The organism is Rhizobium centroccidentale (genome assembly GCF_030182565.1).
GTDB lineage: Bacteria > Pseudomonadota > Alphaproteobacteria > Rhizobiales > Rhizobiaceae > Rhizobium.
Genome location: NZ_JAQJCG010000003.1, coordinates 1 through 114,187, shown reverse-complemented (window position 1 = coordinate 114,187; position 114,187 = coordinate 1). Strand labels below are relative to the sequence as shown.

105 protein-coding genes (1 of these 105 cut by a window edge) are annotated in these 114,187 nt (G+C 60.0%); 49 read left to right on the top strand and 56 right to left on the bottom strand.

From position 1 onward, the window contains the following. Window positions 1-2,148 carry the 3' portion of a catalase/peroxidase HPI gene (gene katG, locus PH562_RS04460; RefSeq protein ID WP_285171747.1) on the top strand. The gene continues 51 nt to the left of window position 1, outside the view, so the window shows 2,148 of its 2,199 coding nt (coding positions 52-2,199); the start codon falls outside the window, past its left edge; it ends in the stop codon at window positions 2,146-2,148. 81 nt (window positions 2,149-2,229) lie between these two features. On the opposite strand, the gene PH562_RS04455 is transcribed toward katG, so the two are convergent. From PH562_RS04455 to PH562_RS04430, 6 genes are all read right to left on the bottom strand, one after another. Next, window positions 2,230-2,742: a DUF992 domain-containing protein gene (locus tag PH562_RS04455; RefSeq protein ID WP_285171746.1), complete on the bottom strand. Its 513-nt coding sequence runs from the start codon at window positions 2,740-2,742 to the stop codon at window positions 2,230-2,232. Next, window positions 2,739-3,083, bottom strand: a complete 345-nt coding sequence (locus PH562_RS04450; RefSeq protein WP_113232875.1) for a BON domain-containing protein — start codon at window positions 3,081-3,083, stop codon at window positions 2,739-2,741. Before PH562_RS04450 ends, PH562_RS04455 begins: the two co-directional genes overlap by 4 nt. Before the next feature lie 48 nt (window positions 3,084-3,131). Next, window positions 3,132-3,311 (bottom strand): CsbD family protein, encoded by a 180-nt coding sequence (locus PH562_RS04445; protein WP_285171745.1) that lies wholly within the window; start codon window positions 3,309-3,311, stop codon window positions 3,132-3,134. A gap of 334 nt (window positions 3,312-3,645) precedes the next feature. Next, window positions 3,646-4,653 (bottom strand): aldo/keto reductase, encoded by a 1,008-nt coding sequence (locus tag PH562_RS04440; RefSeq protein WP_285171744.1) that lies wholly within the window; start codon window positions 4,651-4,653, stop codon window positions 3,646-3,648. A 214-nt stretch (window positions 4,654-4,867) separates the two neighbouring features. Next, window positions 4,868-5,170: a zinc ribbon domain-containing protein YjdM gene (locus PH562_RS04435; RefSeq protein ID WP_113232934.1), complete on the bottom strand. Its 303-nt coding sequence runs from the start codon at window positions 5,168-5,170 to the stop codon at window positions 4,868-4,870. Between the two features lie 151 nt (window positions 5,171-5,321). Continuing rightward, window positions 5,322-6,242, bottom strand: a complete 921-nt coding sequence (locus PH562_RS04430) for an alpha/beta hydrolase family protein (RefSeq protein ID WP_285171743.1) — start codon at window positions 6,240-6,242, stop codon at window positions 5,322-5,324. A 61-nt stretch (window positions 6,243-6,303) separates the two neighbouring features. On the opposite strand from PH562_RS04430, the gene PH562_RS04425 reads away from it, so the two are divergent. Continuing rightward, entirely contained in the window at window positions 6,304-6,921 is a 618-nt protein-coding gene (locus PH562_RS04425) for a TetR/AcrR family transcriptional regulator (RefSeq protein WP_285171742.1), read from the top strand. Window positions 6,922-6,929: 8 nt separating this feature from the next. On the opposite strand, the gene PH562_RS04420 is transcribed toward PH562_RS04425, so the two are convergent. The 5 genes from PH562_RS04420 to PH562_RS04400 form a co-directional block, all read right to left on the bottom strand. Further along, window positions 6,930-7,280: a ribbon-helix-helix domain-containing protein gene (locus tag PH562_RS04420; protein WP_113232870.1), complete on the bottom strand. Its 351-nt coding sequence runs from the start codon at window positions 7,278-7,280 to the stop codon at window positions 6,930-6,932. An 18-nt stretch (window positions 7,281-7,298) separates the two neighbouring features. Next, window positions 7,299-7,895: a DJ-1/PfpI family protein gene (locus tag PH562_RS04415; RefSeq protein WP_285171741.1), complete on the bottom strand. Its 597-nt coding sequence runs from the start codon at window positions 7,893-7,895 to the stop codon at window positions 7,299-7,301. A gap of 94 nt (window positions 7,896-7,989) precedes the next feature. Further along, window positions 7,990-8,382, bottom strand: coding sequence for a DUF779 domain-containing protein (locus tag PH562_RS04410; protein WP_285171740.1), 393 nt, complete (start codon window positions 8,380-8,382; stop codon window positions 7,990-7,992). 81 nt (window positions 8,383-8,463) lie between these two features. Then, the gene (gene adh, locus PH562_RS04405) at window positions 8,464-9,972 is read right to left on the bottom strand and encodes an aldehyde dehydrogenase (protein WP_285171739.1); all 1,509 of its coding nucleotides are present in this window, start codon (window positions 9,970-9,972) and stop codon (window positions 8,464-8,466) included. Window positions 9,973-10,125: 153 nt separating this feature from the next. Next, window positions 10,126-11,079, bottom strand: coding sequence for a helix-turn-helix domain-containing protein (locus PH562_RS04400; protein ID WP_285171738.1), 954 nt, complete (start codon window positions 11,077-11,079; stop codon window positions 10,126-10,128). 404 nt (window positions 11,080-11,483) lie between these two features. On the opposite strand from PH562_RS04400, the gene PH562_RS04395 reads away from it, so the two are divergent. The 4 genes from PH562_RS04395 (at window position 11,484) to PH562_RS04380 (ending at window position 15,088) form a co-directional block, all read left to right on the top strand. Beyond that, window positions 11,484-12,386, top strand: coding sequence for a phosphatase PAP2 family protein (locus PH562_RS04395; RefSeq protein ID WP_285171737.1), 903 nt, complete (start codon window positions 11,484-11,486; stop codon window positions 12,384-12,386). 175 nt (window positions 12,387-12,561) lie between these two features. Next, entirely contained in the window at window positions 12,562-12,816 is a 255-nt protein-coding gene (locus tag PH562_RS04390; RefSeq protein WP_285171736.1) for a GCG_CRPN prefix-to-repeats domain-containing protein, read from the top strand. Window positions 12,817-13,046: 230 nt separating this feature from the next. Further along, entirely contained in the window at window positions 13,047-13,466 is a 420-nt protein-coding gene (locus PH562_RS04385) for a thiol-disulfide oxidoreductase DCC family protein (protein ID WP_285171735.1), read from the top strand. Beyond that, window positions 13,424-15,088, top strand: coding sequence for a saccharopine dehydrogenase family protein (locus PH562_RS04380; RefSeq protein WP_285171734.1), 1,665 nt, complete (start codon window positions 13,424-13,426; stop codon window positions 15,086-15,088). The genes PH562_RS04385 and PH562_RS04380 overlap by 43 nt, the downstream gene beginning before the upstream one ends. Window positions 15,089-15,167: 79 nt before the next feature. Here the strand turns inward: PH562_RS04380 and leuA are convergent, their stop codons facing one another. Continuing rightward, window positions 15,168-16,841: a 2-isopropylmalate synthase gene (gene leuA, locus PH562_RS04375; protein ID WP_285171733.1), complete on the bottom strand. Its 1,674-nt coding sequence runs from the start codon at window positions 16,839-16,841 to the stop codon at window positions 15,168-15,170. Between the two features lie 294 nt (window positions 16,842-17,135). Between leuA and PH562_RS04370 the strand changes: the two genes are divergently transcribed. Then, window positions 17,136-17,957, top strand: a complete 822-nt coding sequence (locus PH562_RS04370) for an AraC family transcriptional regulator (protein WP_285171732.1) — start codon at window positions 17,136-17,138, stop codon at window positions 17,955-17,957. A gap of 3 nt (window positions 17,958-17,960) precedes the next feature. Here the strand turns inward: PH562_RS04370 and PH562_RS04365 are convergent, their stop codons facing one another. From PH562_RS04365 to PH562_RS04355, 3 genes are all read right to left on the bottom strand, one after another. Beyond that, window positions 17,961-18,590, bottom strand: a complete 630-nt coding sequence (locus PH562_RS04365) for a GNAT family N-acetyltransferase (RefSeq protein ID WP_285171731.1) — start codon at window positions 18,588-18,590, stop codon at window positions 17,961-17,963. Then, window positions 18,521-19,594, bottom strand: a complete 1,074-nt coding sequence (locus PH562_RS04360) for a serine hydrolase domain-containing protein (protein ID WP_285171730.1) — start codon at window positions 19,592-19,594, stop codon at window positions 18,521-18,523. Before PH562_RS04360 ends, PH562_RS04365 begins: the two co-directional genes overlap by 70 nt. A 106-nt stretch (window positions 19,595-19,700) precedes the next feature. After that, window positions 19,701-21,509, bottom strand: a complete 1,809-nt coding sequence (locus PH562_RS04355) for a diguanylate cyclase (RefSeq protein ID WP_285171729.1) — start codon at window positions 21,507-21,509, stop codon at window positions 19,701-19,703. A gap of 694 nt (window positions 21,510-22,203) precedes the next feature. On the opposite strand from PH562_RS04355, the gene PH562_RS04350 reads away from it, so the two are divergent. From PH562_RS04350 to PH562_RS04335, 4 genes are read left to right on the top strand one after another with little or no spacing between them, the layout of a single operon-like run. After that, window positions 22,204-22,725: a hypothetical protein gene (locus PH562_RS04350; protein WP_285171728.1), complete on the top strand. Its 522-nt coding sequence runs from the start codon at window positions 22,204-22,206 to the stop codon at window positions 22,723-22,725. After that, the gene (locus tag PH562_RS04345) at window positions 22,617-23,705 is read left to right on the top strand and encodes a DUF4153 domain-containing protein (RefSeq protein ID WP_285171727.1); all 1,089 of its coding nucleotides are present in this window, start codon (window positions 22,617-22,619) and stop codon (window positions 23,703-23,705) included. Before PH562_RS04350 ends, PH562_RS04345 begins: the two co-directional genes overlap by 109 nt. A gap of 17 nt (window positions 23,706-23,722) precedes the next feature. Then, window positions 23,723-24,427, top strand: a complete 705-nt coding sequence (locus PH562_RS04340) for a response regulator (RefSeq protein WP_285171726.1) — start codon at window positions 23,723-23,725, stop codon at window positions 24,425-24,427. After that, window positions 24,427-25,440, top strand: a complete 1,014-nt coding sequence (locus PH562_RS04335) for a HAMP domain-containing sensor histidine kinase (RefSeq protein ID WP_285171725.1) — start codon at window positions 24,427-24,429, stop codon at window positions 25,438-25,440. The genes PH562_RS04340 and PH562_RS04335 overlap by 1 nt, the downstream gene beginning before the upstream one ends. A gap of 89 nt (window positions 25,441-25,529) precedes the next feature. Here the strand turns inward: PH562_RS04335 and PH562_RS04330 are convergent, their stop codons facing one another. The 3 genes from PH562_RS04330 to PH562_RS04320 form a co-directional block, all read right to left on the bottom strand. Then, on the bottom strand, window positions 25,530-28,925 hold the full coding sequence (locus PH562_RS04330; RefSeq protein WP_285171724.1) for an acyl-[ACP]--phospholipid O-acyltransferase: 3,396 nt from the start codon (window positions 28,923-28,925) through the stop codon (window positions 25,530-25,532). Window positions 28,926-29,015: 90 nt separating this feature from the next. Continuing rightward, a complete protein-coding gene (locus PH562_RS04325; protein WP_112335778.1) occupies window positions 29,016-29,297 on the bottom strand; it encodes a YiaA/YiaB family inner membrane protein in 282 nt (93 codons plus the stop codon). 47 nt (window positions 29,298-29,344) lie between these two features. Continuing rightward, complete coding sequence (locus PH562_RS04320; protein ID WP_285171723.1) at window positions 29,345-30,034, bottom strand: PspA/IM30 family protein; 690 nt, start codon at window positions 30,032-30,034, stop codon at window positions 29,345-29,347. A 111-nt stretch (window positions 30,035-30,145) separates the two neighbouring features. Here PH562_RS04320 and PH562_RS04315 point away from each other — a divergent pair, with 111 nt between their 5' ends. Continuing rightward, complete coding sequence (locus tag PH562_RS04315) at window positions 30,146-30,754, top strand: TetR/AcrR family transcriptional regulator (protein WP_285171722.1); 609 nt, start codon at window positions 30,146-30,148, stop codon at window positions 30,752-30,754. 15 nt (window positions 30,755-30,769) lie between these two features. On the opposite strand, the gene PH562_RS04310 is transcribed toward PH562_RS04315, so the two are convergent. From PH562_RS04310 to PH562_RS04275, 8 genes are all read right to left on the bottom strand, one after another. Next, window positions 30,770-31,549, bottom strand: a complete 780-nt coding sequence (locus PH562_RS04310; protein WP_285171721.1) for a polysaccharide deacetylase family protein — start codon at window positions 31,547-31,549, stop codon at window positions 30,770-30,772. 307 nt (window positions 31,550-31,856) lie between these two features. Then, the gene (minE, locus tag PH562_RS04305; protein ID WP_015343376.1) at window positions 31,857-32,117 is read right to left on the bottom strand and encodes a cell division topological specificity factor MinE; all 261 of its coding nucleotides are present in this window, start codon (window positions 32,115-32,117) and stop codon (window positions 31,857-31,859) included. Next, window positions 32,114-32,929, bottom strand: a complete 816-nt coding sequence (minD, locus tag PH562_RS04300) for a septum site-determining protein MinD (protein WP_285171720.1) — start codon at window positions 32,927-32,929, stop codon at window positions 32,114-32,116. The genes minE and minD overlap by 4 nt, the downstream gene beginning before the upstream one ends. Window positions 32,930-32,958: 29 nt before the next feature. Further along, on the bottom strand, window positions 32,959-33,690 hold the full coding sequence (gene minC, locus PH562_RS04295; RefSeq protein WP_113232848.1) for a septum site-determining protein MinC: 732 nt from the start codon (window positions 33,688-33,690) through the stop codon (window positions 32,959-32,961). 313 nt (window positions 33,691-34,003) lie between these two features. Beyond that, window positions 34,004-34,420 (bottom strand): organic hydroperoxide resistance protein, encoded by a 417-nt coding sequence (locus PH562_RS04290; RefSeq protein WP_095437034.1) that lies wholly within the window; start codon window positions 34,418-34,420, stop codon window positions 34,004-34,006. Window positions 34,421-34,606: 186 nt separating this feature from the next. Further along, window positions 34,607-35,929, bottom strand: coding sequence for a sensor histidine kinase (locus tag PH562_RS04285; protein WP_285171719.1), 1,323 nt, complete (start codon window positions 35,927-35,929; stop codon window positions 34,607-34,609). After that, window positions 35,926-36,666 (bottom strand): response regulator, encoded by a 741-nt coding sequence (locus PH562_RS04280; protein ID WP_095437036.1) that lies wholly within the window; start codon window positions 36,664-36,666, stop codon window positions 35,926-35,928. The genes PH562_RS04285 and PH562_RS04280 overlap by 4 nt, the downstream gene beginning before the upstream one ends. Window positions 36,667-36,778: 112 nt before the next feature. Further along, complete coding sequence (locus tag PH562_RS04275; protein WP_285171718.1) at window positions 36,779-37,831, bottom strand: alpha/beta fold hydrolase; 1,053 nt, start codon at window positions 37,829-37,831, stop codon at window positions 36,779-36,781. A 556-nt stretch (window positions 37,832-38,387) separates the two neighbouring features. Here PH562_RS04275 and PH562_RS04270 point away from each other — a divergent pair. Together PH562_RS04270 and PH562_RS04265 are read left to right on the top strand one after the other, a co-directional pair. Further along, a complete protein-coding gene (locus PH562_RS04270; RefSeq protein WP_285171716.1) occupies window positions 38,388-40,160 on the top strand; it encodes a cytochrome c biogenesis protein DipZ in 1,773 nt (590 codons plus the stop codon). Window positions 40,161-40,209: 49 nt separating this feature from the next. Then, window positions 40,210-40,968 (top strand): alpha/beta fold hydrolase, encoded by a 759-nt coding sequence (locus tag PH562_RS04265; RefSeq protein ID WP_285171715.1) that lies wholly within the window; start codon window positions 40,210-40,212, stop codon window positions 40,966-40,968. Between the two features lie 49 nt (window positions 40,969-41,017). Here the strand turns inward: PH562_RS04265 and PH562_RS04260 are convergent, their stop codons facing one another. After that, window positions 41,018-41,635, bottom strand: coding sequence for an O-methyltransferase (locus PH562_RS04260; RefSeq protein ID WP_285171714.1), 618 nt, complete (start codon window positions 41,633-41,635; stop codon window positions 41,018-41,020). Between the two features lie 121 nt (window positions 41,636-41,756). Next, entirely contained in the window at window positions 41,757-42,653 is an 897-nt protein-coding gene (locus PH562_RS04255) for a LysR family transcriptional regulator (RefSeq protein ID WP_285171713.1), read from the bottom strand. Window positions 42,654-42,747: 94 nt separating this feature from the next. Here PH562_RS04255 and PH562_RS04250 point away from each other — a divergent pair, with 94 nt between their 5' ends. Beyond that, window positions 42,748-44,163 carry an aldehyde dehydrogenase family protein gene (locus tag PH562_RS04250; RefSeq protein WP_285171695.1) on the top strand — a complete coding sequence of 472 codons (1,416 nt, stop codon included), beginning with the start codon at window positions 42,748-42,750 and terminating at the stop codon, window positions 44,161-44,163. 204 nt (window positions 44,164-44,367) lie between these two features. Beyond that, window positions 44,368-44,862 carry a cytochrome b gene (locus PH562_RS04245; RefSeq protein WP_285171692.1) on the top strand — a complete coding sequence of 165 codons (495 nt, stop codon included), beginning with the start codon at window positions 44,368-44,370 and terminating at the stop codon, window positions 44,860-44,862. Between the two features lie 20 nt (window positions 44,863-44,882). Here PH562_RS04245 and solA read toward each other — a convergent pair whose 3' ends face one another. From solA to PH562_RS04215, 6 genes are all read right to left on the bottom strand, one after another. Then, window positions 44,883-46,031, bottom strand: coding sequence for an N-methyl-L-tryptophan oxidase (solA, locus tag PH562_RS04240; protein WP_285171691.1), 1,149 nt, complete (start codon window positions 46,029-46,031; stop codon window positions 44,883-44,885). A gap of 1 nt (window position 46,032) precedes the next feature. Beyond that, window positions 46,033-47,538, bottom strand: a complete 1,506-nt coding sequence (locus PH562_RS04235; protein WP_285171689.1) for an HAL/PAL/TAL family ammonia-lyase — start codon at window positions 47,536-47,538, stop codon at window positions 46,033-46,035. Continuing rightward, entirely contained in the window at window positions 47,535-48,311 is a 777-nt protein-coding gene (locus PH562_RS04230) for an ABC transporter ATP-binding protein (protein ID WP_092706976.1), read from the bottom strand. Before PH562_RS04230 ends, PH562_RS04235 begins: the two co-directional genes overlap by 4 nt. Before the next feature lie 22 nt (window positions 48,312-48,333). Next, complete coding sequence (locus PH562_RS04225; RefSeq protein ID WP_095437047.1) at window positions 48,334-49,038, bottom strand: ABC transporter permease; 705 nt, start codon at window positions 49,036-49,038, stop codon at window positions 48,334-48,336. Window positions 49,039-49,048: 10 nt separating this feature from the next. Then, on the bottom strand, window positions 49,049-49,774 hold the full coding sequence (locus tag PH562_RS04220) for an ABC transporter permease (RefSeq protein ID WP_285171681.1): 726 nt from the start codon (window positions 49,772-49,774) through the stop codon (window positions 49,049-49,051). 101 nt (window positions 49,775-49,875) lie between these two features. Then, on the bottom strand, window positions 49,876-50,715 hold the full coding sequence (locus PH562_RS04215) for a transporter substrate-binding domain-containing protein (protein ID WP_113232835.1): 840 nt from the start codon (window positions 50,713-50,715) through the stop codon (window positions 49,876-49,878). A gap of 193 nt (window positions 50,716-50,908) precedes the next feature. On the opposite strand from PH562_RS04215, the gene hutC reads away from it, so the two are divergent. Beyond that, window positions 50,909-51,664, top strand: a complete 756-nt coding sequence (hutC, locus tag PH562_RS04210) for a histidine utilization transcriptional repressor HutC (protein WP_285171678.1) — start codon at window positions 50,909-50,911, stop codon at window positions 51,662-51,664. 86 nt (window positions 51,665-51,750) lie between these two features. Here hutC and PH562_RS04205 read toward each other — a convergent pair whose 3' ends face one another. Next, window positions 51,751-52,098 carry a hypothetical protein gene (locus tag PH562_RS04205; protein WP_285171675.1) on the bottom strand — a complete coding sequence of 116 codons (348 nt, stop codon included), beginning with the start codon at window positions 52,096-52,098 and terminating at the stop codon, window positions 51,751-51,753. Between the two features lie 248 nt (window positions 52,099-52,346). Between PH562_RS04205 and PH562_RS04200 the strand changes: the two genes are divergently transcribed. Further along, on the top strand, window positions 52,347-52,604 hold the full coding sequence (locus PH562_RS04200) for a hypothetical protein (RefSeq protein WP_113232832.1): 258 nt from the start codon (window positions 52,347-52,349) through the stop codon (window positions 52,602-52,604). 36 nt (window positions 52,605-52,640) lie between these two features. Here PH562_RS04200 and PH562_RS04195 read toward each other — a convergent pair whose 3' ends face one another. Further along, complete coding sequence (locus tag PH562_RS04195) at window positions 52,641-53,078, bottom strand: Lrp/AsnC family transcriptional regulator (protein ID WP_015343394.1); 438 nt, start codon at window positions 53,076-53,078, stop codon at window positions 52,641-52,643. Between the two features lie 143 nt (window positions 53,079-53,221). On the opposite strand from PH562_RS04195, the gene PH562_RS04190 reads away from it, so the two are divergent. Further along, window positions 53,222-54,271 (top strand): ornithine cyclodeaminase, encoded by a 1,050-nt coding sequence (locus tag PH562_RS04190; RefSeq protein ID WP_285171655.1) that lies wholly within the window; start codon window positions 53,222-53,224, stop codon window positions 54,269-54,271. Between the two features lie 64 nt (window positions 54,272-54,335). On the opposite strand, the gene PH562_RS04185 is transcribed toward PH562_RS04190, so the two are convergent. Continuing rightward, complete coding sequence (locus PH562_RS04185) at window positions 54,336-55,655, bottom strand: MFS transporter (protein ID WP_285172156.1); 1,320 nt, start codon at window positions 55,653-55,655, stop codon at window positions 54,336-54,338. Window positions 55,656-55,893: 238 nt separating this feature from the next. Here PH562_RS04185 and PH562_RS04180 point away from each other — a divergent pair, with 238 nt between their 5' ends. Continuing rightward, window positions 55,894-56,778 (top strand): LysR substrate-binding domain-containing protein, encoded by an 885-nt coding sequence (locus tag PH562_RS04180; RefSeq protein WP_174181938.1) that lies wholly within the window; start codon window positions 55,894-55,896, stop codon window positions 56,776-56,778. Between the two features lie 248 nt (window positions 56,779-57,026). Continuing rightward, window positions 57,027-58,853 (top strand): PAS domain S-box protein, encoded by a 1,827-nt coding sequence (locus PH562_RS04175; protein ID WP_285171650.1) that lies wholly within the window; start codon window positions 57,027-57,029, stop codon window positions 58,851-58,853. A 34-nt stretch (window positions 58,854-58,887) separates the two neighbouring features. Here PH562_RS04175 and PH562_RS04170 read toward each other — a convergent pair whose 3' ends face one another. Beyond that, window positions 58,888-59,352 (bottom strand): Lrp/AsnC family transcriptional regulator, encoded by a 465-nt coding sequence (locus PH562_RS04170; RefSeq protein ID WP_285171648.1) that lies wholly within the window; start codon window positions 59,350-59,352, stop codon window positions 58,888-58,890. 125 nt (window positions 59,353-59,477) lie between these two features. On the opposite strand from PH562_RS04170, the gene alr reads away from it, so the two are divergent. After that, on the top strand, window positions 59,478-60,611 hold the full coding sequence (gene alr, locus PH562_RS04165; protein ID WP_285171646.1) for an alanine racemase: 1,134 nt from the start codon (window positions 59,478-59,480) through the stop codon (window positions 60,609-60,611). A 31-nt stretch (window positions 60,612-60,642) separates the two neighbouring features. Beyond that, window positions 60,643-61,893 (top strand): D-amino acid dehydrogenase, encoded by a 1,251-nt coding sequence (locus PH562_RS04160; RefSeq protein ID WP_285171644.1) that lies wholly within the window; start codon window positions 60,643-60,645, stop codon window positions 61,891-61,893. Window positions 61,894-61,954: 61 nt separating this feature from the next. Here the strand turns inward: PH562_RS04160 and PH562_RS04155 are convergent, their stop codons facing one another. Further along, window positions 61,955-63,151 carry an MFS transporter gene (locus PH562_RS04155; protein WP_113232824.1) on the bottom strand — a complete coding sequence of 399 codons (1,197 nt, stop codon included), beginning with the start codon at window positions 63,149-63,151 and terminating at the stop codon, window positions 61,955-61,957. A gap of 119 nt (window positions 63,152-63,270) precedes the next feature. On the opposite strand from PH562_RS04155, the gene PH562_RS04150 reads away from it, so the two are divergent. Genes PH562_RS04150 through PH562_RS04125 form a run of 6 tightly spaced genes read left to right on the top strand, consistent with a single transcriptional unit; the run spans window position 63,271 to window position 68,556 of the window. After that, window positions 63,271-64,107, top strand: a complete 837-nt coding sequence (locus PH562_RS04150) for an AraC family transcriptional regulator (RefSeq protein ID WP_113232823.1) — start codon at window positions 63,271-63,273, stop codon at window positions 64,105-64,107. 57 nt (window positions 64,108-64,164) lie between these two features. After that, window positions 64,165-64,941: a precorrin-6A synthase (deacetylating) gene (cobF, locus tag PH562_RS04145; protein ID WP_285171642.1), complete on the top strand. Its 777-nt coding sequence runs from the start codon at window positions 64,165-64,167 to the stop codon at window positions 64,939-64,941. 48 nt (window positions 64,942-64,989) lie between these two features. Then, complete coding sequence (cobG, locus tag PH562_RS04140) at window positions 64,990-66,426, top strand: precorrin-3B synthase (RefSeq protein ID WP_285171641.1); 1,437 nt, start codon at window positions 64,990-64,992, stop codon at window positions 66,424-66,426. A 2-nt stretch (window positions 66,427-66,428) separates the two neighbouring features. Further along, window positions 66,429-67,061 carry a precorrin-8X methylmutase gene (locus tag PH562_RS04135; protein WP_285171639.1) on the top strand — a complete coding sequence of 211 codons (633 nt, stop codon included), beginning with the start codon at window positions 66,429-66,431 and terminating at the stop codon, window positions 67,059-67,061. Beyond that, a complete protein-coding gene (locus PH562_RS04130) occupies window positions 67,058-67,795 on the top strand; it encodes a precorrin-2 C(20)-methyltransferase (RefSeq protein WP_285171637.1) in 738 nt (245 codons plus the stop codon). The genes PH562_RS04135 and PH562_RS04130 overlap by 4 nt, the downstream gene beginning before the upstream one ends. Then, a complete protein-coding gene (locus tag PH562_RS04125) occupies window positions 67,792-68,556 on the top strand; it encodes a precorrin-3B C(17)-methyltransferase (protein ID WP_285171635.1) in 765 nt (254 codons plus the stop codon). The genes PH562_RS04130 and PH562_RS04125 overlap by 4 nt, the downstream gene beginning before the upstream one ends. Here the strand turns inward: PH562_RS04125 and PH562_RS04120 are convergent. Further along, window positions 68,520-69,290 (bottom strand): cobalt-precorrin-6A reductase, encoded by a 771-nt coding sequence (locus PH562_RS04120; RefSeq protein WP_285171633.1) that lies wholly within the window; start codon window positions 69,288-69,290, stop codon window positions 68,520-68,522. The two genes, PH562_RS04125 and PH562_RS04120, sit on opposite strands and share 37 nt — an antisense overlap. Here PH562_RS04120 and cbiE point away from each other — a divergent pair. From cbiE to PH562_RS04095, 5 genes are all read left to right on the top strand, one after another. Continuing rightward, window positions 69,274-70,515: a precorrin-6y C5,15-methyltransferase (decarboxylating) subunit CbiE gene (gene cbiE, locus PH562_RS04115; protein ID WP_285171631.1), complete on the top strand. Its 1,242-nt coding sequence runs from the start codon at window positions 69,274-69,276 to the stop codon at window positions 70,513-70,515. The two genes, PH562_RS04120 and cbiE, sit on opposite strands and share 17 nt — an antisense overlap. A 19-nt stretch (window positions 70,516-70,534) precedes the next feature. Continuing rightward, window positions 70,535-71,293, top strand: coding sequence for a precorrin-4 C(11)-methyltransferase (gene cobM / locus PH562_RS04110; protein ID WP_285171630.1), 759 nt, complete (start codon window positions 70,535-70,537; stop codon window positions 71,291-71,293). A gap of 76 nt (window positions 71,294-71,369) precedes the next feature. Continuing rightward, window positions 71,370-71,807: a nickel-responsive transcriptional regulator NikR gene (gene nikR, locus PH562_RS04105; RefSeq protein ID WP_285171627.1), complete on the top strand. Its 438-nt coding sequence runs from the start codon at window positions 71,370-71,372 to the stop codon at window positions 71,805-71,807. Between the two features lie 268 nt (window positions 71,808-72,075). Then, window positions 72,076-72,636 (top strand): NADPH-dependent FMN reductase, encoded by a 561-nt coding sequence (locus tag PH562_RS04100; RefSeq protein WP_285171625.1) that lies wholly within the window; start codon window positions 72,076-72,078, stop codon window positions 72,634-72,636. 130 nt (window positions 72,637-72,766) lie between these two features. Next, entirely contained in the window at window positions 72,767-73,663 is an 897-nt protein-coding gene (locus tag PH562_RS04095; protein WP_285171623.1) for a DMT family transporter, read from the top strand. Here PH562_RS04095 and PH562_RS04090 read toward each other — a convergent pair. The 8 genes from PH562_RS04090 to PH562_RS04055 all read right to left on the bottom strand — a co-directional run bounded on the left by PH562_RS04090 (window position 73,660) and on the right by PH562_RS04055 (window position 83,171). Then, window positions 73,660-76,014: a polysaccharide biosynthesis tyrosine autokinase gene (locus tag PH562_RS04090; RefSeq protein ID WP_285172155.1), complete on the bottom strand. Its 2,355-nt coding sequence runs from the start codon at window positions 76,012-76,014 to the stop codon at window positions 73,660-73,662. The two genes, PH562_RS04095 and PH562_RS04090, sit on opposite strands and share 4 nt — an antisense overlap. A gap of 83 nt (window positions 76,015-76,097) precedes the next feature. Then, a complete protein-coding gene (gene galU, locus PH562_RS04085) occupies window positions 76,098-77,003 on the bottom strand; it encodes a UTP--glucose-1-phosphate uridylyltransferase GalU (protein WP_285171622.1) in 906 nt (301 codons plus the stop codon). Between the two features lie 4 nt (window positions 77,004-77,007). Then, window positions 77,008-78,033: a glycosyltransferase family 2 protein gene (locus PH562_RS04080; protein ID WP_285171620.1), complete on the bottom strand. Its 1,026-nt coding sequence runs from the start codon at window positions 78,031-78,033 to the stop codon at window positions 77,008-77,010. Next, on the bottom strand, window positions 78,030-78,968 hold the full coding sequence (locus tag PH562_RS04075; RefSeq protein WP_113232809.1) for a glycosyltransferase family 2 protein: 939 nt from the start codon (window positions 78,966-78,968) through the stop codon (window positions 78,030-78,032). The genes PH562_RS04080 and PH562_RS04075 overlap by 4 nt, the downstream gene beginning before the upstream one ends. Further along, on the bottom strand, window positions 78,965-79,939 hold the full coding sequence (locus PH562_RS04070) for a glycosyltransferase family 2 protein (protein WP_285171613.1): 975 nt from the start codon (window positions 79,937-79,939) through the stop codon (window positions 78,965-78,967). Before PH562_RS04070 ends, PH562_RS04075 begins: the two co-directional genes overlap by 4 nt. Before the next feature lie 20 nt (window positions 79,940-79,959). Beyond that, entirely contained in the window at window positions 79,960-81,168 is a 1,209-nt protein-coding gene (locus tag PH562_RS04065; protein WP_285171611.1) for a glycosyl transferase family 1, read from the bottom strand. A 106-nt stretch (window positions 81,169-81,274) separates the two neighbouring features. Then, on the bottom strand, window positions 81,275-82,081 hold the full coding sequence (gene exoK, locus PH562_RS04060; protein WP_285171609.1) for an endo-1,3-1,4-beta-glycanase ExoK: 807 nt from the start codon (window positions 82,079-82,081) through the stop codon (window positions 81,275-81,277). A gap of 4 nt (window positions 82,082-82,085) precedes the next feature. Continuing rightward, entirely contained in the window at window positions 82,086-83,171 is a 1,086-nt protein-coding gene (locus PH562_RS04055; RefSeq protein WP_244575358.1) for an acyltransferase family protein, read from the bottom strand. 718 nt (window positions 83,172-83,889) lie between these two features. Here PH562_RS04055 and PH562_RS04050 point away from each other — a divergent pair. Both PH562_RS04050 and PH562_RS04045 read left to right on the top strand, forming a co-directional pair. Beyond that, window positions 83,890-84,849, top strand: coding sequence for a glycosyltransferase family 2 protein (locus tag PH562_RS04050; RefSeq protein WP_113232805.1), 960 nt, complete (start codon window positions 83,890-83,892; stop codon window positions 84,847-84,849). Window positions 84,850-84,935: 86 nt separating this feature from the next. Then, window positions 84,936-85,880: a polysaccharide pyruvyl transferase family protein gene (locus PH562_RS04045; RefSeq protein WP_285171602.1), complete on the top strand. Its 945-nt coding sequence runs from the start codon at window positions 84,936-84,938 to the stop codon at window positions 85,878-85,880. A gap of 12 nt (window positions 85,881-85,892) precedes the next feature. Here PH562_RS04045 and PH562_RS04040 read toward each other — a convergent pair whose 3' ends face one another. Further along, window positions 85,893-86,903: a glycosyltransferase family 2 protein gene (locus PH562_RS04040; RefSeq protein WP_113407429.1), complete on the bottom strand. Its 1,011-nt coding sequence runs from the start codon at window positions 86,901-86,903 to the stop codon at window positions 85,893-85,895. Window positions 86,904-86,993: 90 nt separating this feature from the next. Then, complete coding sequence (locus tag PH562_RS04035; protein ID WP_285171599.1) at window positions 86,994-87,284, bottom strand: exopolysaccharide production repressor protein; 291 nt, start codon at window positions 87,282-87,284, stop codon at window positions 86,994-86,996. A gap of 730 nt (window positions 87,285-88,014) precedes the next feature. Here PH562_RS04035 and PH562_RS04030 point away from each other — a divergent pair. The 4 genes from PH562_RS04030 to PH562_RS04015 all read left to right on the top strand — a co-directional run bounded on the left by PH562_RS04030 (window position 88,015) and on the right by PH562_RS04015 (window position 92,359). Continuing rightward, on the top strand, window positions 88,015-88,695 hold the full coding sequence (locus PH562_RS04030) for a sugar transferase (RefSeq protein ID WP_113232802.1): 681 nt from the start codon (window positions 88,015-88,017) through the stop codon (window positions 88,693-88,695). Window positions 88,696-88,779: 84 nt separating this feature from the next. After that, a complete protein-coding gene (locus tag PH562_RS04025) occupies window positions 88,780-90,054 on the top strand; it encodes a polysaccharide biosynthesis/export family protein (RefSeq protein ID WP_113232801.1) in 1,275 nt (424 codons plus the stop codon). A gap of 8 nt (window positions 90,055-90,062) precedes the next feature. Further along, entirely contained in the window at window positions 90,063-91,355 is a 1,293-nt protein-coding gene (locus PH562_RS04020; RefSeq protein ID WP_113232800.1) for an O-antigen ligase family protein, read from the top strand. Beyond that, window positions 91,352-92,359 carry an acyltransferase family protein gene (locus PH562_RS04015; protein WP_285171592.1) on the top strand — a complete coding sequence of 336 codons (1,008 nt, stop codon included), beginning with the start codon at window positions 91,352-91,354 and terminating at the stop codon, window positions 92,357-92,359. Before PH562_RS04020 ends, PH562_RS04015 begins: the two co-directional genes overlap by 4 nt. Window positions 92,360-92,607: 248 nt before the next feature. Here PH562_RS04015 and PH562_RS04010 read toward each other — a convergent pair whose 3' ends face one another. From PH562_RS04010 to PH562_RS03995, 4 genes are all read right to left on the bottom strand, one after another. Next, a complete protein-coding gene (locus PH562_RS04010; protein ID WP_285171590.1) occupies window positions 92,608-93,579 on the bottom strand; it encodes an ABC transporter permease in 972 nt (323 codons plus the stop codon). A gap of 32 nt (window positions 93,580-93,611) precedes the next feature. Then, a complete protein-coding gene (locus tag PH562_RS04005) occupies window positions 93,612-95,162 on the bottom strand; it encodes a sugar ABC transporter ATP-binding protein (RefSeq protein ID WP_285171588.1) in 1,551 nt (516 codons plus the stop codon). A 94-nt stretch (window positions 95,163-95,256) separates the two neighbouring features. Continuing rightward, window positions 95,257-96,246 carry an ABC transporter substrate-binding protein gene (locus tag PH562_RS04000; protein WP_113228352.1) on the bottom strand — a complete coding sequence of 330 codons (990 nt, stop codon included), beginning with the start codon at window positions 96,244-96,246 and terminating at the stop codon, window positions 95,257-95,259. Window positions 96,247-96,423: 177 nt separating this feature from the next. Continuing rightward, window positions 96,424-97,443, bottom strand: a complete 1,020-nt coding sequence (locus PH562_RS03995; RefSeq protein ID WP_285171585.1) for an aldo/keto reductase — start codon at window positions 97,441-97,443, stop codon at window positions 96,424-96,426. Window positions 97,444-97,759: 316 nt separating this feature from the next. Here PH562_RS03995 and PH562_RS03990 point away from each other — a divergent pair, with 316 nt between their 5' ends. Continuing rightward, complete coding sequence (locus PH562_RS03990) at window positions 97,760-98,671, top strand: GntR family transcriptional regulator (protein WP_285171583.1); 912 nt, start codon at window positions 97,760-97,762, stop codon at window positions 98,669-98,671. Window positions 98,672-98,692: 21 nt separating this feature from the next. Here PH562_RS03990 and PH562_RS03985 read toward each other — a convergent pair whose 3' ends face one another. Further along, window positions 98,693-100,936 carry a glycoside hydrolase family 2 protein gene (locus PH562_RS03985; protein ID WP_285171582.1) on the bottom strand — a complete coding sequence of 748 codons (2,244 nt, stop codon included), beginning with the start codon at window positions 100,934-100,936 and terminating at the stop codon, window positions 98,693-98,695. A gap of 196 nt (window positions 100,937-101,132) precedes the next feature. After that, entirely contained in the window at window positions 101,133-102,035 is a 903-nt protein-coding gene (locus PH562_RS03980; protein WP_285171580.1) for a helix-turn-helix transcriptional regulator, read from the bottom strand. A 210-nt stretch (window positions 102,036-102,245) separates the two neighbouring features. On the opposite strand from PH562_RS03980, the gene melA (PH562_RS03975) reads away from it, so the two are divergent. The 8 genes from melA (PH562_RS03975) (at window position 102,246) to PH562_RS03940 (ending at window position 113,998) form a co-directional block, all read left to right on the top strand. Further along, entirely contained in the window at window positions 102,246-103,712 is a 1,467-nt protein-coding gene (gene melA, locus PH562_RS03975) for an alpha-glucosidase/alpha-galactosidase (protein ID WP_285171578.1), read from the top strand. A 132-nt stretch (window positions 103,713-103,844) separates the two neighbouring features. Then, window positions 103,845-105,932 carry an ABC transporter substrate-binding protein gene (locus PH562_RS03970; protein ID WP_285171576.1) on the top strand — a complete coding sequence of 696 codons (2,088 nt, stop codon included), beginning with the start codon at window positions 103,845-103,847 and terminating at the stop codon, window positions 105,930-105,932. 158 nt (window positions 105,933-106,090) lie between these two features. Then, the gene (locus PH562_RS03965; RefSeq protein ID WP_113228359.1) at window positions 106,091-107,101 is read left to right on the top strand and encodes an ABC transporter permease; all 1,011 of its coding nucleotides are present in this window, start codon (window positions 106,091-106,093) and stop codon (window positions 107,099-107,101) included. Then, window positions 107,101-108,228 (top strand): ABC transporter permease, encoded by a 1,128-nt coding sequence (locus PH562_RS03960; protein ID WP_285171569.1) that lies wholly within the window; start codon window positions 107,101-107,103, stop codon window positions 108,226-108,228. Before PH562_RS03965 ends, PH562_RS03960 begins: the two co-directional genes overlap by 1 nt. 11 nt (window positions 108,229-108,239) lie before the next feature. After that, window positions 108,240-109,910 (top strand): ABC transporter ATP-binding protein, encoded by a 1,671-nt coding sequence (locus PH562_RS03955; RefSeq protein ID WP_285171567.1) that lies wholly within the window; start codon window positions 108,240-108,242, stop codon window positions 109,908-109,910. Window positions 109,911-109,928: 18 nt separating this feature from the next. Further along, a complete protein-coding gene (melA, locus tag PH562_RS03950) occupies window positions 109,929-111,299 on the top strand; it encodes an alpha-glucosidase/alpha-galactosidase (protein ID WP_285171565.1) in 1,371 nt (456 codons plus the stop codon). A gap of 180 nt (window positions 111,300-111,479) precedes the next feature. After that, window positions 111,480-112,622, top strand: a complete 1,143-nt coding sequence (locus PH562_RS03945; protein WP_285171563.1) for a fumarylacetoacetate hydrolase family protein — start codon at window positions 111,480-111,482, stop codon at window positions 112,620-112,622. A 314-nt stretch (window positions 112,623-112,936) separates the two neighbouring features. Further along, a complete protein-coding gene (locus PH562_RS03940; RefSeq protein WP_285171560.1) occupies window positions 112,937-113,998 on the top strand; it encodes a YncE family protein in 1,062 nt (353 codons plus the stop codon). The last annotated feature ends 189 nt before the right edge of the window (window positions 113,999-114,187 follow it).

Below are 114,187 nucleotides of genomic sequence, written 5' to 3'. Positions count from 1 at the left end.
ACGAGCGTTTCCGCACGTTCGAACCGGGACTGGTGGCCGAATCAGCTGAACCTTCGGATTCTTCACCAGAATTCGGCGCTTTCCAGCCCGATGGGCAGGGCATTCAACTACGCCGAGGAATTCAAGAAGCTCGACCTGGAGGCCCTGAAGAAGGACCTCACGGTCCTTATGACCGATTCGCAGGATTGGTGGCCAGCCGACTTTGGTCATTACGGTCCGCTCTTCATCCGCATGGCCTGGCATAGCGCCGGTACCTACCGCACGGGCGACGGCCGCGGCGGCGCCTCCTCCGGCACGCAGCGTTTCGCTCCGCTCAACAGCTGGCCGGATAACGTCAACCTCGACAAGGCTCGCCGTCTCCTCTGGCCGATCAAGCAGAAATACGGCAACAGCATCTCCTGGGCCGACCTGCTGGTCCTGACCGGGAACGTCGCGCTGGAATCCATGGGCTTCAAGACCTTCGGCTTCGGCGGCGGTCGCGAGGATGTCTGGGAGCCGGAAGAAGACATTTACTGGGGCGCGGAAGATACGTGGCTCGGCGACAAGCGCTACAGCGGCGATCGCGATCTGGAAAACCCGCTCGCAGCCGTGCAGATGGGTCTCATCTACGTCAATCCTGAAGGACCAAACGGCAATCCGGACCCGCTTGCAGCCGCTCGCGATATCCGCGAAACCTTCGCCCGTATGGCAATGAACGACGAAGAAACCGTCGCCCTCATTGCCGGCGGCCACACCTTCGGCAAGACCCATGGTGCCGGCGATGCGGCCCATGTCGGTCCTGAGCCGGAAGCCGCCGGCATCGAAGAACAGGGCCTCGGCTGGAAGAACAGCTTCGGCACCGGCAAGGGCGGCGATACGATCGGCAGCGGTCTCGAAGTCACCTGGACCTCGACGCCGACCAAGTGGAGCAACAACTTCTTCTGGAATCTCTTCGGCTATGAATGGGAACTGACGAAGAGCCCGGCCGGCGCGCATCAATGGGTGCCGAAGCATGGCGCCGGCGCTGGCTCGATCCCGGATGCGCACGACAAGTCCAAGCGTCACGCTCCTGCCATGCTGACCACCGACCTCGCCCTGCGCTTCGATCCGGCTTATGAGAAGATTTCCCGCCGCTTCTTCGAAAACCCGGACGAATTCGCCGATGCCTTTGCTCGCGCCTGGTTCAAGCTGACCCACCGCGATATGGGCCCGCACGTGCGCTATCTCGGTCCGGAAGTGCCGAGCGAAGAGCTCATCTGGCAAGACCCGATCCCGGCTGCCGGTCCCGTGTCGATCGAGCCCAGCGATGTCGCCAGCCTCAAAGCCGAGATTGCTGCATCGGGTCTCACCATCCCGCAGCTGGTTTCGACCGCCTGGGCTTCGGCGTCGACCTTCCGCGGCTCAGACAAGCGTGGCGGTGCAAACGGCGCTCGCATCCGCCTTGCTCCGCAGAAGGATTGGGAGGCCAACCAGCCGGCCCAGCTCGCTTCCGTGCTGGCAACGCTGGAAGGCATCCAGAAGAAGTTCAACGACGCCCAGACCGGCGGCAAGACGGTATCGATTGCCGATCTGATCGTTCTTGGCGGCTCGGTCGCCATCGAACAGGCTGCGAAGAAGGCCGGCCATGATGTGGTCGTACCCTTCGCTCCGGGCCGCACCGATGCGTCGCAGGAACAGACCGATGTCGATGCCTTTGCCGTTCTCGAGCCGATCGTCGACGGTTTCCGCAACTATCAGCGGCGGGCCTACACCGTCTCTTCCGAAGAGCTGCTGATCGACAAGGCGCAGCTTCTGACGCTGACGGCGCCGGAAATGACCGCCCTCATCGGCGGCCTGCGTGTTCTGAATGCCAATGTCGGCCAGAGCCAGCACGGCGTCTTCACCAAGCGTCCGGAAACACTGACCAACGACTTCTTCGTGAACCTGCTCGACATGAGCACGGAATGGAAGGCGGTTTCGGATGCCAAGGACGTCTTCGAGGGCCGTGACCGGGCAACCGGCGACGTGAAGTGGACCGCAACGCGCGTCGATCTCGTTTTCGGCTCCAACTCGCAGCTGCGCGCGATAGCCGAAGTCTACGGCCAGTCCGATGCGGAGAAGAAGTTCGTGCAGGACTTCGTTGCGGCTTGGACCAAGGTCATGAACGCCGACCGCTTCGACATCGCTTGAAGTGACTGAATAACATGCCCGGACGCGACCTTACTTAGGTCGCGTCCGGGCATGACGTAATTTCTAAACGCGCTCCGGACTTCAGCGCGCAGACTGCAATTGCAGGCGCGAGACGCCGGCTGCAACGTTCAGGCCGGTTCCTGCCTCCGCACTCAGCGGCTGCAGGGCGAAATTCTTGGAATTGCCGCCAACGAGAGCATTCGCGCCGAGACCGAGACCCACCGAAGCGCCTGCCGAAGCACCGACATAGGTGCCGGCCAGAGCACCGTCGCCCACACGCGTCGGCGCGGTATTGACGACGACCCAGCTCATATAGGTCTTGCGGGTGACCCCGATATCGATGCCAAGCTTGCCGATCGTGCCCGCATAGCGCTCGACTCTGCCGGTTCGCTGCTTGAATGTGCAGCTGATCGCCTTGTTCGACCCGATGATCATGCCGACGCCGCCTGCGACCTCGCAGGACAGCGTTCCGAGCCTTTGCTTCGGCTCGGACACCACCTTTGTCGACTGCCTTTTGGAATGGGTGCTGGCGGCCGAAGCCGCAGAACCAAGGGCGACTGCAATTGCCGCGGCCGCTATAATAACCTTTTTCATGACGTCTCCTTCGGCGTTTTGGGCGCCGCGGTCTGCCCGGACGGCGCGGGGGAATTGGACAGCTCCATCTGCGGATGGCTGGAAGGGTCGCGATCAACCCGGAGGGTGATGTAGCTGACGATGCGGGTCCTGGCATATTCGGCGGCTATTGCAATGGCCCGCTGCCGCGCCTCGTCGTTCGATGCCACTCCGGAAAGAACGATTGCGCCTTCAATGGCGGCAACATCGATATGACAATCCTCAAGTCCCTCGGCATAAGCGATCAGAGAGCGGATCGCAGCACAGATTGCGTAGCGATCCGACGGTGTCGTCGGCGATGGGGACCTGGCCAGGAAAAGCATTGGAAGCCTCGATAAATCGCGGTGGCAAAGTTTCGCGCGCGCTTGGCGTCAGCGAAGCGCGTTCCTGATGGTGTCTTTGGCCTTGCCGACTTTCGTCAGGATCTTGCCTTCAATCTTCTCGGCAGCACCCTTCATCTTGAGCCGATTGTTTCCTGTCAGCTTTCCTGCAGCCTCCTTGAGGGAGCCTGTTGCTTCCTTGACTGCGCCTTTGACACGGTTCTTGTCCATTTCTGATCTCCTTGAGCTTTTCAGAAGAGGAGGTATCGGCGTCCCGCCGAGACCATGAACAATGAAGTAGGGCGGCAATGCATAGCTTGCAGAGCAGAATATACTATTGGTGCAAGTGCAAAATAGCCTTTTGAGGCTATCTCGCGCATTCATCTGTCGATGGCTGCGGCTGAGAGCACAATACATTCCAATGGACATTCGGTGTCCGTGATCCGTCGCTGATGCGATGCCTCATTTAAACGACTGAACTATTAGATAGGCCAGCCAGTCGATAAGGAAAGCCATTGCGATCATCGGCAGCGTCGGCAACCGCTCGCAAGTTGAGGTTTGCGGTTCAGTCTACGCAGCACAGAGGTGCTGCATTCTGCAACCGCAGCGGCAGGGCAATGACGGGATTGGGGATCGTAAGCGCATCCAGCGTCGCCGTCTGTTCGGGCGAAAGCCGGACTTCGAGCGCACCCATATCCTCATTGAGCTGTTCCAGTGTATGGACGCCGATAATCGTCGAAGATACGCCAAGGCGCGCCATTGCCCAGGCAAGGGCGACGCGTGCGGCTGTCGTACCGAGTTCGTCGGCAACGCGGAACAGGGCGTCGACGATTTCAAGATCCTGCTCGTCCGGCCTTTGCGCCAATTGCGCTGCATGTCCTGTTCTCGCGCCCGCATTGTTGGCCCGCGTATATCGGCCGCTGATGAGACCGCCACTCAATGGCGAATGCGAGACAACGCCAAGCCCCAGTCCGCGCGCCAAGGGAATGAGCTCGATTTCAAATAGCCGTGCAGCAAGCGAATATTCGATCTGCAAACCGATGAATGGAGCCCAGCCGTTGGATTGCGACAGGAGATGGGCATGCGCCACCTTCCAGGCCGGCGTATCCGAAATGCCGAAGTAACGCAGCTTTCCAGACTGAACGAGATCGTGAAGCGCCTCCAGCATTTCTTCCAAAGGCGCCTGTATGTCCCAATTGTTCAACCAATAGAGGTCGAGATAGTCGGTACGCAGCCGACGAAGGGTCTCCTCGAAGCCGTCGATTACGCCTTTGCGGACAAGCCTTTCGCCATGCCGCGCGACATCGAATTTGGCGGCGATGACAAGACGATCGCGCTGGATTGAGTTTTGTGCGACATAGCTGCCGACAACCGTCTGCCCGCCCGCTTTCATGGCTCCGTTGCCTGTATCGAGATAATTACCACCGAGTTCGAGATAGCGCGCCAAGATCGCCGCGGGCTGATTTTCGGGCGAATGCCGGATGAACCCCTCATCGAAAGTCATGGTTCCGAGCGCAAATGGACTGACGCGCAACTCCGAGCGGCCGAGTGCGGCATAGTCATCAAGATGCATGCATTGTCCCCCAGCCGGCGTGCAGCCGTTACATAACTTTACACGCTATGTAAGAGCAGCCAACACAGGAATTAAGCGGCAATTTGCAATTTTACAATTCGGAAATCCGGATAATCGCCGGGCACCGATCAATTTTATCTCTGCTCGGCGATGGGGAGTAACTCCCTTCCGCCGCAACATGATCTTGAGTCTGGCGATATCGGGGGAAATTCGTCTAGCGCTTGCGTATGAATTCGGTACGGAGAACCAGTCCCTTGATCCCGTCGTAACGGCAATCGACTTCTTCAGGATTATCGGTCAGTCGAATCGACTTGATAACGGTACCCTGCTTCAAGGTCTGATTGGCGCCCTTCACTTTCAAATCCTTGATGAGGGTAACGGAGTCGCCATCGGCGAGAACGTTGCCGCTTGCGTCGTAAACGCTGAGCTCTGCGGCCTTGGCAGCTGCCATCTCTGCGGCGGGCCGCCACTCGCCGGTCACTTCGTCATAGATATATTCGTCATTCTGGCTGGTCATGCCAAACTCCATCCTAAAGGTTTCTTTGAGCATTCAAAGCCGGCAAACGCCTGACTTCATCTCATTCACGATCTGTGAGTGGCATCTACCCGAGACAATCAGCCTCTGCAACAAGCGCGGAGCTAGGAGCCCATACGGACACTCGACGTTCCTATTTCAGCTCGGATGCCGGCCAGGGATTGCGGCCCTCCCGAAGCCACGACAGCGTATCGACCCAGAAACCGGCAGCATGGCTATCGTGAAACAGGCCGAAATGGCCGATTGCGTCCCTATTGAAATCAACCGGACGGAGCAGCACCGACTGGCGTTGCGCGCCGGTATAATAATTCAATGTGCGGCGAATTGCCGGCACGGTGCCAAGTTCGTCGTCCGAAACGGCAACGGCCAGGATCGATGCTCTGACGGCGCTCATTCGCCGCAGCACCTCTCGCCTCTCCCCCGCGGGATGACTGCGCTCGAACCTGGGGCCACGAAAGCTCCACTCGTTTGCCACGCCTTTCGGCAGATCCTCCAGCCAGCCAAGCCGCCGGCCCGGGAAGTAGCCGCAGAGCGCAGTCATCACAGGCATTGCGACATGCCATTTGAGGAGCAGAGCGGTCCGTCTGCTCGGCATGTAATCGCCCCACCAGGCATATTGAGCTCCGACCGTCAGCATTCTGTTGACCTCCGGGGCATTCTCAGCCAATCCCGGCAGGAATCCGCCGACGCTGTGGCCCACCACCAAAAGCGGGCCGTTGCGACGATGATCGATCATCAGCCGAAGCGCGGCATCGAAATCCTGCTCGCCCCAATCCCGCCAGCGATAACGGGATCCACGCAGCCGGTGCGGGCGCGACTGGCCGATACCGCGATAATCGAAGGTCAGGACATCGAACCCATGCCGCGCCAGGAATTGCGCATAACGGTGATAATAACGCGCGAGAACCCCGGTGGCCGGATTGATGATGATGCTACCGTCCGGTCTTTTCGTCTCCGCCAGCCAAAGATGGGCACCGAGAACGACGCCATCGCGACAGGGGATGGAAATCGAAAGACTGCTTTCATTCAAGGATGGTCGAGGTTGCTGGCTCATGGGCGCCAGGATGGGACGATCGCCGCGTTGTGTATATTCACTACCCGGTATACATTGAGCCATGAGAGACAGTTCCCTGCCGACACGCGAGCGCATTCTTCAGGCCGCCGCAAAACTCTTCCACAGCGACGGCATTCGTGCGATCAGCGTCGACGCCATCGCAGAGAAAGCGGGCGTCACCAAGCGCACCCTCTATTATCATTTCCGCAGCAAGGACGATCTGATCGCCGCCTATCTGCAAGCGCGCGATGAACCGAACCTAGCGATCTTCAAGCGCTGGTTCGAGGAAACCGAAGGCGACATTTCAGAAAAGGTTGCCGGCATTTTCCGCCAGCTGGCGCAATCGGCGCGCAGCGCCAAATGGAAGGGCTGTGGTTTTTTGCGGACTTCGGTGGAACTCATCAACCTCCCCGGCCATCCCGCCCTGGTTGCGGCGCGCGCTCACAAGAAGCGCGTAGAGAAGTGGCTGGGATCGGTCTTCACGGAGGCGGGTGCGGGCAACAATGCCCTGCCGCTCGCGCGCCAGATCATGCTGCTGCTCGACGGCTCCTTTGCCGTCGTGCTGCTCCATCGCGATCCGAGCTACATGGAAACCGCTGCGGATGCGGCAGCACGGCTGATTGCCGAACGATTGTCGGCCGCAAGAGCACCCGAACGCCGCCTCCCGGGCGCGGCGTAGTCGTACGCTCAATGATACTTCAGACGTTCGCGGCCAAGAATGGCGGGCGCGTCGACGCTAGCGATCGGCTGGGAAAGATCGTTCGAAATGTCGCCGGCCAATTGCAGGTCGAGATAGCGTGCGCAGCAGACCCGCAGGAACGAGGTGAAATTGCCGAGATCATGGCCGGCATCGATTGATTCATGGTGCAGCTTGGTAATCAGCTGCACCACGTTCATGCCGTCACGCCGGGCAATTTCCTCCAGCTTCGACCAGAAGAAGTTTTCCAGTCTGACGCTGGTCACCATGCCGTCGATGCGGAGGGAGCGCGTGGTACTTTCCCAGAGCCTGGCATCGGCCTTGATGAACAATTCGCACATGCGCGTCTCCCTTAAGTTTCAAGCGGCGTTTGCCGCCGACAAAGCATTGGCATCCAGCACGGCCATGAATTGACGCAGCCATGACGGATGCGCCGGCCATGCCGGTGCGGTCACGAGATTGCCATCGGCAACGGCGTCATTGATAGCGATGTCGGCATAGATGCCGCCGGCTAGCTCCACCTCGGGACGGCAGGCGGGATAGGCCGAGCAGGTGCGTCCCTTGAGGACACCGGCAGCACTCAGCAATTGCGCGCCGTGGCAGATGGCGGCAACCGGCTTGTCCGCCTCGAAGAAGTGCTGAACGGCATTGATGACCTCTGGATTCAGGCGCAGATATTCCGGCGCGCGACCGCCCGGAATGACAAGTGCGTCGTAATCCTCAGCCCGGATGCTGGCGAAGGTCGCGTTCAATGCGAAATTATGGCCGCGCTTCTCGGAATAGGTCTGATCACCTTCGAAATCATGAATGGCTGTTGCGACCGTCTCGCCGGCATTCTTGCCCGGGCAGACGGCATGAACCGTGTAGCCGCAGGCAAGCAGCGTCTGGAACGGCACCATGGTTTCATAGTCTTCGGTGAAATCACCAGTGATCATCAAAATCTTTGCTGCTGGCATCGTCTTCCTCCCTCAAAACCAACGGACAGCAGTCTAGCAAAGCACCTGCGTTTGCGGGTATTAGGCGAATACTACACGCCGTTTATGACCCTGCCTATTGCTCCGGCGAACGGCTGATGTCCGGGATTGCGCAGGCCTCGCCGCCGCCGAAGAGGCGCGAGCGGGTCAGAAACCGCTTCTCCCGCCCATTGTCGAGGGAGAACATGCCGCCGCGTCCCGGCACGACGTCGATGATGAGCTGCGTGTGTTTCCACGCTTCGAACTGGCTGCCGCTGATATAGACCGGTACGCCGCCGATCTCTCCAAGCTTGACGTCATTGTCGCCGATCATGAATTCGCTTGCCGGATAGCACATCGGCGAAGAGCCGTCGCAGCACCCGCCCGACTGATGAAACAGGATATCCGGATGGTCCTGCTGTATCTCGCGGATAAGCTCGAGCGCCTTGTCGGTCGCGAGCACCCGCGGCGCCGATCCACTGTGATCCATGATGATCCTCCATCACTCCCCGAAAATGCTTGAAGGCTCCCGGCCGCAGTCGGGAGCCTTGTTCGCTTGGTTGGGAGAACTTTAGAAGAAGCCGAGCGCCTTCGGGCTATAGCTGACCAGCATGTTCTTGGTCTGCTGGTAGTGATCGAGCATCATCTTGTGCGTCTCACGCCCGATGCCCGATTGCTTGTAGCCGCCGAAGGCTGCGTGCGCCGGATAAGCGTGATAGCAATTCGTCCAGACGCGGCCGGCCTGGATCTCCCGGCCGAAGCGATAAGCACGATTGCCGTCACGGGTCCACACGCCGGCGCCGAGGCCGTAGAGCGTGTCGTTGGCGATTTCGAGTGCTTCCTTCTCATCTTTGAAGGTCGTGACCGATACGACCGGGCCAAAGATCTCCTCCTGGAAGACCCGCATCTTGTTGTGGCCCTTGAAGATGGTCGGCTTGATGTAATAGCCGCTCGACAGCTCGCCGCCGAGATCGGCGCGACCGCCGCCCGTCAGCACTTCGGCACCTTCCTGCTTGCCGATATCGAGATAGGAGAGGATCTTCTCCATCTGCTCGCTCGATGCCTGCGCGCCGATCATGGTTGCGGCATCAAGCGGATTGCCCTGCTTGATGGCTTCCACGCGCTTGACGGCCCGCTCCATGAAGCGGTCGTAGACCGACTCCTGGATCAACGCGCGGCTGGGGCATGTGCAGACTTCGCCTTGGTTAAGCGCGAACATTGCAAAGCCTTCGAGCGCCTTGTCGAAGAAATCGTCGTCTTCGGCCGCGACATCGGCAAAGAAGATGTTCGGCGACTTGCCGCCAAGTTCAAGGGTAACCGGGATCAGGTTTTGGCTGGCATATTGCATGATGAGCCGGCCGGTCGTCGTCTCACCGGTAAAGGCGATCTTGGCGATGCGCGGGCTGGTCGCCAATGGTTTGCCGGCCTCAAGGCCGAAGCCGTTGACGATGTTGAGCACGCCCGGCGGCAGGAGATCGCCAACCAGCTCAGCCCAGACCAGAAGCGAGGCCGGTGTCTGCTCTGCGGGCTTGATGACGACGCAATTGCCGGCGGCGAGCGCCGGCGCAAGCTTCCAGGCGGCCATCAGGATCGGGAAGTTCCAGGGAATGATCTGGCCGACGACGCCAAGCGGCTCATGGAAATGGTAGGCGACGGTATCATGGTCGATCTCGCCGATCGAGCCTTCCTGGGCGCGGATGCAGGAGGCGAAGTAACGGAAATGATCGATGGCAAGCGGAATGTCGGCCGCCATGGTCTCGCGGATTGGCTTGCCGTTGTCCCAGCTTTCGGCCTGCGCCAGCACTTCCAGCTTGTCTTCCATGCGCTGGGCGATCTTCATCAGGATATTGGAGCGCTCGGTGGTAGACGTCCGCCCCCACTTGTCTTTGGCTGCATGAGCGGCATCGAGCGCGGCGTTGATGTCCTTTTCGTCGGAGCGCGGTATCTCGCAGATCTTGCCGCCGGTGATCGGCGTGAGGTTGTCGAAATACTTGCCAGCGATCGGCTCGCGCCATTGGCCGCCGATATAGTTGCCATATTTCAGCTTGAACGGAGATTCCACGATCTTTTGATGCAGCATGCCATCCTCCCTTGGTCGGCAGGTTCGATAAGCGAACCGATGGGAGAAGTCTGCGGGCATATCGCGACAGGAGATAGGGGCCGCCTAGCGTGCTGCAGCGCACAGTGTCGCAACTATGCGACATCCGCCAGATCGAATGCGCGTTGTGGCGCTTCAGTGCAGATTAAGCCGCTTCATCTTCCGGTGCAGCGTCGAGCGGCTCATGCCGAGCGCCGTGGCCGCCTGAGACACATTGCCGTTGGCACGCGAAAGAGCCCTGAGCAAGGCCGCGCGTTCTGCTTCGACCAGATCCTCGCCTGCGACACCTTGCTGCTCGCGAAGAACATCGGAGGCCGGAATGCCCGCGGCAATACGATGATCGTCGAGCTTCAACGCTAGGCGGGCCGCGCGAGTCGCGCCGAGCACGAGGTCGTTGCGGTCGACCGCCAGCAGTGCCGAAGTGGACGCGGTATCCATCGGCACCATGACGAAACGGGCGCCGGCAAAGGCGCTGCGGAAAAGATTGAGCTCGATGCGCACTGCCGCGTCGCGCACCGTCTGCGACAGGATCGCCAATGTCGCATCATTCACGTCGTCGCGGCAGGTGGAAATGTCGAGCGCGCCAGCAAGCTGGCCGCGATGATCGCGGATCGGTGCCGTGGTGCAGCTGAGATTGATGTTGGAGCAGAAGAAGTGCTGGTCGCGGAAGATCGCCACGGCCCGCTCGTCAGCAAGCGCCGTGCCGATGCCGTTTGTGCCGATACTCGCTTCCGTCCAGACGGAACCGGTCCATAGGCCGAGATCGTGGAACTCCTTGTCGTCACCGGCAGCGCCGCGGCGTTCCAGCGCGATACCGTTGCGGTCGGTCAGAAGCAGGCAGCAACCGGCTTTGCCGACCGCGAGAAACAGGCGATCCAACTCATTGGCAGCTTCGGCAACCAGCAGTTCCGATCGCTCCAACGCCGTTTGAAATTCCTGGCTGGTCAAGCGCATCGGCAGACGCTTCTCCTCCGGCGCAAGACGATGCATGACCATGCACCGTCGCCAGGAAGCCACAACTGACGAACTCGCCGCCGCGGATTGCGCCGACGTGTAAACCTGATCCGCGTGTGCGGCATAGTCGTGCATTTGGCTCCTCCCACCGAACGCTGGTCCAATTGTCGCTAAAAATGGCCATTGAAGCAATCCTCCCGGCGGCTTTCGTCCGGGATCGCGGAATTCAGCGGCTACCTTGTTGACGGCACGGTCTTTTTCAGCGCCACGCCTTTCTTCAGCCCATGACTGCACGGTCCAACAATCGAAGCTGTCTGGCCGATGCCGTGCATTTTGGCTTGCCGCCCACGCAACCGAGATCTGACCCGCCAATCGAGACCTTTCAGGCGCCTGTCAGCGTGTTGCTGTAGCAGCTTTTTTCCAAGGGAAACGGAGCGCAAGGCGATTGGTGAGCCCAGCTCCACGAGCGGCTGTCTCGACAGCAATGGAAAGTCGGCTTTATGCAGGCATGGCAGCGAGGCCGAGAGGCCATAAAAGAAATGCTGGAGCGTTCCGCCGACACCGGTCGCAGACGCATGGCTGGGGGCCTTCGCTGCTTCTTCAACACTCCGACCATCAAGCCCCCTGCAAATCGTGCTTTTCTCGAGCGCCCGATCGTCGTCATCGCCATTTTCCTCGCGCTGTCATTGCTCGTCATGTGGGCGGCCGATTATCCCTTGGGCATCTGGATGAAGTCTTTTCCCGCGCAGTTGCGTGGGACGGCGAAGTGGATCAGCAGCCTCGGTACCGGGCTTCTGGTGCTCTCATTCAGCGGTGCGCTGCTGATTTTTGCAATCCTCGCGCCCGCGCACAAACTGCGGAAATCCATGCGAACGGGCGCTGATCTCATCGCCACGGCCGCTGCCTTCATCTTCCTGGCGGTCGCCGGCGGCGGCATTGTCGATTCGCTCGCCAAGAACATCATCGGTCGCGCCAGGCCGGAACTGCTGGATACGAACGGCGCCTTCTCTTTCCGACCCTTTGCCTTCCATGCCGACTTCGCCTCCTTTCCCTCCGGACATTCGGCAACGGCCGGCGCCATGGCGATGTCGCTGGCGCTCGTCTTTCCCCGCCTTCGCCCCGTCTTCATGCCGATCGGCATCCTGATCTGCCTGTCGCGCCAATGGGTCGGCGCGCATTGGGCAAGCGATACGCTAATGGGCTGGGGCGTCGGCGTCGCCTTTACCTTTTGGCTGGCACACGCATTCGCCCAGCGCCGCCTCCTATTCGCCTATGATTCCAATGGCCGCTTATGTCCTGGGGAGCAATACAAGGCAATTCTCGCTGTGCTGCGCGCCTTGATCCGGCGAGTGCCGATGATCGGCAAGAAAACGGTGCCTGCAACAAAATCGTGCCCATCGCAGGCTCGTCTGGCATCTCGTAGCCTTGAAATTCGATCCTGATCCCTTCAGGCGAGTATAGCTTTCCCGCCTCATTTGTCTGCTTCGGCACGGCCGATGCCACCCTTTCTCACCGAATGCAAAATGATCACCGTGCAGCGACGGATTTGTCTCTCGCCGCCGTTTAAGCGCTGAAGGGATAACAGCTTGAAGCTCTTCAAGGACGAATGAGGACATCATGAAAAAGATCATTTTGCTGGCCTTTGTCGCGACCGCCTGCCTTGCGGCCATTTCGCCAGCCGAGGCCCGCGATGGATGCGGCATCGGTTGGCATCGCAACCCGTATGGCTACTGCCGCCCGGATGGGCGACCCGTCGTCGTCGTGCCGGCGGTTCCGGCCTATGGTATCTACTATCCCAGTCGCGGCTACTGGGATGGGCACCGCTATTGGGTACATCGCGAGTGGTGGCATGGTGGCTGGCGTTATCGCTAAGCCACTCTTCCGCGATGCGCGCGGCCCGATCTTGCAGATCGGGCCGCATGCCAACCGACAGATCGATCGGCCTGCTTTTTTCGATCCTTCCGCAGCCTAGCCCTGCGATGCAAAGCTCGCGGTCGTTTGTCAGTTTGACATGGCAGCCCACAGAAACGTGCAATTGACGGCGGCAATGCAACTGGTCAAAGCTGTGGCGAGACTGGTTTACGGAAAAAGACGCCGCCAGCATGAACAAAAGCACCATCAGCGACCATCAAGGGCCGATCATCGTCTTTGACGCCATGTGCGTCCTGTGTACCGCCAACGCCCAGTTCGTGCTTCGTCATGACCATCTTGGTCGTTTCCGTCTTGCCTCCATGCAGAATGAAACCGGCATCGCGCTCTATCGCCGCTGCGGCATGGATCCCGCCGATCCGGATAGCCTCATCATCGTCGACGGCGCAAAGGTATTACGCGACAGCGACGCGGTGCTGGCCATTTATGCCGGCCTCGGCTGGCCCTGGAAGGCGATCTCCGTGCTGCGCATCATACCTCGCATGCTGCGCGGTCCGATCTACCTCTGGCTTGCCCGCAATCGCTACCGCATCTTCGGCAAGCGGGAGACATGCTGGCTGCCCACGCCAGAGCAGGCGAGCCGCATCCTTTGAAAAGAATCCTCGTTCTCGGCGGCTATGGCGGGTTCGGCGCGCGGCTATCGCGGCGTCTTGCCGGCGACGGCTTCGAGGTTCTGGTCGCCGGACGCAATCTCGAAGCCGCGAAAGCGCTCGCCGCTCGCTTGCCCCATGCAATTGCCCTGCAAGCCGATCGAAATGGCAATATCGCAGCGATCCTCGAAAAGTACGAGCCGTTTGTGCTCATCGATGCGGCAGGCCCCTTCCAGCAAAGCGATGACAGAGTTCCGCGAGCCTGCATAGAGGCTGGTATCCACTACATCGATCTTGCCGACGCGCGCGATTTGGTCGGCGCGATCAGCTGCCTCCATGAACGGGCCAAGGCGGCCGGTGTCACGGTTATCTCGGGGGCGTCGAGCGTGCCGGCGCTTTCCGGCGCCGTGGTGGCGGACCTTGCCAAGGACATGGAGGAAGTTCGTTCGATAGAAATGTCGATCAGCGCCTCCAACCGCGCGACCGCCGGCGCCTCGGTCGCATCGGCAATCCTGAGTTATGTCGGCAGGCCGGTGCGGCTCTGGCGCGGCCGGCGCTGGCAAGAAGCGATGGGGTGGCACATGCTGAAGCGCGAAACCTACGCCGTCGCTGGCCAACGCCCTCTGCACCGGCTGGTGGCGCTGGCCGACGTGCCGGATCACGACCTGCTGGTCGAAAGCTTTGCCGGACGGCCCAGCGTCATCTTCCGGGCGGGGCCTGAATTCGCCTTTCAGACTTTGGCCCTCTGGCTGCTGTCTTGGCCGGTTGCCTGGGGCTGGTTGACATCGCTTCGGAAGATCCGCCGCTTTCTGCTGCCGCTGCAACGCTTGACGGCGGGGCTTGGCACAGCGCGATCGGCTGTGACGATCGAGATCAAGGGCGTGGCACAAGGCACCATGAAGGCTCGCCGCTGGACCCTGATTGCCGAAAATGGCGACGGCGTGGAAATTCCCACGCTTCCGGCACAATTGCTGGCGCGGGCCTTGCGCGACGGTCGTCTTTCACCCGGCGCCCGTCACGCCGGCGGGCTCCTGTCGCTTGAGGATTTCCGGAGCTTGTTTCGCGATCTGGCAATCACCGAGGAAACGACGGAAGCCCCTTACACGCCGCTCTATCAGCGTGTCATGGGTCCCGCATTTGCTCATCTATCCGAGTCGGTACGAGCCATGCACGAGGTCTTCGGCAATGGCGGCGCCAGGGGCGAGGCAGTCGTCACCCGCGGACGCTCGCCTCTTTCTTGGCTGGTTGCGAGAATATTCGGCTTTCCCGCAGCCGGAAAGCACGCGCTGCATGTCTTCTTCGAGGAAAACAACGGCATCGAAGAATGGACGCGGGATTTTTCCGGCCGGCGCTTCCGCAGTCATTTGAGCGAAGACAATGGCCACCTCGTCGAACGCTTCGGCCCTTTCCGCTTCTCCTTCGATCTTCCCATCCGTGGCAACGGGCTCAGCATGGAGATGCGGCACTGGTCGTTCCTGCGCATTCCGCTGCCGCTTTTTCTGGCGCCCCAAAGCATCGCTCATGAATGGGCGGAGGACGATCGCTTCCACTTCGATGTACCGATCGCCCTGCCGTTCATCGGCCCCGTCGTTCATTATCGAGGCTGGCTGCAGCCAATCGAATGACGCAATCCGGCTTCCTCGCCCGCAAGCCAGCAGCTATCGGCCGATTTGCGGCCGATAGCGCGAGCGGAACGGACGATCGTCAGCCGGCCGCACTTGCGGCGCTGAGGACCGCCTTGACGGTCGCCGTTGCAACATCTTCATCGATACCGACGCCGAAGACCTGCGATCCGTCCGGCCGGACGCATTGCAGATAAGCGGCCGCCTTTGCGTCGCTGCCGCGACGCAATGCGTGCTCCTGATAGTCCATGACGCTCAACTCCACTCCGAAGGCTTCGGCAATCGCCGCAAGCACCGCCGAAACGAGCCCGTTACCGCGACCGCTGACGGCAACATCGCGATTGCCATGGCGAATGCGGCCAGTGAAGATGCGCTCCGCGCCGGCTCCCCTGCGAAAGCCGCCTTCGTAGTCGACAAGCGCAAAGCGCTCGACATCATCGACATGATAGGCTTGGACGAAAGCCCTCCAGATATCCTCGGCCGTCAGTTCGCGCTTGGTCTCATCGGCGAGGAACTGCACCCGCCTGCCGAAATCGACCTGCATGGCGCGGGGCAGCTTCAAGCCCCTGTCCTGCTCGATCACCCAGGCAACCCCGCCCTTCCCCGACTGGCTGTTGACGCGGATGACGGCCTCGTAGCTCTCGCCGATATCGGCGGGATCGACCGGCAGGTAGGGCATTTCCCAGACGCCGTCGTTGCGCCGCTCGTGCGCGGCAAATCCCTTGCGGATCGCATCCTGATGTGACCCGGAGAAGGCCGTGTGCACGAGTTCGCCGGCGTAAGGGTGGCGCGGATGAACGGGCAGACCGTTGCAATATTCCACCGTCTTGACCACATCGCGGATCGACGGAAAGGTCAGGCCGGGATCGATACCCTGCGTATAGAGGTTCAGCGCCAATGTCACCAGATCGACATTGCCGGTACGCTCGCCATTGCCGAACAGGCAACCCTCGACCCGATCGGCGCCCGCCAGCAGTGCCTGTTCGGCCGAAGCTACCGCCGTGCCGCGATCATTATGCGGATGTACGCTGATGATGATGGCCTCGCGCCGCGAAATATGGCGGCAAAACCATTCAATCTGGTCGGCATAGACATTCGGCATCGCCACTTCCACCGTTGCCGGCAGGTTGAGGATGGCTGGGCGCTCCGCAGTTGGCTGCCAGACATCGATCACGCGCTCGCAGATTTCGAGCGCGAAATCAGGCTCGGTGAAGCAGAAGGTTTCCGGCGAATATTCGAAGGTCCAGTCGGTCTCCGGCTGCTTCAGGCTTTCCTCCCGCATGGCGGTGACGCCGCTGATGGCGAGGTCGACGATCTCATGTCGTTCCATGCCGAAGACGACGCGGCGGAAGAGCGGAGCGGTTGCATTATAGAGATGCACGATGGCTTTGCGGGCGCCGATGAGGGATTCGAACGTGCGCGCGATGAGATCGGCGCGCGACTGGGTGAGCACCTGGATCGTCACGTCTTCTGGGATACGATCCTCTTCGATCAGCGCACGGACGAAATCGAATTCGATCTGCGAAGCGGATGGAAAGGCAACCTCGATCTCCTTGAAGCCCGAGGCGAGCAGCATGTCGTAGAAGCGCAGCTTGCGCTCGACATCCATGGGATTGGCGAGCGCCTGGTTTCCGTCGCGCAGATCCGTTGAGAGCCAGCGTGGTGCCTTGGCGAGGCGCCTGTTCGGCCATTGCCGATCCGGCAATTCGATGGGCGAGATAAAGGGACGATATTTGGTTTCAGGATTCTTCAGCATGATCCATTCCGTTGCGTGTCGGTCAATTCGGGAGAAAGCGGACAGCAGAATACGGCCGCCGGGATGCCGTCAGGCCCGACGACCGCGGCTAAGTCGCAATGCAACGGAAAGCTGAAGAGAAACGGATATGCAGGACGAGGCTCCGGCATCCATCCGCACGCGCTGCGATGCGGCGGCAGCGCTATGCGGCCGATCCGATCGATGCAGATTATGGGATGAGGCAGACACGAAAGGAGATATCCTGCTGGAAAGGAGCTCTAGGTTACTGCCGGTATTTTTGATATTCTCGCGCGCATGGATCAATCATCGTCGCAAAAGGATCAAACCTATCTGCAGCACGGCGCCGATGTCGCTCGAGGCGTCGCCGTCATCGCACATGACGATCATCGCTTCACCAGTTCTCGCCACAGCCATAGGCAGGCGCAGCTGCTCTACGCCGTCAGCGGCGTAATCTCTTTGACCACGGATAGCGGCACCTGGGTCGTGCCGCCGAGCCGCGCGGTCTGGCTGCCGCCGCATCTCGAGCATGTGACGACAAGCCATACAAGCGTTCAATTTCGCTCGTTGCTGATCGATGCCGACGGCAGAGATACCCTGCCGAAAGAGTGCATGGTGGTGGAAGTCACCCCGCTTCTGCGCGAACTCATCCTGCGGCTCGCCGGCCTCGTCGATAAACCCGATCACAAAGAAGTCGCGAATGCGGTCATTCGCCTGCTGCTTCTTGAACTCACTTTCCTGCCGGCACAGCCGCTGAAGCTACCGCTACCGAAACATCCGGCCCTTGCGGCGTTCTGCGAAACCTTGCTCGACGATCTTGCCAGCACAACCTCGATCGAACAGGCGGCCAATGGATTGCATATGAGCCGGGCAACCCTCATACGGCTGTTTCAGCGCGAAACGGGACTGAGCTTCGGTCGATGGCGGCAACAGGCACGCATGTTGAAGGCTCTCACCTTACTCGCGGAAGGTCGAAGCATCCTCGATGTCGCGCTGGACTGCGGCTATGAGAGCCCGAGCGCCTTCTCGGCCATGTTCCGGCGTTCGCTCGGCCGCTCGCCTCGGGATTATTTTCAATCTGCAACATTGACTGGCGAAACCAGCCAGGGAACGGACTAAGGGCTAGTTCTGCCGGTGGCTCGCCAGGCAACCGAACATGCGGAAATCGTGGAAGGCCTCTTTGAATCGCGCCTTCTGGCGCAGCGTGCCCTCATATTGAAAGCCCGCTTTTTCCAAAACCCGGTCGGAAGCCCCGTTTCCCGGCAACGTCCAGGCTTCGATGCGATTGAGCGAAAAAACGTCGAAGCCGCATCGCACGACGGCGCGTGCCGCTTCGCTCATCAGCCCTTTGCCCCAGGCGGATGGATGCAATTCGTAGCCCAGTTCGGCACATTTGGCGCGCCGGTCGAAGCTGTTGAAACGGATGGCACCGAGCAAACGGCCGGAGGCCTGGTCCTCAATAATCCATGAGCAGCCCGTTCCCTTGGGGAAGATCTTGATCATCCATCGCAGAGAGCGCTCGATCTGCGCCATTTTCGGCGTATCAACCCAATTCGAGAACCGTGTGACCTCCGGAATCGAAATCAGCGCATGGAAATTGTCGCGGTCGTCCATACTTGCTTCTCGAAGCCGCAGCCGCTCGGTAACAAGGGTGGGAAACTCGGTTTTTGGAGGAGCCATCGTCACGCTTTCAGCAGATTGGCAAGAATGATCTCGCGCCAAACGCGGGTGGGCGTAATCCAGGCATCCCAAGAATTATACTTGCCGGAATAGATGACAGCGGCGATACCCGCATCAGGCATCAACCAGAGTCTTTGCCCGCCATTGCCGAAACCAGCATACCACGGCCGCGGACCCTCAAACGCCGGAACAAGGTCCTCGCCACAAAACCACAATCTGCCATAGCTCAAACCATCCCCGGTCGAAATCGCCGGCGCGAGGGATTGCGCGATCCACTCCTCCGAGACAATCCTCTGGCCGCTCCATACGCCCTTCTGGAGGAAAACCATGCCGATCTTCAGCAAATCGGGGGCAGTCAGGCGTAATCCGGATGCCGGCGACGCCACGCCGTCACGCCCGGCGTTCCAATGGAATTTTTTAATCCCCAGCGGTTCGAAGAGAACCTCTCGTGCGAAATCGGGCAGACGCCTACCCGTGCCGCGCTCGATGATCGCGCCCACAAGCGCGACGCTGCCGCCGGAATAAATCCAGCGCGTTCCCGGCTCGGCGATCAGCGGACGCTCCAAGACAAAACGATATCGGTCCGGCGCGTTCTCCATCGCAATTTCGCTGTTCAGCGGGTCGGTATAGGGACGATCCTCGTCCCACTCCATCCCCAGCGTCATCGTCAGTGCGTGGGCGATGGTGATCTTGGCGCGTGCAGGATCTCGGGTGAGATCGCCGTATTCCGGGAACTGCTCATAGAGGGATGCATCCGGCGGCGGCACGAATCCCCTGTCGAGCGCGATGCCATAAAGAAGGCCGGCAATGCTCTTGGTGACGGAGCGAAGATCGTGCAGCGTATCCGCGTCGAAAGCGACGTCCCCGAGCGGGTCTCCCCAATTTTCATCGGAACCGACTGCATAATATTCCAGGCATACACGCCCGGAACGGGCGGCAAGCACGACATGCAGATCGCGCAGCAGGCCGGACTCGATACCGGCTTCAAACTTGCGGCCGAGCCCAGGATCAAAGCCCATGGCCTGCAAGATTTCCTGATCAGACGACAAGGGTGAATTGCTCAGTGTCACGGCCATGAAATCGCCTTCCTCAGTTATGCGACTTTCAGCTCAGGCTACAATCCAAGCATGTATTCAGCAAGGCGATCACTCGACATTTCGCCGCCGCGGAAGCCCGTCGAAATCAGCTTCGCTCCACCCGCAATTCACCGTCCGCCTCCACGACGAACGCCGCGACTGTCCTATTGCGGCCATTCAGCTTTGCTTTCAGCAAAGCGCCGTCGGCACGGTTGATCAGGGTCGTGGTCGGTCCCGACACCGGGGATGAGGCGATGCCGACGGAGACAGAAAGCGGGCCGACAATCCGCGCGCGATAAGAAAAGGGCGTGCCGAACACGCTCGTGCGCAGCTTCTCGGCGAGCGCAAAACCTTGTTCGTCGGCCATATCGGTGGCGATGACCGTCAATTCTTCCCCGCCGAAGCGGTAGACAGTACCGGCCTCGCCAACCGTATCGGCAACGATCTGCCCGACATGCCGCAACACCTCGTCGCCGGCATCATGGCCGAACTCGTCGTTGAAACGCTTGAAGTGATCGATGTCGATCATCATGCAGATGACGGTGCGAGCGGATTGATCTCTGTGAAGGTTGTTGAGCGCCTCGTCCAGCGAGCGCCTGTTGAGCAGGCCTGTCAGCGCGTCGCGTACGGCAAGATTGATCAGCCGGTCGCGCAGTTGCAGGTTGGCGATGGCAAGGCCGATATTCTCAGCGATCAGCTCCAGATAGAGCCGCGGCGCATCGGCGGCCGTCGCATCCTTCGTGCGGTCCTCGAAATAAAGCAGGCCGATCGCCTCGCCGAGCGCGGTCAGCGGAACGCAAAGACCCGGCACGCCTGAGTGATCCAGATGCTGACAAGGAATATCGGTATCCGCCACATGGCTGACATGCGGGCGGCCACGGCGCAAGCCCCAGCAGGCGGAAGCGGCAAAGGAAGTCTCAGTATGTTCGGGCTCCAGCCACCGGCTGACTTCGCTGAGCGTCGTCCTGCTTTCGTTCATCGTGTAGAGGCATCCCGCGACGCCAGGAAAGATCTGCGGCACGAAGAGCGCGACGACTTCGGCAAGCTCATTCTGGGCGTAGCAGGCCTGCAAGCGATGCATCATCTGCAGGATGAGATCCTTCGTCTCCAGATCGCGCTTGCGCTCGGCGTCGAGACGGTTCCGCTCCAGACCGTTCTCGCGGAAGATCTGTATGGCATCGTTCATCTCGCCGATCTCGTCACGGCGGCGGTCGGTCGGCACCTCGACGGCATAATCCTGTCTTGCCAGCCGGTTGACGATTCCGGTCATGCGCACCAGCGGCAGCGCCACCCGGCGCCGCAGTATGAAATAGAGCACGCCGAGGAATATGACCGCAGTCAAGGTGAGCATCACTTTGGCAATGTTGGCCCAGAGATCGCTGCGTGCCTGCGCGGAACGGAAGGCCGCCTCGGTGCGCGCCGTCGCCAGGGCGCGAAACTGATTGACACTATTGAGCAGTGCCGTCTGGGCGCGCTCGTGTTCGGGGCCGAACAGCGTATCGCGTGCACCGGTCTGGTTGCCGCCGGTATAGGCGGCGACCGCCGCCGCCTCCACCTTATCGAGCGCCTCCGCATTGACCGCCACCTCCTCGATGACCTGACGCTCGGCATCCGGAATGCCGAGGCCGCGCAGGGCATTGATCGCCGTATCGCGGCGGCGCTCTTCACCTTCGTCGATGGTGAAGGCATCCAGATGCCTTTCCTCGCCGCGTATGACATAGAGACGGGCTTCGTCCGTCGTTTCCTCCGCGCCGAGCGCAAGCTCCTCGCCCATGCTGTTCAGCAACAGATGCTGCTCCACGGCCTGCCGCTCCTGCACAGCGCTTCGGGCCGAGAGAATGAATGCCACAGCCGACAGCACGGTCAGGACCACGGTGATACCGTAGGCCCAATTCGTAATTGTGGTAATTCTCATCTGCCGTCCTTTGCGCCCTTTTCAGGCATTCCTAAAGTACATGCCACGCCGAGCCCTCAATTATGACATGCAGCCACGGGATCAAGCGAGAATATCCAGCGTGGAAAGCTTATTCCCGGCGCATAGGCACGAACCCTCGTCTGCATCGCGCGGCGCGGAGACCTGTGGGCGTCGCGATCTTCTGACGAGAACCTCGGTTGCGGCCAGGCGGCTGCTTCCGAGGTTCCCGGCTGTCGTCAGGGGTGAGTACGACAGCCGCGTCAACAAATCGATTTTCAGACCGGCAATCCATAGGCCGACTGGAAGCTGGGAAATATATGCTTAAGTTCCACAAGTGACTGCCCCATTTCGAGACATCTTTCACGCAACGCTAAAATTTATCCTGCCAAGATTAGCCTTGCGCACGGCAATTGTTGTTCAGATCTCAGACAAGTGCGATGATTTTAACTTTCCAACCTAAGCCATTTTCCTGAATAGCTCCTCGGCTTCTGCACAGATTCTGCAAAGACAGGCGCCATCGTCGCGCCATGAACAACAGGCCCGAGACAATCACCGCTCCGCCCGCCCGCTTGCCATGCAGCCTTCTCAAGGAAGGCTGGTGGCTCGAGGACGATCGCCACCCTCAAGCCGATCCGCCCGCTCAAGGGGCCAAGATCATACTCTTCGCCGAACATCTCGCCCGGAGCCGATGCCGATGAGCCTATCCGATGCAGCAGCCCTTCCCTCAAACTCCACAAATAAATCCCATCGTAAATTCCTCACATTCATTGCCCTTCTCGCCTTGGCCGACTTTCTGCTTTTCGACAGGCAACCCGGCCTCAATCTTTTTATCTTCACCAATGCCGTTGCCGCCGGTCTACTGATCTCCTCACGAAAAAGGCAATCCATTCCAAAAATCGCAGTGCTTGTCGCCCTCAGCCTTGTCGCGTCCACGCCCCTTGCCGAAGCCACCTCCTGGATGGGTATCGCAATCAGCCTTCTCAGTCTTTGCTTGATCTCGCTCGGCATCGGCGGATTGATCCCTTCGCAACGGATCCGCCTGCCGCTCGTGCTGCTGCGCCTCCTTCTGGACGTGCCGGCACGGCCTTTTCGCCGCGCCAGCTATCGATGGCTGCAGCGCCTGCAAAAGCCGTCACCGTATGGCGTGCGGTATCATCTTCGCAACTGGATCATGCCGCTGGCTTTCTTGCCCTTTTTGCAGCCGCCAATCCGCTGATCGACAAGACGCTGCGCAGCATCGACCTTACCTTCCTGCTGCAGCTGTTCAGCATATGGCGCATCAGCTTCTGGCTTGCCGTTGCAGCCTTCTTGTCCCTGCTGCTTCGTCCACGTCTCATGCGGCGGCGCCCCCGTCGACACGATGTCCCTGATATCGCCACCGGAGCTGAAGACAAGGACATGCTGTTCGGCCATGGTGCCCTGCTGCGTTCGTTGCTGGTCTTCAATGCGCTGTTTGCCGTGCAGACGCTGCTCGATCTTACCTATCTCTGGGGTGGAGCAAGCCTGCCCGATGGCATGAGCCATGCCGAATACGCCCATCGCGGTGCCTATTCACTGCTACTGACAGCAATCCTCGCCGCCGTCTTCGTGCTTGCCGCCATGCGGCGCGGCGGCCCAGGCGACAGAAGTCCGCTGCTTCGCGGCCTGGTGCATCTGTGGGTCGCGCAGAACATCCTGCTCTGCCTTTCCTCCATTCTGCGGCTCGATCTCTATGTCGAAGTCTATTCGCTGACGGAGTTGCGTGTTGCGGCCGGCATCTGGATAGGGCTGGTCGCAGTCGGCCTCTTTCTCATCCTCCTGCGCATCCTGCTTCGTCGCTCCAACGAGTGGCTGATCGCGTTGAGCTCCGCGATGCTGGTTCTCACACTCTATGCCGCAGCGCTCGCCGATATTCCCGCCTTCATCGCCCGCTTCAACGTTGCCCATAGCCGCGAGATATCGGGCGAAGGTATCGTGCTCGATCTTGATTATCTGTCGACGCTCGGTCCGGCGGCCATTCCAGCGCTCGATACCTATCTGGCATCGTTGCCCGCCGACGCGGATGCTCGCAGGGTGCGCGAAACATTATTATGGCAGCATATCGGACGCCCGCGCGACTGGCGAAGCTGGACATATCGCGACGCCCGCCTCGACGACTACCTCAAGCAGACACAACTCTTGCAAGATCAGGCGGAAACGAAGAAAACGAATGGGTGAACCAGGACCCTTACAGCATGGCCCAGCGCATCCTCGTCGCCGACGACGAACCGAATATTCGCGACGTGATCTGCTTCGCGCTCGACCGCGCCGGCATGAAGACGACGACCGCGCGCAACGGCACAGAGGCCATGATGGCCTTTCACAAAGGCGGTCTCGATCTGATCGTTCTCGACGTTGGCATGCCCGACATGGATGGGCTGGAAGTCTGTCGCCGCATTCGCAAGACATCGAACCTTCCGATCCTCTTCCTGTCGGCACGCGACGAGGAAATCGACAGGATCCTCGGCCTGGAAATCGGCGGCGACGATTATGTCACCAAACCCTTCAGCCCGCGTGAACTGGTCGCGCGGGTCCGGACCATCTTGAAGCGAAGCGGCCATGGCTCGGAGCCGGATGCGACCAATGGCTCGGTGTCCGTCGGATCTCTGCGTCTCAATCGCGGTGGCCGCACCGCCAGTTTCGCCGATGTGCCGCTCACCTTGACGGCGCTCGAATTCTCGATCCTCGATACACTGCTGTCACGCCCCGAGATCGTCTTCAGCCGCGATCAACTGATGGAAGCGGCCTATGGCGCTGACATGCAGGTCGCCGACCGCACCATAGACAGCCATATCCGCAATCTCCGCGCCAAGCTTTCGGCCGTCGGCGGCAAGCGCATCATCGTCACGGTGCACGGCATCGGCTTCAAGCTGACATCGGCCGCGGAAGGAAGCGTCTGATGCGCGCGCCAAGGGTGAAGTCCAAATGGCGGCCGCCGCTCGCCCTCATCGTCTATGCCGTACTTTTGACCGTGATGATGCTGCCGATGCTCACGATCATCTGGTTTCGCGTCGTGCGCGCCGCCTCCGGCGCGATGGCGCCGGCGGAAATCGCGACACTTGCCGCCGTTCTGATCCTTACCCTCATCGTCGCCTATGTGCTGACGCGCACGCTGACGACGCCGATCAATGCCCTGATTGCCCGGACCGAGGAGATCGCCCGCGGCGGACGCTCCGCGATCCGGCCGCTCGAAATCTACGGCACGCGTGAGGTCGCGACCCTCTCGCAGAGCTTTCTCGATCTCGCCGGCAAGCTGGTCGATCATTCCGACTATGTGCGCTCCTTTGCCACCCATGTCTCGCACGAGCTGAAATCGCCCTTGACCTCGATCAAGGGAGCGGCGGAACTGCTGCGCGACGATGACGACAGCCATCCGATGAGCCACGAGCAGCGCAACCGCTTCCTTACAAACATCATCGCCGACACCGAACGGCTGGATCGGCTGCTGTCTCGCCTGCGGGAGCTGGCAAAGGCCGAGCTGCCGTCCGAACAGGGCACCAGCAGCCTTCGCGACATCATTGCCCAGTTGAAGATGCAATTTCGCCAATTGGCGATTATCGACGAAGGCAGCGCCGACGAGATGCTGGCACTGCCTGGCGAGGCCGCAAGCATCATCTTTGCCAATCTGGCGGAAAATGCCTTTCAGAACGGCGCCACAAGCCTTGCAATCAAGGCAAGCGGCGAAGGACGGGGGATATCGATCCAAATTCGCGACAATGGTTGCGGCATTGTCAATGGCAATCAGGATCGCATCTTCGAACCCTTCTTCTCGACGCGCCGGGACGATGGCGGCACGGGCATGGGCCTTGGCATCGTCAGAGCCATGCTCGCTTCCCACGGAGGCAGCATCGAATTGCTTGAGAGCAGCGGGGATGGGACGACGTTTCAGATCATCCTTCCCGTTGCCGCCTGAACGGAGTTGATACACTCCGTCATGAACTGGCAGCAAAAAGCGGCCCAAGACTGAAACCATCGGCCGCTCCACTATTTCGAGATGGAAGCTTACGCCGCCTGTGACTGCGCTTGAGCTTCCAAAGCCATCGCGCGTGCCGTGACGAAATCGACCTTGCCGGAGCCGAGAACCGGCACCTTGCCCACGGTCACTTCGGCGGGAACCATCATTTCCGTGGCGCCCTTCGATTTGGCGAAGGCCAGGAAATCGCTTCTAGTCGCACTCGGCGCATCGGTCAGGAGCACGAGACGCTCGCCCTTCTTGGCATCGGGTACGGACGAGACGACGCTGAGAGCACCCGGCCAGAGCTGTGCGGCAAGCGTTTCCACCGCGGCAAGCGAGATCATCTCGCCGCCGATCTTGGCGAAGCGCTTGGCTCGGCCACGGATCTTGACGAAGCCGTCCTCGTCGATGGTGACGATGTCGCCGGTGTCGTGCCAGCCTTCCGGCAGCGGTTCGAGAACGCCGGGATTGTCGGCGCGCAGGTAGCCGGCCATGACGTTGGCGCCGCGGATGAGAAGGCGGCCGCCCTCGTCAATGCCGGGAACCGGCTCGAGCTTCCATTCCATGCCCGGCATGATCTTGCCGACCGTTCCGGTGCGGTTGTACATCGGCGTGTTCAACGAGATCACAGGGGCAGCCTCGGTCACGCCATAGCCTTCCAGGATGCGCAGGCCAAACTTCTCCATATAGACCTCGCGGGTCGATGCCTTCACCGGCTCGGCGCCCGAGAAGATGTAGCGGATCGATCTCAGGTCATAGGGATGGGCGGTGCGGGCATAGCCGTTCAGGAACGTATCCGTGCCGAAGACGATGGTGGCATTGGAGACGTAGATCAGTTCCGGCACGATGCGATAGTGCAGCGGCGACGGATAGAAGAACACCGGCACACCGGAGACCAGCGGCAAGATGGTGCCTGCCGTCAGGCCGAAGGAGTGGAACATCGGCAGGACGTTGAACACCTTGTCGCCGGGGTGGAAGTCGATGCGCGAAGCGGCTTGGGCAGCATTCGACAGGACATTGCGGTGCGTCAGCACCACCCCCTTCGGCGCCCCTTCCGAACCGGAGGTGAAGAGGATCACGGCCGGATCATCGGCACTGCGTTTTGCCAGCGGCCGATATTTGCGAAGAAGGCCGACAATCTTGTCTAGAAAGGTGATCTGCGTGCGCAGTTCATCCAGCCAGACGAAGGCCACATGCTTTTCGAGCTCCTCGACCACCGGGCCGAGTTTGGCCTGCGTGATGAAAGCGCGCGAGCAGAGCACATGCTTGACCTCCGCAGTCCGGCAGGCGGAGAGAATATTCGCAGCGCCAGCCGTGAAGTTCAGCATGGCCGGAACCTTGCCCGCCGACATCACGCCGAGCACGGTCGCGGCGGTGCCATTGGCGTTCGGCAGCATGACGCCGAGCGTCTTCTCGTTCGGGAACATCTTCTTGAACTTCGCGCCAAGCACCGCAGCCCCGGTCAGGAGCTTGGCGTAGGAGAGCTTGCCGGCAATCGGGTCCTCGGCGGCGAGTTTCTTGCCGCCATATTCATGGGCGCTGTCGATGACGCGACCGAGGACTGTATTGTTGGTGTCGGCGGTGCGGAACATCAGCGTCGACATGATCTGGTAGAGCGCGGCACCGGCGGCGATACGCCGCTTCCTGCCCTTGAGTTCGGCGGGAACATCGAGCTTGACCGGCTCGAGGATCGTCACCTTGACCTTGGGGAAGAGACGGCGACGGACATGGCTCGAGGTCAGATAGGAGGCATAGCTCTTTTCCAGACCGTCGATACGAACGGGCACGATCATGGCGCCGGTCTTGTCGGCCACCATGGCGGCACCGTCATAGACCTTCATCAGCGTACCGGTGACGGTCAGGCGCCCCTCGGGGAAGATGCCGACCGGGCTGCCATCCTGGATGACCTTGATCAGCGAGCGCGTCGCCATCGGCTTGGTCGGGTCGAGCGGCAGGAACTTGCACATCTTCAAGAGCGGCCGCACCCACCATTTCTTGGCGAAGGCATAGTCGATGGCGAAGACAGGCTCTTCCTCGGTGATGGCGAGCGCCAGAGCGCCGTCCAGCAGACTCACATGGTTGAGCGCAATGATCGGCGCGGGGCCTGCCTTGCGGATGTTTTCCAGACCTTCGACCTCAAGCCGCATGAAGGCGCGGAAGACGATGGAGATCAGATCGCGGAAGGCGTTGGTCGGCAGCATTTTCAGCATCAACCAGGCAATCGCGATGTTGAGTACGGAGATGCTGAGAATGATGACCGGGATCGACAGACCCACCGCTTGAAGCACGGCCACAAGCGCCAAGCCCACAGCAATGAAGAGAGCGGACAGCACGTTCGATGCGCCGATGACGCGGGCGCGGCGATCCTCATTCGCCCAGCTCTGCATGGCCGAGAAGGTCGGAACGGCCAAGAAAGCACCGCCGATCGCCATGCCGGCCAGATCGATGGCGACGCGGATCGTTTTCGGTCCGGCGAAGAAGGCAAGAATGGTTTCGGCATGGCTGGTCGATTGCAAGCCCCATAGGTTCCAGCCGAGATCGAGACCGAAGAGCGCGACGATCAGCATGCCGATCGGCGCCGGCAAAAGCACGATGCGGCCGGCAGCCATCCATCCGGCAATGGCCGAGCCGATGGCAACCGATATGGCGAAGATCGCGAGATAGGCGGGAACGACGATTTCCGAGCCGCCGAGAATGTCAGTGACCATGACCGGCAGCATCGACATGATGAAGGCGCCGACGAACCAGAACCAGCAGTTCATCAGCGACGCCCGCCAGATGCGGCTATCGGCACGAAGCTCGTTGACCAGCCTGTAGCTGGAGCGCACGACATTGGTGTCGACGGTGAGATCAGGCGCCTTGGAACCGGTCGAGGGGATCATGCGGGCGGCAAACCAGCAGAGGATGGAAAGTCCCATCATCATCGGCCCGAAGATCCAGACATTTTCGCCCTCGCGGAAGGCAATGGCGGCGACCATCGTGCCGGTGAGAATGGCGATGAAGGTGCCGCCCTCGATCCAGGCGTTGGCCTTGGGGAGGTCCCGGTTTTCCAGATGATCCGGCAGGATGCCGTATTTGATCGGCCCGAAGAGCGAGGAAATGACGCCGAAGCCGAAGAGCGCGAGCATCAGGATCCAGATCGAGGAGAAGGCGATGCCGACCACCGAGATCGCCGCCACCAAGAGTTCGCAGCGCTTGAGAAGCTCCGCCATCCTGGCCTTGTCGTATTTGTCGGCAAGCTCACCCGCAATCGCCGACAGGAGCAGAAACGGCACGATGAAGATGCCGCCGGCAAGTGTGACCAGCGCCGCACCCTCCGTCGCCATCTGCGCGAGAATGACGAAAACCAGAGTCTGCTTTAAGAAATTATCGTTGAAGGCAGTCAGAAATTGCGTCCAGAACAGCGGCGCGAACTTCCTCGATCTCATCAGGTGCGTTTGCATGGCGTATCCCTCATTCGGCCAACAGGACGCTACAGAGTTGTTACGCAAAGGTTGAGCGCGACTACAACTCTACAGCGTCGTTAATAAAGATTAGTCCTGACCGTCACGATTGAACTTAACCAGAAGCTTTTCCGTACGGGCATCTTCTACCTTGCGGATCAGCTTGTCAGCCTCGCTGTTGTCACGAACCGTCTTGGTGACGTTGACCGCCGTCTGCACCAGCATCAGGATGCCCATGGCGAGATAGCCCTTGCCCCAGAGATCGATCGGCATCATGTAAAGGCCGACGAGGAGCATGAAAGCGGCGGCGGCAAAAGAAATGTAGGAGAAGCTGACCCAAGCCTGGGAATGTTTCTGGAAGCTGTCGTTCATGATCGTATCCTCTCAATTATCTGAATGTGTTTGATGGGGGTTCGTTTTCAGGCTGCTGAATTCATGCGCTCACGCAGGCGGGCCAGCACGTCGTCGGCCGAAGCGCCGAGCGGTGCGCCGCAGCCGGCATTGGCGAGTTTTTCGATAATATGTGCCTGCCGGCTCGCAGCATCCATTTCCTTCATGGCCGAGGCTGCGATCTCGCAGCGGCTCTGATAGGCCTGAAGACGGGCAAGCGTCTCCTCGGCCTCATCGAGCGTCGCCAGGCCGGTATTGTCGTCGCAGGCGGCACCGAGCTTCTGAGTCTGCTCGGTTGCACGCGCCAGGTGCTCGCCGCGCTGCAATTCCTGCAGCCGCGCTTCCGATGTGCGAACAGTTGCCTTGAGTTTGCCGATCGTCTGGACAAATTGCGTCCGCGCCTTCTCCGACGCATCGCGCTCGGCTTCGAGCTGGGCGATCGCCTCGGCCGCCTCCCTGGCAAGCTCGTCGCTGCCCTTCTGCAGGGCGGCAACGGCGCGCGTTTCCAGGTCCGCAATGCGGCCGATGATCGCTGCGTGCCGGTTCTTTTCCTGCTCATTCTGCGCGACGGCAATTGCCACGGCCCGCCGTGCCGACTGGATGGCACGGGCCGCCTCGCGGATCTGCTGCGCCAGCAAGGGTACCGCATTGCGATCGATGAACGCTTGCTCTGCATCGTAGGCACGACCGCGAATGAGCGTCAGAATTGAATTGAACATTTGTCGTCTCCCGTTTATGAACGATGTTCATGAAGCGATGTATGCCAGAACCATGAACGACGTTCAAGAATAATTTTGAACAACGTTCAAAAAATCAAATTGGAATAGTTAATGGCGAGAAAAACCCTGGAAAAGCGCGAGGATCTGAAGCAGCGGCTGATCGAGACGGCGCGCAATCGCATCGCTGCAGACGGGCTCTCAAACCTGAGGGCGCGCGATGTCACCCAGGATGTAGGCTGCGCTCTTGGCGGCCTGTATACGGTCTTTGCCGATCTCGACGATCTCGTCATTCACGTCAATTCGGCGACGCTGAAGGCGCTTGAGGCATCGCTGGCGCTGACAGAGGTTCGGGATCACACACCGGCCGACCGGCTGCGCAATCTCGCGCGTGGTTATCTGCGCTTTGCGGTCACCCATCGCAATCTATGGAAGGCGCTGTTCGACCATCGCCCGCCGGATGACCGCCCGAGCCCCGAGTGGCACCTGGAAGAGCATATGTTCCTGATGGGCGTCATTGCCGAGCCGCTCGCGGAATTGCAGCCGAACATGTCGGAGGCGGCGCGCGCCATCCGCGCGAGAACTCTGTTCGGCGCTGTGCATGGCGTCGTCAGCATCAGCCTGGAGGGACGGTTTGTCGGTCTGCCGATCGAAAGCCTCGAACAGGAACTCGACGACTTCATCCTGACGGTCGCAGCCGGAGCCGCGGCACGACAAGGCTAGCCGGATTTATGGTTTTTACTGCTTTGAGGGCGCGTAATTCCTGATGTCTCCGAAAGCGTAGCCGCGATCCCTGAGCTTGCGGATCAGCGACTGCAGATTTTCGCGGCCATTAAACTGGTCCTGAAACATCTCGTCGTGCATGAGCAGGATCATCTTGCCCCGCTGCGTGAAACGACCGTACTGGAAAAGATGATCGATCTCGTTGACGAGATGGTCCACCGATTGGACCGGCTTGCCGTCATCGCTATGCACCCACTCGAAATCCCAGCCATAGAGATAGAATCCCGCTTCGGCGACGAGCTCGTAATCCAGCCATTCGCGTTCCCATTGAGCGACATTGATGGAGAGATCTTCCCGCGATACCGTCGGAAGCCGAAAGACGTCCCTGCCCGGCAGCCGCGCATTGACGATCGGCGTCAGACCGAGCACTTCATTGGCGTGAAGCATGTCGGCGACGACGGCCTGGGTGTTGGAATAGTATCGTCTGTAGCGATTATTGGCGTGGCTGTAGCTGTGATTGCCGACGGTTACCAGCGGCATGGCTTTCGCTTCGGCCAAAAGCTCGCGCCCGGCGGGAATGGTCTCGACATGCTGGCCGACCATGAACATGGCGGCGGGGACATTTTGCTGGCTTAGCACGGAAAGAATGTTCTTCGTTCCAGGCAAGGGGCCGTCATCGAATGTCAGATAGATCGTCTTATCCGCCGCCTCAGCGGAGATAGCGCAAATAGCTGCAAAGATGCCGGCGAGCAGCCATCTGAAGACCATATTCCATTGATGATTCAATTCGCCCAAGCCAGCCCGCCTCCCGTATGATCGCTGCAAACTGGCATATCGCATGGAACAAGAAAAGCGCCGCGAGTGCGACAAAAGCAAAGGGCGCTCTACCCATTTCTGGGGAGCGCCCTTGCTTTTTAACCCGGACAGCAAACGCCGGCTCGACACAGAAATGTCAGCACGGCAGGCCATCGATACAGGTGATGACCGGCAAATAATCGTGAATCGCATCCTTTGCAAGAGCCGGCTGCGAAAATTTTAGCAATTCTGCCACACGAGAGAGCCATGTGACAGAATTCGCACATTTGACGAGCGCGATCCTTCGTCAGGCGGCCTTCAAGGTCGCATCACGCGGGATCTCGACGTCGATCTCCAGCATGGAGACATCCTTGTCGCGATCCATCTTCACCTGCACCTTGTCGCGATCGACCTGCACATGCTTGGCGATGACGGCGAGGATTTCCTCTCTCAGCACGGATACGAGATCCGAGCCCACGGAGGCACGCTCGTGGGCAAGGAGGATCTGCAGGCGCTCGCGCGCCATGGGTGCAGATCTCTGCTTGCGGAACAGTCCGAAAATGCTCATGCGGCCCTCCTTGCGAAGATCTTGCCGAAGATACCCCGCTTTTCGCCGGGGATGGCGATCGGCACCTGCTCGCCGGCAAGACGGCGTGCGGCATCGAAATAGGCAAGCGACGGCGCACAGCGCGCATCGGCAAGCGTGACCGGCGAGCCGAGGTTGGAGGCGCGCAGGACATCAGTGCTTTCCGGGATAATGCCGAGGAGCGGAATGGAGAGGATCTCCAGCACGTCGTCGACCTTCAGCATGTCGCCGCGTTCGGCGCGGCCGGCGTCGAAGCGGGTCAGCAGCAGGTGCTTCTCCATGCGCTCGCCGCGCTCGGCCTTCAGCGTCTTGGAGTCCAGCAGGCCGATGATGCGGTCGGAATCGCGCACCGAGGAGACTTCCGGGTTGGTGACGACTACGGCGACGTCAGCATGGCGCATGGCTAGGGTGGCGCCGCGCTCGATACCGGCCGGGCTGTCGCAGATGACCCAATCGAAATAGTTCTTGAGCTCGTTGATGACGCGCTCGACACCCTCGGGCGTCAGATTGTCCTTGTCGCGGGTCTGCGAAGCCGGCAGGAGGAAGAGCGTCTCCAGCCGCTTGTCGCGGATCAGCGCCTGCGGCAGCTTGGCATCGCCGTGAATGACATTGACGAGGTCATAAACAACGCGACGTTCCGCGCCCATGACCAGATCGAGATTACGCAGGCCGACGTCGAAATCGACCACGACGACCTTTTCGTTTCTCTGTGCCAGAGCCGCCCCCAATGCGGCCGTCGAAGTCGTCTTTCCAACTCCGCCCTTGCCTGATGTGACGACGATTACCTTGCCCATCTTGCTCTCCTGTTTTGGCCGGCTTCGGCTCAGATTAGTTTTTCGGCCATGATCGTTTCACCATCCAGCCAAAGCTGGACGGCTTGTCCCCTGAGGCCGGGTGATACGTCTTCCGCCATCTTGTAAATTCCATCGATTGCCAGCAGCTCGGCCTCGAGCTTGCGGCAAAAAATTCGCGCCGAGGCATTGCCGATCGAGCCCGCCATGGCGCGGCCGCGAAGGGCGCCGTAGATATGGACCGATCCACCCGCGATGACTTCCGCGCCCGACGCCACCGAACCGATGACGGTGACGTCACCTTCGGGAAAGATCACCGACTGGCCGGATCGCACCGGCTCGCGGATGATCAGGGATTGCGTAACTGCACGAACTTCCGGAGGCGGCGCCTTGGGTTCACTGTTGCGGCGCTCCACGACCGGCTCGGCCTCGGAGACTTCGAAATCGGCAGCCGGACGCCCGCCCTTCAGGATCGGCGGCATGCCAGGCCCGGCGATCGACGGACGACCGCCCTCGATGCCCATAATGCTGACATTGCGAGCCGAAAGCTCAGCAATCAGCTCCTTGAGCTGCGCCTTGTCGATCGGCAGGTCGGTGATGTCGAGGACGACCGGCCGTCCCAAAAAGAAGCCGGCCGAACGGGCTGCGAGGTCGTCAAGTCTGATCAACCACTGGTCCAGCGGAAGATCCGGCGAAAGCATGACCGCAAGAAAGGAGCGGCCCTTGATACGGATCGAACGAGCGTCTGTTAGCACTTTGGTCATCTATGTGAATAAATCGTTGATCTTGTGTACCGTTGATATGGTTAACAAATGGTTAATACGGGGCTCCATTGGAGCCCGAACCGCCCCATAAAACGGCCATGCTCGCAAGCGCCGAAGGCTCGTTGGAGCTGGGGTCGTAGACGCATGGAGCGGCGAAAATCGCAGCTCCTGCAAGGAGAAGAATGATGGGACGCATATGATCCTCCAGGTGCAAAGCAGTGACTGCCTTGCTTGATGTCCAACGCGAAAAAATTAACGATTCGGCGCGCCGCACCTTCCGGAGCGGCGCGCAATATCGATGCCCGGGTGATTCTCAGGCGAGCTTCAGCTCGACATTGATGTTGCCGCGAGTCGCCTTCGAATAGGGGCAGGTCTGGTGAGCTTCCTCGACCAGCGTGCGGGCAAGCTCAGGCTCGATGCCGGGCATGCTGATGGTCAGTCGTGCCTGCAGGAAGTAAGCACCTTCCGTGGTGCCCAGATCCACTTCGGCATCGACGGCGAGGTCGGCTGGGAGCTTGACCTTGCGCTTGCCCGCGGCAAGGCCCATTGCGCCGATGAAGCAGGCCGACCAGCCGGCTGCGAAGAGCTGCTCGGGATTGGTGCCGGCATGGGCGCTGCCTGGAGGAGAAAGCTTGACATCCAGCTGGTTGTCATCGCTGCGGGCGAAACCATCGCGGCCGCCGATGGTGTGGGTCTTGCCGGTGTAAAGAACCTTGTCGATCTTGGTCATGGAACACTCCGTTGTTGCGTTGCCCGCTCTGTCGTGGTGTGGGCCAACGTCTGTTGACGGAGTTGTTTTTGATGGATCGACGTATCCGGCATGTTTCCGGAATCGCCGAAAGCGTTACAAAACGTAGGCTCCAACGAGCCGGATACAATTGCTTACAAATTGCCGGAAAGTCTTTCGAAGGAACAATCAGGAAATAACGACTTCTGCCGCCAGGCCGCCACCCTCGCGGTTATAGAGCCTGACGGAGCCGCCGAGCGTCTGGGCAAGTTGCTGAGCAATCGCCAGACCTAGCCCTGTGCCGCCGGTGTTGCGGTTACGCGATTGTTCCAGCCGAAAGAAGGGCTGCATGGCTGCCTCTATCTGGTCCTGCGGAATGCCGGGACCGCGATCCAGAACGGTGATCGCAATCTGGCCCGTATCACGCCGCTCCACGGCGATTTCCGCCGCTCCGGCAAATTTCAGGGCATTGTCGATGAAATTGGTGAGGATGCGGCGAAGCGCATGTGGCTTCGTCGTCGCAGTTCCGTGAATGAGACCGAGAATCTCGACGGATTTGCCGGTGTCCTGATAGTCATAGCTGATGCTTTCGATGAAGGACGCAAGATCGATGCGCACACTCTTCTCGCCGTTGCCATGGGCGCTGCGCGCATAGGCGATCCCATCCTGCACCAGACGCTCGATCTCGCCGAGATCCTGCAACAGCTTGGTTTTCTCGGGAGAATCATCGGCGATATCGGCGCGCAGGCGCATGCGGGTGATCGGCGTCTGCAGATCGTGCGAGATCGCCGCTAGGATCTGTACGCGCTCTTCGAGATAATGCGCGATTCGATCCCGCATGGCATTGAAGGCCTTGGCGGCATGCGCCACTTCGGTCGGCCCCCGGTCGCTCAAGGCCGGGCTCTTTTTATTGGGATCTAGCGCATCGGCCGCGGCGGCAAGCTCGGCGAGCGGACGCGTGGCCTGTCTCACGGCAAACCAGATACAAAGGACGATCAACAGCATCTGGACGACGAAGACGTAAGGCAGCCAGGCCGCCATCGGCATGACGCCCTTGGGCGTAACATCGATGGTCAGCGGCCTGCCATCACTCAGATTAAGATGCGCCTGCAGCCGCGAGACCGGACCCGGTATCGCTTCCATGCGGATGGGAAAGCGATGGCCGACCGCATCCTCTATCTTGGCGGCGATCTCCGCACCATGGGCAGAGGTATCGGGCACGCCGGGCAGGCCGTTGCCCAGCTCGAAATTGTAATTGCCGCGGCTCAGCCAATCGACGAAATTCGCCCGCTCATCCGCCGGCAGGCGGTCGAGCACCGCGATCGAGGTCGCTACGTCGTTTTCCAGCGTGCCGAGCATGACGGCCTTTGCCGACATGTAGCGCTCGACATAGAGCACGCTGAAGGACAGGCCATAAGCGATCGCGAGCCCCGCCAGGAGGATAAGCGAAATGCGTGCACGCAGGGTGCTCGGCCACCATGGCCGGCGACCTGGAAGGTCGACCATGGTCATGGGCGAAGCTCCGCAATTTCCACCGGCACGGAGAAGACATAACCTTCGCTGCGCACCGTCTTGATGTACATCGGCTCCCGTGCGTCATCCCCCAGCCGCTGGCGAAGACGGCTGACGAGCAGGTCGATGGAGCGATCGAAGAGATCGGCGTCGCGACCCTGGGTGAGGTTCAGAAGCTGGTCTCGATTGAGCACCCGCTGCGGGTGGTCGATGAAGACGCGCAGCAGGCGGTATTCGGCGCCGCTGAGCGTGATCTCGGTGCCGTCCTTGTCCAGCAGATGGCGGCCGACCGTATCCAGCCGCCAGTCTCCGAAGACCAGCAATTGACCGGCTTCGCTGATCTGCAGATTGGGCGGCAGCATGCGAGTGCGGCGCAGAACCGCCTTGATGCGGGCAAGCAGCTCGCGAGCAGCGAAGGGCTTTGCCAGATAATCGTCCGCGCCCATTTCCAGGCCGAGAATCCGGTCCATCTCGTCGCTGCGCGCCGTCAACATCAGAATGGGCGTCGCCTTGTGCTTTCCGGCACGAAGCTCGCGACAGAGCACGAGGCCGTCGTCGCCCGGCATCATCACGTCGAGTACGATCAGATCGACCGAATTGGCCTCAAGAAAACTGCGCATCTGCCGGCCATCGGCAGCCGTCGTCGCCCGCAAGCCGTTCTTCTTGAGATAGCTCGACACCAGTTCGCGGATTTCCCGATCGTCATCCACGATTAGGATATGGTCGACATGATCCATTTCGATTTCCCACTCATCATCGTAAGCACCAACCTACGAATAGTCATTCCTCGTCGCGCCAACGGCAGCGGGCGCCGGCTTTGCCGGCACCCACTCGCACACTACCGCTGAACTAGAAACGATCAACATCTATCACAGCCTGGGCGAAAGCCTGCGGGGCTTCCTGCGGCAGATTGTGGCCGATGCCGCCGGTGATGGTGCGATGCTCGTATTTGCCCGAGAACTTGCCACGATAGGCCGACGGCTCCGGATGCGGCGCACCGTTGGCGTCACCTTCCATGGTGATGGTCGGGATCGAAATTACCGGTCCGGCGGCGAGCTTCTTTTCATAGGCATCGAACTTCGCTTCGCCTTCGACGAGACCGAGCCGCCAGCGATAGTTATGAATAACGATATCAACATGGTCGGGATTATCGAAGGCTGCAGCCGAGCGATCGAAAGTGGCGTCATCGAAGGCCCACTGCGGCGAGGCGGTGTGCCAGATCAGCTTTGCGAAATCGTGCCGGTTTTCCTGGTAGCCGAGGCGGCCCCGCTCGGTGGCGAAGTAGAACTGATACCACCAGGCAAGCTCCGCCTTTGGCGGCAGCGGCTTGCGGTTGACCTCCTGGCTGCCGATGAGATAGCCGCTGACCGAAACCAGCGCCTTGCACCGTTCCGGCCAGAGAGCCGCCATGATATCGGCGGTGCGGCCACCCCAGTCGTAACCGGCAACGACGACCTTTTCGATCTTCAGCGCGTCGAGAAGCGCAATCATGTCGACGGCAAGCGCTGCCTGCTGGCCATTGCGCGGCGTGTCTTTCGAAAGGAAGGTGGTGGTGCCATAGCCGCGAAGATAGGGAATGATGACGCGATAGCCGGCATCTGCCAAAAGCGGCGCGACATCGACGAAGCTGTAGATGTCATAGGGCCAGCCATGCAGCAGCAGGACGACAGGACCATCGGCCGGGCCGGCTTCCGCATAACCGACATCGAGCACGCCGGCTTTGATCTGCTTCAGCGCGTCGAAGGAGGTGTGGGTGCCGGCCTTAACGGCAGGCAGAGCCGAAGCGGAAGCCTTGCTTTCCTGTGCGCCGGCGATGGCAGGCAGGCCGAACTCAGCGGCTGCGACAGCGATTGCGGCAATGCCGAAGAAGCGGCGGCGGGTGTGGTTGATTTCCTCGGACATCTGTCTCTCCTGTGGATTGGATCGTGAGCACAAGAAAGCCAGCCACATGTATCGCCGATGTGTCGCGGCCAGTGGCGTTTTGAATGCCTTTGTAGCTTCAGGCGGCATAGATACAGTGTGATACAATTCGCCCCCTCCGGCTCAGGGCGATCGCATATGAGACCTTTCGGCGCAACGCGCTCCTTCTCCCCTCGGGGAGAAGGTGGCCCGAAGGGTCGGATGAGGGGGTAGGCTGCCTTGGACTCACCGGCTTCCGTGTTCCTGGCATCCCCCTCATCCGCCTGTCGGCACCTTCTCCCCCAGGGGAGAAGGAGTTGCGCAGCAACCGTCGCATCTCACCCGCGATTGCGCTGTTCCTGCCGGACTTGCTGAAAACCAGATCACCACCATTCGATTTGTATCGCAATGTATCGAAGCCCGAGACATCGACGTTTCGGTACATTCTCCCATCCAATCAGACACATTCGAGATACGTCGTCACTGGCAGATAGCGTCACTGCTGAGCACGGCACCTCGCCGTCCGCAGCCGGTCAATCGCTTCCAAAGGAACAAGACGATGACGCTTCTCATCATAGCCTATCTCGGCGGTGCGCTGACGATCCTCAGTCCGTGCATCCTGCCCATCCTCCCCTTCGTCTTTGCCCGCGCGGGACAACCCTTCGTCCGAAGCACGCTGCCCATGCTTGCAGGCATGGCCCTCACTTTTGCGGTTGTCGGAACGCTTGCCGCAGTCGGCGGTGCCTGGGCGATCCGCGCCAATGAATATGGACGCCTTGCAGCAATCGTCCTGCTCGGCCTCTTCGGCCTGAGCCTCATTTCACCGCGCATCGCCAGCGCGCTCTCCCGGCCGGCGGTCGATCTTGGCAACAACCTGCTGAACGCTGCCGGCAAAGGTCGCGCGACCTCGAGTATCAGAAGCTCCTTCGTGCTCGGCATTGCGACCGGCCTGCTCTGGGCGCCCTGCGCCGGCCCGATCCTCGGGCTGGTCCTGACAGGCGCGGCCTTGAAGGGCGCCAATCTGCAGACGACCTTCCTGCTGCTTGCCTATGGCGCCGGTGCTGCCACCTCGCTTGCCGTTGCACTCTTTGCCGGTGGCAGGATCTTTGGCCGCATGAAGCAATCACTCGGCGTCAGCGAACGCATCCGCCAGGTCGCAGGCGCGGCTGTTCTAGCCGGCGTTGCCGCCATCGCACTCGGCCTCGATACCGGATTGCTGGCTCGCCTCTCCTACGCCAGCACCGGTTCCTTCGAACAGACCTTGCTGGAGAAGCTGCACCCCAAGACCTCAGCGCCGGAGACCGAGGTTGCCAGCAACGGCGCCATGAAGGTTGCGACAGACGTGGCGCGTCCATTCCACAGCGACCTTCCGATCGAAGGCCCCGCCCCCTCGCTCGACGGCGCCGTCACCTGGCTGAATTCGCAGCCGCTGACCACGGCCGAGCTTCGCGGCAAGGTCGTGCTCGTCGACTTCTGGACCTATTCCTGCATCAACTGCATCCGCACCATACCCTATGTTCGTGCCTGGGCGGAAAAGTATAAGGATCAGGGTCTCGTCGTCATCGGCGTCCATGCTCCGGAATTCGCCTTCGAAAAGAACGTCGACAACGTCAAGAAGGCGATCGCCGACTTCAAGATCGGCTATCCGGTCGCAATCGACAACGACTATCGCATCTGGCGCGCCTTCGAGAACAATTACTGGCCTGCCCATTACCTGATCGATGCCAAGGGGCAAATCCGCTACCAGCACTTCGGCGAAGGCAATTATCGCCAGACGGAACAAGCGATCCAGGACCTCCTGCGCGAAGCCGGCAGCGATATGGCCCAAAGCGGCCCGGTCGTCCCCAATGCTAGGGGTGCGGAAGCAAGCCCCGACCTTGGCCACATCCGCTCCGGCGAAACCTATGTCGGCTACAGCCAGGCTACAGGTTTCGTCTCCCCCGAAGGGCTGAAGGCGGATACCGCCGCTGACTATTCAATTGCCAATCCTGGCCTCAATCAATGGGGACTGGCCGGAACCTGGACCGTCGGGTCCGAGCAGGCATCGTTGAACAAGGCCGGCGGCGGCATCAGCTATCGCTTCAGTGCGCGCGACCTGCACCTCGTCCTTGGTCCTTCGGCAGACGGAAAACCGGTCCGCTTCCAGGTGACCGTGGATGGAAAGGCGCCCGGCGCCGACCACGGTTCCGATATCGATGCCGACGGCAACGGGACCGTGACCGCCACCCGGCTCTACCAGCTCGTCCGCCAGTCCGGTGACGTCACTGCGCGCAACTTTGAAATCCGCTTCCTCGATCCCGGGGTGCAGGCCTACGCCTTCACCTTCGGCTGAAATTTCCCTTCACCCTACGCATGAACCTCAACTGACAGGAGTCATACTCATGAATACCCGTTTTCTCTCCATCGCCGCCCTTAGCCTTGCCGCAAGCACTTTTGCCTTCGCGGTGCAGGCGGCAGAGATCAAGAATATCGTCATCGTCCACGGCGCGCTGGCCGACGGCTCGGGATGGCGCAAGACCGCCGACATCCTTGAAAAGGACGGCTTCAACGTCACCGTCGTGCAGGAACCGATCACTTCGCTCGCCGACGATGTCGCCGCCACCAATCGCGTGCTCGACCTTCAGAACGGCCCGAGCCTGCTCGTCGGTCACAGCTATGGCGGCATGGTCATCACCGAAGCGGGCAATCGCCCGGATGTCGCAGGCCTCGTCTATGTCGCCGCATTTCAGCCGGACAAGGGCGAAAGCCTGATCAGCCTTGCGAGCTCGAAGCCTGCAGGCAGCATGAACATCCGCGAAACCAAGGACGGCCAATATCTTTATCTCGATCCCGCGACATTCGCTGCCGACTTTGCCGCCGACCTGCCGAAGGACGAAGCCGATTTCATGGCAAAATCTCAGGTCTTTGCCTCGAAAGCCGCCTTTACCATCAAGGTCGGCGATCCGGCCTGGCGGGCGAAGAAGAGCTGGGCCATCGTCGCGACCAACGATCGCTCCATCAATCCCGCGCTCGAGCGCGACATGGCAAAGCGTGCCGGCAGCGACGTGACCGAAATCGAGGCAAGCCATGCCGTCTTCGCTTCGCAGCCGGAAAAAGTGGCCGCCGTCATCGAGAAGGCAGCCAAGGACGTCGGCAAGTAAATTCATACAGGCGGCGATCTCAGGATTGAATCGCCGCCGCCTCCGATCCTTATACAGGATCGTATCGGCTGACTTCGATCCCCGAACCGACGGGCAACAGAACAGAGGTAATGCCCGGCTTGGCGCGAACGGCTTCGCCGTAGCGTTTCACGTCTTCATTGCCGGGCATGAACATATTGTCGGCCACGATGATAGCGCCGGCATTGAGCTTCGGATAGAAGGCGTCCAGGCATGGGATGTAGAGATCCTTCCACAAGTCGACGAGGATGAAATCGACGCCGGAAGGAAGTGCCTTGATCATCTCGACGGCATCGCCGACCTGAAAATCGATATACTCGGCCAAACCAGCCCTTTCGGCCATCTCCGTGGCAAATTCGGTCTTGTAGGCGTGCAGCTCCATGGAAATAAGCTTGCCGCCGCTGGCGCGCGCGGCCTCGGCAAGCCAGATACCGGAATAGCCGAAGGATGTGCCAAGCTCCAAAATGGTAGGCGCCTTCAAGCTCTTCGCCAGAATGTTGATGAAGCGACCCGTCTCCGGTCCGACTGCCCTCAACCGACGATCCTGACCACCGTCACGCCCGCCCGGCGGCATTTCCCTCGGCTTGCTGTGCTCTTTACGAATAAGCTCGTGATAGACTTCGAGAACGGCTTCGATCTTCTGATCCATGACACGCTGACCTTCCAAGCAATCATATCGACGATATCTCAGGCGATATGGCTACATCTCGATATGGCGCCACTCAAGCGTTATGGAGATTCATGTCTGAAACTTAATCTTTCGCCGGCGTTCAGCGGGACGCATTTTGCTCGTGGATCAGATCGATCAGTGCCCTCAGCCGCGCCGGCATCTGCCGGCGCTGGGCAAAATACAGGCTGAGCCCGGGATAGGGAGGGCTCCAATCCTCCAGCACCGCGATCAGATTGCCCGCCGCTATGTGCCCGGCAACGGAGGCTTCGCTGATATAGGCCAGCCCCGCCCCCTCGAGCGCGGCGCTCAGCATCAAGTCGGAAGCATCGAGGGTGAGACTTCCCGGCGCATCGATGAGGATGGACTGGCCGTGTCGCTCGAACTCCCAGCGATAAAGCTTGCCACTCGCCATGCGGGCACGGATGCAGCGATGTCGCAGGAGATCGCCCGGAACAAGTGGGTATGGCCTGTTGCTGAAATAGGCAGGTGAGCCGACGACGAGCGAACGCAGCGCCGGAACGATGGAAATCGCGACCATATCGGTCGGCACGGCCTCGGCAATCCGAATGCCGGCGTCAAAGCCCTTGCCGATGACATCGACCAAGGCATTATCGGTGACGATCTCGATTTCGACATCGGGATAGCGCCGGCCATATTCGAGAATAAGCGGTGTCAGGAGCATGCGCGCTGCGCCGGGCGCCATATTGAGACGAAGCGTGCCTGATATCGTACCGGAAGACAGGCCCGCATTTTCGATCGCCCTGTCGATTGCCGTGAGCGCCGGCGCCACTTCCGCTACGAAGCGTTCGCCGGCATCCGATAGCGTGACACTGCGCGTCGTCCTGTTGAAGATCCGCACGGACAGGCGTTCTTCCAGCGCGGCAACCGCGTGGCTGAGCGCGGAGGAGGACATGCCGAGTTCGCGCGCAGCCGCGCGAAAGCCGCCATGGCGCGCAACGGCCGCGATCGCCTCAAGCTCCGCCAGACTGGCCTTCATTGCGCGATTTTCCTTATCAGCCTGTACCACTTTGTCCCACTACACCGCACAGATAACGCGTCTTACCTCTGTCGTGAAGATGAAGGAGACGTTCATGCGCACGATAGATACGATTTACATCAATGGCAGCTTCGTTCAGCCCCATGGCAACGAGGAAGCACCTCTTTTCAACCCGGCCACGGAAGAGCAAATCGGCACCGTCCGCCTTGGCGACGAGCAGGATGTCGACAACGCCGTCAGCGCCGCCAAGGTGGCATTTGCGAGCCAGTCGCAAAGCTCGAAGGCCGAGCGCATCGCCATGCTGCAAAGCCTGCACGATGCAGTTGCAGCCAGAGCCTCAGACCTCGCCGACGCCATGCGCGAAGAATATGGTGCGCCGGCATCCTTCATCGGTTTTTCGGTGCTACATGCCGCCACGGCATTCCTCAACATGGCGAAAACACTCGAATCCTATGAATTTCGCCGCCGCATTGGCCACGGGGAGATAGAGATGCGCCCGGCCGGCGTTGCAGCCGCGATCACGCCTTGGAACAGCAATTACGGCTTCATCTGCAACAAGCTTGCCACAGCTATCGCGGCAGGCACGACCATGGTCATCAAGCCATCCGAGATGAGCGCGATCCAGACGCAGCTCCTCACCGAGTGCCTGCATGCGGCCGGTCTGCCGGATGGGATTTTCAATATCGTCAACGGCTACGGCCATGTGGTGGGCGCCGCTCTCAGCAGCCACCACGACATCGCAAAGATCAGCTTCACCGGCTCGACGGTGACGGGACGGGCGATCCTTCAGGCGGCATCGGCGACCTTTAAGCGCGTGACGCTTGAGCTTGGCGGCAAGAGCCCGAACATCATTCTCGACGATGCCGATCTCGATCTTGTCATCCCGCAGGTATTGGCGGCCGGATTTGCCAATAGCGGCCAGGCCTGCATCGCCGGCACACGCATTCTCGCGCCCGAAGGCCGGCTGGCGGAAATCCACGATCATCTGGCGCAAGCGGTGGCGACACTCAAGGTGGGCGATGCAAGCGACCCCACCGTCAGGATCGGCCCCATGGTCAGCCGGAAACAATGGGATCGCGTGCAATCCTATATCCGTCTCGGCCAAGAAGAAGGCGCATGGCTGCTCACGGGTGGTGAAGGGCGGCCGGAAGGGGTCGATCGCGGCTGGTTCGTTCGTCCAACCATCTTCTCCGGCGTCGATAACGACATGCGGATCGCCCGCGAAGAGATTTTCGGACCGGTACTCTGCGTCATCCCCTATCGCGATGAGACGCACGCGCTCGAGATCGCCAACGACACCGTCTATGGCCTGCAGGCCTATGTCTTCTCCTCCGATGTCGCCAGGGCAAAGCGGATGGCGGATCGCATCGAGGCGGGCCGCATTGTCATCAACGGCGCACCGCACGAACCGCTTGCACCCTTCGGCGGCTTCAAGCAATCGGGCATAGGCCGGGAATTCGGCGCCGCCGGCCTGGAATCGTTTCTCGAACCGCGCGCTGTGCTCAGCTGATGTGAGGAAGCCCAGGGTCCCGGAGGAGCTTAACAGCCTTCCGGGGCATCTCCCTCGTCGGTCGCGAAGGCTGGCGCCTTCAGGATGCCCCAGCTATGCATCAAGATATGAGGATGCCGAACGAAGTGCACTGGAAGGTTCGCATTCAGGTTCTCGTTAGAATCATGTTCTACCTTTAGAACGATTCCAATTTAAGGAGACCCGATGCCTGCCAGATCGACCTATTCTGCTCCGCAACGCATTCTTCACTGGCTCATGGCCATCCTCATCTTTTTCAATCTCCTGTTTCCCGATGGCATGAACGCGTGGCGGCGTCTTGTGCGGCATGGCCAGGTGCCAACACCGGCCGATGTCGCCAGCGCCAATATCCATGCTTATGCCGGTATCGCGATCCTGCTTTTGGCTATCGTGCGCCTTTGCCTGAGATTGATGTCCGATGTTCCGGCGCCGCCAGATAATCAGCCCGCATTTCTGCATTTCATCGCGAGCATCACGCATTTCCTGCTTTATGCATTGATCTTCGCAATGCCCCTATCGGGAATGGCAGCCTATTATTTCGGTATCGATACAGCCGCCTTCGTCCATGGCGGCCCGATCAAGACGCTGCTTTGGATCGTCGTCGTACTGCACATATTTGGAGCGCTCGTTCAGCACTTTTATTTCAAATCGGATGTCCTGCGACGCATGACGATCGGCTAAGTCATCTGCGAAATTGGCGGCTAAGCGGATTGGCCGCCAAAGTGCTTTTCGAAGGAGAAGAGAGTAGTCGGCAGCGCGCTGCCGCCTTGAAGCGCCAGATCGGCGAGAATCTCGCCGACGACGCTCGTAAACTTGAAGCCATGGCCGGAACAGGCCGACGAGACCACCACATTCAGCTGTCCAGGCATCCTATCGATGAGAAAATCCTCGCTCGGCAGCATGGTGTAGCGGCAGGTGGTCGCCCGCACGCGATATGACGCAGCATTCGGCAGACGCTTGCTGGCGAAGCTGTCGAGCAGATCGGTGTCGACGTCATTGACCGGCGGATTGGGCATGGTCGGATCGATCGGCTCCCTGAAATGCGCATGGCGGCCGATTTTCACACCATCGACGCCGATGGCCGGGAAGCCGAAATAGGAACCTTCCGCTCCTTCATCGCGCAGGAAGCATGGCATGCGCTGAGGTTCAGCAACGAAACCATCCTTGGGCTGATACCAGGCGACCACCTGCCGGATGGGCCGGGCATGCGCTTTCAGCTGCGGCACGAGTTCGGCAATCCAGGCGCCGGTTGCGACGATCACCTTACGGGCGCGATATCGCCCGGTTGTGGAAACGACCGTTACGCCGGTATCATCAGGATCGATTGCGACAACACGCTCACCGAAATGCAGGACGGCACCGTCTTCCGCCGCAAGCTTCAGATAGCCCATGATCGCCGCTTCAGGCCTGACATAGCCGCCCTGCGGATCAAGCACGCCGATCTCGCCTTCCTCCAACTCAAACGCCGGAAACCGTCGCTTCATGGCGTCGCGATCGAGTATCTCATGCGGCAATCCATGCATGTCACAGGAAGCGCGCGTGCCGCTCACGATCTTGCTGTCGGGCGTGCCGATCTGCAGGACACCTGTCACCGTCAGGATCTCGGCCCGCAGCCGCGCCTCCAGCGAGCGCCAGTTTTGATAGGCACGCTTCAGCAACGGCACATAAGACGGATCTTCGAAGTAGCCGAGACGGATCAGGCGGCTGTCGCCATGCGAGGAGCTGAGGGAATGTGCGGGGAAATGGGCCTCGATCCCGATCGCCCTTGCGCCGCGCGCCACGGCGAAAGACAAGGCCGCACTTCCCATCGCGCCGAGGCCGATGACAGCAACGTCGAATTCCGCAGTCATTTCATGCTCCAGTTTGGTTTTCCGCAGGCGGCGCGGTCTTGACGATCATGGCCCGCAAGGCTTCCATATCCGCATTCAAGGGACGATCGTCGCCATAAACGGGCACGCATGAACGGACAGCTGCGTGGATACGCTCCGTTCCCGGCGCTCTGGCACCCTTCGAAACGAGGAAATCATGCGCCTGCGCCGCAGCCATCAGCTCGATGGCCAGGATATATTCGGCATTGTCGAGGATGGCGAGCAGCTTGTTGGCCGCCGCGGTCGGATGGGCCAGAAAATCTTCCTGAAGACCGGAAGTCAAACCGCCATCGAGCGATGCGGGGGCGGCCAGTCGTCGGTTGTCGTTGCTCAGCGCCGCAGCCGTGTATTGCGCGATCATGAAACCGGAATGGCTGCCGGCGTCGCTCGCAAGAAACGGCGGCAGGCCGCTGACCAGCGGATTGACGAGGCGATCCGTCCGCCGCTCGCTCATCGCGGCGATCTGTGCAACCGCGATTGCCAGGCTATCGGCGGCTTGTCCCAGAGCCGGAGCGACCGCATGTGCTTCGGAAGAGACGACGGGCTCTTCTGGCGTGCCCGAAACGGCCGGATTATCCGTGACCGAAGCCAGTTCCTGATCGACGATATCAGCCGTCTGCTCGAAGACATCCCACGCGGCGCCATGGGCATGAGGCACCGATCTCAGGCTCAAGGCATCCTGCGTGCGCCGTCCGAGAGCGGCAGCAATGAGGCCGCTGCCATGCAAACGGCTACGAAGCCTGCGCCCGACCTTGGCGATGCCCGCCGATGGGCGGAGCGCCAGCACCTTCTCATCGAAAGCGGCCATCTGGCAGCCGACGGCTTCCAGGGTCAGCGCGGCGATGGCATCGGCCCAATCGAGCAGGCGCTCGGCGCGAGAAACGGCCAACGCTGACAATCCTGTGGCGCAGGCCGTACCATTGACGAGGCTCAAGCCCTCCTTGGCGCCGAGCACGAGTGGGCTCCGGCCAATGGCCGCAAGCGCCTCGGCACCGCTCATCGATTTGCCGTTCACGACGGCCCTGCCCTCACCGATCAGGACGAGCGCCGTATGGGCATTGTGCGTAAGATAGCCGGCTGAGCCTTTGGACGGGACTTCCGGAATGCAATCATGTTCGAGAAACGCAGCCAGATGCCTGACGATCTCGGGCCGCACGCCGGAATGGCCATGAGCGAAATTGGCGATCTGCGCTGATATGATCGACCGCACCTCGCGCGCCGGCAAAAGCGGGCCGACACCACAGGCATGGCTGAGGATGATATTGCGCGAGAGCCGGCTCTGGGAATCGCGATCGACCACCGTATCGGAAAGCGCACCGACGCCAGTGTTGACGCCATAGGCGCGCACGCCCGTTTCGACGATACGCTCGACGATGCGGCTTGCCTGAGCAACGCGCTCCCAGGCAGCATCGGAAAGAGACAAGGGTTCACCGCCGCCGACGCGGGCGACGTCACGCCAGGATAGCGGCCCATCGATCGTGACGGTCATTGTCCGTTTCCGAAATGACCGATGAACTGGCGAAAGGCCGGCGAGGCGCCGCCGCCGAACATTTCATCCGGCGTGCCGGTGCTTTCGACAAGCCCTTCCTTCATGAAGACAACGCGGTTGGAGACGTTGCGCGCGAAGCTCATTTCGTGGGTGACGACAAGCATCGTCGTGCCTTCTTCGGCAAGCGAGCGCATGACGCGCAGCACTTCGCCGACAAGCTCGGGATCAAGCGCCGAAGTCGGCTCGTCGAACAGCATGAGCTTCGGCTTCATGGCAAGCGCGCGGGCAATCGCCGCACGCTGCTGCTGCCCCCCGGAGAGATGCGCGGGATAGGCGTGGCGCTTGTCGGCAATGCCGACCTTTTCCAGCAGCACTTCGGCCTCGGCGATGCATTCAGCGCGAGGACGCTTCAGGACATGAACCGGACCCTCGATGACATTCTGCAAGATCGTCATATGGGACCAGAGATTGAAGCTCTGGAAGACCATGCCGAGTTCGGAACGGATATGATCCACCTGCTTATGGCTCGCCGGATAGCTTTTGCCATTCTTGTGGATCATGCGGATCTGCTCGCCATCCACCCAAATCTCGCCATCGGTGGCGATTTCGAGAAGGTTGATGCAGCGAAGGAAAGTCGATTTGCCCGAGCCGGAAGCGCCGAGCAGCGAAATCACATCGCCATCCTGAGCATCGAGGGAAATGCCTCGCAAGACTTCATGAGTACCGAAGCTCTTGCGGATGTTGCGGACGGAAAGTCGGGTGACACCTGGCATGATTTGCCTGCTCCAGTAAGCTTTAGGCCTTCAGCGCCGGCGGTATCGCGCGGCGATGGCGGGACAGAGAATATTCCAGCAGGGCCATGGCCTGCAGAATGATGAAATTCAGCACGAGGTAGATGATCGCGGCACAGATGAAGACTTCCATCGTGCGATAGGTCTGCGAAATCAGCCGCTGGGCAACGCCCGTGACCTCCCAGACCGTGACGAGGCTCGCGAGCGCCGTCGACTTCATCATCAGCACGATCTCGGTCGAATAGGCCGGCAGCGCATGCCGGAAGGCGATCGGCGCGATGATGCGGCGCACGAGCAGGAAGCCGGACATGCCGATCGAACGCGCGGCTTCGATCTCCTTCGGCGAAACGGCACGGATGCCGCCACGGAAGATCTCGGCCGAATAGCCGGCGGTGCAGAGCGCCAGCGACAGGATCGCGCAGACGACGGGCTCGCGCAGGAATGGCCAGAGGAACGAATAGCGGATGATCGAGAATTGCGCCAAACCGTAGAAGACCAGGAACATCTGGATCAGCAGCGGCGAGCCGCGGAACACGAAAATGTAACCTTTGGCAAAGCCGGACAGTATCGGATTGCCGCTGACGCGCATGGCGACGATGACGAGCGCCAGAATGCCGCCGCAGAGGATCGACAGGAAAAACAGCAGCAATGTCATCGGCACCGCCTTCAGCAGCGTGACCATCGTGCTCGAAAGAAAATCGAAATCCATGTCTTCCTCCTCAAGCCTGGCCGATCGTCGCAGCCGGCATGCTGCGATTGGCGCGTCGTTCGGCCCTGTTGAAGATGCGGTCCGACAGGCTGGTCAGGACCAGATAGAGAATGCCGCCGGCGATGAAGAAGAGGAAATACTGGCGGGTGGAACCAGCGGCGACCTGGCTGGTGCGCATTAGCTCGGCAAGGCCGGTCACCGAGATCAAAGCGGAATCTTTGAGGCTGAGCTGCCAGACATTGCCGAGGCCGGGAATGGCGAAGCGGAAGACCTGCGGAATGATGATCCGGCGCAGGCGCAGACCGCGATGCATGCCGATAGCAGACGCGGCCTCCAGTTCGCCCTTGGAGATGGCAAGATAGGCGCCGCGAAACACCTCTGCTTGATAGGCGCCGGAAATGATGCCGACGGCAAGAGCACCCGCGGCAAAGGATGGCAAGCCGAGAAAGCCTTCATAGCCCAGCCATTTGCCGATGGACGTTACCGCTGACGAGCCGCCGAAATAGATCAGATAGATGATCAGAAGCTCGGGAACGCCGCGAAAGACGGTGGTGTAGATATTGCCGAGCGTCTTCAGCACCAGGCTTCCGGAGAGCTTGGCGAAAGCGATGATCGCGCCCAGGACGGCCCCAATGGCCAAGGCGGTGGCCGTGACGGCGAGCGTCATCAAGGCGGCAACAAGCAGCAGCGCGCCCCATCCGTTCGAGCCGAAGCCCAGCAATTGCAAGCTTGCCATAGATCCAATCCCTGTCCGTGGCAGTTTCAGGCGTCAGGATATCACATGGTCTCCGGCCGCAAAGCCGGAGACCGATGATATCCGGCCGAGGGCCGCACTCATCAATTCGGGCTGACGTCGACCTTGAACCACTTCATCGACAGGGTCTTGATGGTACCGTCGGCAAGAGCCGACTTGATCGCTTCGTTGAACTTGTCGCGCAGGTCGGTATCGGCCTTGCGGATGCCGAGGCCTTCGCCTTCGCCCCAGATGGAGCCGGCGATTTCCGGGCCGGTGAAGGCGAGAGAATCATTGGCGCTAGCGAAAGCGTTCGCGAAGTAGACAGCATCGTCGAAGCCGAGGTCGATACGGCCGTTCTGAAGATCGAGATCGCGGTCGGCGCCGGTCTTGTATTCGCGGATCGTGGCGATCGAGCCGAAATTGTCATAGACGAACTTGGCATAGACGGTTGCGGCCTGAATGCCGATCGTCTTGCCCTTGAAGGCTTCCTTCAACACGTCGATTTCTTTGACGCCGGTCTGGCCGGGGGTCATCTTGATCGTGGCGCCGGTGCCGGCAGCATTGGCAAGCGGGCTATCCTTGGCGGTCGCGAAAGCGGCGGGCGTCGCGGCGTAAGGAATGGTGAAGCCAATGACCTGCTTGCGCTCGTCGGTGATCGACAGCGCATCCATGATGACATCGAACTTGCCGGCGTTCAGCGCCGGGATCATGCCGTCCCAGTCGGAAGCGACGAGCTTGCAATCGATCTTGGCGCGTTCGCACAGAACCTTGGCGAGCTCCGGCTCGAACCCGCCGAGCGTACCGTCGGCGTTCGTCATGTTCCACGGCGCGTAGGCACCTTCCAGGGTGATCGTTGCCGTCTTCCAGTCCTTGGCAACGGCCGGCGCGGCGAAAGCGGCGGCGGCCACGACGCCTGACAAGAGAATTGCACTGAATTTCATCGTATAGAGCTCCTCTGAGGTTGAAACAGGCCTTGCAGCACTTCCTACCGATCTTCGCCGGCTTGCCCGCTTTCCCAATTAATTTTTAGGATTGATTGCGAGGTTGTATAGGGTACCATATGAGATAATTTATGATATGCAAGTGGGAAAGTTGTTTTCGAGGCAGATTCACTCGGTGCAAAGGGAATAGGCAATGAAGCGCTCCGGCGAGATGAGACGCGAACTGGCGGAAAATGACGCCGCACCACTCTATGCCGGCGTCAAGCAGATGATACTCGACCGCATTCATAGTGGCGAGTGGCCGCCCAAATATCGCGTTCCCTCCGAAAACGAATTGGTGGTCGAACTTGGCGTCAGCAAGATGACGGCCAATCGCGCGCTGCGAGAACTGGCCAATGAAGGCGAGCTCGTTCGCATCCAGGGCGTCGGTTCCTTCGTCGCCGAGCGCAAGGGGGCCTCCGCCCTCTTCGAGGTCCGCAACATCGCCGAGGAAATCGCCGAACGCGGTCATTCCCACCAGGCAACGGTGATCGTGCTTGCCCAGGAAGCCGCGTCGCCCGACGTGGCCGATGCGCTAGAACTCGATATCGGATCGCCGGTTTTCCATTCCCTGATCGTGCATAGCGAGAATGGCGTGCCGGTGCAGATCGAGGACCGGCATGTCCATCCGGACGCCGCACCGGATTACCTGCAGCAGGATTTTGCCGACATGACGCCGAATGCCTACCTCTCGGCCGTTGCCCCGCTCAGCGGCTCGGAACATGTGGTCGAAGCCGTCATGCCGCAAGCCTGGGAATGCAAGCTGCTGACGATCCTGAAGACCGAACCCTGCCTGACGATCTGGAGGCGCACGTGGTCGGCGCGCGGGATCGTGTCCACGGCGCGACTGGTTTATCCGGGACACCGCTATCGGCTGGAGAGCCAAAGTGGCAAACCATCGGATCGTTAGTTGTATATGGAAGATATAACATTCGTTTGCCTTGAGAATGCGCAAGGGATTCAAGAGGAGTCGAATGCCGATATACTGTCGGCAAGTTACGATGCCTGCAGCATGCACTCCATAAGTAATGCGCCCAAAAGCAGGCCCGAAACCGTAGCAAGCACTTTCAAGATGGCGCGTTCGATCCTGAGGCATTTTTGCGGCAGGATCAGCGCGAGCGCCTCGCTCGCGGCTGCGACCAATATACACACGAGAGCAATGATGCGACGGTCTTCCGGGTAAGCCATGACAAGCAGAAATCCCAGAAGACCGAACGGGATGACGCTGTCGATGCTCGCCATTGCCATAAGCGGATACTTCGTCCCGACCGGAACGACCGTCGTCACGACGATCAGGCCGAGCACGATCCAGGCAAGAGCATGAGCGAGCAGCGTAAGTTCCATGCAAAAATCATAACAACAAGCCGCGAGTTTTCAAGTTGTGCGGCACGGCCTGTCTGCGCTTCCGGTCGGGCTCCGCTGGCTGACGTCAATCTCTGGCAGGGACAAGTAAAACGGCTCGCCGCATCAGCTATGACCGCCGGCGCGATTGACAAAGCGCTGCCGCATTGGATGTATCGGTGATGTGGTCCGCCGACTAGCGGCCGATGCATTCCTGCCGTCGTCTTTTGCGAATAGGATTGGGTTCGACAATGTCTGAAACAAAACCCGCAGCGCAGCCAGCCACCTGGCGCATCGTGCTAGCCGCCGTCTTCGACTTCCTGACCGCCTTCCTGGTTTTGGGCTACATTATTGCATCTATCTTCGGTGGCAAGACGGCGGATGGCTTCCAGCTCGATGGCTTACCCGCGCTGCTGCTTTTCGTTCTCATCGTCGTCTATTTCATGGTGTTCAATCGCTTCCTCGGCGGCACACTCTGGAAGCGCATATTGCGCGCACATCGTTCCTGACGGCCCGCTCACGGGCGGCAACCTTTAAGGCACCTATCACAGGCTGCTCAGCAACAGGCTGGTCTCGCTGTTTGCAACGCCATCGATCATCCGCACCTCGCGCAAGACGCGGTCGAAGTCGGATAGGCTGGTCGCGCGGATATTGGCGACCAGATCCCAATTGCCATTCGTCGTATGCAGCGAATAAATTTCGGGAAGGCCGCGCAGTTTGCGGATGACCTGTGTCGTCGATTTCCCGACGACTTCGATCATCATGACGGCATGCACGGTCTGCTCCTCATAGTCTTCCCGAACTCTTACGGTGAAACCAAGCAGCGTGCCGGTCTCTATCAGTCGATCCAGCCGGTTCTGCACCGTACCACGCGCGACGCCCAAAACATCGGACAATTTGGAGAGCGAAGCCCGCCCGTCGGCACGCAGATGAGCGATGATACGCCGGTCGAGATCATCGGGAATATATTTGGCGAGCGTCATCGCATGATCCTGATCTTGTCCATTCCGTCAAAAAACATAGGCAATTTGTATAAACCCATACCAGAACTGGCACAGTTTTGCGATTTTAGTCAATCGATCCGCTTGATACCCTATAGGAAATGATTTCCACCGAGGATACGAGAATGTCCGCACCGCTCCCATCGGAAAGAGCTTTCATTCCCTTCGTCAGCGTCGAGAACATGATGCGGCTCGTCCATCATATCGGCGTCGAAACCGCGCTCATCGAACTCACGGACGCCATCGAAGCGGATTTCCGCCGCTGGGACCTCTTCGACAAGACGCCACGCGTCGCTTCCCATTCGCATGACGGCGTCATCGAATTGATGCCGACCTCGGATGGGGCGGTCTACAGCTTCAAATATGTCAACGGCCATCCGAAGAACATGGCGCAGGGCCTGCAGACGGTGACCGCCTTCGGCCTGCTAGCAGAAGTCTCGACCGGCTACCCTGTGCTGCTGACGGAAATGACGCTGCTGACGGCGCTGCGCACGGCGGCAACCTCGGCGATGGCGGCCAAACATCTGGCGCCGGCCAATTCGAGGCGCCTCACCTTGATCGGCAATGGCGCGCAGGCCGAATTTCAGGCACTGGCGATGAAGGCGGTGCTCGGCATAGAAGAGGTCCGCCTTTACGACATTGATCCCAGGGCCACGGAAAAGACCGTTCGCAATCTCGCAAAGACCGGCCTGAAGCTCGTGCCCTGCACCTCGGCCCAGGGGGCCATCGAAGGTGCCGACATCATCACGACATGCACGGCCGACAAACAATATGCCACGATCCTCACCGACAACATGGTCGGCGCCGGCGTGCACATCAACGCCATCGGCGGCGATTGCCCCGGCAAGACGGAACTCCATCGCGACATCCTGCTGCGCTCCGACACTTTCGTCGAATATCCGCCGCAGACCCGCATCGAAGGCGAAATCCAGCAGATGGACGCGGACTATCCGGTCACAGAACTCTGGCAGGTCGTGAGCGGCCGGGCACCGGGCCGCAGCAGCGATAGGCAGATCACGCTGTTCGACAGCGTCGGCTTTGCGATCGAGGATTTTTCCGCCTTGCGCTACGTCCGCGAAAAGCTGGCCGGCACGGATTATTTCCAGAAACTCGATATCATTGCCGACCCGGACGATCCGCGCGACCTCTTCGGCATGCTGCTGCGCGCAGCCTAAAAAAGATAATGGCGGCCATTTCTACAGCCGCCATCAAACACGTCCATTCTTCAGTCGAACAATTTCAGCCCTTGCTGCCGTAGGTAACCAGTTCCGGCTCGCGGACCCGCCCGTTCAACGAGAAAGCCAGCAGGGCCGACAACAGCATCAGCGCCCCGACGATGAACATCGGCAGCTCATAGAGGCCGGTCGCATCCTTGACGACACCGGTCACATAGGGTGCGGCGAAGCCTGCGATATTGCCGATGGTGTTGATCAGCGCGATGCCCGCCGCAGCCGCCGGCCCCGTCAGGAAACGCGACGGAATGGCCCAGAAATTCGGCAGGGCGGAAAAGATCGCACAAGCCGTCAGCGTGATCATCACGATCGTCGCCTCGGGCGAGCCCATATAAAGCGCGGCCGGAATGCTGAAGGCGCCAACCAGGGCCGGAATTCCGATGTGCCACGGCCGCACCCCGCGTCTGGACGCATCGCGGCTCCAGAAGAACAGGGCAACAGCCGCCGGCAGATAGGGAATGGCCGTAATCAGCCCCTTGTCGAAGACATCGAACTTGGTGCCGAATTTCGTTTCGAAGCCGGCAATGATCGTCGGCAGGAAGAAGGCCAGCGCGTAGAGACCATAAATTAGACCGAAATAGATGACCGACAGCAGCCAAACCCGGCCATCCGTCAGGGCGAGGCCAGTCATCTTACCATGTGCGGCAGCCTTTGCCTTTTCCTCACCGGCAAGCTCCCGGTTCAGCCAATCCTTCTCGGCCTGGGTCAGCCATTTCGCATCATCGGGCCGATCAGCAAGGTAGAACCAGGTAATGATCCCGACGATGACAGCCGGAATGGCAACGCCGAAGAACATGACTCGCCAGCCCTCAAGGCCGAAGACGCCATGCATCTGGATCAGCATCGCTGCGAAAGGCGCGCCGATGACGGTTGTCAGCGGCTGAGCAAGGTAGAACAGTGCCAGGATTTTGCTGCGATGCTTGGCCGGCACCCACATGCTCAAGAACAGGATCGCCCCCGGAAAGAAGCCGGCTTCGGCAACGCCGAGCAGGAAACGCAGCACATAAAGTTCCGTTGCGCTCGAGACCCACGTGAACAGCAGTGCGACGATGCCCCAGCTCACCATGATGCGGGCGAGCCAACGGCGCGCGCCGTATTTGTGAAGCGCGAGATTGCTCGGGATTTCGAGAACGATGTAGCCGAAAAAGAAGATGCCGGCGGCAAAGCCGAACTGCGCTGCCGTCAGCGCCAGATCCGTCGTCATGCCGTTCGGCCCGGCGAAGGAAATCGCCGTGCGGTCAAGGAAGTTGATGAAGAACATCAAGGCGATGAAGGGTACCAGCCGCTTCGACACCTTTGATATGGCCGAACGCTCGACCTGTGACATTTCCTGATTTGCGGGCTGCAATGAAAATCCCTCCCCCCGTGCTGAAATCTTTACGACGCAGCGATCCGCTTGCGTCGCCGACAGAACGGAACTCCGAATTCCCTTCCAACTCCTGCCCTCGGCCGCATGCGCCTTCGAATGACCTTGATCTCTAACGGGATGGACAAGTTGCAGGCAAACGATTTAATCTCTCGGTCATGTGAGGAAAAATCATATCATGAGGCAGTGGAATCGAAAAATGAGCGGCCCCCTTCCATCCTTGAATGCGCTGAAGGCATTCGAAGCGACCGCCAGGCACAGGTCGATGACGCTTGCCGCCGATGAGCTCTGCGTTACGCATGGCGCGATCAGCCGGCACATTCGCGGACTGGAGGAAACGCTCGGCGTCATCCTCGTGACCCGACGCGCGCGTTCGACGGAGCCGACGCCGGAGGGATTGCGGCTGGCGGAAGGGCTGGCGAGCGCTTTCGGCCTGATGCAGGCAAGCGTCGAGCGCGTCCGGCCGAGCCCGCTGACGCTCTCCTGCTCTTCCTCGATCATGATGGGCTGGATCATTCCGCGCATCGGCCAGTTTCACGAGCGCCATCCGCATATCGCCCTTCAATTCAACATGAACTACGACCAGGTCGACTTCGTCCGCGACAAGATCAGCCTCGCCATCCGCTCCAGTGTCATCGATCCGCCGAAGGATGCGATCATCCGGGAGCTCGGCGGCGAGGCCATCGGCCCTGTCTGTTCGCCGGAATATCTGAGCCGCTCCGGCATTTTGCGTCCCGATGATATGGAACACGCGGCGATCCTCTCCACCCAGACACGGCCGCAAGCCTGGAGCGACTGGCAGGCCATAGCCGGGCAGGCGGATCTGCATCTGACGCCGCAGGCAGCTTTCGATCATTTCTATCTGCTGATCCAGGCCGCGGCATGCGGCCTCGGCATGGCGGTGGTGCCGCAGATGCTTGTGCTCGATCAGCTTGCTTCCGGGCGGCTGGTGGCCCCTTTCGGTTTTCTGCCCGGCCCGCGCCGCATGGTGCTCTGGATCGCGCCGCACATTGCCGGAAGGCCGGATGCACTGGCGCTCGAAAGATGGCTGACGGCCGAAATGCATGCAAGGCCGGACACCTGACAGCTCTCTCAAACTGGCGTCAAATGGAAGTTCGCCCCGGATGAAGGCCCATCGCCCTGGACCGCTTTGAGCAGCCCGAAATATGCGGCGTGAAAATTCGCTTATGTCACTTAAGATACATTGAAATCAGCAGATTTTCTCTCTGCACTTCGCGACGAAGAATATGTTATGAATTTTTGCAAGCATGAGCGGAACAGGGCAATCCTTACGGGTTCCTGTCGCTCGAGAGAGGATGCATCCTGAATATCATGCCCGAATTGGCAAGTCACACCAACGAGATGGCGGCGCTTATCTCTGGCTTCGACTGGGCAGCGACTAGCGTTGGCCCGAAATCGGCGTGGCCCCCATGCCTTACCGCTGCCGTCGATATTATGCTCTCCGCGCAAGCCCAGATCGTCATGTTCTGGGGCGACGACTTTGTTGCGCTTTATAACGACGCTTATGCGCCGACGATAGGCGACAAGCATCCCCAGGCCCTGGGCCGTCCCGCGCGCGAAAACTGGGCTGAGCTCTGGAACGACCTCGAACCCCTTCTGCAATCCGTTCTTCATGATGGCAAGACTGTCGCCGCCAAGGATCGGCCCTTCTATATCGAGCGCTACGGCTATCCCGAAACGGTTTACTTCGATATTTCCTATTCGCCGGTTCGCGATGCGGATGGCAAGACGCTGGGCGTCTTCTGCATCGTCAACGAAACGACAGAACGGGTTCGTGCAGAGCAAGCACTGCGTGAAAGTGAAGAGCTGTTTCGCGCCGTCGTCTCGCAATCGGCGACAGGTTTTGCCCAATGCGAACTCGATGGCCGTTTCGTCCTGGTGAATGAGCGTTTCTGCGAGATTGTCGGCTACTCCGAAAGCGAGCTCCTCGGCCTGCGGACATATGACATTACCTATCCGGACGATTTGCATGAGAATGAGCGCTTGTTCGAGGCGATGATGACGACGGGCGAAAGCTTCGAGATCGAAAAGCGCTATGTTCGCAAGGATGGCAGCCTCGTCTGGGTGGCAAACTCCGTCTCCGGCTTGAAAGACAGTTCGGGACGCATCCAGCGGGTCGCCGCGATCGTCACCGATATCAGTGAACGCAAGCGTGCACAGGAGGTAGAGCGGCAACTGGCGGCTATTGTCGCCTCATCGGACGACGCCATCCTCAGCATCGATCTCGACATGATCATCACAAGCTGGAATAGCGGTGCTGAAAGGCTTTACGGACAATCGGCCGAAGAGGCCATCGGCCAGTCCGTGATGATGCTCGTTCCGGAAGACCGTAGTGACGAAGAGCCGGCGATCCTGGCGCGAATCCGCGCGGGCCAAAAGGTAGAACCTTACGAAACCAAGCGACGCAACAAGAACGGCGAGCTTGTCGATGTTCTCCTCAGCGTTTCCCCGATCTATGACGTCTATGGCCGGATCGTGGGGGCGTCGAAGACTGCTCACGACATCAGCGCCAAGAAGGAGGCCGAGCGCCTGCAGACCGTGCTGGTCGGCGAGCTCAATCATCGCGTCAAGAATGTGCTCGCAACCGTGATGGCCATTGCGCGCCAAACGCTCGGGCGGGACGATGTGGACAAGGCATCTGTCGAGACATTCGAGGCGCGGCTCTCCTCTATGGCGCGCGCCCACGATCTGCTGATCCACGGCCAATGGGAGCAGGCGGAATTGACCGCCGTCATCGCCCAGGCGCTGTCACCCTATCCGAAGGACAGGTTCGAAATTTCCGGGCCGGCGATCAAGCTCGCGCCAAGAGCCGTTGTTTCCATATCGCTTGCGCTGCATGAGCTGGCGACGAATGCCGCCAAATACGGTGCGCTTTCAGTGGCGGATGGCCGCGTTGCGATCACCTGGTCCGTGGAAACGGGCGAGACCGACCGGCTCAAGCTGCGTTGGCGGGAATCGGGAGGGCCAATCGTAAAGCCTCCGACCCGCAAGGGCTTCGGCTCCCGCTTGATCGAAAGCCTGCTGGCGGCGGAATTGAGCGGCAAGGTCCAAGTCCATTACGAACCGAGCGGCTTGATCTGCGAGGTGGATGCCGCCGCAGGCATCGGCTGGGATCAAGCCCACGACACAACCGAGTAACGCCGCGCCCGGTGCCGCTGCAATCTCGATCGAGTCAACGCAGCCCCTTCGACCGCGTCGCAAGCACGTTGCGGATCGAGAAGCTCGAATGGATTCGCAGCACTCCCGGCATGGTCGACAGGATATCCTTATGAATACGTTCGAAGTCGCCGGGGTTGGCGACCTCGACGCGCAGCAGATAGTCGGAACCGCCCGTCATTAAAAAGCATTCCTTGATCTCCGGATGTTTGCGCACCGCCGCCTCGAAACGATCGAGATGCTCCTCCGTTTGCCGCTCGAGCGTGATGTTGATGATGACAGCGATCGATGCCTCTGCCTGGGACGTGTCCACCAGGGCCGTATAACCGCGGATCACGCCCGCCTGCTCCATCAATTTGATGCGCCGCAGGCAGGCCGATGGCGACAGCCCCACCTCGCTTGCCAGCTTGGCGTTGCTGACGCGGGCATCAAGGCGAAGCAGGCGGAGGATATTGCGATCGATCGCATCGAGAGAGGCCATATGGATTCTTTCAAAAATTCGCAGATCATTTCAATATCTTTGCAATTACACAATAATCAATCACTGTTTGGCGAACAATTTCACGATCCTTTCAATAATCTGCCTTTGAAGAAGCGAGGGCGGACATGGACGGCGGTATTCTGGATTCTCGGACGCCAAAGTTGGCGATGGATAGTGGAGCATGTGGCTATCTGACGATCGATCTGGCTGCGCTATGCCGGAACTATGACAAGCTATCCACCATCGTCGCACCGGCAAAAACAGCTGCCGTCGTCAAGGCCGATTCCTATGGGCTTGGCGCTAGCCAAGTATCGAAAGCGCTCTATGCGCGCGGTTGCCGCTCGTTCTTCGTCGCCCATTTCATCGAGGCGCTGCGGTTGCGTCCGCAACTCCCCAGCGACGCAACGATCTTCGTGCTGAACGGCCTGCTGCCCGGCAATGAGGCCACCTGCGCCGACGGCGGCATCGTGCCTGTCATCAATTCGCTCGATCAGCTGCGGCAATGGTCGCAGACGGCGCGCTCTCTTCAGCGCAGGCTGCCGGCGGTTCTGCAATTCGATACCGGCATGTCGCGGCTCGGCATATCGCCGGAAGACAGAGGCGCTATCGCGGCACATCTGCAGGCATCCGATGACATCGATATCCTGTTCATCATGAGCCACCTCGCCTCCGCAGATGAGGCCGAGAGCAAGCAAAACGGCGATCAGCTTACCGAAATGCGTCGCGTTGCAGCGGAGTTTCCGCAATACGATGTTTCCTTCGCAAATTCCGGCGGCATCTTCCTCGGCGGAGATTTCCACGGCGTACTGGCGCGGCCGGGGATTGCGCTGTACGGCGGCGCTCCAACCGGTGGCGTTGCCAACTCCATGGAGGCCGTCGTTCGGCTCGAAGTTGCCGTGGTGCAGACCCGAACCGTTCCGGAAGGTGCGCGGGTCGGCTATGGCGGCGTGCATGTGACGAAAGGCCAGACCCGGCTTGCGACGATCGCTGCCGGCTATGCCGATGGCCTGCCGCGCAGCCTCAGCGATCGTGGCGCGGTCTATTACAACGGCGTGCGTCTGCCGATCGTCGGCCGCGTCTCGATGGACAGCACGACAATCGATATCACCACCTTGCCCGAAGGCGCGCTCTCCTTCGGCAGCATGGTGGAAGTTCTCGGAGATCATCAGACCCTGGATGATCTCGCGCGCGACGCCGGCTTGATTTCCTATGAAATCCTGACCAGTCTCGGCCATCGCTTCCACCGTCAATATCGCTGACCTTCCCATCTCTCAAGTCTCTGAGGACATCATGAAAGTCGTCGTTCTGGGTGCCGGCATCATCGGCGTGACGTCAGCCTATCAGCTTGCCAAGGCGGGCCACGAAGTCACGGTCATCGACCGCCAGCAAGGACCGGCGCTGGAGACGAGTTTTGCCAATGCCGGCGAAGTCTCCTTCGGCTACTGCTCGCCCTGGGCGGCACCCGGCATCCCCATGAAGGCGATCAAGTGGCTGTTCATGCACCATGCGCCCCTCATCCTGCGGCCGAAGGTCGATGGCGCCATGCTTTCATGGCTCGTCAAGATGCTGTCCAACTGCACGTCGGAGCGTTACGCGATCAACAAGAGCCGCATGCTGCGCCTTGCCGATTACAGCCGCATTTCCCTCGCTGAGCTTCGGGAAGAAACCGGTATTGCCTATGACGAGCGTATGCAGGGCACGCTGCAGCTCTTCCGCACGCAAGCGCAGCTCGATGCATCGGCCAAGGACGTCAAAGCACTGGCAGCCGACGGCATCCCCTATGAGGTGCTCGATCCCGATGGCTGCGTCGGCGTCGAACCGGCGCTCCGGCATGTCCGCGGCAAGATCGTCGGCGGGTTGTTGACGCCGAAGGATGAGACCGGCGACTGCTTCAAGTTCACCAATGCGCTTGCTACAAAGGCGGTCGAGCTCGGCGTGAAGTTCCAATACGGCACGATGATCAAGGGGCTCGACGTCGAGGGCAACCAAGTACGTAGCGTGATGATCGATCGTGGACGCGTGGATGCGGATACGGTCGTCGTCGCGCTCGGCAGCTATTCGCCGCTGCTGCTGAAGCCGCTCGGCATCAGCCTCTCCGTCTATCCGGTCAAGGGCTATTCACTGACGATCCCGATCACCGATGCCTCGCGGGCACCGGAATCGACCGTCATGGACGAAACCTACAAGATCGCCATCACCCGGCTTGGCGACCGCATCCGCGTCGGCGGCATGGCGGAAATTTCCGGCTATACCAATGACCTCGGCCTTGCGCGACGCCGGACGCTCGAGCATTCCGTGACCGATCTCTTCCCGGGCGGCGACGTTGCCAAGGCCTCCTTCTGGTCGGGCCTGCGGCCGATGACGCCAGATGGAACTCCGGTCATCGGACCGACCAAGATCAAGGGGCTGTTCCTCAATACCGGTCACGGTACGCTCGGATGGACCATGAGTTCCGGTTCGGCACGCGTCATCAGCGATCTCGTCAGCGGCCGCAAACCTGATATCGACGCGACCGACCTCGCCATCAGCCGCTACGCCTGACAAGCAGGCTTGCGCATAAGCGCTCAAGGACAGCGGCAGACTGATCGCCCGCCGGTCGCGATCAATGCCGCGGGATTCGCGGTAGGAAGATCGTGAACAATCCCAGCAGCGGCAGATACGAGCAGATCGTGTAGACGAAGGGAATGCCGCGCGCATCGGCAAAATCGCCAAGCCAGGCCGCGCCAAGTCCACCGGCACCAAAGGCAAAGCCAAAGAAGATACCGCCGATCAGCCCGACGCGGCCGGGGATCAGCTCCTGCGCAAAGACCACGATCGCCGGGAAGGCGGAGGCAAGCACAAGACCGATGACGACAGTGAGGACACAGGTCCAGAACAGGTTCGCATAGGGCATCAAAAGCGCAAACGGGATGACGCCGAGGATCGAGAACCAGATCACGAAACGCGCACCAAAGCGGTCGCCTACCGGCCCGCCCATGATCGTGCCGACGGCAACCGAGCCGAGGAAGAGGAACAGCATCAGCTGTGCATCGCGGACATCGAGATGGAACTTGTCGATGACGTAGAAGGTGAAATAGCTGGATATGCTCGCCATGTAGACGTTCTTCGTTGCCGTCAGCAGGATGAGGATGGCAAGCGCCCACATCGCCTTGTTGCGCGCGATCGGCAAGGCGCGGCTCGGGGCGGGACGTGCCGACTGCTGGCGGCGATGATTGATGAACCAGTTGCCGACCCAACTCAGAACGATGAAGCCGATGACGGCCAGCACCGAAAGCCATGCAACGCTCTTCTGGCCGTGCTGCAGGACGAAGAAAGCGGCAATCAGCGGACCGATCGCCGAACCGGCGTTACCGCCGAGCTGGAAGAGCGATTGCGCCAGACCGTGGCGTCCTCCCGACGCCAGCCGTGCAACACGCGAAGCCTCCGGATGGAAGACGGCCGAACCGAAACCGATCAGGCTTGCGGCGATCAAGAGCACGCCGAAACTGCCGGCGTAACCGAGCAGCAGCAAGCCTGCAAAGGTGCTGACCATGCCGACGGGTAGCGAATAGGGCATCGGCCATTTGTCGGTGACGATGCCGACAACCGGCTGCAGCAGCGAGGCGGTGATCTGGAACATCATCGTCAACAGGCCGATCTGCACGAAATCGAGCGCATAATTCTCTCTGAACATCGGATAGAGCGATGTCAGCAGCGATTGCATCGTATCGTTCAGCAGATGACAGGTGCTGACCGCCATAACAATCGACATCGTCGTCTTTTGATATCGGGCCTGGGTACCCGCAACTTCCGCAACCATGTGGGGAATCCTCCTGCGCCGGCGAGGCTTGCCGACGATATGACTTGATCCGCCTTTAGCACGGCTTGCGAATGTCCTTCTTTCGTGTTTTGGTCCAATAGTTTCTCGATTGGGCCAAAATGGAAAAGCTATCGAAACAGTTGCTGGCAACCCTCGATGACGACCATGTTCGAAACATGCGCTGGATGGAGGAATCGCCGGCCGACGTGCTCGTCCATAGCGCCGAGCCGCCGCAGGGATACACAGTTCCCTGGCATCACCACCGCCGCACCCAGCTGCTTTGCATCTTCGCCGGCGTCGCCTTGATCATGACGGCGCGCGGCCGCTGGATGGTGCCACCCGGCCATGCCCTTTTCATTCCCGTCGGGCTGGAACATTCGATCGAGATCCTGAGCGATGTCAGCATGAAATCCGTCTACGTGACACCGCGCGGCCCGCCGCCGAAGGATGAGGCCCCGCGCGTCGTCGAAGTGACGGACCTCGCCCGCAGCCTGCTATTGGAAGCCATTCGGCTACGGGAGGCGCCGGTCACTCATCGAAAGGCAAGGCTGGTCCTATCTCTTCTCGTCGAGGAGATCGCGACGCTGCCGGAACGGCCCCTCGGTCTCCCCTTCCCGTCCGACCGTCGGATGGCCGCGCTCTGCCGCGACTATCTATCCACGCCATCGCCCAACGCCAGATTGGACGATTGGGCCGACAAGCTTTCGGTGAGCCGCCGCACCTTCACCCGACAGTTCCGCAAGGAAACCGGCATCAGCTTCACCACATGGCGACAGCAGGCGAGCGTCTTTGCCTGCCTGCCGCAGCTCGCCGAGGGTCAACCCGTCACCAATGTCGCGCTCGAGGCGGGCTATGAGAGTGTGGCGGCCTTCACCACCATGTTCCGGCGCATGCTCGGCACCTCGCCGCGCAGCTATATGGCCAATCGCTGGACCCTTGAGCGGCAATCGGCCTGAAGCTCCTCTTGAAATGATCGTGCGCTTCCGGCAAACAGCCCTGAAGAGCGAGGGCACATGCGGCATATTCACATCGTCGGTATCGGCACTGGAAACCCCGAACATCTGACCGTGCAGGCGATTAATGCGCTGAACTCGGCCGATGTCATCCTCATTCCCAGCAAGGGCGCCGCCAAGACGGAACTCGCCGATGTCAGGCGCGACATCTGCCAGCGCTATGTCACCAATCCGACCACGCGTTTCGTTGACTATGACGTGCCTTCACGCAAGACCGCTGACCGTAGCTATGTGCAGAGTGTCGATGAATGGCATGACGCGATTTCCGCGACCTATGAGCGGCTGTTTCTGGAACATCTGACGGAAAAAGAGAGTGCTGCCTTTCTCGTCTGGGGCGATCCCGGCCTTTATGACAGCACGTTGCGTATTCTCGAGCGTGTCGTCGGTCGCGGCATAGTCGCTCTCGATTACAGCGTTATTCCCGGCATCACCAGTATCCAGGCGCTGACGGCAAGCCATCGCATCCCCCTCAATCTCGTCGGCAAGCCGGTTCAGATCACCACCGGCCGGCGATTGGCCGAAAGCTTTCCCGGAATTGCCGAAACGGCCGTCGTCATGCTCGACGGCGAGCAGGCCTTCAGCAAGATCGACGACCCCGATGCCTATATCTATTGGGGAGCCTATCTCGGCACTCGGGATGAGATCACGATCGCCGGCAGGCTGGCCGACGTTTCCGAGCGCATTCTTGCGACCCGCGCCGAAGCCCGCGCCAGGCACGGATGGATCATGGATATCTATCTCATGCGCAAGGGCCAGGATTTCGACGATCTCGAATAAGCGCCGAATACCAAATCGTTTGCCCGCCGATCCGGTTTGTGCAAGGAAATGTCCCTTATGAAGGGCAGTTTTATGGTTGCGGGCGACACGCGGACTATGGAGGAACAAGCGTGCTTCTCTGAAGGGGGAGCTGCCGGGGACGGCGTTGCCTCGCCCCTACCCTCCATGGTTCGCGGTGCCTGCCCCTCCTTGAGCGCGCCAATGCAAACGGGCGACGGGCTGCTTGTGCGCCTGCGACCATCGACGCCAGGTTTGACGGTTGCTCAACTTCGCGCCTTGGCCGAGGCTACAGAAAAGCATGGCAACGGTCTGATCGAGATCACCGCGCGGGGCAATCTTCAGCTGCGCGGTATGACACCGCAAAGCATGCCGGGACTGGCTGCCGATATCGACCGCGCCGGCATCGTGCCGGAGACCGGCGTCACGATCGAAGTCCCGCCGCTCAGCGGTGTCGATCCGTCCGAGATTGCTGATGCACGCGGGCTTTCTGAGCGCCTGCGAAGCGCCATCGATGCACTTCATCCCAAGCCATTGCTGGCTGCAAAGCTCGCCATTATCGTCGACGGCGGCGGCCGGCTCGTCCTTGACGAAATCTCCGCGGATATCAGGCTGAAGGCTGTCAATGCCGCAGATGGCAGCCAACTGTGGAGGCTTGCGATTGCCGGAACGCAGGCGACGGCTACGCCGCTTGCCGACTTGACCGGCGAGCAAGCAATTCCCGGTGTTATCACGCTGGTGAAAGCATTGACCGCAATCGGTCCTCGCGCTCGCGGCCGCGATCTGGACATTGCCTCTTTGCAAGCGCAACTTCCGGCCGCCTCCCGTTTCTCACCCGTCGAAAGCGCTACCCTGACCTCTCCTGTCGGCCTCATCCCGCTCGGCAAGCAGCATGCGGCCCTCGGCCTGCGACCGGCCTTCGGTCGCATCCACGCCCAAGATCTCATTCGCTTTCTCGACGCGGCTGAGGTGGCGGGAGTGCATGATATTCGGACGGGGCCGGCGCACAGCCTGCTATTGCTCGGGCTTCCTCGCGATCGCATTGAAGACCTCCTAGCCACGGCAGTTGATTGCGACTTCCAGACGCGCGCTAACGATCCGGCCAATTATGCAATCCCGTGTTCAGGTGCCGGAGCATGCGCCTCTGCGCATTATTCGACGAGGCAGGCGGCGGCCGATCTCATCAAATTGGGCGCCGACCTGCTTGACGGCCCGCTCAAGGTACATCTGTCCGGCTGCACGAAAGGCTGTGCTCACCCGTCTCCGGCAATGCTGACCATTGTCGGTGCTGCAACGGGCTATGCTATTGTCGTAAATGGGTCATCATCATCAGAGCCGGTGGCTTACATCCACAAGGAAGACCTGAAACCAGCGTTGGCTGCGCTCGGAGAACTGGTGCGAAACAACAAAGCTGCTGGCGAATCGGCACAGCAGTGTCTTAAACGGCTCGGCCGGGACGCAATCGCGACGGCTTTACGACAGGGATAGAAATGCCTGACTATGACTATATCCGCGAGGGAGATGCGATCTATGAACGCTCCTTCGCAATCATCCGCAGCGAAGCCGATCTCCAGCGTTTTCCCGAAGCCGAGGCCGATGTCGCAGTCCGCATGATCCATGCCTGCGGATTGGTGGAAGCCGCGGAGCATTTCCTGTTCTCGCCCGATTTCGTCGCATCCGCCCGCAAAGCGCTGGCTGATGGTGCGCCGATCTTCTGCGACGCGGAAATGGTCGCGCGCGGCGTGACCCGCGCGCGCCTGCCGGCTGCCAATGAGGTGATCTGCACCTTGCAGGATCCGCGCACGGCTGAGATCGCTAAGACCATCGGCAATACGCGCTCGGCCGCCGCCATGCATCTTTGGACGCACCGCCTCGCCGGCTCAGTCGTTGCCATCGGCAATGCGCCGACCGCCCTCTTCCACCTTCTGGAAATGCTGCGCGATGGTGCGCCGAAGCCTGCCGCCATCATCGGCATGCCCGTCGGTTTCGTCGGCGCGGCAGAATCGAAGGATGCACTCGCCGAAAACTCCTACGGCGTTCCCTTTGCCATCGTGCGCGGCCGGCTTGGCGGCAGCGCCATGACGGCAGCGGCACTCAATGCTCTCGCGAGGCCGGGTCTATGAGCGCGCCGTCCAACGGAAGCCTGATCGGTGTCGGCACCGGCCCCGGCGATCCGGAATTGCTGACGGTCAAGGCCGTCAAGGCCCTGGAGCGCGCGGACGTGGTTGCCTATTTTGCCAAGCAGGGCCGAGGCGGCAACGGCAAGGCTATCGTCGGCGAGCTTCTGAGAGCCGATGTAAAATTGCTGCCGCTCTACTATCCGGTCACCACCGAGATCGATAAGGACGCGCCGGAATATCTCCGTCAGATCACCGCCTTCTACGACGCCTCGGCCGAGATGGTGGCGGCGCATCTTCGCGAGGGAAAGACGGTTGCCGTACTCAGCGAAGGCGATCCGCTGTTTTACGGTTCCTACATGCACCTGCATGTGCGCCTCGTCGATCGCTTCCCCACAGAGGTCATTCCGGGCGTGACGGCCATGTCCGGCTGCTGGTCGCTCGCCGGCTTGCCGATGGTGCAGGGAGATGACGTTCTCTCTGTCCTGCCCGGAACCATGGCGGAAGCCGAGCTTGCCCGCCGTCTGGGCGACACACAGGCTGCCGTCATCATGAAAGTCGGCCGCAATCTGCCAAAAATCCGCCGCGCGCTCGATGCCGCCGGCCGGCTGGAAGAAGCGATCTATGTCGAGCGCGGCACGATGGCGAACGGTGCCATGACGCCGCTTGCCAGCCGCGACGATGCTGAAGCACCCTATTTTTCGCTGGTTCTGGTCCCCGGCTGGGAAAGCAGGCCATGAGCGGGCGCCTCTATGTGATCGGCACCGGCCCCGGCAATCCCGCGCAAACGACGCCGGAGGCGCTGGCTGCCGTCGCTGATGCCCATGAATTCTACGGTTACGGTCGCTATCTCGACCGCCTGACGCTCCGCAGTGACCAGATCCGTCAGGCATCCGACAATCGCGAGGAGCTGGACCGCGCCAAGGTGGCGCTGCAGCGGGCGGCAGCGGGCGTCAATGTCTGCGTCGTCTCTGGCGGCGATCCCGGCGTTTTTGCCATGGCGGCCGCCGTCTGCGAGGCGATCGATGACGGCCCGGCGGAATGGCGCACAATCGACCTTGTGGTCGTGCCCGGCATTACGGCCATGCTTGCAGTCGCTGCGCGCATCGGCGCGCCGCTCGGCCACGATTTTTGCGCCATCTCGCTTTCGGACAATCTGAAGCCTTGGCCGCTGATCGAGAGTCGTCTTCGCGCCGTCGCCGAAGCGGGCTTCGTGATCGCGCTCTACAATCCGATCAGCAAGGCGCGCCCCTGGCAGCTCGGCAAAGCCTTCGAAATTCTGCGCGCCGTACTGCCCGGTGAAATACCTGTCATCTTCGGTCGGGCCGCGGGCCGTCCTGACGAGCGCATGACAGTGGCACGGCTTGGCGACGCAGAGGCGTCACAAGCAGATATGGCAACCTGCGTCATCATCGGCTCGGCCGAAACCCGCATCATTGCCCGCGAAGGACGCCCGGATCTGGTTTATACGCCGCGGTTCATTAGGGAAGAGACGAAATGATCGATCCGATCGAGCGCAGCATCCACCGTTTCGACCACCGGCAAGCCGGCGGTCTCGGCGCGCTCGATCATGATTACCTTGATGCCGAGATGCCTTGCGGCCTCGATCTTGCCGTAGGTCGCGTCACCGCCGCTGTTCTTGGCGACGACGACCTCGATCTGATGCTGTCGCAGCATGTCAAGCTCGTCGGCCAGGCGAAACGGACCCCGGCTGTGAATGTAGCTGACATGCGGCACCGTCAGCGGCGGCTCGACGGGATCGACGCTGCGGATCCAATAATGGTGCTGCGGCGCGGCGTTCGCCTGATGCGCCTCCTGACGGCCGGTTGCAAGGAAGACACGCAAGGGCTTGGCGCCAAGTGTAGCGATAGCTTGCGAAACGCTGTGCACGGAAAGCCAATCATCGCCTTCGACCGGCACCCATGCGGGACGGCGCAGCGCGAAAGCGAACACATGGCATTGAGCAGCAGCCGCTGCGGCATTGGCCGAGATGCGGGCTGCAAAAGGATGCGTGGCATCTACCAACAGGTCGATCTCTTTGTCGCTGACATAGCGGGCAAGCCCCTCAGCGCCGCCGAAACCGCCGCTGCGCACCGGAACGGGCTGGGGCGCCGGATCGGCGGTTCGTCCGGCAAACGACAGGATGACCTCGAAATCCGCTCGCGAGGCAAGAGCCGTCGCCAGCGCGCGGGCTTCCGTGGTGCCGCCGAGGATCAGAATGCGGGCCTTGCCCATGGCTGAGACACCTTCAATTCAACGCTGGCTCACTCTTATCGGCATCGGCGAAGACGGTCCAGCCGGTCTCGGCGACGAAGCCAAGCGGCTGATCGCCTCATCGCCGGTCGTCTTCGGCGGGACGCGCCATATCGAGTTGATGAGCTCGCTGATCTCTGGCGAAACGCATCAATGGCTTTCGCCATTCGAAAAATCCGTCGAGGCGGTGCTTGCCCGGCGCGGCAAGCCGACGGTGGTTCTCGCCTCCGGCGATCCGTTTTTCTATGGCGTCGGCGCGACACTTTCGCGGCACATTCCAGCCGCCGAAATGACTGTGATCCCGGCGCCCTCCTCCTTCAGCCTCGCCGCATCGCGCCTCGGCTGGCCCCTGCAGGAGACGACGGTTCTGTCGCTGCACGGACGGCCGATCGATCTCATCCGGCCGCATCTGCATCCAGGCCGCAAAATCCTGGCGCTGACATCCGATGGCAAAGGCCCCAGCGAAGTGGCCTCCCTGCTACAAAACTCCGGCTTCGGCCCATCCGAGCTTACGGTTCTGGAAGCGCTGGGGGGACCACACGAGAAAGTCTCCCGGCAAACTGCGGCTGACTTTGCCCTTTCCGGCATCAACGATCTGAATATCTGCGGCATCGAGGTCAAGGCGGAAGCCGGCGCGCGTATTTTGCCACTGAGCGCGGGCCTGGCCGACGAGCTTTTCGAACATGATGGCCAGATCACCAAGCGGGAGATCCGCGCGATGACGCTATCGGCACTCGCGCCACGCCACGGTGAGCTGCTCTGGGATATCGGCGCCGGCTCCGGTTCGATCGGCATCGAATGGATGCTCGCCGATCCGTCGCTGCGCGCCATTGCCATCGAGGCATCGCCCGAGCGTGCGGCGCGTATCCGTCGCAATGCCGGCAATTTCGGCGTGCCCGGCCTGACCATTGTCGAAGGCGAGGCGCCGGCGGCTCTTTCTGGCCTCGCCGCGCCCGATGCGATCTTCATCGGCGGCGGCGGCAGCGATGCCGGCGTGCTTGAGGCCGCTATCGTCGAATTGAAAAGCGGCGGCAGGCTGGTCGCCAATGCCGTCACGACGGAAATGGAAGCGCTGCTGCTGGCCGAGCAGGCACGCCGCGGCGGCTCCTTGATCCGCATCGACATTGCGCGCGCCGCACCTGTCGGCCGCATGACTGGCTGGCGGCCGGCCATGCCGGTAACGCAATGGTCGTGGACCAAGCCATAATTGAGAATGAGGTAGAGCGATGACGGTGCATTTCATTGGCGCAGGCCCAGGAGCCGCTGACCTGATCACGGTGCGCGGACGGGATCTGATTGGCAAGTGCCTGGTCTGCCTCTATGCCGGCTCGATCGTTTCGCCGGAACTGCTGCAATATTGCCCACCCGGCGCCCGCATCATCGATACGGCGCCGATGTCGCTTGACGAGATCGAGGCGGAATATCTGAAAGCCGCTAGAGCCGGCGAGGATGTCGCGCGCCTGCATTCGGGCGACCTCTCGGTCTGGAGCGCGGTCGCCGAGCAGATCCGCAGGTTGGAGCAGCGTGGCATCGACTATACGCTGACCCCAGGCGTTCCCGCTTTCGCGGCTGCCGCCTCGGCGCTCGGGCGCGAGTTGACCATCCCGGCCGTAGCTCAAAGCCTTGTCCTCACCCGCGTTTCAGGCCGTGCCTCGCCGATGCCGAACAATGAGACGCTGGCGAAATTCGGCGCGACCGGCGCCACGCTCGCCATCCACCTTGCAATCCATGCGCTCAAAGACGTCGTCGAGGATCTGACGCCGCTCTACGGCCCAGATTGCCCGGTTGCGATCGTCGTCAAGGCTTCCTGGCCCGATGAGCGGATCATTCGGGGTACGCTTGCCACGATCGAAGCGCAGGTGGCCGCCGATCCGATCGAGCGCACGGCTCTGATCTTTGTCGGTCCATCGCTTGGCGCCAGCGATTTCCGCGAAAGCTCGCTCTACGACCCGACCTATCAGCGTCGTTTCCGTGGCCGCCAATAACGCCGGGCACCGTTGCAAATCCGCTCGAAATTTCCTCTAGTCGACACCGACGAACCGTGGGGAACAGGATCGGGATATGCAGCGGATTACCATCACCATCGACGACGATCTTCTGGAGACGATCGACAAGATCAGCGCGCAGCGTGGCTATGCCAGCCGCTCGGAAACCTTGCGCGATCTCGTCCGCGATGCCGTGACCCGCGCGCAACCGACCATAGATGGCGAAGCGAGATGCTACGCAGCCCTTGCCTATGTCTATGAACACGAGACCCGCGACCTGTCGCGCCGGCTGACGACAGCGCAACACGATCACCACGATCTTTCAGTCTCGACGCTTCATGTTCATATCGACGGGCAAGATTGCCTCGAAGTCTCCGTGCTGAAGGGTAAGGTGGACGAAATAAAGACCTTTGCCGACAGCGTCGTGACACAGCGCGGCGTACGCTTCGGGAACCTGCACATCATTCCATCGGACGACGGCGCAGATCACCGCGAAACCCATTCGCATGACTGAGCGGGCGGCAAGTTGCCCGCGGACTACTCAGTCAGCGCTGATGACATAGGCGATGCTCCCTGAGAGCGGCAACCGAAACCAGGCGGCCTCAACAGGGCCCGTGATGCCGGCGGCGTCCAGCATCGGCTTCGGCGCCGATCCGGATCACGCCTCCCGGAGGTAAACACGGTCAAGCCGAAGTCGTTGCTCACCACATAAGATTCCGTCAGGCCTTGACGAAGGGCGGCGAAGCATAAATGTCTTCCCATCACGGCAAATGGGGGAAGCGATGAAGATACTCGGCATATCGGGCAGCCTGCGTAAAGGCTCCTTCAACACGGCCCTACTACACGCGGCCGTCGAATTGGCACCAAGCGGCGTCGAGCTGATCGCTCGCACCATCCATGGCGTGCCGCTTTACGACGCCGATATCGAGGCTGCGGATGGCATTCCGGAAAAAGTACAGGAACTCAAGAACCTCGCCATTTCAGCCGATGGGCTGATCCTGTTTACGCCGGAATACAACAATTCGCTTCCGGGCGTTTTCAAGAACGCAATCGACTGGATGAGCCGGCCCTCCACCGACATCGCCCAGGTTTTCGGCGGAAAGCCGATCGCTGTCCTCGGAGCTTCGCCGGGCAATTTCGGCACCATCCTCAGCCAGAACGCCTGGTTGACAGTGCTGCGCACGCTCGGCGCCGAAGCCTGGTTCGGCGGCCGGCTGATGGTGTCACGTGCCGGCAGTGTCTTTGATGCCGATGGCGCAATCGTCGACGAGAAGGTGAAACACAATCTTGCGGCCTTCGTCGATGGTTTTACGGCTTTCGTCGCGGATCACAAAAAGGGCTGATGCGCGGCTCTGCGGGTGGACCGGACCGCGAACATGGAGCCTATGATTGAACCGATGAATGACCTAATGTGAATGTGATGCCGAGTTCCGGCGCCTCTGGGGCCTTGCACATCTTCTTCCTTCGAAAGCCATGAAATCCAATAGTACCGGTTACGTCTTCACGCTGTTGGCAATCAGCATATTCGCCATACAGGACGGCATCTCCAAGCACCTTGTCAGCGCCTACCCGCCGCTTCTGGTGGCGATGATCCGCTATTGGGCTTTCATGCTTTTCGCCATCGCGATGGCTTCGCGCGCACCCGGCGGCTTGCGGCGCAACGTCAGGACCAAGCGCCCTGTCCTGCAGATTGCCCGAGGCCTGTTGCTCGCCGCACAGATCGTCGTCGCCATCTCGTCCTTCGTCATCGTCGGCCTTGCCCATTCTCAGGCGATCTTTTCATCCGGTCCGCTGATGGTAGCCCTGCTGTCCATCCCGATCCTCGGCGAGAAGGTCGGCTGGCGGCGATGGCTGGCAATCTGTTTCGGCTTCGTCGGCGTGCTGTTGATCCTGAAGCCGGAAAGCGGCGTCTTCGATGCGCGCTTCCTAGTGCCGCTCTTCGGCGCATTGCTATTTTCGCTCTACGTCGTCCTGACACGCTATGTCAGCCGCGAGGACGGGGCCATGACCAGCTTTTTCTATACGGGCGTGGTAGGCGCGATCGCCATGACCTGCATCGGGCCGTTCTTCTGGACGTCGCTTGCGCCCCATGACTGGATCTTCATGGGCATTCTTTGTCTGACTGGCGTTTCGAGCCATTATTTCCTCATCCGAGCCTACGACATGCTGGACGCGGTGGTGATCCAGCCACTGACCTATCTGCAGCTCGTCTTTTCCGCCATTATTGGTGTCATGATATTCGGCGAAAAGCTGAGCGCGCCCATGATCCTAGGCGCGCTCATCGTTGTTGCGGCGGGCATATTCACGATCTGGCGGGAACATGCGCTGGCTGGAAGCCGGCTCAAAACCGGCAAGACAGAAGCGGGCTAAGCGTCTACCTGGGCACGCGGCTGCACCTCGGTGTAGTAGCTCACATATTTCTGCCGATAGCGCTCTGTTCCGCCGAAATCGCTGTAGCGCGGTAGTTCCGACATGTCGGTCTTGTTGAGGATCACACCGAGGATGCGCGAGTTGATCTGCGGCTCCTGCTCGAGAACATCACGCACCAGATTGGTCGGCGTTGCGCCCCATTCGGTCACCAGCAGGAAGGCATCGACCTGCGGCGCGAAGGCCTTTGCATCGATGACCGGACCAAGCGGCGCAAGATCGACGATGATGTAATCGAACATCTTGCGGGCATTTTCCATCAGATGCTGCATGCCCTGCGAGGACAGAAGCTCGCTGGTGTGCAGCAGATGATCGCGCACGGCGACCGGAAGAATGGCAAGCTTGGTACGCGGATCGACCTTCACAGCATTCGTCCAAGGCACCTCGCCAAGCACAGCCTCGATCAAGCCGGCCTGCGGCGGCGTCTTCAGGGTCCGGCTGAGACCCGGATTGCGCAAGTCGGCATCGATGAGCAGCGTGCGCTTGCCGCTGCTCGCAAGCAGGGCGGCAAAATTGGCAGCCGTCGTCGATTTGCCTTCGCCCGGCAGTGCCGAGACGACGCCGATGACACGGTCGGCGCGGCCCTGCAGCATCACGTCGCTGGCGAGCTTGGCGTTCCTCAAGGTCTCGGCGAAGATCGAGCGCGGCGCTTCGACGGAGATGCGCATTATGCGCTCGAAGGCGACGCCGTTTTCTCCCTCTTCCGCCGTTATCGGCTCCGCTCCGGCATCACCCTTGCGCGACTTCTTCTTGCTCTTGCTCTTGCTCTTGCTCTGCTGGCCGAGCAGCGGCAGATAGCCCAGGAACTTCAAACCGAGAGCAGCCCGCACGTCGGCCTCGACGCGGAAGTAGCGGTCGCGGAACTCCTGAAACGCAGCAACACCGCATCCAACCATCAGACCGAGGATGACCGAAAGCGCCATGACGAGCGTCTTCTTCGGGCTGGACGGCGCGGTCGGCACCCCGGCCACCGAGATGACGCGTGCCTTGGCAATCGGGAAGGAACGCTGCTGCGTCGCCTGTTCGAAGCGGCCGAGATAGGATTCGTAGAGCGTCTTCAGCGCGGATGCCTTCTGGTTCAGCTCATTCAGGTGAACCAACGACTTATTAGCCTCGGAATTCTTGCCGACGACCTTGTCGATGCTTTCACGCAGCGATTCCGCCCGCGACTGAGCGACATCATACTCGTTCTTGTAGCTGGCAGTGAGCTGCTGAAGGACCTGATAGATTTGCCGGGTGATGTCCTGCCGCTCGGCCTTGAGCGCCACTGCCTGCGGATGATCGGCGCCGAAATTTTGCGTGACATCCTGTTCGCGCTTTTCGACGGCGAGATAGCGCGTCTTGAGATCCTGCAGCACCGAATTGTCGGTCGAGCTCGACGAGATGGTCGCATTCTTGACGGCGTTGTCAGGGCCCTGGTCGATGATCGATTTATATTGATTGTAACGGGCGGCAGCGCTGGCCGTATCGGCTTGCGCGATGATCAGCTGTTTGTTCAGGTCGGAAATCTGCTGTTCCGACATCAGTTCGCCGCCAGTTGACGTCAGACCATTGTCGGCCTTGTATCTCTCGACTTCGAGCGAAGCCTCCTGGGCGCGCTGGCGCAGGTCGTTCAAGCGTTCCTGCAACCAGACGGAAGCGCGTTCGGTCGCATCGAAATTGGCGTTCAGCTGGTCGGTCAGATAAGCGTCGGCATAAGCGCTCGTAACCTTGGCGGCGAGACGCTTGTCCGTCGAACTGAAGGAGACGGCGACGACCGAGCTTCGCGTGACGCGCTCGACCTTCAGATTATCCTGCAGAACGGCAGCAACCTTCTGACGCTGGGCTTCCCGCTGTTCCTCGGGCGTCATAGGCGGGCGACCAGGCGTGAAGACGCTGACGATCAGGCTGACGCCGGATTTGAGCAAGGCCGCCGGAGATACGGGCGGATTGAGCAGAGTATTGTTGTCCGCAAGGCCTGCCGTGTCGACGACGCGCAACGCCATCTCGTTCGATTTGAGGATTTCGACCGCGCTGGCGATCTCCATGTCCGCCTGCTGGCTGCTTGCCGCCGGCGGCTGATCCTCGGCATATTTCGTCATGCTTTCGTCGAGCAATATCTGCGTCATCGAGGTATAGCTCGAGGTCGCAGTAAGCAGATAGGCGACGGCCAGAATGACAAAAGCGGCCACGGCGAAAATGATGGTGCGGATGCGCCGGATCACGACGGCCATCAGCCGGTCGAGATCGATAAAGCTATCCTGCGACTCCGCTTGTGGAAGAGCGCTGTGGAAAGTGAAGTTCTTCTGATGCATGGCGACCACCTTGTCGGAGAAGCCCGAATGAATAATAGCCATGGCCCGCGGCCTTCCCGGCCGCAGGCCACAATGTGACAGGCTTAAGCGGCGGTCATCTGCGCTTCGTGCGAGACGACCATGTTGCGGATCGAGTCATAGACCAAGCTGCCGATATCGGAGCGAGCGAGCGCGAAGGCGACGTTCGCTTCGATGAAGCCGTGCTTGGACCCGCAGTCGAACGTACGTCCATTATAGACCTGGGCATGGAAGGATTGCGTCTCGGAAAGGCGCAGCATGCCGTCGGTCAGCTGGATCTCATTGCCGGCGCCGCGTTCCTGACGGGCCAGAATGTCGAAAATCTCGGGCTGCAGAATATAACGGCCATTGAGGTAAAAGTTTGAAGGCGCCTCGGACGGATGCGGCTTCTCGACCATTTTGGTTACGGCAAAGCCATGGCGCACGGACTCGCCCTTGCCGATGATGCCGTATTTCGAGGTTTCTTCCGGAGCGCATTCCTCGACGGCGACGATGTTGCCGCCGGTCTCATTATAGAGGTCCATCAAGCCGGCCATGCAGCCGCGAATGCCGTAGCAGAGCATGTCAGGCAAAAGCAGTGCGAAAGGCTCGTTGCCAATGAGGTCGCGGGCACACCAGACGGCGTGGCCGAGGCCGAGCGGAGCCTGTTGGCGGGTGAAGCTGACAGCGCCCGGCCGCGGCAGGAGGCGTTCCAGCTCGCTGACCTGGTGGCTCTTGCCTGCCCTTTGCAGCGAAGAAATCAGCTCCGGCGTGTCGTCGAAATGATCTTCGATCGCCGACTTATTGCGGCTGGTGACGAAGACGATGTGCTCGATGCCGGCTTCGATGGCTTCATCGACGGCATATTGCACGACGGGACGATCGACGATCGTCAGCATCTCCTTTGGCATCGCCTTGGTGGCGGGCAGGAAGCGCGTTCCATTGCCGGCAACCGGGATGACTGCTTTTCTCACACGACGTTTGGGGTCCATGGCTCTATCCTTTGTTAGAGTGAGGGCCTGCGCCCATATTGGGCAGAGGGGAGGAAAGTTGGGAGGTAGGCGACGGCTGGCGACCGCTCCGCAGAGATGCGGCCAACCGACGAAAACGCGCAAAGATCGGCATGCTGAGATGGCGCACCGCCCGCGGGTTGAGGCATGCGATCTTGAGCATCGCCTGCAATTCACGTTCCTTGATGCTGTCGACCAACTTCAGGAATGCGATGACGTCCTTCAGATTGCGCGTGCGTCGCCGCTGCGCGGCAAGGGCAGCAGCCCCGAAGGGATGTTCGGCGAAGAATCTGGTGTCTGCGGCAAGCATGGCTTCGACATGGTCTTGCCTGAGAACACGTGAGATCGACCCATAGCGAATGTAATACAAGTAGCCTACGGTCGGCTCGACGGCGCAGAGGCCGCCACGAGCAAGCGCGGAAGCGAGGAAAATGTAATCCTCGCCAATCCGCAGGGTCTCATCGAAGCGCAGGCGATGCTTTTCGACGAAAGCTCGCTCGAAGACCGGCTTCATATAGCCGAAATTGTGCTCCGACTGGAAAATCATGTTGGAGGCGATGAACTTTGCCAGCGTCAGCGTCGGCATGCGTGCCAGCATCGGCTCCGGGAACATCGGCAATATCGTACCCGCGTCCTCGCGGATGACGTCGAGATTGTCGACCGCGATCTGTGCCCCGGCTTTTTCCGCTCTGGCGATCAGGCGGGCCATGCGGTCCGGACGCAGGGCATCATCGGAATCGAGCACGGCAACCCAGCGGCCCCGGGCAGCATCCAGCCCGGCATTGCGGGCAGCGCCCGGACCGCCGTTGCGGGCCATGGCAACGAGGCGTACCCGTGGATCGGGATGATTGCCGGCGATCTCGCGCGTGCCGTCCGTCGAGCAATCGTCGACGACGATCACTTCCATGCTGACGGCACCTTGGGCCAGCGCGCTGTCGATGGCGCGCTCGAGCGTTTCCTCGGCATTATAGGCAGCGATGACGAAGCTGACATCGGGGATGAAATCCGTCATTGAGGTGCCTTCTCCAGATTTCCGTATTGTTCTATTTCGCGAACTCCGAAGAGACCGCTGACGACGCCGGCATGCATGATGCCGCGCAGGCCATAGCGATGCCGCTTGATGGGCGATGCCGAAAGCAAAGCCGCGACAACGAAGCAATAGGCGGATTTCGTGCCCGCAAGCGCGATTGCTCGCCAGCGCCCAAAACCGCTCGCGGCCTCCAGCAGCATGCGTCCATGCGTCTGGCCCATGCGATACCGGCGCTTCGACAGCCAGGAAACGGTGGCGCGATTGTTGGGAACGGGTTCGTAGACCAGCGCATCCTCGGCATAAGCAATCCGGCCGCCCGCCTTGTGCATATGGATGAAAAACTCGGTATCTTCGCCGCCGCTGCGGCCGAGTGCGATATTGAAACGCCGGCCGGCAAGCGAAGGCGCACCGCGGCGCAGCAACACATTGCAGGTGTAGCCGGTCAGGATTTCTCCCGCGACCCAGACAGGTAAGGTCGAATGGAAATCGCCGCGCTGCATCCATGCCGGAGCGACATTCGCGTAGACCGCCTGCACGGGACCAAGAACGGCGTCGGCGCCCGTCGTGTCGGCCATGATGAGCATTTCCGTCAGCCAGTCCTCCGAGGCAGTCTCGTCGTCATCGATGAAGGCGAGGAAATCGCCGCTTGCATGATCGAGGCAGGCATTGCGCGCGATCGAGATGTTCGATGCCGGGCAATGGACGTAGACAATCTCGAAGGGCACGGCCGAACGCATGGCGTCGACGCGGCCCCGCGCGCTTGGCGTCACATCATTGTCGGCGACGATGATCCGGATGACCGCACCTGTGGGGACGTTGAGCACGGCAAGCGACAGCAGTGTCTGATCGAGCTCCGCCCGCCGATAGGTGCAGACCGCTATGTCGATCTTAATGGGGCGCCGATGGACTTGTGTCATGACGCGACCCTGCGATTGCGGAAGCTGAAAACTTCCATCCAGAAGCCCATGGACCAGGCGAAATGCATGACCATGGCGGAAATTGCAGCCAGAGGACCGTAGGGGTTCTTCTGGCCGAGAGCGATCCAGAAACCGTAGGCGATGCAAGCGACAGCCCACAGACCAACTGGGATGACCGCAATCCAGTTGAGGACCGCCAGGAAGGCACCGATGAAAATCGGCACGACCGCAAGCGGCAGCATCTGGCGCATGCTCGGCATGCTGCGGTGCTTGAGAATATTGCGCGCGCGGCCGCGGCCATAACCGAGATATTGCTTGAAGAGCGTCGGAACGCTGGCGCGCGGATAGTAGGTCATGGCGGTCTTGTCGGTCAACCAGATCCGATAGCCCGCCTTGTTCAGCCGATAATCCAGCTCGGCATCCTCGTTGTGGCTGAAGGTTTCGTCGTAACCGCCGACGGCACGGAAGGCGGCAACGCGCATCAGCGCATGATGTCCATGCTCCGCCCAATGGCCCTTGGCCCCTTCGCGATGTTTGGAGCCGCCATTGCCGAGCTTGGAGTTCTGAGCGACGGCTGTCGCCTTCTGGAAGGCGCTGAAACCCATGGTGCGCATGGCAACGACGACGGAATCCGCGCCCGTCGCACCGGCCTCTTGCACCAGCGTCTGGCAATAATCGTCCGGATAATCGCCATGGGCGTCGATACGGATGAAATATTCATGATCGTCACCGAAAGTCTCGATGGCGAGATTGATCGCCGCACTCTGCAGCCGCTTCGGATTGTCGAGCAGGAGAACGCGCGGATCTCTCTCGGCTATATACCGCACGATCTCGCGCGTGCGATCTGTGCTGCCGCCATCAGCCACCACGATCTTCGCATCGAGTTCGTCGAGAGCCCGCCCGAGCTTGTCGATCAGCGGCTCGATATGCTTTTCCTCATTGAGGCAAGGAATAACGATTACGCAACGCATATCCCCTGAACTTCCAGTCGTCATTGCAATCCACCTCTATTGCGATGCAGTTGTGGGAGGGCCTGTATCTCGGTCATCTGCTCGTTGGCGCGCGTCAACGATGCCAGCCGCTGCACCAGCAACTGACAGTCGGCGCGATCCACCATCCATTGTTTATGATCCTGGGACGCCACAGCCTCGAAAGCGGCGAGATAGCGCTTCACGTCCATTTCACCCAAAAGCGCCGCCAGATGGTCGGCATCGGCTCTGTCAAGCGTTAGCCCGATCTTTCGGCTGGCAAGAAATCTTGCCGTCTCCGTCTCCTTGATCGCGATCGGCACGGCGCCGTAAAGACCACCTTCGTAAAGGCGGTTCGGCAGCAGCCAGCTGGAATTCAGTCCCTCTTCGAAAAAGTCGATCGCCCAGGAAAACTGGACTTCGCCGTAGATCGCCGAGAGATCCTCAGGGTTCTTGTAGGCGCCGCCAAAATGCATGAAGGGTGCATCGCGGACGGTGCGATCGAAGTCCTCGAACTCGGAATAGGCCGGTCTGCCGCGCAGGACAATCTCGAAACGGCCCTCCATCCGGCGCGAGAATTGATCGAGCAAGGCCAAGGACTTGCGGCAGCGAAGGGCGCCGAACCAGCCAATCTTCCAGGGCTTGCCCGCAGCCGGCGGTCTTGCGGCCGATGTGATGGCGCGCGCCGCAGGCTCAAGCGCCAGCACCTTGTTTTCGAGCAGCATGACCGGCACATGCAGCCCGGAGCGCGGGCGGAAATAACGTTCGATGAAGGCTGGCGAACTGGTCACCAGCAACGCCGCCTGCGAACCGAAGTGACGCTCAGCACTGCGAAGGGCGCTACCCACGACATCGTCGCGCAGCAGCAGTCGATGAATATCGAGGCATTCATAAACGATCGGCATATCACCGCCGAAGACGGACTTGGCGCGATTGGCCAACGCCAGCATTTCGAGATTGCGGCCGATGATGAGATCCGGCCTTGCGACCGAGCGCAGCGCACCACGCAGCTTCGCCGCCGATCTGGCCACCGCCGCGATACGCTGCGCAAACTGGGCATCCTGCGTCTTGCCGAGCTCGATCGGCGCGACGCCGTTAATGGCAGCCAACGCATTGTCATCGCGCCGGAACCCCGCGAGCGTTACGAGTGCCCCACCGGCCTGCAGCATCAGCACCCGCCTGCGCACAGCCGGATCGGCAAGATCATGGACGAAATACAGTATATGCAGCATCAAAATTTCCGCTTTTGCGCCCGGTCTGGACCGCGCGCCTTGTGTGGTTGGTGTTGCATGGCGGCATTGCAACCGGCCGCGCGAGATGCCACGCGGCTGGCCATGTTCAATCGAGCTTGCAGGTGATCGATTCCGGGAACAGGCACTTCTCTCCCGCCGCAGTGAAGGCGACGCGCTTAATCTCCATGGTTGCCGGCTCGCCGCTATAGGCGAACTTGCCCATCCAGCCGCTGAGCGTATCGGTGCCCCACAGGCTGAAGAAGATCTTCTGCGCGTTCGTCGGTATCTTCGAAGGATCGGTGACTTCCTGAACGAGCTTGCCGTTCACGTAGTAGCGCAGACGATCCTTTTCCCAGACGAAGGCATAATCGTTGAAGTCCTGGTCGGCACCGCCTGCAACCGGCACCAGCTTTTCGTTGCCGCCCTTGGCGGAAATATATTGGTTGACCTGGACTTGGCCGGGATTCTTGCCGAGCACTTCGAAATCGATCTCGTCGTGCGGCTTCTTGTCGGTCGGACCGATATAGGTGAAGAAGGCAGAGTTGAGACCGGGCCCCTTGGCTGTGCGATAACGCGCTTCGTAGGTGCCGTAGCCGTAACGTTTCATCGTCTGGATTTCGCCGCAAGCATAATTGCGATCACCGGTCTTGGACTGGGTGAACTGCAGTTGCAGCGTCCCATCCTTGACGCTCACCTGTTTCCGCGACCAGGTGCAATTCTGATACGCCCCATTGTTCCAGCCATCGGAAATATACCAGCGGCTGGTATCCAGACGTTCGAAATTGTCGACGAATGACTGGCCGGTCGCCTGATCATCCTGGGCGGACACAGCCTGTGACAGGAAGCACGCGCTCATGAGAGCGATTGAGACAAGACCAAGTCTTTGCATGTAACTTCTTTTCGATGTCGTCATGGCATCACCTTTGCTTCGAACGCACTTGCCGATCTTCGGCGGCGCGGTTCTGGACAGCACGGGTTTCGGCTTGCGGGCGTACTCGGCTGCCCGTCAGCAGGTTGTGGAAGTTTGGCAGGGCGTAACGCGCCATACCATTGGTCAAGGGCAACAGCAGCAAGGTAAGCGCGGCTGCCAAAAGATAGAAAATCGGATAGAGTTCGCTTCCGCCGCGGTTCCAAAGAACCCAGAGACAGAAAAGCAGCGGATAATGGGCGCAAAAGATCCAGAAGCTGAGGCTGCCGGTTCCTGCCAGACCCCGCCCGATGCGGCTACGGATGAAGATTGCCGATACTGCCCAGAACCCGGGAATACCCACCAACACCATCAGATTGCGACAAACTTCAAGCCACAACGGCAATCCAGGCCCTGTCATGTAGGCAGCCGTTGCCAGAAGCGCTGCAAGCGCGATGAAGGCAGGCGCGATCAGGGCGGCATAGCGATCTATGAGCGTCACGTCGATACGATGGAGGCTCAGGTAGATTCCGAAGCTGAAGCTGAAGAGGATGGAGTTCCGCAACACTATCCCGATAGATATGGGCCATGCCGCCAGCAAAAGCAGAAAGACCAATGTCGGTAACGGAGCACGACGAATAAGAAAAGCCAGAACCGGCGACAGCAAAATGCAAACAAAAAGATCGCGGAGAAAATAGAGCGGGAGATTTATCGGTTCGCCATCGATAGCCAGAAGGAGATTTGATATTACATGCGGATTAGCTTCCGACAGATCGGGAAGATATCCATCACCGATACCGTAATACTGAAGAAGAAGTACGAATAGGAAGAACGCGCTATTCCACAGCAGGAATGGCAGAATAACTGTCTTTGTCTTCCGGCTAATGGTCTCTGTATAGCTCTGCGGTGCCTTTCCATTCCGAAACAGCAAGTATCCTGAGATCACGCTCAGGCAGGGGACACCGACACGGAACAAGCTGTCACGAAGGAACACTCGCAGCCAATCGAAAAAGCCATAGGCGCCGTTGAACGGGCTGCTATGCGGATCGAACGGTATATGGACAAAGATTATGCCCGAGATGAGCACGATGCGCATGAGGTTTATCCGCGAAGACACGTTGGCAGTCACATTCACGATGTCTGTCACCCTTTCTTCGTGCTGCATCCCCCCTAGCAGCCATTTCAAACAGAGCAGAGCAGAGCTTGCAGGGGTTAACCTAGGGCGCTCTTTGGAAAGGGAATATGGCACCGCAGCAAAAATGAGTAGAAAATCATATGCGGATCAGTGCTGAAAATGTCCGTTTGCATGCCTTTAAGCATGGAATAATCGATTTTAATTGGGCAAAAGCTCTGCTGCGAAAGGCACTTAGACTCTCGCCGGATTTTTCGATGCCGGTTTCCGACGAAGGGTTCGACCCGCCTTGTTTTTTTACTGGAAGGTGAAGAATTTTTGCAGTGCAGCAGAGTTTGGTGGGCGAACCATGACCAAAATGCGACAGCACTTCAATCCTTATAAGAAAAGCGGCTTACGTCGCTCCCCTTATGGATGCATCAACGTACGATCATGGCGCGCAATGTGTCACAACGATCCCTCGCGGGATGGTCTGCATCCTGTCACGCTCGGATAAAGTTTCAGAAAATCTCGTTTCTCAACATTGCTCGACACCGATTGGACGCTACCTGTTGGCGTCACAACGACCTCCGTGATGGGCCAATCGGCCGGAAAATTGCCGCGGATGCCGTTGAAAAGCCAATGATCATGCCCTCGGGGATGAGACCGCAAGCCCCTGAATCAAAACCGTAAAGGCGGAAAAATGGCGTCTATCACAATTGTTATTCCGTTCTATCAGAAGCAAACCGGCGTTCTGCTGCGCGCGTTGAGGTCAATATCCCGGCAGACATTTCAGGATTTCGATATCCTCATCATCGACGATGCATCGCCGCTTCCGGCGGAAGACGAACTGCAGTCGCTGAGCAATGAAGAAAGAAAGCGCATCCGTGTGATCCGTCAGACCAACGCGGGTCCCGGCGGCGCGCGCAATACCGGCCTCAACAGCGTGCCCGCCGAGAGCCGGTTCGTGGCTTTCCTGGATTCCGATGACGAATGGGCACCGGAGCATCTCAGCAACGCCTTCGGAACGCTGACCCATTACAACGCCGATTGCTACTGGGACTCCATCGATGGCGGCAAGGAGTTCTATTATCATTTCAGCATCGCCGAACTCGGAAAGTCGGCCGATACGATACGATTGTCGGACAGGCCCGCCGTCGTCGAAATTCCGAACATTGCCAGTGTCATGCTTCAGGATTGGAGCTTTTTGCACATGTCCTGCATGGTGATCGGACGGCCGGTCTTCGAAAAGATTCGTTTTGAGCCGTCATTGCGGCTGGCGGCAGAGGATGTCTTGTTCTTCTGCGACTGCATTCTCGCAGCCAAGCGGGTATTGCTGTGTGAAAATGCCGGTGCACTGCGTGGCGAAGGCGTAAACATCTTTCACAGCATCGATAACGATTCCCCGCAATTTCTGCGTCAGCAATTCAACACATGGACGGCGCTCAACACACTGGAGCAGAGATTTTCTCGGCGGCCGCAGGATGTCGAGTCCATCCGTCTCTATAAAAACCGCGCCCGGCGGCAGGCGCTCTGGAGCCAGGCGCGGCAGATGCGGCAGCGGCGTCTGCCGCAATTTGGACTGCTGGCAAAATGGGCCTTGCGCGACCCGGCGATTTTACAAAGCGTCATGCAGCTTGCCGTCGGCAAGCTCGCGCCCTAGATTTTGCAGCGCAGCATGAGCTGCGCATGCCGCATCGAAGAGCCACGGCATGCCCCGCTATCGTTTGGATCAGCAAGGAGTCCTGTATGAAGCCGTTCCACTGGGAATCCACCCATGGCAATTTCGGTGACGATCTCAATCTCTGGCTCTGGGATTTCCTACTTCCCGGCCTTCGCGATGCTCACCAGGAAACATTGCTGGTCGGCGTCGGAACCGTCCTCAACACGGAGATCCTGCCCGACGAGGGACGCAAACTCGTCATCGGCAGCGGCTTCGGTTATGGCTCCCTTCCAGACATGCGCGACACGTCGCAATGGGATATCCGCAGCGTACGCGGCCCGCTGACAGCGGAAAAGGCTGGCTTGCCTGCCACCATGGGCATTGTCGATCCCGCCGTCCTGGTAACGGAAATGCCCGAATTCCAGAACATTTCCAAAAACGGCAAGCGCACCTTCATTCCGCACTGGGAGTCGGCCGCCGCTGGCCTCTGGCCCGAAATCTGCAAGACCGTCGGCCTTTCCTATCTCGACCCCCGCGGCGAGGCGAAGGCTGTGATCCGCGAGATTGCCGCCTCGGAACTGATCGTGGCGGAATCCATGCACGGCGCCATCCTTGCCGATGCCTTCCGCGTTCCATGGATTGCAGTCAGCTCCTCGCGCTCCATCAACAGCTTCAAATGGAACGACTGGGCTCGCTCGCTCGGCGTCACCTACCAGCCCAAGCACATCCCCGTTTCGACCCGCGCCGAGGCGATCGCCAAGGGTGCGAAGTTCTGGGGTGTCGGCTTCGAGCGCAGCACGCAGGCAGCAGCCGAGCTCGGAAAGCAGCGCTACGGGGAAAATGTAATGCTTGCCGATCCCGAGCAGACCACGCTGCGCATCATGGCAAAGCAGGCACTTGCCATGCCTTCCGCCCTGGCTCTGTGGCAGGCAAGCAAGGCAAGGCCGCAACTGAGCAAGGATAGCGCGCTTGCTGCCTGCAAGGAGCGCCTCCTCGATGCGGTCGAAGGCGTTCGCCGCGATTATCTGTAAGCTGCGATACCGCTATTTCGGAGCGGCCTGCAGAAGATAGCGCAGGCCGTTTGCACCGGCATGGGCGATGGGCGCTCCGCTCCGCTTGCGGAAGCGCTCGGTCTTGTCGGCCAGAATGCCGCCGGCAATCGCCGGGACGGCGAAGGGATGCGAAAGCGCATGGATCGCGGCAGACAGGAGCCCCGATTGTGACTTGATGTCGAGGAAATGCCTGAGCTCGTAGCGATCGCGGATATGCTGCTCGTGACGGCGGATCACCGCCGCGTCTTCTGAAGAAAGCCCGCCCTTGGCAAGAATGGTCCGGTCAGCCTCATAGAGGCGGCGCAAATCCTCTGTCCTGTGCCGTCCACTCAGGGAATCGCTGCGCACGACCGCGCCGTAACCGCAGCTATGGATGATCTTGTAACGTGCGCGCCTGGCAAGAGCACGGGCGTAAAGGTCATAGTCCTCGCCGAGGCGCAGCGCCTCATTATAGCGCAGGCCATGCGCATCCAGAAAGGAGCGCCGCATCAAGGGCTTCAGGAAGCCGATCTCGCCGCGGCGCACGCCGCGCTTGGAAATATTGCCCTCAACGAAAGCAGCAAGATCGAGAAAACGCGGCTTCGCATCGAAATGATCGAGCCGCGCATGGGCGTCAGGAACGGTGTCGGCACTGACGAAGGCGATGTTGTCTGCGACGAAATCCCAATCGTCAGCGGCAAGCAGCGCAGCAAAACGCCCCGGAAAGAAGAAATCGTCGGCATCGAGAATGCCGATCAACGGGGCCTTGGATATGTCGATCGCGTGATTTCGTGCTGCGGCCGGCCCGCGGTTCTTTTCGAATTCCTGGATCGTCAGCCTGCCGCTGCCGTCATCGGCCTGGGCCGCGGCAGAGGCGGTCCCATCCGTCGAGCCGTCGTCAATGACGACGACTTCCGCCACTTCAGGCTCGCGAAGGGCTGAGGCAACAGCCAGCCCGATGGTGTCGCTGGCATTCTTTGCGGCAATGATTACGCAGACACTTTTTTCTGCACTGTCGGTCACGTCAGCCTCCAATGGTTCAGGCGGAGACTTAGGACATGGCTACGATCCGACAACCGCCGGATCATCAAAAGATCTAATCGTCCAGCCGGTTCAGGGGTTGAACGGCTCCGACCGCTTTAAACTGGAGGCGGACAGACCGGCGACCTTGGTGTCCTCCTGGCCCGAGGCCGGCACCTTGTCTTCGCTCGACAGGGCCGCGTGCGCCCTGCGCTCCTTCCAGACAAGGTAGAGCACGCCCAGGAAATAGCCGATCTGCAGAAGGACGGCACAGATGACCGTTTCGATCAGGGTGGTCGAAAGCGAGTTCGTCAGGAAATATGTTGCGATGGCAAATACGAGCAGCGTGCCGAGCATGCTGATGAAAACGCGGGGCGCATACATAATCTTACCCCGCCCGCTCGACCATCAAATGAAAAATGATCAAGGTCTTTCCTCCCTTATCAGACCTAAGTCTTAAATATATTTTATGATTCATTGAGATTCAACCAAGTTACGGAGATCCGTTGCGATTTGAGACGACCGTAACCCCCAGCCTGTTAAAACTACACGTCGATTATAATTACAATTGAATTTGTTCATCTTTCTCTTCGCAATTATATGGATGCATAATGAAATAATGCAACTTTTGCGAAGCGTGAGATCAGCCACGCCTCCATGGTTTCATCATCAATTCAATCAACTTTTATTACAAAGTTCTGAAAAATCCGATCTCAGTATGTGCACCGCAAAATATTGCTGCAGCGCAATATATCCTATGAAGAAATCAGAATGCCATATAGCTGAGGGGAAACCGAACACAGGCTATCGAAGCCAATGATAATGAACAACTTAACGTTCGATGCCTATAACATCCTTAGAAATCGTCGACTGTGACGTGGCAGAGCTATCAACCGTGCCATTATACGCAACATGATACAGTACAACCCCTCTATAATTGATCACTGATTTAAACGAAGTCACCACTGGTGCGGTAAATATATACCGCCATGTCATATTGCTACAAAAGTTTGGCTTAAAAAGTCCAAATCGGAACCTACACTCCGATCATCCCGGCTCTAATTACGCGTCCGAGAATTTCCGACCAATCGTCAACATGAATGGAGTTTTCTCTATGAAGTCTGCGACGAGATCGGCCACATCGGCTTTTTTCAGCGCCGCGGAAAGCGACGTCTTTCCGCCCACTGGTGGAGTAATGAAGCGTGTTTTCGACGTCTCTACCGCTATGCTCGCTTTGATTCTCATCAGCCCGCTCTTTCTGCTGCTGATGCTGTTGGTGAAACTTACAGACCGCGGCCCCGCTTTCTACGGTCATCGCCGTATCGGCCATAACGGCAAGACCTTCCGTTGCCTGAAGTTCCGCACCATGGTCGTCGATGGCGACAAGGTGCTGCATGCGCATCTGCAGGCCAATCCGAGAGCAATGGAAGAGTGGCGCGCAACGCGCAAACTGCAGAACGACCCCCGCGTCACCACCGTCGGGGCCGTCCTGCGCAAACTCAGCCTCGACGAGCTGCCGCAGCTCATCAACATCATTCGCGGCGAAATGAGCGTCGTCGGACCACGCCCGGTCGTGGAAGACGAGCTCGAACGCTACGAGACCGCGGCAATCTATTATTTGCAGTCCCGTCCGGGCCTGACCGGTCTGTGGCAGGTCAGCGGCCGCAACGACGTCTCCTATGAAAGCCGTGTCGCCTTCGACACGCATTATGTGAAGAACTGGTCGCTTAGCAGCGACATGGTGATCATCGCCAAAACCATTCCTGCAGTCTGCCTCTCGCGCGGCAGCTATTGATGATGACTGGCAGATACCGCGGGAGGTTTCCTGCGGTTTTCCCGCGTCTTGCGGGCTGCCTACCAATAACAGGGAAGATCCTGCATGATTGAATTTCGGCCTTCCAAGAGGCTTGTACGTGTCAATACATCGCTGTGCTGTGCAACTATCGTTGCTCTCAGCCTTTGCGTAGCTTCCGTCTCGGCTTCGGCCGAAAACCTTCCCGGATATCATCTGGGCGTCATGGACAAGCTGCATGTGCGCGTCGCCGAATGGCAGACCGCCGAAGGCACCGTTCGTGACTGGTCCACCATTTCGGGCGATTACACCGTAGGGCCATCCGGTTCGATCTCGGTTCCTTTCATTGGGGACATGCCCGCAGTCGGCAAGACCACGGATCAGATCGCCGACGCCATCGGCCTCGGGCTGCAGAAGCAGTTCGGCCTGCGTGACCGTCCATCGGCTTCAGTGGAGATGTCGCAGTTCCGGCCAATCTACCTTTCAGGAGAAGTGCAGAACCCGGGTGAATATCCGTTCGCACCCAACCTGACGGTGCTGAAAGCCGTAAGCCTTGGCGGCGGCATGCGCCGTGCCGATGCCGGACAACGCTTTGCACGCGATTTCATCAATGCCAAGGGCGAAGCCGTCGTCTATATGGCGGAGCGCAGTCGCCTGTTGATGCGCAAGGCGCGCCTGGTGGCCGAATTGGCTGGCAAGGATGATATCGATGTGCCGACAGAGCTCAGGCAGTTGCCGCAAACGGCAAATCTGCTCGCGAGCGAGAAGGCGCTGATGGATACGCGCGCCAAGCGTATGACGACGCAGCTGAAATCCCTGGAAGATCTGAAGGCGCTCCTGCAGAACGAAGTCGAGGCGCTTTCGAAGAAGAACGACACGCAGAGCCGTCAGCTTGATTTGGCCAAGGCCGACCGCGACAAGGTCGAAAGCCTGACGGAGCGCGGGCTGGAGCTTGCCTCCCGCAGGATCTCTGCTGAACAACGCGCCTCCGACCTGGAAGCGACGCTTCTCGATACGGAAACCGCGTCCCTGAAAGCCAAACAGGATATCAACAAGGCCAATCAGGACGAGATCACTCTGCACAACGACTGGCAGAGCTCGTTGGCCCAGGACATGCAGGATACGGACACGCAGCTGGAAACGCTGCAGCTCAAGCTGTCGACCAGCCAATCGCTCATGCAGGAAGCCGTGGCCCAATCCGCCGACGCCAGCAACCTCGATCCAAGCGGACCGGGCGTGAGCATCTCCTACACCATCATTCGTGACGAAAACGGCCAGTCGAAGGAAATCCAGGCGCAGGAAAACACGCAGGTATTGCCGGGCGACCTGATCAAAGTCACTACCGGCCTTGCCATCCGATAGGAAAGTCGATGCGGATAGCCAAATCGATCTTTGTGCGTCCAGGCAGCAACGCCACCTACGGAGCGGTGGCGATTGCTCTCTCCTTCTTCGTGTTTGCCTATTCCTCCCGTTTCGGCCAACCCTCCATTTTGCTCTATTATGCCCTCTGGTTTCCGCTCGTCATGATGGACTACCGGAACGTGCTTGGCAGTTATAACAGGCAGCTCTGGCTTTTCGCGTTCGGCGTTTTCACCTGCCTGTCGATCTTCTGGTCGGTCGTCCCCTCCGCGACGGCGCGCGCGGCGATCCAGTACATGACCCATATCTTCTGCGCCCTAGTCGCCATGCGCACGCTCGACATCCGCACGCTGACACGCGGCGCGATCGCGGGCACCGCCATCGTGCTCATCTATTCGATATTGTTCGGCTATTACGCTTATGATCCGATCGACGGAAGCTACAGCTTCGTCGGCGCCTTCGATTCCAAGAACCAGCTCGGCTTTTATGCCTCGCTCGGCATCTACTTCGCCTTCGCGGCCGTCTTCGTCCTTGGCGAACGTCGAATCTGGATGCTGGGTGCAGGATTTGCCGGCCTGCTGTCCGCCTATTGCCTCCATGCTTCGGCATCGGCAACATCGGTGCTGACGACAGGATTGGTCGTAGCATTATGCATAAGCCTGCGTGTCATCCTGTATCTGTCGCCCAAGCAGCGCAAAAGGCTGTTTGTGACAGCGGCCGTCTCCGGCGTCATCCTAGCGGTTGCCGGCGTCTATCTCGGTGCGGTCGATCTTGTTCTCGGTGCCTTTGGTAAGGATTCCACGCTCACCGGGCGTACCTATCTTTGGCAGCAGGGCATCGCGGCCGCACAGCAGAACCCTTTCTTCGGCGTCGGCTATCAAGCTTACTGGGTCCAGGGTTTCTCCGAGCCCGAGCGACTGTGGGATGAGTTTTTTATCGCCTCCCGCGCCGGCTTCCATTTCCATAATACCTATATCGAAACTACGGTCGAAACCGGACTCATCGGCGTCTTCCTGCTCGCCTCGATCCTGCTGACGGCTTTCATCGGCCATATCAGCCGCTTTCTGAGCGACATCAGAAACGATGAATCCTACATCCTTCTGGGTGTCGCGACCCTCTTGCTGATCCGCTCCTTCGTCGAGATCGATATTCTCAATCCGTACCATGTCGGATCCTTCCTGTTTTACTTCACAGCAGGAAAGCTTTCCATGCGAGCGCGCATGCCGGCCAACACGCCATCGCGAACGGACGAGCAGATACCATTCGCGCCGCCCGTCAACTGGGAGCCGCGAACGGGCCAATGAAGACACTCTACGGCATCCAATATCTCCGTGCCTTTGCCGCGCTCGCCGTAGTGTTGTTTCACGCAGCCGAGCGCAGCGGCGGCCATTTCCGCATCGGCGCCGCGGGCGTCGACGTCTTCTTCGTCATCAGCGGCTTCATCATGTGGACCATGAGCGAGCGGCGGCCGGTGACGCCGCTGCGTTTTGCGCTCGACCGGCTGCAGCGCATCGCGCCGTCCTACTGGATCGTGACCGCCATCATGATCGCCGGCGCCACCATTGGCCTGTTTCCGAACATGAAGCTGACGGCAAGCCATATTCTCGGCTCCCTGCTGTTTATTCCAGTCCGCTCGCCAAGCACGAGCGGTGGCGAGATCTGGCCGGTTCTGGTGCAGGGATGGACGTTGAATTTTGAGATGTTCTTCTACGTCATCTTCGCGGCCTGCCTGTTTCTGCCTCAACGGCTGCGGCTTGCCAGCATGACGGCGATCTTCCTCGCCTTCGTCCTTGCCGGCGGCATCATCGACCCACAGTCGCCGTTGCTCTTGACCTATACGCGGCCGATCATCCTGGAATTCGTCGCGGGCGCAATCCTCGGACGCCTCTGGCTATCTGGACATGTGCCGGGGGCAGGCCTCGGCCTTGCCCTGATCGTCGTCGCATTGTCGGGCTTTGCCGCGATCCAGATTTTGAGCCTGGATTTCAATGAGGTGACCTGCGGACCGCTCGCTGCTGCCCTCGTGCTCGGCATAGTGGCGGTGGAGCGCAGCGGCAAATTGCCCTCCATTCCGCTCCTTACCTATCTCGGCAACGCCTCCTATTCGATCTACCTCTGGCACACATTGGCCATTTCGGTCGTCGTCAAGCTGATGGCGCGGATGCAGATACCCTCCGACGCCATTACCTTCGTCGGCGTCATCAGCGGCACCATTCTCGGCATCTGCGCCTACGAAGCCGTCGAAAAGCCGCTGCGCAATCTGCTGAGAAACCTGAGCTGGCAGAGATCGCGCCCCTCGCCGGCCTAAGAGGCCCCTTTGGCCGTCCGGTAGACGTCTCCTAAAGGATATTTCGTCCGTTCCGGCGTAGCTTGTGCGGCAGACTGATGCCTGCTTCTGTCTACAAGCGTCCAAGCCGGAGCCTGCCCGGATACGCCTGGTGCCCACCGCGCTCCAAAGGGACCCGTGAACTCTTTCCCTGACAACAAGCAATGGCAACAATCGAACGGGATAGCGTCCCGCTCGATTGTCGCTCCATGCCTTGCTCCGTTCCTGCTCTAGGCCCGGCGGCGACGCAACTGGTCGAAATAGACGATGACGATGATCAGGATGCCGGTGATGATGCGCTGCCAGAAAGAGTTGAGGTTCAGCAGATTGGCGCCATTGTTGATGGTCGCCAGGATGAAGGCGCCGATCAGCGGGCCATAGACGGTGCCGACCGCGCCGAAAAGGCTGGTCCCGCCGATAACCGACGAGGCGATGGCCTGCAGCTCCCAGCCATCCGCTTGTGTCGCGTTGCCGATGGCGATGCGCGATGCAAGCAGAACGCCGACGAAGGCAGCGCAGGTTCCCGACAGGATATAGGCGAGATAGATCATCCAGTTGACGTTGACGCCGGACAAGCGCGCAGCCTCACGGTTTGAGCCGACGGCGAAGAGATAGCGCCCCCAACGGCTCAAATGCAGGAAGATCACGGCCGGGATCGCCACCAGGATCACCATCCAAAACAGGCTCGGTATCCCCAAGAAATCCGAGACGGCGAAATTGGTAAAATCATCATTGACGATGTTGATAGTCGAACCGTTGGTAATCAGCAGGCCGATGCCGCGAAGCGATGTCAGTGTCGCGAGCGTAATGATGAAGGGTGGCAGACCCATGCGCACGATGCCGAAACCATGGAACGCCCCGATCAGGACCCCGAACAGCAAGGTGATCAGGATGGCCGCCCAGACTGGAAACCCGGCCTGCAGCAGCCAGGCGATGATAACAGTGCAGAAGCCGACGATCGCGCCGACGGAAAGATCGATGCCCGCTGTGATGATAACGAAGGTTTGCCCAAGCGCAAGAATGGCCGTCATCGAGCCCTGACGCATCAGATTGGTGATGTTGAGCGGCGTCCAGAACTTGTCGGTCCAGAATCCGAGCGCGACCCACAGCGCCAGCAACAGCAGGATCAGCGTCAAGCTGAAGAGGATGTTCATCTTGCGCCGCGGCGCAACGGTCGGGCCTTCTGTCGTATTCGCGGCCATTTTTGTTCTCCCTCTTTAGACTTGTTTGTTGTTCAGACGCCGATCGCTTCGCCAAGGACTTCCTCATGCGTTGCCGCATGGAAATCATGGCTGGCGACCAGCTGGCCGTGGCGGAAGACGTGCAGACGATCCGCGAGCTCGTAAACCTCGGGCAGATAGGACGAAATGACGATGATGCCGGCGCCGGCGCGCAGGAGCTTGGCAAATAGCCGATAGATCTCCGCCTTCGTGCCGACATCGACCCCGACAGTCGGCTCGTCGAAGATGAAGAGCTTGGCGCCGTGGCTCAGCCATTTGCCGATGACCACTTTCTGCTGATTGCCGCCGGACATCGCGGAAACCAGAACCCGCCGGCTCGGTGTCTTGATGCTGAGATCGCGGATTTGCTTGTCGGCATTGGCCGCTTCGCTCTTGTTATTGATGATCGGACCGCTGCTCAGCCGCCGGAATACGGGCAGATTGATGTTGAGCCCGATCGGCAGGTTGAGGCAGAGTCCCTGATCGCGCCGGCTCTCCGGCGCCAGCGCAATACCGAGCTCCATCGCATCACGCTCGTTGCGGATGTCGACCTTGCGCCCCTGCCAGTAAATCTCTCCGGCTGAAAGCGGCTGGCGGCCGTAGAGACCCAGCGCAAATTCGCTGCGGCCGGCGCCGATCAGCCCGTAAAGACCGACAATCTCGCCGGCACGGACGCTGAGCGAGATATTCTCGAAGCCAGGGCCGGAAAGACCGCGAGCCTCGAGGATAGTATCGCCGATCGGAATCTCCTCCTTGTGGTAGATCTGCTCGATGGAACGATTGATCATCAGCTTGATCAGCTCGTCCTCGTTGGTTTCGGCGATCGTGCGGGTGCCGACATGCGTGCCGTCGCGCAAGACCGAGACGCGATCGGCCAGTTCGAACACCTCTTCCATACGATGGCTGATATAGACGATCGTCACGCCTTCGCCCTGCAGACGGCGGATCAGCTTGAACAGCTGCGCCGATTCCTGACGGGTGAGATAGGCGGTCGGCTCGTCGAAAATCAGGAATTGCGTACCGCGCATCGCCGCTCTTGCCGTTGCCACGAGCTGCTGCTGGCCGATGGTGAGCGAGCTTAGGAGTTCGCCCGCCGGCAGTCCGAAGCCGAGATCGTCGAGCACGGTCTGGGCCATCGCCACCATCTGTTTCTTGCGCATCAGGCCGAAACGATTGACTTCATCGCCAAGGAAGAGATTGGCAGCGACCGTTAGATGTGGGCAGAGCACCACTTCCTGATGCACCGCGTTGATGCCGCGGGCGATCGCCTCATTCGGCGTTGCAAGCGCCACGGGATGCCCGCACCAGAAAATTTCGCCCGCCGTCCTGGTGATAACACCGGTCAGGAGCTTGATGAGGGTCGACTTGCCCGCACCATTTTCGCCGACGATCGCATGAATTTCTCCGGCCAGAAACGTGACGGTCGCCGGCTTCAGCGCCTCGACGAAGCCATAGCGCTTCTGCAAGCCCTTGAGTTCCAGGATGGGCGAGCCTGGCGGAATGCGGTTTGCTTCCGTCTTGACGGTATCGTCGTGCCTATGGCTGATTTCTTCAAGGCTCGTCATGAGGTCTCCTCCTCTCGCATCGCCGCACGACCGCCTCGGAGAAGCGGCCAGACGAAAAGGCCGCGCCCGATTCGCGCGGGCGCGGCCTCAAGCCTTACTTGACCTTCGGGTTCAACAACGCATCGATCTTCGGGTCGCTCATGTTCGCCTTGGTGACGAGGTTGGCGCCGGTGTCGACATTGGCCTCGACCTTTTCCTTCTTGGAAGCGGCGAGCGCCGTCTTGATGCCGTCATAACCCATGCGGTAGGGGTCCTGCACCACGAGGCCGGCAAGAACGCCCGACTTCAGGAAGCCGACGGTCTTGTCGTCATTGTCGAAGCCGATGACCTTGATCTTGTCGCCGAGCTTGTTTTCGGCGATTGCCTGGCCCACACCCTGAGCCATGATCAGGTTGGAGGCGAAGACGCCGACCAGCTTCGGATTGGCCGTGATCAGGTCGGTCATGATGTTGAGACCGGTGGTCGCCTGGCCGTCGGCATATTTATCGGCAACGACCTTCAGGCCCGGATACTTGTTCTTGACCTCTTCCAGGAAGCCCTGACGACGCTGGTCGAGAGAACCGACGCCCGGCAGGCTGGTGATGATGGCGATCTCACCCTCTTCCTTGCCGGTCATGCCCTTGATTGCGGCCGCAAGACCGTCTGCAGCGATACGGCCGCCCTGGACGTTGTCGGTCGTCAGGAACGAGACGAAGGACTTGGAATCGGCAGCAGAGTCGATGCCGACGACTGGCACGGACTTGGCGGCTTCATCCACGGGCTTGCCGAGCGCCTTGAACTCCGTCGGCGAAATGACGACAGCGGCCGGCTTGCCGGCAACGGCGTTTTCGAGAATGCTGATCTGGCCGTTGATATCGGATTCCGACTGTGCGCCGAGTTCCGGCACCTTCACGCCGAGATCCTTGCCTGCCTGGCGAGCGCCGGCAAGAACGATCTGCCAGTAGAAGGATGTCGTATCCTTGACGATAATCGGGATGGTCACGTCGGCCGCGAAGGACTGCACGGGCATCGCCATCGCTATGACGGCAGCGCCGGCAAGGCCGGTAAAGCTGCGGCGGGACAGAAGTGACTTGGCAATTTTCATCTGCTTCTCCTCTCAACGCGCTCTGTTCTCCTGCACACCCGCCGCTGAACGCTTACGGCTGGTATCGCAACGCCTTGCGGCATCACGCATCGCGCGGCGGAAAGGCCACCGACGCCAAAACAGGCTTTCCTCCTCTTCGAAGCCGTCTCTTCCGACGGCTCGATAGCTCCCAATCTGCTAGACTCTGACCGCCTCGTCTCCCAACGGAGGCGCGACCACAGTCAAATCTTCGAACTCCGCATAGAGACTGTCGGGAAGCCGAGGCTCCACGAGCTGCATGTTACGGACAAGGCTTTCCGGCTTCGCCGTACCGATCAGCACCGAAGCCACGCAAGGACTGCGCAACGGGAACTGAAGCGCCGGCTGGGCAAGCGGCAGGCCATGCCTGCGGGCGATCTCCTCCATCGCCCCGACCTTGGCCAGAATATCCGGTGTCGCCGGCAGATAGTCGAAATGCGCGCCGGGCACGGGGCCAGTCGCCAGAATACCGGAATTGAAGACGCCGCCCACTATCAGCGATGTTCCCTTTTTCTCGCAAAGCGGCAGCAGCTCGGCTACCGCCGAACGGTCCAGCAAAGTATAGCGGCCTGCAAGCAGAATGCAGTCGATATTGGCCGCGTTCATCACATCCAGGCAGACCGGCACTTCGTTGACGCCGAGACCATAGGCTTTGATCGCTCCTGACGACTTCAGCTCCTCCAAAGCCTTCAACCCCGATCCGAGGAACTGCCCAAGGTAATGCTCGTTCAGGGCCTTGCCGTGCGTATAGCCGCCAATATCGTGGACATAGAGAATATCGATGCGATTGAGCCCGAGACGGGCATAGCTGAACTCGACCGAGCGCATAATGCCATCATAGGAGTAGTCATAATCGGCATCGAAAGGCAGAGGGTCGACATAGCCGTAATTCGGCACCTTGTCGGTCGGCACCGGGCGCATGAGACGACCGACCTTGGTCGACAGTACATAGCTGTCCTCGGGCTGATCACGCAGGAAATCGCCGACGCGGCGTTCGCCGAGGCCAAAGCCATACCAGGGCGCAGCGTCGAAATAACGGATACCGCTGTCCCAGGCCGCCTGAAGGGTCGCCATTGCCTGGTCGCGCGGACAGGCACGATAGAGTCCACCCAGCGCCGCAGCGCCGAAGCTGATCTCCGTGACCTTAAGGTCCGTCCTGCCGATTGTTCTTGTCTGCATCACCTCTCCCTTGTGATGGCTGTCACGCAATTTCCGATGAGCGCTTTTGGCACTCTTGGATCCATGTCGGAGTGTCCCAAGCGGGCCGCTCCCATTCCTCCTTCGTCATTGGTGGCGGTCAGCTCCCGATAGTCCATCCACCAATTGATTTTGTTTTTTATCTACAATAAACATTTTGGTGTCAACGAGCAAATCGCCTGACGCCTTGGAGGAAGGTGGCCAGCGCGCTTCGTCAACACTCCTGCAATTGACTGCCATTCGATCATGGTTCAGACAGCGCCGCCGGTAAAGAGCGGCGACGATACGCGAGGGGGAAATGGCAAGGCAAAACACGCTCTTCAAGGAGGCGTATAATCGCTATGCGGCGCGCCTGAAGCCCGATACCGAGCTGCCGAGCGAGCCGGAAATCGCCGCCGAACTCGGCGTCAGCCGCAGTACGGCGCGCGCGATCCTCATGCGTCTAAGTGACGCCGGCATCATTCTCTGGAACAAGCGGCAGAAGACGGTTCTGCGCCGGCCGACGGAGGATGATTTCTTCCCGAAGGAAGAGACCGATTCACTACATGACATCATCGAGCGCAGTTTCATGATGCGTATCATGTCCGACGAAGCTCAGCCCGGCATGCAGATCAACGAGCTGGAACTGGCGCGCGAGATCGGCACCGGAACCTCGGTCGTGCGCGAATTCCTCATTCGCTTCAGCCGCTTCGGCCTGATCGAAAAGCGGCCGAACAGCCATTGGATCCTCAAGGGCTTCACCAGCGAATTTGCGCTCGAGCTCGCCGATGTGCGCGAAATGTTCGAGCTGCATTCAGCCGCCGAATTCGGTCGCCTGCCCGCCAATCATCGCGCCTGGGAGGATCTCAAGGCGATCGAGCAGGAACACCGGGAACTGCTCAAAGATATCGATGCGCATTACCGCGATTTCTCGCGTCTCGATGAAAAGTTTCACCTTCTCATCCATCGCGCCTCGGGAAATCGCTTCATCGCCGATTTCTACGACGTCATCGCCATCATTTTTCACTATCACTATCAGTGGAACAAGACGTTCGCCCGCGAGCGCAATGCCCGCGCCGTGACCGAACACCTCGACTATATCGAGGCCCTGCAATCGCGCGACCAGCGAAGGATCGATGCGGCGTGCCGCCGGCATCTCGCCTCGGCACGGAAGACGCTGCTACAGTCGATCCCGCAAGGCACAGCCGAAGTTGCCGGCTCAATTGCCTGACGGCAAGAGCCGGCAGTTTGCTCACTTTGCGGTGAAGCTCAAGCTTTGGCTAGCAAAGCGTGGGGACGAGACTTCGAGCTTTATCGCACCGGCCCCGCCCGTCGCCTCCAACCAAAAGCCCGTGGTCCCGCCCTGGAATGCCACCGTTTCCGGCCCGATAACCTTCGCCGGGCCCTCGACCTTGACCGTGATGGCCTCACTGAGAAAAGCCAGACGCGAGCCGGCCTGATCGAGCGCACGCACGATGACGCGTACCGTATCGCGCTCGCCTGCGCGCAAGGTATAGGCATCGGCTTCCACCTGAAGCGACGTCGGCAGCGGATTGGCGACCATATGCTGCTCCACAACCTTTCTGCCGGCGATATAGCCAGTGAAATGCACGTCCTCCCACTCCATCCCCCATACACCGAGCTCGTCCGGAGTGAAGGAACGGTGATCGAAGACGACTGGAGGATGCGGCAGATGCGGGAAAGTCTCCCCGTCCGGGCCGAGACGCTTGGTCAACGAGCCGTAACGCAGCTCGACCTCGTCGCAATTGGTGAGCACGATGAGCGGCAGGGCACCACCGATATTACGCTCGCCGCGTGCCCAGATCGTGACCGGCTTCATGACGATCTCTTCGGCGGGCTCGCACTGGCTGGCATAGACATAAGCGGCGAATTTCGGCTCGCGGAACATGTCCATGACGCCGTGATAGCAAATGCGATCGCCCGAGCCGAAATCGCTATGGGTATTATAGTCGAACATGCACCAGCCGATCGCGCCTGAGATCGATGAGTCCCCATAGGCGGCATTTAGAACTTCCAGATGCCGGCGAACATGTTCGGCCTGACGCTGCTCCTGGTCATAGATTTTCGTCGGATACATATGGCCGCCGAATTCGGTGATGAGATAGGGTACGTCCTTGGAGAGGCCGGTATTTTCCTGCTGCGGCCTGAGCGGTGTGCGCGGCCGGTTGGCGCCAGGCAGCTCCTCGTTGCCGAGGATGAAATCATTCATAGTGTAGACGTCCTCGAGCATCTCGCTCTCGGTGATATAGCGAACGCCGCCGGTCTGACGCGTCGGATCGAGCTCACGCGCCAGACGATTCGTCTCGGCGTAGAAATCGTGAGAATCCTGGGATTCGTTGATGCGCACGCCCCAGATGATGATGGAAGGATGGTTCCAGTCGCGTTCGATCATGCGCCGTACGTTGCGGATCGATTCCTGCTGCCATTCCTTATCGCCGATATGCTGCCAGCCGGGGATTTCTTCGAAGACGAGAAGACCGATGCGGTCGCAATGGTCGAGGAACCATTTCGACTGCGGATAATGCGAGGTGCGCACGATGTTGCATTTCAGGGTGCGCTTCATGATTTCGGCGTCGCGCTCCTGGGCCGATCGGCCCATCGCATAGCCGACATAGGGGAAAGCCTGATGGCGGTTGAGACCGCGCAGCTTCAGCTTCTTGCCATTCAGCAGAAAACCTTCCGCTGTGAAGCTCGCCGTGCGGAAGCCGAAAGTCGCGGCGTGACGGTCCGCTCCATGCTCGCTCACAAGCTCCACTTCAGCCGAATAAAGAACGGGATTGTCGAGTTCCCAGAGCGAAAGACCGGAAAGCGCGGCAAAGCTGAGCTTCACGCTTTCCCCTGACGTGTCAGCCTTGCCGGAAGCGATGGCCGCGCCATCGGCGGATCGCAAAGTAACCATCACCGCACCCTTGAAAGCAAGATTTTGCGGATTGGAGATATCGCAGCGCACCGTCGCGGATTTGCGGTCGGAAAGGACATCCGTCGTCTCGACCTTGATGTTGGCGACCGAGACGGGCGCGGCAACCTTCAGCCATACATCGCGATAGATCCCGGCATAGGTCAGATAATCGATCCGGCCGCCGAAAGGCGGGATCTGCGGGTTCTCGCTGCCGTCGATCTTGACCGTAATCAGGTTTTCGCCCTTATGCAGGCGGCCGGTCAGGCGGGCCTCGAACGGCGTGTAGCCATCCCTGTGGGCAACGATTTCCTCGCCGTTCAGATAGACGACGGCATCGGCCATGGCCGCATCGAAGATCAGCGATACCTCGCGGCCTGCGAAGGCCTCATCCCAGTTGACGATCTTCTGATAGGTGAAGGCGCGCTGATAGGATTTCTCGTCGAAATAGTTGAAAGGCAGTTCGACCGCCGTATGCGGCAGCGTAACACTCTGTCCCTCCTGCGGGCGACTGGCATCCTCGGGCGAAAACCCTTCATGAAACGTCCAGGATTCATTGAAGGCGACAACAGAACGCATATTCAATCCTATCGATTAAGCCCGTCGCATCGGATGACGAACAGATGTTGCTGGGAAGTCAGGCATGCGGCGAGGCAGGCGGGACGCCGCGGGGCGATATGTATACAGGCCCGCCGCCGTTGCGCAATGCGACCGGTTGGCGGATTTCGATTTTCAAGGCAAGCAAGCGATAGCAAGGAGCCGACCTATCACGGATCTATCGGCTCCGCCCGTTCTTCGTCTCCTCGACCGGACTGCGCACCGAAGCATACATGCCTGTCGTGCGGAACTCCGTCGGATTGATGCCGTAGATGCGGCGAAACACCTTGGAGAAATAATTGGCATCGTCGAAGCCCGACATGATCGCTACCTCCTTGACCGGAATGAAGGCAGCCTTCGTCAGCAGCTTCGCCGCGCGCTGCATGCGCTGTTGCAGCACGAATTCCGCCGGCGGCACGCCTTCACTCTCGGCGAAGACGCGCGAAAAATGCGCGCGGCTGAGACCGCCCACCTTCGCAAGCTCTTCGACCGGCAGCGGCTTGTCGAGATTGGCGTTGATGTGGTCGATGACAATCTGCATGACGGAGCGGTCGGCAGCAAAAGCATGCGAGCCGAAGACGTCGTCATAGAGGGCCATGGCGGCTTCATAGGCAATCGCCGAAGCCGAAGCCGGTGTCGTGGCGCCCTTGACGAGCCGAAGGCTGCAGTCTGCAAGATGATCGATGGTCGCCTGCTGCAGCTTCAACACCGGACCGGCTGCCGCGAGAATCAGCCGATGGATGCGCAATGCCTCCTCGCCATTCATGGAGATCCAGAAATACTCCCAGCGCTCCCCCTTCTCCAGCCAATAGCGATGATTATGCGGCACGAGAACGAGCAGCGTATCACCGGCATTGACGCGATAGTTGCGGCTTTCATAGCGCAAGCGACCCGTGCCGCTGATTGTGTGCTGCAGCACGGTGAACGGTGTGAGGCCGCGTCGTCGTCCATCCCAATCATAGGGTTCGTCTTCGCGGACTTCATATCCGGCACTGGTCGGCATGGCATGCAATCGGTGGCGTCCACGCGGCAGGGAAACCGTCCGCATGACCTGTCCGTTATCGATCAATTCTTGCAGCACAAAATTACCCTCAAAAGCATAATAGTTCTCTGTTCGCCTCGCCGATTATAGGCATAATCCCGCCAGAAAACAGCGCATGCTCGCCGGCGAGGAACGGCGATCGGAGGAAAAATCGCGATTTCGGCCCGTTCCGCAATCAATGCGACACTGGACGAAAATGCCGTCAATTTCCCTGCCGCTGCTTGTTCGATCGACTTGAAGGTGAGGATCATGAGTTTCAAAATCGCTATCATCGGCGCCGGCAGCGTCGGCTTCACGAAAAAGCTGTTCACCGACATTCTCTGCGTGCCGGAATTCCGCGACGTCGAATTCGCGCTGACCGACGTAAGTGAGCACAATCTGACGATGATCAAGGCGATCCTCGACCGGATCGTCGAATCCAACAAGCTTCCGACACGCGTCACGGCTACCACCAACCGCCGCAAGGCGCTGGAAGGCGCGCGCTACGTTATCAGCTGCGTTCGCGTCGGCGGCCTAGAGGCTTATGCCGAAGATATCCGCATTCCGCTGAAATACGGCATCGACCAGTGCGTCGGCGATACGATCTGTGCCGGCGGCATCCTCTACGGCCAGCGCAATATTCCGGTCATCCTCGATTTCTGCAAGGATATCCGTGAAGTCGCCGAAACCGGCGCCAAGTTCCTGAATTATGCCAACCCGATGGCGATGAACACCTGGGCGGCGATCGAATACGGCAAGGTCGACACGATCGGCCTTTGCCATGGCGTCCAGCATGGAGCCGAACAGATCGCCGAAGTGCTCGGTGCCAAGGACAAGCGCGAACTCGATTATATCTGCTCGGGCATCAACCACCAGACCTGGTTCGTCGATCTGCGCTTCAACGGTCGCAAGATCGGCAAAGATGAGCTGATCGCCGCATTCGAGGCGCATCCGGTCTATTCGCAACAGGAAAAGCTGCGCATCGACGTTCTCAAGCGTTTCGGCGTCTATTCGACCGAGAGCAACGGACACCTGTCGGAATACCTGCCCTGGTATCGCAAGCGCCCCGACGAGATCAACAAATGGATCGACATGTCGGACTGGATCCATGGCGAGACCGGCGGCTATCTGCGTCACTCCACCGAAACGCGCAACTGGTTCGAGACGGAATTCCAGCAGATCCTCGACAGCGCCTCGCAGCCGATCGACCCCGCACGCCGCTCCAACGAACATGCCAGCCATATTCTCGAAGCGCTGGAAACCAACCGCGTGTATCGTGGCCATTTCAACGTCAAGAACAATGGCGTCATCACCAATTTGCCTGCCGATGCCATCATCGAGTCACCCGGCTTCGTCGATCGCTTCGGCGTCAACATGGTGGCGGGAATTACCCTGCCGGAGGCATGTGCAGCCACCTGCATATCCTCGATCAACGTCCAGCGCATGTCGGTCCATGCCGCTATCAGCGGCGATATCGATCTCTTGAAGCTTGCCGTCCTGCATGATCCGCTGGTCGGTGCCGTCGCCACACCGGAGGAGGTTTGGCAGATGGTCGACGAAATGGTGGTCGCCGAGGCCCGTTGGCTGCCGCAATATGCCCACGCAGTCGATGGCGCGAAGGAGCGCCTGTCGCAGGGCAAGGTCAAGACGCGCGATTGGAAGGGTGCGGCAAGCCGCAACGTACGCTCGATCGAAGAGTTGCGCGCAGAAAAGGCCGCGCTGAAGCAGGCCGGCTGAGGAACAACAGATCGGAAGACAATGGCTGCGGCGGCAGAGGGGTGATATCCCGCCGCAGCCGGCCGTCTTCCGTTTTACGGGAGGAACGCGACGCCTGAACGGAAAGCTCGCGATATTGGGAGAGAGAACAAGATGAGACATTTTCGACCGATCGGCCTTCTCGCCGCATTGACGATTGCCACATCCGCGATCGCCATCAGCGCCTACGCAGCCGAGCCGACAGTGCCGCCCGTTCCGCCGGTTTTTCCGGCTGAAGGCAAGATCAAATATGTCGAGCGCAACTCCATCTTGGAGTTCAAGGCTTTGCCGGACTATCACGAGCCTGCCTGGGTGACGGACAAGTTCGTAAAGACCGGCAAGCTGCCGCCCGTCAAGGATCGCCTGCCGAAAGAACCTCTGGTCTTCAAGACGGGCAACATGCCCGACGGCGTCGGCGTCTATGGCGATACCATGCGCCATGTTATCGGCGGCCGGCCGGAGGGCTGGAACTACGGCGCCGGGCAAACCCAGGGCTGGGGCGGCATCGACATCGCCCTTTCGGAGTGCCTGACGCGCACGGCTCCCTTGTTCCAGGTGGAGGCAAAGGATACCGAGCCGCTGCCGAACCTTGCCAAGGGCTGGGAATGGTCGCCCGACGGCCATAAGCTCACCATGCATCTGATCGAAGGCGCGAAATGGTCCGACGGCGTGCCGTTCAACGCCGATGACATCATGTTCTACTGGGAAGACGAGGTCATCGACCCGAACGTCTCGCCGCTCGGCGGCGGCGCATCGCCGGAAGCTTTCGGTGAGGGAACGACCCTCAAGAAGATCGACGATTACACCGTCGAATGGACCTTCAAGGACGCCTTCCCGAAGCAATATCTCTACACGATGGCCTATCCGAATTTCTGCCCGGGCCCATCTCATATCCTGAAGCCGCAGCACCCGAAATATTCCAAGAACACCTACGATCAGTTCAAGAACGCTTTCCCACCGGAATATATGAACATTCCGGTCATGGGCGCCTGGGTGCCGGTCGAATACCGGCCTGACGATATCATCGTCCTGCGTCGCAATCCCTACTACTGGAAGGTCGACGAGAAGGGTAATCAGCTGCCCTACCTCAATGAGCTGCATTACAAGCTCTCGACCTGGGCGGATCGCGACGTGCAGGCGGTTGCCGGTTCCGGCGACTTTTCGAACCTGGAGCAGCCGGAAAATTTCGTCGCTTCGCTGAAGCGCGCCGCACAGCCCGATGCGCCCGCTCGTCTTGCCTTCGGCCCTCGCCTCATCGGCTATAACCTGCAGATGAATTTCTCCGCCAATGGCTGGGGCAATCCCGATCCGCGTGCTCAGGCCATTCGCGACCTGAACCGCAATGAGGATTTCCGCAAGGCCGTTACGATGGCGTTGGACCGCAAAGCCCTCGGCGAGTCACTGGTCAAGGGCCCGTTCACGGCGATTTATCCGGGCGGTCTTTCCTCCGGCAGCAGCTTCTATGATCGCAATTCCACCGTCTATTATCCGTTCGATCTTGCCGCGGCCAAGGCCGAGCTTGCGAAGGCCGGTCTGAAGGATACCGACGGCGACGGCATCGTAAACTTCCCGGCTAACGTCAACGGCGGCAAGGATGTCGAGATCACCCTGCTGGTCAGCAACGACTACACCACCGACAAGAGCCTGGCCGAAGGCGTCGTTGGCCAGATGGAGAAGCTCGGGCTGCGCGTCATCATCAACGCGCTCGACGGCCCCAAGCGTGACGATGCCAATTACGGCGGCCGCTTCGATTGGATGGTTCGTCGTAACAGCACGGAGCTGGCCTCGGTCGTCCAGAATACGGAGCAGCTTGCACCTGTCGGTCCTCGCACGAGCTGGAACCATCGTGCGGGTGCGGATGGCACGGTCGATCTCATGCCCTTCGAAAAGGACATGGTGAATGTCGTCAGCAAATTCACGACATCGAAGGACAACGACGAACGCGTGGCTTTGATGAAGCAGTTCCAGAAGATCTCGACGGGACACCTCTACAATATCGGTCTGACCGAATATCCAGGTGCACTGATCATCAACAAGCGCTTCTCCAACGTTCCTCCGGGCACGCCGATCTTCCTCTTCAACTGGGCTGAGGACTCAATCATCCGCGAGCGCCTTTGGGTCGCAGCTGACAAGCAGGGCAAGTACGAGCTCTTCCCGGAAGAGCTTCCGGGTGCTCCTGGCAGCGCCGGTCCGATCAAGTAGGGTCGTATGAAACACCCATGGCAGCCGGTATGATGCCGGTTGCCATGGGACCTGAAACATCCAGCGATCAGCTATCGCCGGGATAGAATTGAACCGCCGGCGTATATCACCCCGATGGGATGAGACTGCCGACAGCATCAAGAGAAGCGAACCGTCCGATGTTACGATTCCTGCTCGTGCGAATAGCCTCCGCCATTCCCGTGCTCTTCATCCTGAGCGTGGTGACCTTTGCGATCATTCAGGCCCCGCCTGGCGACTATGCTGATTACATACGCTCGCAATTGATGAACCAGGGCGGTGCATCCTTCGCCCAAGCCGATGAACAGGCGCAAATTTACCGCCGCGAACACGGGCTCGACAAGCCGCTGGTGGTTCAATACGTCAACTGGATCGGCGGCATCGTCACCAAGGGCGATTTCGGCTACAGCATGTTCTACAACAAACCCGTCGCCGATGTCGTTGGAGAGCGTCTGCCGCGGACCTTGGCTCTCGCGCTGGTCTGCCACATCTTCGCATCCGTTCTCGGTATCGGTTTCGGCATATGGGCGGCGACACGGCAATATAGCTGGATCGACAGCCTCCTGTCGGGCATTTCCTTTTTGGGCATGACGGTGCCGCGCTTCCTGATGGCGCTGATCATCGTTTATCTTCTCGTCTTCCAGCTCAACGTCTCGGAGATCGGCAGCTTTTTCTCGCCGCAATATGGCGGTGCGCCGTGGTCCTGGGCCAAATTCGTCGATCTGGTCAGGCATGTCTGGCCTGTCGTTGCGATCGCGACGTTTGGCGGCCTCGCCTACAATATGCGCGTCATGCGCGGCAATCTTCTCGATACGCTGAATGCCCAATATGTGGAGACCGCGCGGGCGAAGGGCCTTTCCGGTGGCGCCGTCGTCATGCGCCATGCTGTGCCGAACGCGCTGCATCCGCTCGTCATGTATCAGGGCGTCGTCCTGCCCTACATGCTGACCGGCGAGATCGAGACAGCCATCATCTTCACGCTGCCGACCGTCGGCCCGGCCATCGTCGGCTCGATGGCGATCGGCGACGTCTATGTGACGGCAACCTTCATGATGGTGCTTTCGGCCACCCTCATCGTCGGCAATATCATCGCCGATATGCTGCTTGCGCTGCTCGATCCGCGCGTCCGTCAACAGGGAGGAATACACTGATGCTGGCCTTCAGCAACTCCCCGCCATCGCCGGAAGAAAAGATCCAGCTCAAAAGCGGCAATGAAAGCTATATCGCGCTGGTCTGGCGGCGCCTGAAGCGCTCCTGGACGGGCATGAGCGGTCTCGTTCTCGTCATCCTGCTGCTGTTGATGGCGATCTTTGCCGAATTCGTAGCACCACTCGATCCGAAGGCGACCGATACCGGTTTTGCGCCGCCGCAGGTCATCAGTTTCCATGACAAGGACGGCAACTTCGTCTTTCTGCCCCGTGTCTACGCGCTTGCCGAGACGACGGATCTCGACCCGGTCACCTTCCAGCCGATCGTCGGGCCGGACTATGACCACCCGCGCCTGCTCGGCTTCTTCGTCAAGGGTGATCCCTATTATTTGTTTGGCCTGATCCCCGGCAACCGCCATCTCTTCGGCGCGATCGACGGCGGTCCGGTGCATTTCCTCGGCACCGACAAGTTCGGGCGGGATGTGTTGTCGCGCGCCATCTATGGTTCGCGCATCTCGCTGATGATCGCCTTGACCGTGGTTTCCATCGTCACCATCGTCGGCACGACGATCGGCATGATCTCCGGTTATTTCGGTGGTGCGGTGGACGCCTGGATCCAGCGTTTCGTCGAGGTCGTACTGGCTTTCCCGCAAGTGCCGCTCTATCTGGCGCTGACCTCCCTGATCCCCGTGACTGCGCCTACGAACGTCTTCCTCGCCTTCGTCATCGTCGTGATGTCTGCGCTCGGCTGGGCACAGATGTCCCGCGAGGTGCGGGGCAAAACGCTGGCGCTGGCGCGGATCGAGTATGTTCGCGCCGCGATGGCGGTCGGAGCAACCGATTGGCGCATCATCCTGCAGCATATCCTGCCGAACGTCATGAGCCATGTCATCGTCGCGGTGACGCTCGCAATCCCGAGTGTTGTGCTGCTGGAATCCTTCCTCGGCTTCCTGGGTTTTGCCGTCAAGCCGCCACTGATCTCATGGGGTCTAATGCTGCAGGATACGTCGACCTATTCGGTCATCGGTTCCTATCCCTGGATCCTCTCGCCCGTCGCCTTCGTTCTCGTCACCGTCTTCGCCTTCAATGCGCTCGGCGACGGCCTGCGCGACGCAATCGATCCTTATTGAGGAGAACGGATATGGCTCTCGCACTCGTCAATCCCTATGCTCCCGACACCAGGCACGATGCCGGCGAAAAGACCACCTCGCCTGTCATCGACGCCCGCAATATTGCCGTCAAATTCAAGGTCGAGGACGGCATGGTCGATGCCGTCAAGGACATCACCTTCCAGCTTTATCGCGGAGAAACCATCGCGATCGTCGGCGAATCCGGCTCGGGAAAATCGGTAACGGCCCGCACCGTCATGGGCCTCCTGACCAAGCGTGCGGTGGTTTCAGACAAAGCCGCCGTTCATTACGACGGCAAGAACGTGCTGAAATTTTCGGAGAAAGCGCGCCGGCAGCTGCGCGGCGACCGCATCTCGATGATTTTCCAGGAGCCGATGAGCTCGCTCAACCCGATCTACACGATCGGCAGCCAGATCGTCGAGGCGATACGGGTCCATCGCAAGGCCAGCCGCCGCGACGCGGAGAAGCGGGCGCTCGACCTTTTGAAACAGGTTCAGATCCCCGATCCGGAAGCGCGGCTGAAACAATATCCGCATCAGCTCTCGGGTGGACAGCGGCAACGCGTGATGATCGCCATGGCGCTCGCCAACGATCCGGACGTGCTGATCGCCGACGAGCCGACGACGGCGCTCGACGTCACGGTGCAGGCGCAGATCCTCAATCTCATCCGCGACCTGCAAAAGCAGCTCGGCATGGCGGTCATCCTGATCACCCACGACCTAACCGTGGTGCGCCAGTTCTCCGACTATGTCTATGTGATGCAGCATGGAGAGATGCGCGAGCACAATAAGACCGAAGCGCTCTTTTCCAATCCGCAGCATCCCTATACGCGGCATCTGCTGACTTCGGAGCCGCGTGGGCATGCAAAACCGCTGCCGCCGAACTGCGACACGGTGCTCGAAGGCAAGTCCGTCAAAGTAGCCTTCATGCTCCGGCACGGCAGCTTCTTCAAGCCCGACATGCGCGAGCTCGTCGCCGTCGGCGGACTCGATCTCGAGCTGCGCCGCCACGAGACGCTCGGCCTTGTCGGCGAATCCGGCTCGGGCAAGACTACCTTCGGCCAGGCGCTGCTGCGGTTGATCGATACCGATGGCGGCGAGATTTTCTTCGACGGGCAGCCGATCCACGGCCGATCTCGCGCCCAAATGCGGCCTCTGCGCTCGCGCATGCAGATCGTCTTTCAGGATCCTTTCTCGTCGCTCAACCCGCGCATGACCATCGGCCAGATCATTTGCGAGGGGCTGATTGTCAACAATCTCGGCGCCAACAAGACCGAGCGGCTGGAACGCGTCAAGGAGGCGCTCGTCAGCGCCGGCATGCCGGCCAATATTCTCTCGCGCTTCCCGCACGAGTTTTCCGGCGGCCAGCGCCAGCGCATAGCCATTGCCCGCGCCATCGCGCTCGAGCCGGAATTCATCCTTCTCGACGAGCCGACTTCGGCCCTCGACCTTTCCGTCCAGGCCCAGATCATCGACCTCCTGCGCAAGCTGCAGGACGAGCGGGGTCTGAGCTATCTCTTCATTTCCCACGACCTCAAGGTCGTGCGCGCCCTTTGCCATCGCGTGATCGTCATGCAGCACGGCAAGATCATGGAGGAAGGGCCGGTCGAAGAAGTCCTATCGCATCCCAAGACCGCTTACACCGAACGCCTTGTCAGAGCGGCGTTCGAGGTGGCTTCATAGCATTCAGGAGATTTTGACATGACAGGCACTCCCAAGATCACCTTCATCGGAGCCGGCTCGACCGTTTTCATGAAGAATATCATCGGCGACGTCTTGCAGCGCCCTGCCCTGGCAGGAGCCAGGATCGCGCTGATGGACATCAATCCACAGCGGCTGGACGAAAGCGCCATCGTTGCCCGCAAGCTTGCCTCGACGCTTGGCGCTCCGGCCACGGTCGAAACCTTTACCGACCAGCGCAAGGCGCTTGACGGCGCACATTTCGTCGTCGTCGCCTTCCAGATTGGGGGCTACGAGCCCTGCACGGTCACCGATTTCGAGGTTCCGAAGAAATATGGCCTGCGCCAGACGATCGCCGACACGCTCGGCGTCGGCGGCATCATGCGCGGCTTGCGCACGGTTCCGCATCTCTGGAAGATTTGCGAGGACATGCTCGCCGTCTGCCCGAATGCGATCATGCTGCAATATGTGAACCCCATGGCAATCAATACCTGGGCGATCGGCGAGAAGTACCCTGATATCAAGCAGGTCGGCCTTTGCCATTCCGTACAGGGCACGGCGATGGAGCTGGCGCATGATCTCGACATTCCCTATGACGAGATCCGCTATCGTTCCGCCGGCATCAACCACATGGCCTTCTATCTCGAATTCGAGCATCGCCAGCCGGATGGTTCCTACCGCAATCTCTATCCGGATCTCGTGCGTGCCTATCGCGAGGGACGCGCGCCGAAGCCTGGCTGGAATCCGCGCTGCCCGAACAAGGTGCGCTACGAGATGCTGACCCGCCTCGGCTATTTCGTCACCGAAAGCTCCGAGCATTTCGCCGAATATACGCCCTACTTCATCAAGGAAGGCCGCGAGGACCTGATCGAGAAGTTTGGCATTCCGCTCGACGAGTATCCGAAGCGCTGCATCGAACAGGTGGCACGCTGGAAAAACCAGGCCGAGGAATATCGCACGGCTGAGAAGATCGAGGTCAAGCAGTCGAAGGAATATGCCTCCTCGATCATCAATTCGGTCTGGACCGGCGAGCCTTCGGTCATCTACGGCAATGTCCGCAACAATGGCTGCATCACCTCACTGCCGTTCAATTGCGCAGCGGAAGTCGCCTGCTTGGTCGACGCCTCCGGCATCCAGCCGACTTATGTCGGCGATCTGCCGCCACAGCTGACGGCCTTGATCCGCACCAACATCAATGTGCAGGAGCTGACGGTGAAGGCTCTGATGACCGAAAACCGCGAGCACATCTATCACGCCGCGATGATGGACCCTCATACGGCCGCAGAACTCGATCTCGATCAGATCTGGTCGCTCGTCGACGAATTGCTGGCAGCCCATGGCGACTGGCTGCCGGAATGGGCGCGCGGCAATCGCAAGGTTCAGGCCGCGTAAAGCCACTCTCTCCCGGCTTGCGGCCCAAAGGGCCTCGCGGCGGTGCCGCGGGGCCTTACATTTTTACCACACCGGAGAAAATGAAAATCCAAAATGCGGGCGAATATCGCCTCGATAACCCATGGCAAAGCACCTTCGCCTAGGTTAGAAAACACACGCAGTTTGGAGGAGACGAACGACATGGCGAGCTCAGACACATTCACCACCGGAACTTTTGTCGGCCGCATCTGGCGCCCGGATGTGGAAGGCCCTGCCCTCGTCGTCGTTCGCGATGGCACGCTCTATGACATCACCTCGAAGGACGCGCCGACCATGCGCGACCTGCTGGAGAAGGACGATCCGGTCGCTTTCGTCCGCGCGCAGAAAGGCCAGGCCGTCGCAAAGCTCGACGATTTGCTGGCCGCCAAGGCCGACCATTCGGCCATCCATCTTCTAGCACCAGTCGATCTACAGGCGATCAAGGCTTGCGGCGTGACCTTTGCCCGCTCGATGCTGGAGCGTGTCATCGAGGAGCGCGCAGCCGGCAATCCGGACCTTGCCGAAGCGATCCGCGGCAAGGTGACCGCACTGATCGGCGACAGCCTGCGCAATTTGAAGGCGGGTTCGCCGGAGGCGGCCAAGGTCAAGGCAGCGCTGATCGAGGAAGGCGTCTGGTCGCAATATCTCGAAGTGGGCATCGGACCGGATGCGGAAGTCTTTTCCAAATCGCAGATAATGTCGTCGGTGGGGCAAGGAGCCGATGTCGGCCTGCATCCGATCTCCAAGTGGAACAATCCCGAGCCGGAAATCGTGCTCGCCGTCGATAGTCAAGGCCGGGTCAAGGGCGCCACTCTCGGCAACGACGTCAACCTGCGCGACGTGGAAGGCCGCTCCGCCCTGCTCCTCGGCAAGGCCAAGGACAACAACGCCTCCTGCTCGATCGGGCCTTTCATTCGGTTGTTCGATGAGACCTATAGTCTTGATGACGTGCGCAAGGCCGATCTCGACCTCAAGGTCGAAGGTGAGGATGGTTATGTGCTGCACGGCCGCTCGTCGATGAAGGAAATCAGCCGCGATCCGCTCGATCTCGTCTCTCAGACCATCGGTCGTCATCATCAGTATCCCGATGGCTTCGTGCTGTTCATGGGAACGCTTTTCGCCCCCGTCGAGGATCGCGACACGCCCGGCCAGGGCTTTACCCACAAGGTCGGTGACATCGTCACCATCTCCAACGACAAGCTGGGGGCGCTGAGGAACCGCGTGCTGCTATCAACCGAATGCCCGCCCTGGACTTTCGGGGCTTCGCATCTGATGCGCAATCTCGCCCGGCGTGGATTGATCTGAGACCCGGAGGAAATCGGGATCTCGAGCGGTTCAGCTCATCAGGTCAATCCTGACGGGTTTCCCGAATTTGCATGATGTTCCGCATTTGACGTCATGCGTGGTTCTGCGGTTGCGCTGCTATGAGTTGCGCGCTCGATGGTCTTGCGCGGCAGGAGAGGATCGTACGCTCCTGAGAACCGTTAAAGCCGACCTTTTGGATGCGATCATCACCCATGAGCTCCTCAATGAAAGCTCGTTGAAAGCTTGACTTGTTAGTTTGCGGAGCCCGGGGGGAACGGCAAACTTATCAGGAGGATAGGATGATAAGGTCGAGATTGGCAATTTCTACAACTGCGCTCGCACTGATTATGATGACGCCGGCATTCGCGTTCGATGGTTGGCACCAGCAACATGCCACCACGATCGAAGGCAAAGGCTCAGGCTATGACTATGTTTCAGTCGATTCCGCTACACATCGGGTTTTCCTGGGCCATCGTAAGGAAGGTTTGCAGGTCTTCGATCCTACTGCCGACAAGGTCATCAAGGTGATCGATAAGACAGCGATCGATAGTTCAGATGGTGCCGTGCTCATCCCCGAATTCGATCTCGGCATTTCCAATAATGAGGATGGCACGATCACGCCGTTCAAGCTTTCGACGCTGGAGGCCCAGGCTCCGATCAAGGTCGGCGAGGATCTCGATACCAGTCATTATGATGCCGTCAGCAAACATCTGGTGCTCAATATGGGTGCCGGGCAGGACGGCACCGAGCTGATTATGCTGGATGTCCCTTCACTGAAGGAAGTCGGCCGCCTCAAGGTGCCAAGCAAAAAGGTCGAAGGTGCCGATAGCGACGGCAAATCCGCCTTTTTCCTCGCCGCACAAGATCTCGATAAAGTGTACAAGATCGACACTAAGGCCGGAAAGATCGTCGCGACCTACGACACGGCCCCGGCTTGCGGTCGTCCAACCGCCGTGACGGTCAATACCGCTGACGAACGGGTCTACATCAGTTGCCGCGGGCACGATACCATCAAGCCCTCTTTCACCGTACTTGATGGGAATAGCGGCAAGGTCGTTTACAGCGCTGAGATCGGGGGAGGAACCGACAGTATCGTCTACGATGGTGACCTAAAGCGTATCTTCACTGCAAACGGCGTGAGCGCCAATCTCAACGTCTTCGAGGTCGATGGCCCCGACAGTTACAAGCCGCTGGAAACACTCGGCACCCGCGCCGGCGTTCGCACAATGGCGATCGATCGCCAAACCAAGGCGATCTATGCCATCACGGCCGAGGGCAGCGCCGACGCCTCCAAGAAGATCCTGACGACAGTCTCTCCGTTCTATGCCAACACGTTCTTCCCCAATACGTTCACCGTACTGACTTACGGAAAATAGCGAAAAGCATGATCACGACGTCGGCCTTGCTATTCAGCCGGGGCCGACGTCGTGATGCCAAAGTCAGGCAAATCAGTATCAACCTTGCCGTTAGGAGACCTGTGCGCGGGTAGGCTTTCTGCTTGAATTTGCTGTATTTCCTCGGATGGGAAGCGTATCGCAGGCGTCGGCATACGCGGCTTGGAACAC

What these genes read in the sequence shown, in the direction of transcription:
- PH562_RS04455 (WP_285171746.1), bottom strand. Translation starts at nt 2,742, where the DNA reads ATGAAAAAGGTTATTATAGCGGCCGCGGCAATTGCAGTCGCCCTTGGT.
- PH562_RS04450 (WP_113232875.1), bottom strand. Translation starts at nt 3,083, where the DNA reads ATGCTTTTCCTGGCCAGGTCCCCATCGCCGACGACACCGTCGGATCGC.
- PH562_RS04445 (WP_285171745.1), bottom strand. Translation starts at nt 3,311, where the DNA reads ATGGACAAGAACCGTGTCAAAGGCGCAGTCAAGGAAGCAACAGGCTCC.
- PH562_RS04440 (WP_285171744.1), bottom strand. Translation starts at nt 4,653, where the DNA reads ATGCATCTTGATGACTATGCCGCACTCGGCCGCTCGGAGTTGCGCGTC.
- PH562_RS04435 (WP_113232934.1), bottom strand. Translation starts at nt 5,170, where the DNA reads ATGACCAGCCAGAATGACGAATATATCTATGACGAAGTGACCGGCGAG.
- PH562_RS04430 (WP_285171743.1), bottom strand. Translation starts at nt 6,242, where the DNA reads ATGAGCCAGCAACCTCGACCATCCTTGAATGAAAGCAGTCTTTCGATT.
- PH562_RS04425 (WP_285171742.1), top strand. Translation starts at nt 6,304, where the DNA reads ATGAGAGACAGTTCCCTGCCGACACGCGAGCGCATTCTTCAGGCCGCC.
- PH562_RS04420 (WP_113232870.1), bottom strand. Translation starts at nt 7,280, where the DNA reads ATGTGCGAATTGTTCATCAAGGCCGATGCCAGGCTCTGGGAAAGTACC.
- PH562_RS04415 (WP_285171741.1), bottom strand. Translation starts at nt 7,895, where the DNA reads ATGCCAGCAGCAAAGATTTTGATGATCACTGGTGATTTCACCGAAGAC.
- PH562_RS04410 (WP_285171740.1), bottom strand. Translation starts at nt 8,382, where the DNA reads ATGGATCACAGTGGATCGGCGCCGCGGGTGCTCGCGACCGACAAGGCG.
- adh (WP_285171739.1), bottom strand. Translation starts at nt 9,972, where the DNA reads ATGCTGCATCAAAAGATCGTGGAATCTCCGTTCAAGCTGAAATATGGC.
- PH562_RS04400 (WP_285171738.1), bottom strand. Translation starts at nt 11,079, where the DNA reads ATGCACGACTATGCCGCACACGCGGATCAGGTTTACACGTCGGCGCAA.
- PH562_RS04395 (WP_285171737.1), top strand. Translation starts at nt 11,484, where the DNA reads ATGCTGGAGCGTTCCGCCGACACCGGTCGCAGACGCATGGCTGGGGGC.
- PH562_RS04390 (WP_285171736.1), top strand. Translation starts at nt 12,562, where the DNA reads ATGAAAAAGATCATTTTGCTGGCCTTTGTCGCGACCGCCTGCCTTGCG.
- PH562_RS04385 (WP_285171735.1), top strand. Translation starts at nt 13,047, where the DNA reads ATGAACAAAAGCACCATCAGCGACCATCAAGGGCCGATCATCGTCTTT.
- PH562_RS04380 (WP_285171734.1), top strand. Translation starts at nt 13,424, where the DNA reads ATGCTGGCTGCCCACGCCAGAGCAGGCGAGCCGCATCCTTTGAAAAGA.
- leuA (WP_285171733.1), bottom strand. Translation starts at nt 16,841, where the DNA reads ATGCTGAAGAATCCTGAAACCAAATATCGTCCCTTTATCTCGCCCATC.
- PH562_RS04370 (WP_285171732.1), top strand. Translation starts at nt 17,136, where the DNA reads ATGGATCAATCATCGTCGCAAAAGGATCAAACCTATCTGCAGCACGGC.
- PH562_RS04360 (WP_285171730.1), bottom strand. Translation starts at nt 19,594, where the DNA reads ATGGCCGTGACACTGAGCAATTCACCCTTGTCGTCTGATCAGGAAATC.
- PH562_RS04355 (WP_285171729.1), bottom strand. Translation starts at nt 21,509, where the DNA reads ATGAGAATTACCACAATTACGAATTGGGCCTACGGTATCACCGTGGTC.
- PH562_RS04350 (WP_285171728.1), top strand. Translation starts at nt 22,204, where the DNA reads ATGAGCCTATCCGATGCAGCAGCCCTTCCCTCAAACTCCACAAATAAA.
- PH562_RS04345 (WP_285171727.1), top strand. Translation starts at nt 22,617, where the DNA reads ATGGCTGCAGCGCCTGCAAAAGCCGTCACCGTATGGCGTGCGGTATCA.
- PH562_RS04340 (WP_285171726.1), top strand. Translation starts at nt 23,723, where the DNA reads ATGGCCCAGCGCATCCTCGTCGCCGACGACGAACCGAATATTCGCGAC.
- PH562_RS04335 (WP_285171725.1), top strand. Translation starts at nt 24,427, where the DNA reads ATGCGCGCGCCAAGGGTGAAGTCCAAATGGCGGCCGCCGCTCGCCCTC.
- PH562_RS04330 (WP_285171724.1), bottom strand. Translation starts at nt 28,925, where the DNA reads ATGCAAACGCACCTGATGAGATCGAGGAAGTTCGCGCCGCTGTTCTGG.
- PH562_RS04325 (WP_112335778.1), bottom strand. Translation starts at nt 29,297, where the DNA reads ATGAACGACAGCTTCCAGAAACATTCCCAGGCTTGGGTCAGCTTCTCC.
- PH562_RS04320 (WP_285171723.1), bottom strand. Translation starts at nt 30,034, where the DNA reads ATGTTCAATTCAATTCTGACGCTCATTCGCGGTCGTGCCTACGATGCA.
- PH562_RS04315 (WP_285171722.1), top strand. Translation starts at nt 30,146, where the DNA reads ATGGCGAGAAAAACCCTGGAAAAGCGCGAGGATCTGAAGCAGCGGCTG.
- minE (WP_015343376.1), bottom strand. Translation starts at nt 32,117, where the DNA reads ATGAGCATTTTCGGACTGTTCCGCAAGCAGAGATCTGCACCCATGGCG.
- minD (WP_285171720.1), bottom strand. Translation starts at nt 32,929, where the DNA reads ATGGGCAAGGTAATCGTCGTCACATCAGGCAAGGGCGGAGTTGGAAAG.
- minC (WP_113232848.1), bottom strand. Translation starts at nt 33,690, where the DNA reads ATGACCAAAGTGCTAACAGACGCTCGTTCGATCCGTATCAAGGGCCGC.
- PH562_RS04290 (WP_095437034.1), bottom strand. Translation starts at nt 34,420, where the DNA reads ATGACCAAGATCGACAAGGTTCTTTACACCGGCAAGACCCACACCATC.
- PH562_RS04285 (WP_285171719.1), bottom strand. Translation starts at nt 35,929, where the DNA reads ATGACCATGGTCGACCTTCCAGGTCGCCGGCCATGGTGGCCGAGCACC.
- PH562_RS04280 (WP_095437036.1), bottom strand. Translation starts at nt 36,666, where the DNA reads ATGGATCATGTCGACCATATCCTAATCGTGGATGACGATCGGGAAATC.
- PH562_RS04275 (WP_285171718.1), bottom strand. Translation starts at nt 37,831, where the DNA reads ATGTCCGAGGAAATCAACCACACCCGCCGCCGCTTCTTCGGCATTGCC.
- PH562_RS04270 (WP_285171716.1), top strand. Translation starts at nt 38,388, where the DNA reads ATGACGCTTCTCATCATAGCCTATCTCGGCGGTGCGCTGACGATCCTC.
- PH562_RS04265 (WP_285171715.1), top strand. Translation starts at nt 40,210, where the DNA reads ATGAATACCCGTTTTCTCTCCATCGCCGCCCTTAGCCTTGCCGCAAGC.
- PH562_RS04260 (WP_285171714.1), bottom strand. Translation starts at nt 41,635, where the DNA reads ATGGATCAGAAGATCGAAGCCGTTCTCGAAGTCTATCACGAGCTTATT.
- PH562_RS04255 (WP_285171713.1), bottom strand. Translation starts at nt 42,653, where the DNA reads ATGAAGGCCAGTCTGGCGGAGCTTGAGGCGATCGCGGCCGTTGCGCGC.
- PH562_RS04250 (WP_285171695.1), top strand. Translation starts at nt 42,748, where the DNA reads ATGCGCACGATAGATACGATTTACATCAATGGCAGCTTCGTTCAGCCC.
- PH562_RS04245 (WP_285171692.1), top strand. Translation starts at nt 44,368, where the DNA reads ATGCCTGCCAGATCGACCTATTCTGCTCCGCAACGCATTCTTCACTGG.
- solA (WP_285171691.1), bottom strand. Translation starts at nt 46,031, where the DNA reads ATGACTGCGGAATTCGACGTTGCTGTCATCGGCCTCGGCGCGATGGGA.
- PH562_RS04235 (WP_285171689.1), bottom strand. Translation starts at nt 47,538, where the DNA reads ATGACCGTCACGATCGATGGGCCGCTATCCTGGCGTGACGTCGCCCGC.
- PH562_RS04230 (WP_092706976.1), bottom strand. Translation starts at nt 48,311, where the DNA reads ATGCCAGGTGTCACCCGACTTTCCGTCCGCAACATCCGCAAGAGCTTC.
- PH562_RS04225 (WP_095437047.1), bottom strand. Translation starts at nt 49,038, where the DNA reads ATGGATTTCGATTTTCTTTCGAGCACGATGGTCACGCTGCTGAAGGCG.
- PH562_RS04220 (WP_285171681.1), bottom strand. Translation starts at nt 49,774, where the DNA reads ATGGCAAGCTTGCAATTGCTGGGCTTCGGCTCGAACGGATGGGGCGCG.
- PH562_RS04215 (WP_113232835.1), bottom strand. Translation starts at nt 50,715, where the DNA reads ATGAAATTCAGTGCAATTCTCTTGTCAGGCGTCGTGGCCGCCGCCGCT.
- hutC (WP_285171678.1), top strand. Translation starts at nt 50,909, where the DNA reads ATGAAGCGCTCCGGCGAGATGAGACGCGAACTGGCGGAAAATGACGCC.
- PH562_RS04205 (WP_285171675.1), bottom strand. Translation starts at nt 52,098, where the DNA reads ATGGAACTTACGCTGCTCGCTCATGCTCTTGCCTGGATCGTGCTCGGC.
- PH562_RS04200 (WP_113232832.1), top strand. Translation starts at nt 52,347, where the DNA reads ATGTCTGAAACAAAACCCGCAGCGCAGCCAGCCACCTGGCGCATCGTG.
- PH562_RS04195 (WP_015343394.1), bottom strand. Translation starts at nt 53,078, where the DNA reads ATGACGCTCGCCAAATATATTCCCGATGATCTCGACCGGCGTATCATC.
- PH562_RS04190 (WP_285171655.1), top strand. Translation starts at nt 53,222, where the DNA reads ATGTCCGCACCGCTCCCATCGGAAAGAGCTTTCATTCCCTTCGTCAGC.
- PH562_RS04185 (WP_285172156.1), bottom strand. Translation starts at nt 55,655, where the DNA reads ATGTCACAGGTCGAGCGTTCGGCCATATCAAAGGTGTCGAAGCGGCTG.
- PH562_RS04180 (WP_174181938.1), top strand. Translation starts at nt 55,894, where the DNA reads ATGAGCGGCCCCCTTCCATCCTTGAATGCGCTGAAGGCATTCGAAGCG.
- PH562_RS04175 (WP_285171650.1), top strand. Translation starts at nt 57,027, where the DNA reads ATGCCCGAATTGGCAAGTCACACCAACGAGATGGCGGCGCTTATCTCT.
- PH562_RS04170 (WP_285171648.1), bottom strand. Translation starts at nt 59,352, where the DNA reads ATGGCCTCTCTCGATGCGATCGATCGCAATATCCTCCGCCTGCTTCGC.
- alr (WP_285171646.1), top strand. Translation starts at nt 59,478, where the DNA reads ATGGACGGCGGTATTCTGGATTCTCGGACGCCAAAGTTGGCGATGGAT.
- PH562_RS04160 (WP_285171644.1), top strand. Translation starts at nt 60,643, where the DNA reads ATGAAAGTCGTCGTTCTGGGTGCCGGCATCATCGGCGTGACGTCAGCC.
- PH562_RS04155 (WP_113232824.1), bottom strand. Translation starts at nt 63,151, where the DNA reads ATGGTTGCGGAAGTTGCGGGTACCCAGGCCCGATATCAAAAGACGACG.
- PH562_RS04150 (WP_113232823.1), top strand. Translation starts at nt 63,271, where the DNA reads ATGGAAAAGCTATCGAAACAGTTGCTGGCAACCCTCGATGACGACCAT.
- cobF (WP_285171642.1), top strand. Translation starts at nt 64,165, where the DNA reads ATGCGGCATATTCACATCGTCGGTATCGGCACTGGAAACCCCGAACAT.
- cobG (WP_285171641.1), top strand. Translation starts at nt 64,990, where the DNA reads ATGTCCCTTATGAAGGGCAGTTTTATGGTTGCGGGCGACACGCGGACT.
- PH562_RS04135 (WP_285171639.1), top strand. Translation starts at nt 66,429, where the DNA reads ATGCCTGACTATGACTATATCCGCGAGGGAGATGCGATCTATGAACGC.
- PH562_RS04130 (WP_285171637.1), top strand. Translation starts at nt 67,058, where the DNA reads ATGAGCGCGCCGTCCAACGGAAGCCTGATCGGTGTCGGCACCGGCCCC.
- PH562_RS04125 (WP_285171635.1), top strand. Translation starts at nt 67,792, where the DNA reads ATGAGCGGGCGCCTCTATGTGATCGGCACCGGCCCCGGCAATCCCGCG.
- cbiE (WP_285171631.1), top strand. Translation starts at nt 69,274, where the DNA reads ATGCGGGCCTTGCCCATGGCTGAGACACCTTCAATTCAACGCTGGCTC.
- PH562_RS04120 (WP_285171633.1), bottom strand. Translation starts at nt 69,290, where the DNA reads ATGGGCAAGGCCCGCATTCTGATCCTCGGCGGCACCACGGAAGCCCGC.
- cobM (WP_285171630.1), top strand. Translation starts at nt 70,535, where the DNA reads ATGACGGTGCATTTCATTGGCGCAGGCCCAGGAGCCGCTGACCTGATC.
- nikR (WP_285171627.1), top strand. Translation starts at nt 71,370, where the DNA reads ATGCAGCGGATTACCATCACCATCGACGACGATCTTCTGGAGACGATC.
- PH562_RS04100 (WP_285171625.1), top strand. Translation starts at nt 72,076, where the DNA reads ATGAAGATACTCGGCATATCGGGCAGCCTGCGTAAAGGCTCCTTCAAC.
- PH562_RS04095 (WP_285171623.1), top strand. Translation starts at nt 72,767, where the DNA reads ATGAAATCCAATAGTACCGGTTACGTCTTCACGCTGTTGGCAATCAGC.
- PH562_RS04090 (WP_285172155.1), bottom strand. Translation starts at nt 76,014, where the DNA reads ATGCATCAGAAGAACTTCACTTTCCACAGCGCTCTTCCACAAGCGGAG.
- galU (WP_285171622.1), bottom strand. Translation starts at nt 77,003, where the DNA reads ATGGACCCCAAACGTCGTGTGAGAAAAGCAGTCATCCCGGTTGCCGGC.
- PH562_RS04080 (WP_285171620.1), bottom strand. Translation starts at nt 78,033, where the DNA reads ATGACGGATTTCATCCCCGATGTCAGCTTCGTCATCGCTGCCTATAAT.
- PH562_RS04075 (WP_113232809.1), bottom strand. Translation starts at nt 78,968, where the DNA reads ATGACACAAGTCCATCGGCGCCCCATTAAGATCGACATAGCGGTCTGC.
- PH562_RS04070 (WP_285171613.1), bottom strand. Translation starts at nt 79,939, where the DNA reads ATGCGTTGCGTAATCGTTATTCCTTGCCTCAATGAGGAAAAGCATATC.
- PH562_RS04065 (WP_285171611.1), bottom strand. Translation starts at nt 81,168, where the DNA reads ATGCTGCATATACTGTATTTCGTCCATGATCTTGCCGATCCGGCTGTG.
- exoK (WP_285171609.1), bottom strand. Translation starts at nt 82,081, where the DNA reads ATGACGACATCGAAAAGAAGTTACATGCAAAGACTTGGTCTTGTCTCA.
- PH562_RS04055 (WP_244575358.1), bottom strand. Translation starts at nt 83,171, where the DNA reads ATGCGCATCGTGCTCATCTCGGGCATAATCTTTGTCCATATACCGTTC.
- PH562_RS04050 (WP_113232805.1), top strand. Translation starts at nt 83,890, where the DNA reads ATGGCGTCTATCACAATTGTTATTCCGTTCTATCAGAAGCAAACCGGC.
- PH562_RS04045 (WP_285171602.1), top strand. Translation starts at nt 84,936, where the DNA reads ATGAAGCCGTTCCACTGGGAATCCACCCATGGCAATTTCGGTGACGAT.
- PH562_RS04035 (WP_285171599.1), bottom strand. Translation starts at nt 87,284, where the DNA reads ATGTATGCGCCCCGCGTTTTCATCAGCATGCTCGGCACGCTGCTCGTA.
- PH562_RS04030 (WP_113232802.1), top strand. Translation starts at nt 88,015, where the DNA reads ATGAAGTCTGCGACGAGATCGGCCACATCGGCTTTTTTCAGCGCCGCG.
- PH562_RS04025 (WP_113232801.1), top strand. Translation starts at nt 88,780, where the DNA reads ATGATTGAATTTCGGCCTTCCAAGAGGCTTGTACGTGTCAATACATCG.
- PH562_RS04020 (WP_113232800.1), top strand. Translation starts at nt 90,063, where the DNA reads ATGCGGATAGCCAAATCGATCTTTGTGCGTCCAGGCAGCAACGCCACC.
- PH562_RS04015 (WP_285171592.1), top strand. Translation starts at nt 91,352, where the DNA reads ATGAAGACACTCTACGGCATCCAATATCTCCGTGCCTTTGCCGCGCTC.
- PH562_RS04010 (WP_285171590.1), bottom strand. Translation starts at nt 93,579, where the DNA reads ATGGCCGCGAATACGACAGAAGGCCCGACCGTTGCGCCGCGGCGCAAG.
- PH562_RS04005 (WP_285171588.1), bottom strand. Translation starts at nt 95,162, where the DNA reads ATGACGAGCCTTGAAGAAATCAGCCATAGGCACGACGATACCGTCAAG.
- PH562_RS04000 (WP_113228352.1), bottom strand. Translation starts at nt 96,246, where the DNA reads ATGAAAATTGCCAAGTCACTTCTGTCCCGCCGCAGCTTTACCGGCCTT.
- PH562_RS03995 (WP_285171585.1), bottom strand. Translation starts at nt 97,443, where the DNA reads ATGCAGACAAGAACAATCGGCAGGACGGACCTTAAGGTCACGGAGATC.
- PH562_RS03990 (WP_285171583.1), top strand. Translation starts at nt 97,760, where the DNA reads ATGGCAAGGCAAAACACGCTCTTCAAGGAGGCGTATAATCGCTATGCG.
- PH562_RS03985 (WP_285171582.1), bottom strand. Translation starts at nt 100,936, where the DNA reads ATGCGTTCTGTTGTCGCCTTCAATGAATCCTGGACGTTTCATGAAGGG.
- melA (WP_285171578.1), top strand. Translation starts at nt 102,246, where the DNA reads ATGAGTTTCAAAATCGCTATCATCGGCGCCGGCAGCGTCGGCTTCACG.
- PH562_RS03970 (WP_285171576.1), top strand. Translation starts at nt 103,845, where the DNA reads ATGAGACATTTTCGACCGATCGGCCTTCTCGCCGCATTGACGATTGCC.
- PH562_RS03965 (WP_113228359.1), top strand. Translation starts at nt 106,091, where the DNA reads ATGTTACGATTCCTGCTCGTGCGAATAGCCTCCGCCATTCCCGTGCTC.
- PH562_RS03960 (WP_285171569.1), top strand. Translation starts at nt 107,101, where the DNA reads ATGCTGGCCTTCAGCAACTCCCCGCCATCGCCGGAAGAAAAGATCCAG.
- PH562_RS03955 (WP_285171567.1), top strand. Translation starts at nt 108,240, where the DNA reads ATGGCTCTCGCACTCGTCAATCCCTATGCTCCCGACACCAGGCACGAT.
- melA (WP_285171565.1), top strand. Translation starts at nt 109,929, where the DNA reads ATGACAGGCACTCCCAAGATCACCTTCATCGGAGCCGGCTCGACCGTT.
- PH562_RS03945 (WP_285171563.1), top strand. Translation starts at nt 111,480, where the DNA reads ATGGCGAGCTCAGACACATTCACCACCGGAACTTTTGTCGGCCGCATC.